The 112,800-nt window shown below is 63.5% G+C and carries 110 protein-coding genes and 1 tRNA gene (1 of these 111 only partly in view); 54 read left to right on the top strand and 57 right to left on the bottom strand.

Annotation, left to right across the window (positions count from 1 at the left end; translation table 11 throughout):
• The 26 genes from AC1DUB_RS11900 to AC1DUB_RS11775 form a co-directional block, all read left to right on the top strand.
• On the top strand, positions 1-952 hold the 3' portion of the coding sequence (locus AC1DUB_RS11900; RefSeq protein ID WP_477729649.1) for an ABC transporter ATP-binding protein. The gene continues 50 nt to the left of window position 1, outside the view; only the last 952 of its 1,002 coding nucleotides appear in the window; its start codon lies beyond the left edge, outside the window; its stop codon occupies positions 950-952.
• Positions 953-1,007: 55 nt separating this feature from the next.
• Positions 1,008-3,131 carry a TIM-barrel domain-containing protein gene (locus AC1DUB_RS11895; protein ID WP_477729648.1) on the top strand — a complete coding sequence of 708 codons (2,124 nt, stop codon included), beginning with the start codon at positions 1,008-1,010 and terminating at the stop codon, positions 3,129-3,131.
• A 28-nt stretch (positions 3,132-3,159) separates the two neighbouring features.
• Positions 3,160-4,767 (top strand): glycerol-3-phosphate dehydrogenase/oxidase, encoded by a 1,608-nt coding sequence (locus tag AC1DUB_RS11890; protein ID WP_477729647.1) that lies wholly within the window; start codon positions 3,160-3,162, stop codon positions 4,765-4,767.
• Positions 4,768-5,221: 454 nt separating this feature from the next.
• A complete protein-coding gene (gene rplN, locus AC1DUB_RS11885; RefSeq protein WP_477729646.1) occupies positions 5,222-5,590 on the top strand; it encodes a 50S ribosomal protein L14 in 369 nt (122 codons plus the stop codon).
• 9 nt (positions 5,591-5,599) lie between these two features.
• A complete protein-coding gene (gene rplX / locus AC1DUB_RS11880; RefSeq protein ID WP_477729645.1) occupies positions 5,600-5,920 on the top strand; it encodes a 50S ribosomal protein L24 in 321 nt (106 codons plus the stop codon).
• A gap of 2 nt (positions 5,921-5,922) precedes the next feature.
• Positions 5,923-6,462, top strand: coding sequence for a 50S ribosomal protein L5 (gene rplE, locus AC1DUB_RS11875; protein ID WP_477718934.1), 540 nt, complete (start codon positions 5,923-5,925; stop codon positions 6,460-6,462).
• Positions 6,463-6,470: 8 nt separating this feature from the next.
• On the top strand, positions 6,471-6,776 hold the full coding sequence (rpsN, locus tag AC1DUB_RS11870; protein ID WP_293405188.1) for a 30S ribosomal protein S14: 306 nt from the start codon (positions 6,471-6,473) through the stop codon (positions 6,774-6,776).
• An 18-nt stretch (positions 6,777-6,794) separates the two neighbouring features.
• The gene (rpsH, locus tag AC1DUB_RS11865; RefSeq protein ID WP_122954342.1) at positions 6,795-7,190 is read left to right on the top strand and encodes a 30S ribosomal protein S8; all 396 of its coding nucleotides are present in this window, start codon (positions 6,795-6,797) and stop codon (positions 7,188-7,190) included.
• 24 nt (positions 7,191-7,214) lie between these two features.
• Complete coding sequence (gene rplF / locus AC1DUB_RS11860; protein ID WP_477718935.1) at positions 7,215-7,748, top strand: 50S ribosomal protein L6; 534 nt, start codon at positions 7,215-7,217, stop codon at positions 7,746-7,748.
• Between the two features lie 11 nt (positions 7,749-7,759).
• Positions 7,760-8,125, top strand: coding sequence for a 50S ribosomal protein L18 (gene rplR / locus AC1DUB_RS11855; RefSeq protein WP_007869273.1), 366 nt, complete (start codon positions 7,760-7,762; stop codon positions 8,123-8,125).
• A 17-nt stretch (positions 8,126-8,142) separates the two neighbouring features.
• Positions 8,143-8,661 carry a 30S ribosomal protein S5 gene (rpsE, locus tag AC1DUB_RS11850; RefSeq protein WP_011481461.1) on the top strand — a complete coding sequence of 173 codons (519 nt, stop codon included), beginning with the start codon at positions 8,143-8,145 and terminating at the stop codon, positions 8,659-8,661.
• A gap of 12 nt (positions 8,662-8,673) precedes the next feature.
• The gene (gene rpmD, locus AC1DUB_RS11845) at positions 8,674-8,856 is read left to right on the top strand and encodes a 50S ribosomal protein L30 (RefSeq protein ID WP_011481462.1); all 183 of its coding nucleotides are present in this window, start codon (positions 8,674-8,676) and stop codon (positions 8,854-8,856) included.
• A gap of 13 nt (positions 8,857-8,869) precedes the next feature.
• On the top strand, positions 8,870-9,301 hold the full coding sequence (gene rplO / locus AC1DUB_RS11840) for a 50S ribosomal protein L15 (RefSeq protein WP_011481463.1): 432 nt from the start codon (positions 8,870-8,872) through the stop codon (positions 9,299-9,301).
• Positions 9,302-9,321: 20 nt separating this feature from the next.
• Positions 9,322-10,641 (top strand): preprotein translocase subunit SecY, encoded by a 1,320-nt coding sequence (gene secY, locus AC1DUB_RS11835; RefSeq protein WP_477729644.1) that lies wholly within the window; start codon positions 9,322-9,324, stop codon positions 10,639-10,641.
• A gap of 18 nt (positions 10,642-10,659) precedes the next feature.
• Positions 10,660-10,878, top strand: a complete 219-nt coding sequence (gene infA, locus AC1DUB_RS11830) for a translation initiation factor IF-1 (protein ID WP_007869286.1) — start codon at positions 10,660-10,662, stop codon at positions 10,876-10,878.
• A gap of 28 nt (positions 10,879-10,906) precedes the next feature.
• Entirely contained in the window at positions 10,907-11,020 is a 114-nt protein-coding gene (rpmJ, locus tag AC1DUB_RS11825; RefSeq protein ID WP_011481465.1) for a 50S ribosomal protein L36, read from the top strand.
• A 25-nt stretch (positions 11,021-11,045) separates the two neighbouring features.
• Positions 11,046-11,411: a 30S ribosomal protein S13 gene (rpsM, locus tag AC1DUB_RS11820; RefSeq protein ID WP_011481466.1), complete on the top strand. Its 366-nt coding sequence runs from the start codon at positions 11,046-11,048 to the stop codon at positions 11,409-11,411.
• 13 nt (positions 11,412-11,424) lie between these two features.
• Positions 11,425-11,829 (top strand): 30S ribosomal protein S11, encoded by a 405-nt coding sequence (rpsK, locus tag AC1DUB_RS11815; protein WP_007869288.1) that lies wholly within the window; start codon positions 11,425-11,427, stop codon positions 11,827-11,829.
• 128 nt (positions 11,830-11,957) lie between these two features.
• Entirely contained in the window at positions 11,958-12,581 is a 624-nt protein-coding gene (gene rpsD, locus AC1DUB_RS11810; RefSeq protein WP_477718938.1) for a 30S ribosomal protein S4, read from the top strand.
• 96 nt (positions 12,582-12,677) lie between these two features.
• Positions 12,678-13,667: a DNA-directed RNA polymerase subunit alpha gene (locus tag AC1DUB_RS11805; RefSeq protein ID WP_011481468.1), complete on the top strand. Its 990-nt coding sequence runs from the start codon at positions 12,678-12,680 to the stop codon at positions 13,665-13,667.
• Between the two features lie 82 nt (positions 13,668-13,749).
• Complete coding sequence (gene rplQ / locus AC1DUB_RS11800; protein WP_011481469.1) at positions 13,750-14,148, top strand: 50S ribosomal protein L17; 399 nt, start codon at positions 13,750-13,752, stop codon at positions 14,146-14,148.
• 18 nt (positions 14,149-14,166) lie between these two features.
• Positions 14,167-14,243, top strand: a tRNA-Met gene (locus AC1DUB_RS11795).
• A 312-nt stretch (positions 14,244-14,555) separates the two neighbouring features.
• Complete coding sequence (locus AC1DUB_RS11790; RefSeq protein ID WP_477729643.1) at positions 14,556-15,347, top strand: DUF3348 domain-containing protein; 792 nt, start codon at positions 14,556-14,558, stop codon at positions 15,345-15,347.
• Entirely contained in the window at positions 15,344-17,515 is a 2,172-nt protein-coding gene (locus AC1DUB_RS11785; protein WP_477729642.1) for a DUF802 domain-containing protein, read from the top strand. The genes AC1DUB_RS11790 and AC1DUB_RS11785 overlap by 4 nt, the downstream gene beginning before the upstream one ends.
• A complete protein-coding gene (locus AC1DUB_RS11780) occupies positions 17,512-18,174 on the top strand; it encodes an OmpA family protein (protein WP_477729641.1) in 663 nt (220 codons plus the stop codon). Before AC1DUB_RS11785 ends, AC1DUB_RS11780 begins: the two co-directional genes overlap by 4 nt.
• Positions 18,175-18,244: 70 nt before the next feature.
• Positions 18,245-18,934, top strand: a complete 690-nt coding sequence (locus AC1DUB_RS11775; protein WP_477729640.1) for a DUF2894 domain-containing protein — start codon at positions 18,245-18,247, stop codon at positions 18,932-18,934.
• Between the two features lie 319 nt (positions 18,935-19,253).
• On the opposite strand, the gene AC1DUB_RS11770 is transcribed toward AC1DUB_RS11775, so the two are convergent.
• The 4 genes from AC1DUB_RS11770 to AC1DUB_RS11755 form a co-directional block, all read right to left on the bottom strand.
• Entirely contained in the window at positions 19,254-19,460 is a 207-nt protein-coding gene (locus AC1DUB_RS11770; RefSeq protein WP_011481474.1) for a dodecin, read from the bottom strand.
• Between the two features lie 199 nt (positions 19,461-19,659).
• Positions 19,660-20,871, bottom strand: coding sequence for a pyridoxal-phosphate-dependent aminotransferase family protein (locus AC1DUB_RS11765; RefSeq protein ID WP_477729639.1), 1,212 nt, complete (start codon positions 20,869-20,871; stop codon positions 19,660-19,662).
• A gap of 268 nt (positions 20,872-21,139) precedes the next feature.
• Positions 21,140-21,841 (bottom strand): GntR family transcriptional regulator, encoded by a 702-nt coding sequence (locus AC1DUB_RS11760; RefSeq protein WP_477719050.1) that lies wholly within the window; start codon positions 21,839-21,841, stop codon positions 21,140-21,142.
• Positions 21,842-21,909: 68 nt separating this feature from the next.
• Entirely contained in the window at positions 21,910-22,635 is a 726-nt protein-coding gene (locus tag AC1DUB_RS11755) for a maleate cis-trans isomerase family protein (RefSeq protein ID WP_477718945.1), read from the bottom strand.
• A gap of 308 nt (positions 22,636-22,943) precedes the next feature.
• Between AC1DUB_RS11755 and hydA the strand changes: the two genes are divergently transcribed.
• From hydA to AC1DUB_RS11705, 10 genes are all read left to right on the top strand, one after another.
• Positions 22,944-24,380, top strand: coding sequence for a dihydropyrimidinase (gene hydA / locus AC1DUB_RS11750; protein ID WP_477729638.1), 1,437 nt, complete (start codon positions 22,944-22,946; stop codon positions 24,378-24,380).
• The gene (locus tag AC1DUB_RS11745; RefSeq protein ID WP_477718947.1) at positions 24,377-25,123 is read left to right on the top strand and encodes an aspartate/glutamate racemase family protein; all 747 of its coding nucleotides are present in this window, start codon (positions 24,377-24,379) and stop codon (positions 25,121-25,123) included. The genes hydA and AC1DUB_RS11745 overlap by 4 nt, the downstream gene beginning before the upstream one ends.
• Before the next feature lie 45 nt (positions 25,124-25,168).
• Entirely contained in the window at positions 25,169-26,179 is a 1,011-nt protein-coding gene (locus AC1DUB_RS11740) for a TRAP transporter substrate-binding protein (protein WP_477718948.1), read from the top strand.
• A 26-nt stretch (positions 26,180-26,205) separates the two neighbouring features.
• Positions 26,206-26,736 carry a TRAP transporter small permease gene (locus tag AC1DUB_RS11735; protein ID WP_477718949.1) on the top strand — a complete coding sequence of 177 codons (531 nt, stop codon included), beginning with the start codon at positions 26,206-26,208 and terminating at the stop codon, positions 26,734-26,736.
• Entirely contained in the window at positions 26,733-28,013 is a 1,281-nt protein-coding gene (locus tag AC1DUB_RS11730) for a TRAP transporter large permease (RefSeq protein ID WP_477718950.1), read from the top strand. The genes AC1DUB_RS11735 and AC1DUB_RS11730 overlap by 4 nt, the downstream gene beginning before the upstream one ends.
• Before the next feature lie 56 nt (positions 28,014-28,069).
• Complete coding sequence (locus tag AC1DUB_RS11725; RefSeq protein WP_477718951.1) at positions 28,070-29,125, top strand: TRAP transporter substrate-binding protein; 1,056 nt, start codon at positions 28,070-28,072, stop codon at positions 29,123-29,125.
• Between the two features lie 62 nt (positions 29,126-29,187).
• A complete protein-coding gene (locus AC1DUB_RS11720; protein ID WP_477718952.1) occupies positions 29,188-29,772 on the top strand; it encodes a TRAP transporter small permease subunit in 585 nt (194 codons plus the stop codon).
• Positions 29,769-31,061: a TRAP transporter large permease gene (locus AC1DUB_RS11715; RefSeq protein ID WP_477718953.1), complete on the top strand. Its 1,293-nt coding sequence runs from the start codon at positions 29,769-29,771 to the stop codon at positions 31,059-31,061. Before AC1DUB_RS11720 ends, AC1DUB_RS11715 begins: the two co-directional genes overlap by 4 nt.
• A 13-nt stretch (positions 31,062-31,074) precedes the next feature.
• On the top strand, positions 31,075-32,481 hold the full coding sequence (locus tag AC1DUB_RS11710; RefSeq protein ID WP_477718954.1) for an amidase: 1,407 nt from the start codon (positions 31,075-31,077) through the stop codon (positions 32,479-32,481).
• 53 nt (positions 32,482-32,534) lie between these two features.
• On the top strand, positions 32,535-33,512 hold the full coding sequence (locus AC1DUB_RS11705) for a Bug family tripartite tricarboxylate transporter substrate binding protein (protein ID WP_477718955.1): 978 nt from the start codon (positions 32,535-32,537) through the stop codon (positions 33,510-33,512).
• 140 nt (positions 33,513-33,652) lie between these two features.
• Here the strand turns inward: AC1DUB_RS11705 and AC1DUB_RS11700 are convergent, their stop codons facing one another.
• Both AC1DUB_RS11700 and AC1DUB_RS11695 read right to left on the bottom strand, forming a co-directional pair.
• On the bottom strand, positions 33,653-34,423 hold the full coding sequence (locus tag AC1DUB_RS11700; protein ID WP_477718956.1) for a fumarylacetoacetate hydrolase family protein: 771 nt from the start codon (positions 34,421-34,423) through the stop codon (positions 33,653-33,655).
• A gap of 260 nt (positions 34,424-34,683) precedes the next feature.
• Entirely contained in the window at positions 34,684-35,424 is a 741-nt protein-coding gene (locus AC1DUB_RS11695) for a GntR family transcriptional regulator (RefSeq protein WP_477718957.1), read from the bottom strand.
• 188 nt (positions 35,425-35,612) lie between these two features.
• On the opposite strand from AC1DUB_RS11695, the gene AC1DUB_RS11690 reads away from it, so the two are divergent.
• The 9 genes from AC1DUB_RS11690 (at position 35,613) to AC1DUB_RS11650 (ending at position 45,885) form a co-directional block, all read left to right on the top strand.
• On the top strand, positions 35,613-36,353 hold the full coding sequence (locus AC1DUB_RS11690) for an aspartate/glutamate racemase family protein (protein ID WP_477718958.1): 741 nt from the start codon (positions 35,613-35,615) through the stop codon (positions 36,351-36,353).
• Positions 36,354-36,446: 93 nt separating this feature from the next.
• Positions 36,447-38,036 carry an ABC transporter substrate-binding protein gene (locus AC1DUB_RS11685; RefSeq protein WP_477721491.1) on the top strand — a complete coding sequence of 530 codons (1,590 nt, stop codon included), beginning with the start codon at positions 36,447-36,449 and terminating at the stop codon, positions 38,034-38,036.
• A 73-nt stretch (positions 38,037-38,109) separates the two neighbouring features.
• Positions 38,110-39,078, top strand: coding sequence for an ABC transporter permease (locus AC1DUB_RS11680; protein WP_477718960.1), 969 nt, complete (start codon positions 38,110-38,112; stop codon positions 39,076-39,078).
• Positions 39,079-39,097: 19 nt separating this feature from the next.
• On the top strand, positions 39,098-40,012 hold the full coding sequence (locus tag AC1DUB_RS11675; protein ID WP_477719051.1) for an ABC transporter permease: 915 nt from the start codon (positions 39,098-39,100) through the stop codon (positions 40,010-40,012).
• Between the two features lie 5 nt (positions 40,013-40,017).
• A complete protein-coding gene (locus tag AC1DUB_RS11670; RefSeq protein ID WP_477729637.1) occupies positions 40,018-41,043 on the top strand; it encodes an ABC transporter ATP-binding protein in 1,026 nt (341 codons plus the stop codon).
• Entirely contained in the window at positions 41,040-42,041 is a 1,002-nt protein-coding gene (locus AC1DUB_RS11665) for an ABC transporter ATP-binding protein (protein WP_477718962.1), read from the top strand. The genes AC1DUB_RS11670 and AC1DUB_RS11665 overlap by 4 nt, the downstream gene beginning before the upstream one ends.
• Positions 42,042-42,048: 7 nt before the next feature.
• On the top strand, positions 42,049-43,521 hold the full coding sequence (locus tag AC1DUB_RS11660; protein ID WP_477718963.1) for an amidohydrolase family protein: 1,473 nt from the start codon (positions 42,049-42,051) through the stop codon (positions 43,519-43,521).
• A gap of 68 nt (positions 43,522-43,589) precedes the next feature.
• Positions 43,590-44,792 carry an amidohydrolase family protein gene (locus tag AC1DUB_RS11655; protein ID WP_477718964.1) on the top strand — a complete coding sequence of 401 codons (1,203 nt, stop codon included), beginning with the start codon at positions 43,590-43,592 and terminating at the stop codon, positions 44,790-44,792.
• A 73-nt stretch (positions 44,793-44,865) separates the two neighbouring features.
• Positions 44,866-45,885 (top strand): Bug family tripartite tricarboxylate transporter substrate binding protein, encoded by a 1,020-nt coding sequence (locus AC1DUB_RS11650; protein WP_477718965.1) that lies wholly within the window; start codon positions 44,866-44,868, stop codon positions 45,883-45,885.
• Between the two features lie 68 nt (positions 45,886-45,953).
• On the opposite strand, the gene AC1DUB_RS11645 is transcribed toward AC1DUB_RS11650, so the two are convergent.
• From AC1DUB_RS11645 to AC1DUB_RS11525, 25 genes are all read right to left on the bottom strand, one after another.
• Positions 45,954-47,054, bottom strand: coding sequence for an XdhC family protein (locus AC1DUB_RS11645; RefSeq protein WP_477718966.1), 1,101 nt, complete (start codon positions 47,052-47,054; stop codon positions 45,954-45,956).
• A 59-nt stretch (positions 47,055-47,113) separates the two neighbouring features.
• On the bottom strand, positions 47,114-49,219 hold the full coding sequence (locus AC1DUB_RS11640) for a TonB-dependent receptor family protein (protein ID WP_477719052.1): 2,106 nt from the start codon (positions 49,217-49,219) through the stop codon (positions 47,114-47,116).
• A gap of 167 nt (positions 49,220-49,386) precedes the next feature.
• Positions 49,387-49,974 carry an SRPBCC family protein gene (locus tag AC1DUB_RS11635; RefSeq protein WP_477718967.1) on the bottom strand — a complete coding sequence of 196 codons (588 nt, stop codon included), beginning with the start codon at positions 49,972-49,974 and terminating at the stop codon, positions 49,387-49,389.
• 30 nt (positions 49,975-50,004) lie between these two features.
• The gene (locus tag AC1DUB_RS11630; RefSeq protein WP_477718968.1) at positions 50,005-51,189 is read right to left on the bottom strand and encodes a vWA domain-containing protein; all 1,185 of its coding nucleotides are present in this window, start codon (positions 51,187-51,189) and stop codon (positions 50,005-50,007) included.
• A 212-nt stretch (positions 51,190-51,401) separates the two neighbouring features.
• A complete protein-coding gene (locus AC1DUB_RS11625) occupies positions 51,402-52,304 on the bottom strand; it encodes an AAA family ATPase (RefSeq protein ID WP_477718969.1) in 903 nt (300 codons plus the stop codon).
• A 186-nt stretch (positions 52,305-52,490) separates the two neighbouring features.
• On the bottom strand, positions 52,491-53,282 hold the full coding sequence (locus tag AC1DUB_RS11620) for an FAD binding domain-containing protein (RefSeq protein ID WP_477718970.1): 792 nt from the start codon (positions 53,280-53,282) through the stop codon (positions 52,491-52,493).
• 22 nt (positions 53,283-53,304) lie between these two features.
• Entirely contained in the window at positions 53,305-55,680 is a 2,376-nt protein-coding gene (locus AC1DUB_RS11615; RefSeq protein WP_477718971.1) for a xanthine dehydrogenase family protein molybdopterin-binding subunit, read from the bottom strand.
• 119 nt (positions 55,681-55,799) lie between these two features.
• Positions 55,800-56,267, bottom strand: coding sequence for a (2Fe-2S)-binding protein (locus AC1DUB_RS11610; RefSeq protein WP_477718972.1), 468 nt, complete (start codon positions 56,265-56,267; stop codon positions 55,800-55,802).
• 388 nt (positions 56,268-56,655) lie between these two features.
• Complete coding sequence (locus tag AC1DUB_RS11605) at positions 56,656-57,648, bottom strand: tripartite tricarboxylate transporter substrate binding protein BugD (protein WP_477718973.1); 993 nt, start codon at positions 57,646-57,648, stop codon at positions 56,656-56,658.
• Between the two features lie 178 nt (positions 57,649-57,826).
• On the bottom strand, positions 57,827-58,708 hold the full coding sequence (locus tag AC1DUB_RS11600) for an HpcH/HpaI aldolase/citrate lyase family protein (RefSeq protein ID WP_477729636.1): 882 nt from the start codon (positions 58,706-58,708) through the stop codon (positions 57,827-57,829).
• On the bottom strand, positions 58,705-60,093 hold the full coding sequence (locus AC1DUB_RS11595; RefSeq protein ID WP_477729635.1) for an MmgE/PrpD family protein: 1,389 nt from the start codon (positions 60,091-60,093) through the stop codon (positions 58,705-58,707). Before AC1DUB_RS11595 ends, AC1DUB_RS11600 begins: the two co-directional genes overlap by 4 nt.
• A 58-nt stretch (positions 60,094-60,151) precedes the next feature.
• A complete protein-coding gene (locus tag AC1DUB_RS11590; RefSeq protein ID WP_477729634.1) occupies positions 60,152-61,342 on the bottom strand; it encodes a CaiB/BaiF CoA transferase family protein in 1,191 nt (396 codons plus the stop codon).
• A 15-nt stretch (positions 61,343-61,357) separates the two neighbouring features.
• Complete coding sequence (locus tag AC1DUB_RS11585; RefSeq protein ID WP_477729633.1) at positions 61,358-62,521, bottom strand: acyl-CoA dehydrogenase family protein; 1,164 nt, start codon at positions 62,519-62,521, stop codon at positions 61,358-61,360.
• Between the two features lie 32 nt (positions 62,522-62,553).
• Positions 62,554-63,438: an HTD2 family dehydratase gene (locus tag AC1DUB_RS11580; protein WP_477729632.1), complete on the bottom strand. Its 885-nt coding sequence runs from the start codon at positions 63,436-63,438 to the stop codon at positions 62,554-62,556.
• Positions 63,439-63,524: 86 nt separating this feature from the next.
• Positions 63,525-64,535, bottom strand: a complete 1,011-nt coding sequence (locus tag AC1DUB_RS11575) for a Bug family tripartite tricarboxylate transporter substrate binding protein (protein ID WP_477729631.1) — start codon at positions 64,533-64,535, stop codon at positions 63,525-63,527.
• A gap of 302 nt (positions 64,536-64,837) precedes the next feature.
• Complete coding sequence (gene citF, locus AC1DUB_RS11570; RefSeq protein ID WP_477729630.1) at positions 64,838-66,376, bottom strand: citrate lyase subunit alpha; 1,539 nt, start codon at positions 66,374-66,376, stop codon at positions 64,838-64,840.
• A gap of 61 nt (positions 66,377-66,437) precedes the next feature.
• Entirely contained in the window at positions 66,438-67,562 is a 1,125-nt protein-coding gene (locus AC1DUB_RS11565; protein WP_477729629.1) for a zinc-dependent alcohol dehydrogenase family protein, read from the bottom strand.
• A gap of 85 nt (positions 67,563-67,647) precedes the next feature.
• On the bottom strand, positions 67,648-68,949 hold the full coding sequence (locus AC1DUB_RS11560) for an ABC transporter substrate-binding protein (protein WP_477729628.1): 1,302 nt from the start codon (positions 68,947-68,949) through the stop codon (positions 67,648-67,650).
• A 137-nt stretch (positions 68,950-69,086) separates the two neighbouring features.
• Complete coding sequence (locus AC1DUB_RS11555) at positions 69,087-69,839, bottom strand: SDR family oxidoreductase (protein WP_477729627.1); 753 nt, start codon at positions 69,837-69,839, stop codon at positions 69,087-69,089.
• A 51-nt stretch (positions 69,840-69,890) separates the two neighbouring features.
• Positions 69,891-71,324 (bottom strand): aldehyde dehydrogenase family protein, encoded by a 1,434-nt coding sequence (locus AC1DUB_RS11550; protein ID WP_477729626.1) that lies wholly within the window; start codon positions 71,322-71,324, stop codon positions 69,891-69,893.
• 25 nt (positions 71,325-71,349) lie between these two features.
• The gene (locus AC1DUB_RS11545; RefSeq protein ID WP_477729625.1) at positions 71,350-72,024 is read right to left on the bottom strand and encodes an ABC transporter ATP-binding protein; all 675 of its coding nucleotides are present in this window, start codon (positions 72,022-72,024) and stop codon (positions 71,350-71,352) included.
• Positions 72,024-72,767, bottom strand: coding sequence for an ABC transporter ATP-binding protein (locus AC1DUB_RS11540; RefSeq protein WP_477729624.1), 744 nt, complete (start codon positions 72,765-72,767; stop codon positions 72,024-72,026). The genes AC1DUB_RS11545 and AC1DUB_RS11540 overlap by 1 nt, the downstream gene beginning before the upstream one ends.
• Positions 72,737-73,711, bottom strand: a complete 975-nt coding sequence (locus tag AC1DUB_RS11535) for a branched-chain amino acid ABC transporter permease (protein ID WP_477729623.1) — start codon at positions 73,709-73,711, stop codon at positions 72,737-72,739. Before AC1DUB_RS11535 ends, AC1DUB_RS11540 begins: the two co-directional genes overlap by 31 nt.
• A complete protein-coding gene (locus AC1DUB_RS11530; protein ID WP_477729622.1) occupies positions 73,711-74,616 on the bottom strand; it encodes a branched-chain amino acid ABC transporter permease in 906 nt (301 codons plus the stop codon). The genes AC1DUB_RS11535 and AC1DUB_RS11530 overlap by 1 nt, the downstream gene beginning before the upstream one ends.
• 136 nt (positions 74,617-74,752) lie before the next feature.
• Complete coding sequence (locus AC1DUB_RS11525) at positions 74,753-74,947, bottom strand: hypothetical protein (protein WP_477729621.1); 195 nt, start codon at positions 74,945-74,947, stop codon at positions 74,753-74,755.
• Positions 74,948-75,073: 126 nt separating this feature from the next.
• Between AC1DUB_RS11525 and AC1DUB_RS11520 the strand changes: the two genes are divergently transcribed.
• Complete coding sequence (locus tag AC1DUB_RS11520; RefSeq protein WP_477729620.1) at positions 75,074-75,967, top strand: LysR substrate-binding domain-containing protein; 894 nt, start codon at positions 75,074-75,076, stop codon at positions 75,965-75,967.
• Positions 75,968-75,974: 7 nt separating this feature from the next.
• Here AC1DUB_RS11520 and AC1DUB_RS11515 read toward each other — a convergent pair whose 3' ends face one another.
• The 8 genes from AC1DUB_RS11515 to AC1DUB_RS11480 form a co-directional block, all read right to left on the bottom strand.
• Positions 75,975-76,370 (bottom strand): RidA family protein, encoded by a 396-nt coding sequence (locus tag AC1DUB_RS11515; protein ID WP_477729619.1) that lies wholly within the window; start codon positions 76,368-76,370, stop codon positions 75,975-75,977.
• On the bottom strand, positions 76,367-76,804 hold the full coding sequence (locus AC1DUB_RS11510) for an acyl-CoA thioesterase (RefSeq protein ID WP_477729618.1): 438 nt from the start codon (positions 76,802-76,804) through the stop codon (positions 76,367-76,369). Before AC1DUB_RS11510 ends, AC1DUB_RS11515 begins: the two co-directional genes overlap by 4 nt.
• Complete coding sequence (locus tag AC1DUB_RS11505) at positions 76,801-78,453, bottom strand: AMP-binding protein (protein ID WP_477729617.1); 1,653 nt, start codon at positions 78,451-78,453, stop codon at positions 76,801-76,803. The genes AC1DUB_RS11510 and AC1DUB_RS11505 overlap by 4 nt, the downstream gene beginning before the upstream one ends.
• Positions 78,450-79,679, bottom strand: coding sequence for an acyl-CoA dehydrogenase family protein (locus tag AC1DUB_RS11500; protein ID WP_477729616.1), 1,230 nt, complete (start codon positions 79,677-79,679; stop codon positions 78,450-78,452). The genes AC1DUB_RS11505 and AC1DUB_RS11500 overlap by 4 nt, the downstream gene beginning before the upstream one ends.
• Positions 79,680-79,718: 39 nt before the next feature.
• A complete protein-coding gene (locus tag AC1DUB_RS11495; RefSeq protein ID WP_477729615.1) occupies positions 79,719-80,573 on the bottom strand; it encodes an enoyl-CoA hydratase family protein in 855 nt (284 codons plus the stop codon).
• Positions 80,570-81,055, bottom strand: a complete 486-nt coding sequence (locus AC1DUB_RS11490; RefSeq protein ID WP_477718986.1) for a MarR family winged helix-turn-helix transcriptional regulator — start codon at positions 81,053-81,055, stop codon at positions 80,570-80,572. Before AC1DUB_RS11490 ends, AC1DUB_RS11495 begins: the two co-directional genes overlap by 4 nt.
• Positions 81,056-81,105: 50 nt before the next feature.
• On the bottom strand, positions 81,106-83,418 hold the full coding sequence (locus AC1DUB_RS11485) for a bifunctional salicylyl-CoA 5-hydroxylase/oxidoreductase (protein ID WP_477729614.1): 2,313 nt from the start codon (positions 83,416-83,418) through the stop codon (positions 81,106-81,108).
• A gap of 176 nt (positions 83,419-83,594) precedes the next feature.
• Positions 83,595-84,344, bottom strand: coding sequence for a 2OG-Fe dioxygenase family protein (locus AC1DUB_RS11480; RefSeq protein ID WP_477729613.1), 750 nt, complete (start codon positions 84,342-84,344; stop codon positions 83,595-83,597).
• A 183-nt stretch (positions 84,345-84,527) separates the two neighbouring features.
• Between AC1DUB_RS11480 and AC1DUB_RS11475 the strand changes: the two genes are divergently transcribed.
• On the top strand, positions 84,528-84,824 hold the full coding sequence (locus tag AC1DUB_RS11475; RefSeq protein ID WP_011481558.1) for a DUF1840 domain-containing protein: 297 nt from the start codon (positions 84,528-84,530) through the stop codon (positions 84,822-84,824).
• A 152-nt stretch (positions 84,825-84,976) separates the two neighbouring features.
• Here the strand turns inward: AC1DUB_RS11475 and AC1DUB_RS11470 are convergent, their stop codons facing one another.
• From AC1DUB_RS11470 to AC1DUB_RS11430, 9 genes are all read right to left on the bottom strand, one after another.
• Positions 84,977-85,933, bottom strand: coding sequence for a Bug family tripartite tricarboxylate transporter substrate binding protein (locus AC1DUB_RS11470; RefSeq protein ID WP_477729692.1), 957 nt, complete (start codon positions 85,931-85,933; stop codon positions 84,977-84,979).
• Between the two features lie 213 nt (positions 85,934-86,146).
• A complete protein-coding gene (locus tag AC1DUB_RS11465; protein WP_477729612.1) occupies positions 86,147-87,133 on the bottom strand; it encodes a tripartite tricarboxylate transporter substrate-binding protein in 987 nt (328 codons plus the stop codon).
• A 147-nt stretch (positions 87,134-87,280) separates the two neighbouring features.
• Entirely contained in the window at positions 87,281-88,549 is a 1,269-nt protein-coding gene (locus AC1DUB_RS11460) for a phenylacetate--CoA ligase family protein (protein ID WP_477729611.1), read from the bottom strand.
• 169 nt (positions 88,550-88,718) lie between these two features.
• On the bottom strand, positions 88,719-89,528 hold the full coding sequence (locus AC1DUB_RS11455; RefSeq protein WP_477718993.1) for an ABC transporter ATP-binding protein: 810 nt from the start codon (positions 89,526-89,528) through the stop codon (positions 88,719-88,721).
• A 110-nt stretch (positions 89,529-89,638) separates the two neighbouring features.
• Positions 89,639-90,973 (bottom strand): ABC transporter substrate-binding protein, encoded by a 1,335-nt coding sequence (locus AC1DUB_RS11450; RefSeq protein ID WP_477729610.1) that lies wholly within the window; start codon positions 90,971-90,973, stop codon positions 89,639-89,641.
• Between the two features lie 144 nt (positions 90,974-91,117).
• Positions 91,118-92,194 carry a branched-chain amino acid ABC transporter permease gene (locus tag AC1DUB_RS11445; RefSeq protein ID WP_477729609.1) on the bottom strand — a complete coding sequence of 359 codons (1,077 nt, stop codon included), beginning with the start codon at positions 92,192-92,194 and terminating at the stop codon, positions 91,118-91,120.
• A 242-nt stretch (positions 92,195-92,436) separates the two neighbouring features.
• Positions 92,437-93,366 carry a branched-chain amino acid ABC transporter permease gene (locus AC1DUB_RS11440; protein ID WP_477729608.1) on the bottom strand — a complete coding sequence of 310 codons (930 nt, stop codon included), beginning with the start codon at positions 93,364-93,366 and terminating at the stop codon, positions 92,437-92,439.
• Between the two features lie 153 nt (positions 93,367-93,519).
• The gene (locus AC1DUB_RS11435) at positions 93,520-94,401 is read right to left on the bottom strand and encodes an ABC transporter ATP-binding protein (protein WP_477729607.1); all 882 of its coding nucleotides are present in this window, start codon (positions 94,399-94,401) and stop codon (positions 93,520-93,522) included.
• Complete coding sequence (locus AC1DUB_RS11430; protein ID WP_477729606.1) at positions 94,398-96,344, bottom strand: AMP-binding protein; 1,947 nt, start codon at positions 96,342-96,344, stop codon at positions 94,398-94,400. Before AC1DUB_RS11430 ends, AC1DUB_RS11435 begins: the two co-directional genes overlap by 4 nt.
• Before the next feature lie 185 nt (positions 96,345-96,529).
• On the opposite strand from AC1DUB_RS11430, the gene AC1DUB_RS11425 reads away from it, so the two are divergent.
• From AC1DUB_RS11425 to AC1DUB_RS11415, 3 genes are all read left to right on the top strand, one after another.
• Positions 96,530-97,249, top strand: a complete 720-nt coding sequence (locus tag AC1DUB_RS11425; protein WP_477729605.1) for a Crp/Fnr family transcriptional regulator — start codon at positions 96,530-96,532, stop codon at positions 97,247-97,249.
• A 48-nt stretch (positions 97,250-97,297) separates the two neighbouring features.
• Positions 97,298-98,170 carry a pseudouridine synthase gene (locus AC1DUB_RS11420; protein WP_477729604.1) on the top strand — a complete coding sequence of 291 codons (873 nt, stop codon included), beginning with the start codon at positions 97,298-97,300 and terminating at the stop codon, positions 98,168-98,170.
• A gap of 249 nt (positions 98,171-98,419) precedes the next feature.
• Positions 98,420-98,800, top strand: a complete 381-nt coding sequence (locus AC1DUB_RS11415) for a response regulator (RefSeq protein WP_477729603.1) — start codon at positions 98,420-98,422, stop codon at positions 98,798-98,800.
• A gap of 121 nt (positions 98,801-98,921) precedes the next feature.
• On the opposite strand, the gene AC1DUB_RS11410 is transcribed toward AC1DUB_RS11415, so the two are convergent.
• The 6 genes from AC1DUB_RS11410 to AC1DUB_RS11385 form a co-directional block, all read right to left on the bottom strand.
• Complete coding sequence (locus AC1DUB_RS11410) at positions 98,922-99,314, bottom strand: hypothetical protein (RefSeq protein WP_477729602.1); 393 nt, start codon at positions 99,312-99,314, stop codon at positions 98,922-98,924.
• Positions 99,315-99,901: 587 nt separating this feature from the next.
• On the bottom strand, positions 99,902-100,825 hold the full coding sequence (locus AC1DUB_RS11405) for a Csu type fimbrial protein (RefSeq protein ID WP_477729601.1): 924 nt from the start codon (positions 100,823-100,825) through the stop codon (positions 99,902-99,904).
• Positions 100,826-101,020: 195 nt separating this feature from the next.
• On the bottom strand, positions 101,021-103,387 hold the full coding sequence (locus tag AC1DUB_RS11400; protein ID WP_477729600.1) for a fimbria/pilus outer membrane usher protein: 2,367 nt from the start codon (positions 103,385-103,387) through the stop codon (positions 101,021-101,023).
• Positions 103,388-103,428: 41 nt separating this feature from the next.
• Positions 103,429-104,166, bottom strand: coding sequence for a fimbrial biogenesis chaperone (locus AC1DUB_RS11395; RefSeq protein ID WP_477729599.1), 738 nt, complete (start codon positions 104,164-104,166; stop codon positions 103,429-103,431).
• Positions 104,167-104,168: 2 nt separating this feature from the next.
• Positions 104,169-104,726 carry a hypothetical protein gene (locus AC1DUB_RS11390; RefSeq protein ID WP_477729598.1) on the bottom strand — a complete coding sequence of 186 codons (558 nt, stop codon included), beginning with the start codon at positions 104,724-104,726 and terminating at the stop codon, positions 104,169-104,171.
• Between the two features lie 64 nt (positions 104,727-104,790).
• Complete coding sequence (locus tag AC1DUB_RS11385) at positions 104,791-105,243, bottom strand: spore coat protein U domain-containing protein (RefSeq protein ID WP_477729597.1); 453 nt, start codon at positions 105,241-105,243, stop codon at positions 104,791-104,793.
• A gap of 273 nt (positions 105,244-105,516) precedes the next feature.
• On the opposite strand from AC1DUB_RS11385, the gene htpG reads away from it, so the two are divergent.
• From htpG to AC1DUB_RS11365, 4 genes are all read left to right on the top strand, one after another.
• Positions 105,517-107,397 (top strand): molecular chaperone HtpG, encoded by a 1,881-nt coding sequence (htpG, locus tag AC1DUB_RS11380; protein ID WP_477729596.1) that lies wholly within the window; start codon positions 105,517-105,519, stop codon positions 107,395-107,397.
• A gap of 120 nt (positions 107,398-107,517) precedes the next feature.
• Entirely contained in the window at positions 107,518-107,694 is a 177-nt protein-coding gene (locus AC1DUB_RS11375) for a hypothetical protein (protein ID WP_477729595.1), read from the top strand.
• A 297-nt stretch (positions 107,695-107,991) separates the two neighbouring features.
• Positions 107,992-108,261 (top strand): helix-turn-helix domain-containing protein, encoded by a 270-nt coding sequence (locus AC1DUB_RS11370; RefSeq protein WP_477729594.1) that lies wholly within the window; start codon positions 107,992-107,994, stop codon positions 108,259-108,261.
• A complete protein-coding gene (locus AC1DUB_RS11365) occupies positions 108,258-109,508 on the top strand; it encodes a HipA domain-containing protein (RefSeq protein ID WP_477729593.1) in 1,251 nt (416 codons plus the stop codon). The genes AC1DUB_RS11370 and AC1DUB_RS11365 overlap by 4 nt, the downstream gene beginning before the upstream one ends.
• Positions 109,509-109,641: 133 nt before the next feature.
• Here the strand turns inward: AC1DUB_RS11365 and AC1DUB_RS11360 are convergent, their stop codons facing one another.
• The 3 genes from AC1DUB_RS11360 to AC1DUB_RS11350 all read right to left on the bottom strand — a co-directional run bounded on the left by AC1DUB_RS11360 (position 109,642) and on the right by AC1DUB_RS11350 (position 112,456).
• Entirely contained in the window at positions 109,642-110,337 is a 696-nt protein-coding gene (locus tag AC1DUB_RS11360; protein ID WP_477729592.1) for a molybdate ABC transporter substrate-binding protein, read from the bottom strand.
• Positions 110,334-111,410 (bottom strand): Bug family tripartite tricarboxylate transporter substrate binding protein, encoded by a 1,077-nt coding sequence (locus tag AC1DUB_RS11355; protein WP_477729591.1) that lies wholly within the window; start codon positions 111,408-111,410, stop codon positions 110,334-110,336. Before AC1DUB_RS11355 ends, AC1DUB_RS11360 begins: the two co-directional genes overlap by 4 nt.
• Positions 111,411-111,487: 77 nt before the next feature.
• Positions 111,488-112,456, bottom strand: coding sequence for a tripartite tricarboxylate transporter substrate binding protein (locus AC1DUB_RS11350; protein WP_477729590.1), 969 nt, complete (start codon positions 112,454-112,456; stop codon positions 111,488-111,490).
• Between the last annotated feature and the right edge of the window lie 344 nt (positions 112,457-112,800).

Here is a 112,800-nt window from a genome sequence, read left to right as displayed (position 1 = left end):
GACCATCCATGGCGTGGACCTCACGGTTTCCAGTGGTGAATTCGTCGTCTTCGTCGGCCCCTCGGGCTGCGGTAAATCCACGCTGCTGCGCATCATCTCCGGGCTGGAACCCGCCACCAACGGCGAGATCCGCATCGACGGCAAGGGCGTCAACGAGGTTCCCGCTGCGCACCGGGGCTGCTCCATGGTGTTCCAGTCGTACGCGCTGTACCCGCACATGAGCGTCTACGACAACATGGCATTCGGCCTCGAAAACCTGGGCGTGGCCAAGTCGGTCATCGAGTCCAAGGTCCAGGCGGCGGCCAGGATGCTGAAGCTCGAACAGCTGCTGCAGCGCAAGCCGACCCAGCTCTCCGGCGGGCAGCGCCAGCGCGTGGCCATTGGCCGATCGATCGTGCGCGAGCCCAAGCTCTTCCTGTTCGACGAGCCGCTGTCCAACCTCGATGCCGAACTGCGCGTGTCGATGCGGGCCGAGATCCGCGACCTGCACGCCCGCCTGGGTGCCACCATGATCTACGTGACGCACGACCAGGTCGAGGCCATGACCATGGCCGACAAGATCGTGGTGTTGCGCGCCGGTCGCATCGAGCAGGTCGGCGCGCCGCTGGAGTTGTACAACCGGCCCTGCAACGAGTTCGTGGCTGGCTTCATCGGCAGCCCGCGCATGAACTTCGTGCCGGTGATGCACCTGCCCATGGCGAAGCCGGGCACCCACACCGTGGGCATCCGACCCGAGCATGCACAGCTTTCCGACAGCGGTCCACTGAGCCTGGTCGTGTCGCAGGTCGAGCAGCTCGGCAGCACCAGCGTCCTGCGCGGCAACGTGGTGCCGGATGCGCCATTCGAGATCATCCTGAGCGGACAGACATCCATCCGGTGTGGCGACACCGTGAAGGTTTCCGTGCCGCCGGAGCACGTGCATTGCTTCGACGAGAACGGCCTGCGCTTGTAAGCCAAACCCTGCCGGCATACCCGGTCATGGGCAAATCATTCAACAGGAGAAACCAATGAAGACATTCGGACGCGCCCGCGTCACCCAAGCGCACGAACACGGCGTCGATCTGTCGATCGAAGGCGGCGCTGGCTTCAGCATTCAGGTGCTGGAATCCGCCATGGTTCGCGTGCGCTGCAAACCAGCGTCCGGCTACCGGGAGCCGCGCACCTGGGCCATCGCGCCGCACGCCGGCGAGGACGTCGCATGGTCCGGGCGCCAGCGCGACGACACCGGCGGATTCAGTCGCCCAGGCGCACAGGTGATCGAGCAGGCCGGAGAGGTGACTTTGCGTACCAGCGCTCTCTCGGTGACGGTGAAGGAAGATCCGCTGACCTTGTCGTGGCAGGACAGCCAGGGACGAGTGCTCTTCAGCGACCGGGCGACCTCGTCGTATTTCGCGAGTCAGCGCACCGGCGCCGTCCGGCACTATTTGCAGCGCGACCGCACCGAGCGGTACTACGGGCTGGGCGACAAGACCGGGCCGCTCGACCTGCATGGCAGGCGCTTGCGCACGCTGGCGCTGGACTCTCTGGGCTACGACCCGAAAAAAGGCGATCCGCTGTACAAACACTGGCCATTTGTGCTGACGCGTGCCCCCGGCGGCCAGTGGTGGGGTATCTATTACGACACCTTGTCGGCGTGCACATTCGACCTGGGCTGCGAACACGACAACTACCACGAGCTATTTCGCTATGTCGAAATCGATGACGGCGACCTGGACTACTACATCATGGTGGGGAACACCCCCGGCGAGGTGATCTCGCAGTTTGTGCGCCTGATCGGCGGCACCCATTTGCCGCCGCGCTGGTCGCTGGGGTTTGCCCAAACGGCGATGGGGCTGACCGATGCGAGCGACGCGCAAAAGCAACTCGATGCCTTCATAACGCGCATTGAAGCCGAGGGCATCGCGTGTTCGTCGTTCCATTACGGCTCGGGTTACTCGTCGCGCGGGAAGCGCCGCTATGTGTTCACCTGGAATACCGACAAGTTCCCTGACCCGAAGTCGCTGAACGCCAGGTTCCATGATGCCGGCATGCATGTGGTGGCCAATATCAAGCCCTGCCTGCTCGATGACCACCCTGCCTATAGCGAAGTGCGCGCGCAGGGCGGCTTTATCCACGACGCCCAAAGCGGGCAACCCGTGGTGGAGCAATTCTGGGACGGCGTCGGTGCCCACCTCGACTTCACCCATCCCTCGGCCGTGGCTTGGTGGCAAAAAAACCTGCAGGAGCAGGTGCTCGACTATGGAATCGATACCGGCTGGAACGACAACAACGAATACGCCATCATGGACGATGGTGCCATGTGCCATGGTTTTGGCGAAGCCATCCCGATGCACCGCGCACGCCCCCTGCATCCCTTGCTGATGACGCGTGCAACCTTTGAGGCGCAGGCCGCGCACCGCCCCGACGAAGAGGTATTCACCGTCACGCGTGGCGGCCCTCCAGGGCTCCAACGCTACGCGCAAACCTGGACCGGCGACAACACCACCAGTTGGGAAACCTTGCGCTGGAACATCCGCACTGGCCTGCAAATGTCCCTGTCGGGCATGTTCAACGTGGGCCATGACGTCGGCGGCTTCGCGGGCCCGACACCTGACCCAGAACTGTTTTTGCGCTGGGTGCAGGCGTGTAGCCTGAATCCGCGCATGGTGATGAACTCCTGGAAAGCGGACGGCACCGTCAACGTGCCCTGGCTGCACCCGGCCGTGACGGCTGATGTGGCTGCGGCGATCCGGCTGCGTTACACCCTGATGCCGTATTTGTGGTCTCTCTTCGAGCGCGCCCACAGTCTGCACCAACCCATCATTCGCCCGACCTTTTATGACTTTCCTGACGACGCGCAATGTTTCGCCGACAGCGACGACTTCATGCTCGGTGATGCACTGCTTGTCGCTCCGGTGGTGCACGCTGGCGCCACGTCACGCAGTGTCTACCTGCCCAAAGGTCCCCAGGCGTGGTTTGACTTCCACACCGGTGCACGCTTCGAGGCCGGCCAGGTGCACACGGTCGCGGCGCCACTGTCCACGCTGCCCTTGTTTGCCCGTTCCGGTGCGTCGATTCCGGTAGCGGCCGGCGTCGCAGGCCGTCATCACCATGGCGATCCGGTGAGCGGAGTGCGGAGTTTTTCGGGCTAGGGAAGCTCTGCAAAACCCACTACGGAAAATGAGGCCCATTTCACTTGAATCCACGCCGCTGCCGACGCGGCGCCATGACCTGATCGCCCGGCTGGCCCAACCCTGCCAGTACGACATCGCCATCATCGGCGGCGGCGCCACCGGCCTGGGCGTGGCGCTTGATGCCGCGGCGCGCGGGTTCTCTGTCGTGCTGGTCGAATCGCACGACTTTGCCAAAGGCACCTCGTCGCGGGCTACCAAGCTGGTCCATGGTGGTGTGCGCTATCTGGCGCAAGGCAATATTTCATTGGTGCGCGAGGCCTTGCACGAGCGCACCACGCTGCTGGCCAATGCGCCGCACCTGGCGCAGCCCCTGGCTTTTGTCATGCCTTCTTATAAGTTCTGGGAAGCGCCTTTTTATGGCGTGGGCCTGAAGATGTACGACGCCCTGGCCGGCAAGGCCGGACTGGGACCAACGGAGTTTTTGAGCCGAACCGAAACGCTGGGCTACCTCCCCACGGTGCAGTCGCAAGGACCCAATGGACGCCTCAGGGGCGGCGTCAAGTACTGGGACGGCCAGTTTGACGACGCGCGCCTGGCCCTGGCTCTGGCCCGCACCGCCGCCCGCCAGGGCGCGCTGCTGGTCAATTACTGTGCCGCCACGGGGTTGATTCATGAAAACGGCAAACTGGTGGGCCTTCACGCGCAGGACCAGGAAACAGGTCGCCTTTTTGAGATCAAGGCCAAATGCGTGGTGAATGCGGCGGGTGTCTGGGTCGACCAGCTGCGCTTGCAGGACGGGCAGGCGACAGGCCGCGAAGCCCAACCCATGGTCGCACCCAGCCAGGGCGTGCACATCGTGGTGGACCGGTCGTTTTTACCGTCCGACCACGCGATGCTGATTCCCAAAACGGCTGATGGCCGGGTGCTGTTTGCCGTGCCCTGGCTGGGTAAAATCATTTTGGGGACCACCGATACGCCGCGGCATGATTTGGCCCGCGAGCCGCTGCCGTTCAAGGAAGAGGTTGATTTCATACTGCGCGAATCGGCGCGCTACCTGAGCCGCGCGCCCGGCCCGTCCGACATCAAAAGCATCTGGGTCGGCCTGCGGCCCCTGGTCAAGCCGTCTGATGACCATGCGGAGAGAACCCAGGCCCTGTCGCGTGAACACACGGTGCGGGTCAGCAATAGCGGTCTGGTCACAGTGACCGGGGGCAAGTGGACCACTTACCGGGCCATGGCTGAGGATGTGCTGGACACCTGCTTTGGCGCGGGCCTGCTCCCGAGGCGTGCGGGTACGGTGACCGCACACCTTAAGTTAGTGGGCGCTCAGGATAGCAGCCATAAAATCAGTGATGCGCCGGGCGTTCACTTGTACGGAAGTGAAGTCGCAGCCGTGCAGGGCCTGCCGGGCGCCGACCATGAACTGGGAGGGGGGCTGACGGAAGCCATGGTGCGGTTTGCTGCCCGTTACGAGTACGCGCGTTGCGTGGAAGACGTGCTGGCTCGTCGCTCCCGCCTGCTGTTCCTGGACGCGGCCCAGGCCCGGTCGCTGGCGCCCGGGGTGGCGGCACTCCTTCTGCAGGAAAACGGGGTCGATCCGCAGCTGGAGGCATTTCAGGCGCTTTGTGGCCAGTACCTCAGCTTGCCCGACTGAAGCCGGCAGCCCTGCGCCATCCGGCCGGCCCCCATCACGGCAACTCAATCATGACGCCAACCATGAAGCGGGTTTTGCTACTCTTTTAGTAGCTATCTATTCCGGTGAATATTGGGCCAAGGCCCGATTTGCCCGTAAATATCGTCGCTGGCCTTGCGCGGGCCCGGACGTAGCGGGCGTTTCCCCGAATGCGCCACCCGGTTGGTCTGCCGGCCCCGGCGGGCGCCTCTGGCTGTAATTGTGGGGTTATTTTCACAAGAGGCAGTTGACAGTGCTTTGGGATTTGGCCATAATCGTGGGCTTCGCTGTGAAAAAGGCGAAGAATTCTGCCCAGCGGAAGCATTGCAAGTGGTTTGTGATGTGGACGACGGGCCCAAGACTGACTGGGCTGTGGCTTGCGGGATCCGAGGATTTTGCAATGCGGCTTTCTGGTGCAAGTTGGGACTAAATTTAAATGATTCAAACGCAATCCAAACTCGATGTTGCTGACAACACGGGTGCTAAATCCGTGATGTGCATCAAGGTGCTGGGCGGATCCAAGCGCCGGTACGCCAGCGTTGGTGATGTCATCAAGGTGAGTATCAAAGAAGCCGCTCCCCGTGGCCGCGTCAAAAAAGGCGAGGTTTACAGTGCTGTGGTCGTTCGCACCGCCAAGGGCATTCGCCGCGGCGATGGTTCGCTCGTCAAATTCGATGGCAACGCGGCAGTGTTGCTTAACGCCAAGCTGGAGCCTATCGGCACCCGCATCTTCGGACCAGTGACGCGCGAGTTGYGCACTGAGAAGTTCATGAAGATCGTGTCTCTGGCTCCTGAAGTTCTGTAAGGACGCCCCATGAACAAGATTCGCAAAGGCGACGAAGTCATCGTGATCGCAGGTCGCGATAAAGGCAAGCGCGGCACGGTTTCGCTGCGCAAAGACGACAGCCATGTGCTGGTGGATGGGATCAACCTGGTGAAAAAACACACCAAGCCCAACCCGCTCAAGGGCGCCACCGGCGGCATTGTCGAGAAAAGCATGCCGATTCACCAGTCCAATGTGGCCATTTTCAATGCCGCAACGGGCAAGGCGGATCGGGTTGGCATCAAGTTGTTGGCAGACGGCAAAAAAGTGCGCGTCTTCAAGTCCAGCGGCGACGAAATTAAGGCTGCATAAACATGGCACGCTTGCAAGATCAATACCGCGAAAAAATCGCGCCCAGCCTGATTGAGAAATTCGGCTACACCTCGCCCATGCAGGTTCCGCGCATCACCAAGATCACGCTCAACATGGGTGTGAGCGAGGCTGTTGCAGACAAGAAGGTCATGGACAACGCTGTGAGCGACATGGCCAAGATTGCCGGCCAGAAGCCTGTTGTGACCAAGGCCAAAAAGGCTATCGCCGGTTTCAAGATCCGCGAAGACCTGCCCATTGGCTGCATGGTGACGCTGCGCGGCGTGCAGATGTATGAGTTCCTCGATCGTTTCGTGACCGTGGCCCTGCCGCGTGTTCGTGACTTCCGTGGTATTTCCGGTCGCGCCTTTGATGGCCGCGGAAATTACAACATCGGCGTGAAAGAGCAGATCATTTTCCCTGAAATTGAGTACGACAAGGTCGACGCCCTGCGCGGTCTCAATATCAGCATCACCACAACGGCCAAGACCGATGAAGAGTGCAAGGCACTCCTCACCGCCTTCCGTTTTCCGTTCAAGAACTGAGGCGGGACATGGCAAAACAAGCTTTACTGCAACGTGAACTGAAGCGCGAAAAACTCGCGGCCAAGTTCGCCAAGAAATACGCTGAACTCAAGGCGACGTCCAACGATGCCAAGCGCTCCGATGAAGAGCGTCAGCTGGCTCGCCTCGAGCTGCAAAAGTTGCCCCGCAACGCCAACCCGACTCGCCAGCGTAACCGCTGCGAAATCACGGGTCGCCCGCGCGGTACGTTCCGTCAATTCGGCCTGGCTCGCGCCAAGATTCGTGAATTGGCTTTTGCTGGTGATATCCCTGGTATCACCAAGGCAAGCTGGTAAGCAATAGGAGAACCGCAAATGAGTATGAGTGATCCTATCGCCGACATGCTGACGCGCATCCGGAATGCACAAATGGTTGAAAAAGCCGTTGTGCTGGTGCCATCGTCAAAAGTCAAGGTTGCCATCGCGCAGGTGTTGAAAGACGAGGGCTATATCGATGGCTTCTCCGTCAAGACCGACGAAGGCAAGTCCCAACTGGAAATCGCCCTGAAGTATTACGCAGGCCGTCCCGTGATTGAGCGCATTGAGCGCGTCAGCCGCCCGGGCCTGCGTGTCTACAAAGGTCATGGCGCCATTCCCCAGGTCATGAACGGCCTTGGTGTGGCAATTGTCACGACGCCCCAGGGTGTCATGACTGATCGCAAGGCGCGCGCTACCGGCATCGGTGGTGAAGTGCTGTGCTACGTGGCCTAACGGCGGCATTGAGGAGAAACTGAAATGTCTCGTGTAGGAAAAATGCCGGTTACCGTACCCCAGGGTGTGGATGTGGCAATCAAAGACGACCAGATTAATGTCAAGGGCGCTCTCGGCGCCTTGGCGCTGACGCAAAATGCGCTTGTCACCATCAAGAATGATGCCGGCAAGCTGACGTTTGCGCCTGCCAATGACTCGCGTGAAGCCAATGCCATGAGCGGCACGATGCGCCAGCTCGTGAACAACATGGTGACGGGTGTCACCAAGGGCTTCGAGAAAAAGCTCAGCCTGATCGGCGTGGGTTACAAGGCCCAGGCGCAAGGCGCCAAGCTGAACCTCACCGTGGGTTACTCGCATCCTGTGATCATGGACATGCCTGCTGGCATCACCGTCGCAACCCCAACGCCCACCGAGGTGGTGATCAAGGGTTCTGACCGTCAGCGTGTAGGCCAGATTGCCGCCGAAGTGCGCGCAGTTCGTCCTCCCGAGCCTTACAAGGGCAAGGGCATCCGTTATTCGGATGAGAAGATCACGATCAAAGAAACCAAGAAGAAATAAGGAGCTGCATCATGTTGACCAAAAAAGAGCAGCGCCTTCGTCGTTCACGCCAGACCCGGATCCGCATCGCCACGCAAGGTGTTGCCCGTCTGACCGTGAATCGCACCAATCTGCATATTTACGCCAGTGTCATTTCTGGCGACGGCACCAAGGTCCTGGCTGCTGCATCCACCGCGGAAGTGGAAGTGCGCAAGGAAATTGGCGCCTCGGGTAAAGGTGGAAACGTTGCTGCTGCGCAGGCCATTGGCAAGCGTATTGCCGAAAAGGCAAAAGCAGCAGGTGTGGAAAAAGTGGCGTTTGATCGCGCCGGTTTTGCGTACCACGGCCGCGTCAAAGCGCTGGCTGATGCGGCTCGCGAAGCTGGTTTGCAGTTCTAAGCAGACTGGAATTAAGTATGGCTAAGTTTCAAGCAAAATCGCAAAACGACGCTCCAGACGATGGTCTGAAGGAAAAAATGATCGCGGTCAACCGCGTCACCAAAGTGGTGAAGGGCGGCCGTATTCTCGGTTTCGCCGCACTCACAGTGGTTGGCGACGGTGACGGCCGCGTTGGCATGGGCAAGGGCAAGTCAAAAGAAGTGCCTGCAGCCGTGCAAAAGGCCATGGAAGAAGCGCGCCGCAACATGACCAAGGTCTCGTTGAAAAACGGCACCATCCACCACAATGTATTCGGCCACTGGGGTGCCGCCAACGTCATGATGGCGCCGGCTCCCAAGGGTACCGGCATCATCGCCGGCGGCCCGATGCGCGCTGTTTTTGAAGTGATGGGCATCACCGACATCGTGGCCAAGAGCCATGGTTCGAGCAACCCTTACAACATGGTGCGCGCCACGATGGATGCACTGAACAATTCCACCACGGCTTCTGAAATAGCGGCCAAGCGTGGTAAATCGGTCGAAGAAATCTTCGGCTAAGGCAGCATTGAAATGACCAAAGAAGCCAAAGTAAAAGTCCAGCTGGTTCGCAGCCCGATTGGCACCAAGGAATCACACCGCGCAACTGTGCGCGGCTTGGGCCTGCGCGGTGTCAACAGCGTCAGCGAATTGCAGGACACGCCCGCGGTGCGCGGCATGATCAACAAGATCAGTTATCTGGTCAAGGTTATCTGAGCGGAGACTCAACATGGAATTGAACGGAATCAAGCCTAGCCTGGGCGCAAAACATGCCAAACGACGTGTCGGTCGCGGCATTGGTTCGGGCCTGGGTAAAACGGCTGGACGTGGTCATAAAGGCCAGAAGTCACGCGCTGGCGGGTATCACAAGGTGGGCTTCGAGGGCGGTCAAATGCCCATGCAGCGCCGCTTGCCCAAGCGCGGCTTCAAGTCGCATCTGCTCAAGTTCAACGCCGAGGTCACCCTGAGCGCGCTGGAGCAGCTCGGCCTGGCCGAAGTGGATCTGCTGGCGCTGAAGACTGCCGGTCTGGTGGGTCAGCTCGCCAAGAACGTCAAGGTCATCAAGTCGGGTGAACTGTCCAAGGCTGTCAAGCTGAACGGCATTTCTGCCACGGCGGGTGCCAAGGCCATTATTGAAGCCGCCGGCGGCTCCGTCGCTTAAATACCTGACTGGATTAATCAGTGGCAACCAGCTCGGCTCAAATTGCGAAAACCGGCAAGTACGGTGATTTGCGCAACAGGCTTGTGTTTTTGCTGCTGGCCCTGGTGGTGTACCGCATTGGCGCGCACATCCCGGTGCCGGGTATTGACCCTGGCCAGCTGAAAGAGCTTTTCAAAGGCCAGCAGGGCGGCATACTGAACTTGTTCAATATGTTCTCCGGTGGTGCCTTGGCGCGATTCACGGTGTTTGCCCTGGGCATCATGCCGTACATCTCGGCCTCGATCATCATGCAACTGCTCACGTATGTTGTGCCGACGTTCGAGCAGATGAAAAAAGAAGGCGAAGCCGGTCGCCGCAAGATCACGCAGTACACACGCTACGGAACACTGGGGTTGGCCCTGTTTCAGTCGATGGGTATCGCCGTGGCACTCGAAAGCTCACCCGGGCTGGTTCTGGTGCCTGGTTTTGGCTTCCGGATGACGGCGGTCTTCAGCCTGACCGCTGGAACGATGTTCCTGATGTGGCTGGGTGAGCAGATCACCGAGCGTGGTCTGGGTAACGGTATTTCGATTCTGATCTTTGCAGGTATTGCGGCAGGGTTGCCGAACGCCATGGGTGGCCTGCTGGAACTGGTACGTACCGGGGCGATGAGCATCCTGGTGGCGATCGTGATCGTGGCCGTCGTGGTGTTTGTGACGTATTTTGTGGTGTTTATCGAGCGGGGGCAGCGCAAGATTCTGGTGAATTACGCCCGCCGCCAGGTGGGCAACAAGGTGTATGGCGGGCAGTCTTCGCACTTGCCGCTGAAGCTGAATATGGCAGGCGTGATTCCGCCGATCTTCGCTTCCTCCATCATTTTGCTGCCGGCGACGGTCGTTGGATGGTTTAGTTCGGGTGAAAGCATGCGCTGGCTGAAAGACATTGCCGGCACATTGACACCAGGCCAGCCCATTTACGTGATGTTGTATGCCAGTGCGATTGTGTTTTTCTGCTTCTTTTACACAGCCCTGGTGTTTAACAGCCGTGAAACGGCAGACAACCTGAAAAAGAGCGGTGCGTTCATTCCAGGCATACGTCCGGGTGACCAGACGGCCCGGTATATCGACAAGATTCTGGTTCGTTTGACCTTGGCCGGCGCGGTGTACATCACGTTTGTGTGCCTGTTGCCAGAGTTTTTGATTTTGAAATACAACGTGCCGTTTTATTTTGGTGGCACGTCGTTGATGATCATTGTGGTGGTCACCATGGATTTCATGGCCCAGGTACAGAATTACATGATGTCGCAACAGTATGAGTCGTTGCTTAAAAAGGCGAATTTCAAGACGTCACTGGGCGGTTAACCGGATATTTGATGGGATATGTCTAAAGACGATGTGATTCAGATGCAGGGGGAGGTCGTTGAAAACCTTCCCAATGCAACTTTCAGGGTGAAGCTGGAAAATGGACACGTTGTACTTGGACACATCTCGGGAAAAATGCGCATGCACTACATCCGCATTCTTCCCGGTGACAAGGTGACAGTTGAATTGACACCATACGATTTATCGCGAGCACGAATTGTGTTCCGTGCCAAGTAAGCACAAAGAGAAAGTTTAGGAGAAAGAAATGAGAGTTTCAGCTTCGGTCAAGAAAATTTGCCGCAACTGTAAAATCATCCGCCGCAAGGGCGTTGTACGCGTGATCTGCACGGATCCGCGTCACAAGCAGCGCCAAGGCTGATTTTCAAGAGATTTAGAGGACGCACATGGCACGTATCGCTGGTATCAATATTCCGCCGCAGCAGCACGCCGAAATCGGCTTGACTGCAATTTTCGGCATAGGTCGCACACGCGCTCGCAAGATTTGCGAAGCATGTGATATCGCCTATTCGAAAAAAATCAAAGATCTGACTGACGGCGATCTGGAAAAAATCCGTGACCAGATTGCTCTGTTCACCATCGAGGGCGATTTGCGTCGTGAAACCACGATGAACATCAAGCGCCTGATGGACATCGGCTGCTACCGTGGTTTCCGCCATCGTCGCGGCCTGCCCATGCGTGGCCAGCGCACACGGACCAATGCCCGCACCCGCAAGGGTCCGCGCAAGGCCGCTGCTGCTTTGAAGAAATAATTGAGAGGTCGTCATGGCAAAATCACCAAGCAATAACGCCGCACAGCGCGTTCGCAAGAAAGTACGCAAGAACGTGGCGGATGGCATTGCCCACGTCCACGCTTCTTTCAACAACACGATCATCACCATCACGGATCGCCAGGGCAATGCATTGTCCTGGGCTTCTTCCGGTGGTCAGGGTTTCAAAGGTTCGCGCAAGTCGACGCCTTTTGCAGCGCAGGTTGCATCCGAGGTGGCTGGCCGCGCTGCCATTGAGCAGGGCATCAAGAATCTTGACGTTGAAATCAAGGGCCCAGGTCCCGGACGTGAATCTTCCGTCCGTGCATTGGGCGCGCTGGGCATCCGGATCAATTCGATTGCCGACGTTACCCCGGTTCCGCACAACGGCTGCCGCCCACAAAAGCGCCGCCGCATTTAATTGCCTTGCCTGCTCTGGTTGATTGCCTTGCAGTCAGCCAGGTCAGGCATTTTTTATCAAGCCCACCGCCGTTAGGTTCACACCGAAGGCTCCTGCAGCAATGCAGCAGATGACACAAGGACACTCAAGTGGCACGCTATCTCGGCCCCAAGGCCAAACTATCCCGCCGTGAAGGCACCGACCTTTTCCTGAAGAGCGCACGCCGCGCCATCAGCGACAAGGCCAAATTTGATTCGAAGCCCGGCCAGCACGGTCGTACTTCAGGTACCCGTACTTCCGACTTCGGCCTGCAGCTGCGCGAAAAGCAGAAGGTCAAGCGCATGTACGGCGTGCTGGAGAAGCAGTTCCGCCGCTATTTCGAGGAAGCCGATCGCCGCAAGGGCAACACCGGCGCCAACCTGTTGTTCATCCTGGAATGCCGCCTGGACAACGTGGTGTACCGCATGGGCTTTGGTTCGACCCGCGCTGAAGCGCGCCAACTGGTGTCGCACAAGGCCATCACGGTCAACGGCGGTTCGGTCAACATTCCTTCGTACATGGTCAAGGCCGGCGACGTCATCGCCGTGCGCGACAAGTCGAAGAAGCAGACCCGCATCACCGAAGCGCTCGAGCTCGCAAAACAGGTCGGCCTGCCGGCCTGGGTCGATGTGAACGCCGACAAGGGCGAAGGCACCTTCAAGAAGGTTCCTGACCGCGACGAATTTGCAGCCGACGTCAACGAATCGTTGATCGTCGAGTTGTACTCGCGCTAATTTTTTCGTTCCTGCGATACGGGGCACCGTATCGCCAGGGTGTGCTTCGCCGGCCTTATCGGTGTAACGAACCGAGGGTATTGAGAGGAAGACTGCATGCAGACCAATTTGTTGAAACCTAAAACCATCAATGTGGAGCAGCTTGGCGCGAATCGCGCCAAGGTGACTCTGGAGCCATTTGAGCGTGGCTACGGCCACACGCTGGGCAATGCCCTGCGCCGTGTGTTGTTGTCCTCCATGGTTGGCCATGCCGCCACTGAAGTGACCATTGCCGGCGTTCTGCATGAGTACTCGTCCATCGACGGCGTGCAGGAAGATGTCGTCAATATCCTGTTGAACCTCAAAGGTGTGGTGTTCAAGCTCCACAACCGCGACGAAGTGACCCTCAGCCTGCGCAAAGACGGCGAAGGTCCTGTGACCGCGGCCGATATCCAGACGCCGCACGATGTGGAAATCATCAACCCTGAACATGTGATCGTGAATCTGTCGCACGGCGGCAAGATCGACATGCAGATCAAGGTTGAGAATGGCCGTGGCTATGTGCCGGGCACCATGCGTCGCTATGGCGATGAGTCACCGAAATCCATCGGCCGCATTGTGCTGGACGCTTCGTTTTCCCCGGTCAAGCGCGTGAGCTACACCGTCGAAAGCGCCCGCGTTGAGCAGCGCACGGACCTGGACAAGCTGGTCCTCGAAATTGAAACCAATGGTGCAGTGACCGCTGAGGATGCTGTCCGCGCATCGGCGAAGATTCTCGTTGAGCAGCTGGCTGTGTTCGCTCAGCTGGAAGGCAATGAACTGGCGGCATTTGATGCACCGGTGCAGCGCAGCTCGCAGCAGTTTGATCCCATCCTGTTGCGCCCTGTCGACGAGCTTGAGCTCACGGTGCGTTCGGCAAACTGCCTGAAAGCAGAAAACATTTACTACATTGGCGATCTGATTCAGCGCACTGAAAATGAGCTGCTCAAGACTCCCAATCTCGGACGGAAATCTCTTAACGAGATCAAGGAAGTGCTGGCTTCCCGCGGCTTGACTCTGGGCATGCGCCTGGAGAGCTGGCCACCTGCAGGCCTGGACAAACGTTAATTTGTAAAACTGACCATCTTCGAAGAGATGGCGCACGGGCAGTACCTGATACGGCTGCCTGATTATTAAAAAGGAAATCACCATGCGACACGGACACGGACTACGTAAACTGAACCGCACCAGCGAGCACCGCCTCGCCATGCTGCGCAACATGATGAACTCGCTGCTTCAGCACGAAGTCATCAAGACCACCCTGCCAAAGGCCAAGGAATTGCGCCGTGTGGTGGAACCGATGATCACGCTGGCCAAAGAGCCAACGGTGGCCAACAAGCGTCTCGCGTTCGACCGCCTGCGCGACCGCGACATGGTGGTCAAGCTGTTTGCAGAACTTGGCCCACGCTACAAGGCCCGTCCTGGTGGCTACACCCGTATTCTGAAGATGGGCTTTCGCGTTGGCGACAATGCACCCATGGCTTTGGTCGAATTGGTGGATCGTCCTGAAATAGAAGACACTACCGCTGACGCGGCGAAGGCAGAGTAAGGTACAATAGAGACATATCGCGCGGTGGAGCAGCCTGGTAGCTCGTTGGGCTCATAACCCAAAGGTCGTAAGTTCAAATCTTGCCCGCGCAACCAACATCCAAGCCGTCAAGGCTGGTAGCAAACGCCCACTTCATGTGGGCGTTTTGCTTTGTGCCCACTCTGTGCCCATATCGTGCCCAGCCTGTGCCACAAAATTTCTCAAAATTCAGCAGTGACCATTGGCTATTTCTGCAGGTAGCCGTGTCACTGACCGACTGATGAGCGTTTCTGGTCGTAGGGGGCGGTTCGGTTCAAGTTCCGACAGACCTTATTTCAAAGGCGTCTTTTTGCGGTGTCTGCGGTGGTGGTCTCGACAGGGGCCATGTTTTCGATGACTTTGGCTACTTATGTAGAGTCCGACAGACTTTGTTCCCACGTTTCAACGTCAAAGGAATGTATTTGCCCAGGAATTTCAGCAGCGCAAGACTCGTTCGCTTGCTCAGTGATTTGGCCTCCGTGGATGTTGAGGCGTCGAGGCAGGACTTTGCGGAACGATTGGGCCTGTGGTTGGACGTTTTCGATGGCATCACGCTTCATGCGGCGCACCAGTCGATCAAGACGGTTGACGAAGAGAAACCATCGGATGCGCTGTTGGGCAGAACCTTCGCTCTGGAAGAAGAATTTCATCGGGTGCGAACAGCCTTGGTGAAGGCCATCACAGCAAGCAGTGCATCCCCTGCCAGCGGAAAACAACTCAGGAACCCGATACCCCAGCCAGAAGCCGCCACGAAAACGGACGCTGGATATGCACCGTATCACCAGCGTTACCTCGACCAGCAACGCCACATGGCATTGAGGATTGATGCATTGCGTGTCCATGTCCGGCAAGCCATCGCGAAGGCTTCTCCCCAACTCGGGCAGCTGGCAACCTTCGATGCCGTGATGGAGCAGATGCTTGGTGGTCGGGAGCAAAAACTGCTGTCAACGGTGCCTGTGCTGCTTGAGCGACGTTTCGGGCATTTGCGCAAAACCCATCAGCTCGGGCTCGACCTTGCGCAGCAGCAGGACGACCCGGCCTTGTGGCGACAACCGGGCGGGTGGCTGGACGTCTTCGGCAAGGAGATGCAGGAGGTCTTGCTGGCGGAACTGGAGGTCCGGCTGCAGCCGGTCGTGGGATTGATTGAAGCATTCAGCAACGAGGTTAAGAAGTACCAATGAACAGGATTTTTTTTGCAGTCGCCTTCGCCATCGGTCTGATGACCGTGACCTGGGTGGGGTTGGGGTTTGTCGGTTCGAGCTGGATCGCCCTGGTCATGACGGCGGTGATTGCCGGGGTCTATTTGCTGGGCGCGTTTGAACTCAGACAGTTTCGCGCTGCCACAGCCTCGCTGGCGGCGGCGCTTGCCGACATTCCTCAGCCGCTGCCGGACATCGGCGTCTGGCTAGTCGGCGTACACCCTTCCCTGCAAAACTCCGTGCGTTTGCGGATCGAGGGTGAACGGGTCGCCTTGCCGGGCCCTGCGCTGACACCGTACCTGGTGGGGCTGCTGGTGATGCTGGGGATGCTCGGCACCTTCCTGGGCATGGTCGTGACCTTCAAGGGGGCCGTGTTCGCTCTGGAGGGCTCGACGGATCTTCACGCCATCCGGTCGGCGCTAGCCGCACCCATCAAGGGCCTGGGGCTTGCATTTGGCACCTCGGTGGCCGGGGTGGCCGCGTCGGCCATGCTGGGCCTGCTGTCGGCCATCAGCCGCCGCGAGAGGGTAGACGTCGCGCGGCAGCTGGACTCCCGTATTGCGACCGTCTTTCGGCCGTTTTCGCTCGCCCATCAGCGTCAGGAAACCTTCAAGGCGCTGCAGGTGCAGGCGTACGCCTTGCCCGACGTGGTCGACAAGTTGCAGGCCATGATGGAGGGAATGGAACGCCGGAGCCAGCAGTTGAACGAGCAGCTGCTGGGCAGTCAGGCGCAATTCCACCGTGAGGTGAGCGTCGCCTACACCGGTCTGGCCGACACCGTCGGGCTGTCGCTGAACGACAGCCTGACGGCCAGCGCGCGCATGGCGGGCGAGAGCATCAAGCCCGTGGTGGAGGCGGCGATGACGGAAATTGCGCAGGAATCGAAACGCCTGCACGAGCGCGTGAGCGACGCAGCGCAGACCCAGTTGAAGGGCCTCTCGGCCCAGTTCAGCGCCACCACACGCACCGTGTCCGAGACCTGGACGACGGCTCTCCAGAATCATGCACGGACCAGCGAAAGCCAGGTCAATGGCCTGGACCGGGCACTGGCGGCCTTCACGGACACCTTCGAGCAGCGCTCCGGCGCGTTGCTGGCCACGGTCAACGAGGCCGTGTCCAGGTCGCAATCGGACCAGGCCTCGGCGGATCGGCAGAGGCTGCAGGCCTGGACGCAGGCGATGGAGTCCATGGCGGCCACGCTGCACGGTGAATGGCAGCGTGTCGGGGCGCAGTCGCTCGCCCAACAGCAGGCCGTCTGCCAGACGCTGGAGAAGACCGCCGGCGAGATCACCCAGCGCAGCAGCGATCAGGCCAGCCGGACACTCGCCGACATGACGCGGCTGTTGGCCCAGTCCGAAGCGCTCATTCGTTCGCGCATGGATTCGGAGGCCGACTGGATGAAGCAGCACGGCGACCGCATGGACCAGCTGGCCAGTGTGTGGCGCACCGAACTCGGTGCGCTCAGGGAAGAAGAAGCAACGCGCGGCAACGCCGCCGTCGAGCGGTTGGGCGAACTGCAGGCAGCGCTGGCCACGCATCTGGCCACGCTGGGCGCCGCGCTGGAAGCGCCCATGACCCGCCTTATGCAAACGGCCTCCGAGGTACCCCAGGCGGCGGCTGGCGTGATTGCGCAATTGCGTCAGGAAATAAGCCGGATCGCCGAGCAGGACAACCTTGCGCTAGAGGAGCGCACCGCCGTGATGGACAAGATCAATGCGCTGCTCCAGACCATCAACCAGGCCGCGGGCGAACAGCGCGCGGCGATCGAGTCGCTGGTGGGCTCGGCGGCAGCTGTGCTGGACAAGGCCGGCAGCCAGTTTGCTGAAACGATGGGGGCACAGGCCGGCAAGGCGGAGACCATGGCGGCGCACGTCACCGGCAGCGCGGTCGAGCTGGCTAGCTTGGGCGAATCCTTCAACCATGGCGTCCAGCTTTTCAACGCGACCAACGAGAAGCTGATTGAAAGCCTGCAGCGCATGGAAGGCACCATGAACCAGTCCATGGCGCGAAGTGACGAACAACTCGCCTACTACGTGGCGCAGGCGCGCGAGGTCATCGACCTCAGCATCACGTCGCAGCAGGGCATTGTCGAAGACCTGCGCCAGCTCCACAGCAAGCAAGCCTCGCAGTCCGAGGGAGTCGCTGGATGATCGACCTTGACGAAAGGGGCGACGGCATGGAGCAGACCGCGCCGGTCTGGGCCGTTTTCGGAGACCTGATGTCGGGCTTGCTGGGCGCTTTCGTGCTGATCCTGGTCGGGGTGCTGGTGGTCCAGATGGACCTGATGACCAATCTGGAGGCGGAGGTGCAAAAGCGCCGGGTGGAGGAGCAGCGCCGCATTGCCCTGGAAAAGGCCCTGGCCATTCCGCTGGCAACGGGCCGGGTCACGCTGAACAACGGACGCATTGGCATCAGTGGCAGCGTGTTGTTCCCCCTGAACTCGGACCAGTTGCGTCCCGACGGCCGGCTGCTGTTGAAGAGTCTCGTGCCCCCCTTGCAGGTCTACCTGGGTGAGCGCGATGAACTGTTGATGGTGAGCGGCTTTACCGACGACAAGCCCATCCAGGAAGGCAACCAGCGCTTTGCGGACAACCTGGAGCTGTCGGCCCAGCGCGCCCTGACGGTGACCCGTGCCCTGATCGAGGAAGGCATGCCGTCGTCCCGGGCCTTTGCCGCGGCCTTTGGCGCAGCGCAGCCGGTGGCCTCCAACACGGATGAAAAGGGACGCGCGCTGAACCGGCGCGTGGAAATGGCGCCGGTGCCCAAGTCCGCCAATGTGAAACCCTCCACCCCTTCCAGCCATGAGTGAGCCGGGGCGCGCCGAAATGACTCATTCGCAGCAGGACGGAGAAAAGTTGCTCCTGTCGTGGCATGCGTCCTTGCGAAACGAAGGAGCCCAGCGCCTCGATCCCGCGCGCTTTCATTACCTGGAGCTGCTGTCGCAGCGCATGGACACAGCGCCAGGCGAGGTGCGACGCATCCTGGAAGGCAAGCTCAAAATTGCGCTGACGGACTATGGCGAACGCTTCAGGCAGGCGCAGAACGCCGCCAGCGCCGAGTTGGCGAGCCTGTCAGCCAGGCATCCGGACCAGGCCCGTGAACTGCACCGGCTTTTCGCGGCAGGCGATTACAGGGGCATGCGCCGGCTGGGCGCGCAATCGGCGTTCAACAGACCCTGCGCGCCGCTGGCCCAGCTGAACCAGTACATCCAGAACGTGAAGCAGGACGGCATCGATCACCGCCTGGCGAGCGGTCCTGGGAGCCGTCTGGTCAGCGACATGGAGGCCAGTTCTGAAATGGCGAGCGTCCGTCGCTTCAGGGAGGCGTGGTCCAGGATTGCTGCCGAAGACCAGGTGGACCAGGCCGTCGGGCGAGGGCCTGTCAACGCCGGCCCGCTGAATTCGCACATGCTGGTGCTTCGTTCCCTTGCGTTGATGCGCAAACTGTCACCCGACTACCTGCGGCGCTTTCTGTCGCATGTGGACACCTTGCTGTGGCTCGATCAGGCAAACCAGAAATACACGCCGGTGAAGGCGAAACCGGCGCGTCGAAGCCGGCAAAAAAAATGAAGGCGAGTTGCATGTGCTCTGGGTCCTGCTGGCCGGTCGTCGCTCAGAAGGTGAGCGCGTAAAACTGGTGAGTTGCGGACGCGCCTTGTCGTTGGCGGCGAGCATCTCCCCCTTAGTCACATGTGCGCGTTTTTGTCTTTGGGTAAAGATTGTTTTGGGCTGTCTGTCAGGCTGCACGCCTCAAATTCCATCAGCGTTCAGTCTTCAGCACGATGCTTCGGCAGGGGCCTGCCGAGTCTGGCGAGATCAAGTCGAGGCCGCTACAGCCTTCATCGATGGCGCCCCTTGCCGGCACGCCGCAATGTCTCTGTCCTGGCGACTATTCCAGCGTGAAGCCGATCTTCATTGAAACCTGCCAGTGCGCCACCTTGCCGTCGACCACATGGCCACGCGTTTCGGTGACGGTGAACCACTGGATGTTTCGCACCGTCTCATGTGCCTTGGCAATGGCGGTGCTCACGGCATCTTCGATGCTGGTGGCGGAGGAACCGGTGAGTTCAAGCTGCTTGTAGACATGGCTGCTCATGTGTCGCTCCCAGGAGTTGATCGGTCTGTCAAAGCTTAAGGGTTTTGTATTGGAACCACAAGCATGAAGCCGTGAGTCAGTGCCCGCCCTGCAAACGCAAAAAACCGAGCCCGATCGATGAAGGCAGGCGAAAAATCTACCCGTGCATGCCGGGTGAGTCTTCATCGATCAGGCTGCTTTCCGATCGGGTCGCGGCTTCCTAGCCCAGTGTCGCTGTGGGCTGCGCCGTGGCCGCCAGATATTCCATGGCCGCCGAGGTGCCGCTCTCGCGCAGGCGCACGCCTGCGAGTTTCAGGCCCATCTCACAGCCCGCGAGCGCGGCCAGCAGGGTGAGGTCATTGCACTCGCCGAGATGGCCGATGCGGAACATCCGGCCCTTGACCTTGCCGAGCCCCGCGCCCAGCGACATGTTGAAGTGCTGGTAAACGATTTGCCGTACCCGGTCGGCATCCACGCCCTCGGGCATCATCACGCCCGTCAGCACCGGGGAGTAGACCGCCGGATCGGCGCACTGGATTTCCAGCCCCCAGGCCTCTACGGCATTGCGGCAGGCCTTGCCCAGGCGTTCGTGCCGGGCAAAAACCTGGGGCAGTCCCTCGGCCGAAATCATGTCCAGCGCCTCGCTCAGGGCATACAGCAGGTTGGTATTCGGCGTGTAGGGCCAGTAGCCCGTCTGGTTCATTTCAACAATCTCGTCCCAGGCCCAGAAGGACTTGGGCAGCAGGGCATCGCGGCTGGCGGCAAGGGCTTTGGGCGACAGGGCGTTAAAGCTGATGCCGGGCGGCAGCATCAGACCCTTTTGCGAGCCGCTGATGGTGACATCGACACCCCATTCGTCATGGCGGTAGTCGGCTGAGGCCAGGCCAGAAATGGTGTCGACCAGCAGCAGGGCGGGATGCTTCGCCGCATCAATGGCGCGACGCACGGCCGCGATGTTGGAGGTGACGCCGGTGGAGGTCTCGTTGTGGACCACGCAAACAGCCTTGATTTGATGCTGCGTGTCGTTGCGAAGCCGTTGCTCGATCATGTCGGCCTGCACGCCGTTTCGCCAGCCCTCGGTGCCCGGCAGGCCGATGAACTCCGGCTTCAGGCCGAGCCGCAGCGCCATCTTGTTCCAGAGGCTGGCGAAGTGGCCGGTCTCGAACATCAGAACGGAATCGCCAGGGCTCAGCGTGTTGACCAGTGCAGCCTCCCACGCGCCGGTGCCGGAGGCGGGGTAGATGACCACGGGGTGGCGCGTCTTGAAAATGTCCTTGATGCCGGAGAGCACCTTCCGACCGAGGGCGCCGAATTCGGGGCCGCGGTGGTCGATGGTGGGGTAGCTCATGGCGCGCAGCAGGCGATCCGGCACGGGGCTGGGGCCGGGGATCTGCAGGAAATGGCGACCGGCGGGATGGAAATTCAGGTTCATTCAGGTTCTCCTTCAATAAATTTGCATACAATTTATGGAGACTGTACGAGCCTTAATCCCATAAAGGAAGAGGCTTGTCGGCTTAAGTAGTCTGAACTTTTGTATGCATAATACAAAAATAGCAGAACAAGGTTTGTGGATGAAGCTGCGCCCGGCCGCTCAAAAGAATGCGAATGTGCTTGAAGGCAGAGGTCGCAGCAGGGCCGACCCTTGCCGAGCGGGTGGGATGGAGCGCCGCGGGGCGGCGTGGGCGTTGGGGAGTGCTGGTTCAGCTGCCGAAAATCGCCTCGAGATCCGCCTCCCCGGCGGTGCTGTCGAGCTTGAGGCTGTGCTCGATGTGGTGCAGGTGATCCAGCATGAGCTTTTCGGCGCGTACCCGGTCGCGCTTGGCGATCGCGTCGACGATCACCGTGTGCTCGTCGGCACGGCAACTGCTGGCCGTGGGTGCGTCGTACAGGAAGATGATGAGGCAGGTCAACATGCATAGCTCGCGCATGCTGCGGGCCAGCGCCGAGTTGCCTGCCAGCTCCGCCGTCAGGGTATGGAATTCGCCGGACAACCTGATCACGGCGCGCTTGTCTTCGCGCCGGCGCGCATCCAGTTCCAGCTCCTGGTGCTGCCGCAGGCGGGCGACTTTCTCGGGGGTGAGGGTGTCGATCAGGCGCTTGAGCACGGCCGGCTCGATCAGCCGGCGGGCCTCGAACACGTCGCGCGCCTGCTCGATGGAGGGCTTGGCCAGGTAAGCCCCGCGCTGGGGGTAGAGCTCCACGATCTGCTCGTGCGCCAGACGGGCCAGCACCTCGCGGATGCGCGCCCGGCTGGTGCCGAAGATGTCGGCCAACCTCTCCTCGCCCAGCTTGGTGCCGGGGTGCAGGCGGTGTTCCAGAATGGCGACATAGATCCTTTCATAGATCGCATCGATCGTGTTTTCCCGGTCGAGGCGGCTCGTGGACTGGCGCGTGCTGGTCATGTCGGTCTGATTGGTGGAGGAGGGTGACTGCATTCTATCGAGTGCATCCTCATCCTCACTCGAGGGTCTCACGAGCATTGGAAAAGCCTCCCCCAGCCGGTGATGTTGGCTGATGGCATGCCGGCAGCGCGCAGCATGCCCCACACGGTGGTGCTCACGGTGTCCAGCAGCGGGATGCCCAGCTCTTCTTCTACCTGCTGCGCCATCGGCGCGGCGCGCAGGTTGGTGCAGAAGGTGGTGATGGCCTGCGGGCCATCGGCCGCCACCTCGCGCATCAACGCCAGCAGCGTCGACGGCTCGACACCGGCGAAGTCATGGTTGACGCGGATCCCCAAGTGGCGTTCCGCCACCACCTCGATGCCGAGCGCGCGGTAATTGGCCATGATGCGCTGCTGCACATCCGCGGTGTAGGGCGTCACCAGCGCCAGCTTGCGCACACCCTGCAGCGCCAACAATTCATTGAGCGCCAATACGGCCGTGGTGGCCGGAATGCCGGTGCGCTCGCGGATGCGCTCACACAGGCGGTGGTCGGCCTCGAAGCCCAGCCAGCCCGAAGACGTGCCGCTCCAGCCAATCACATCGACCTTCGCGTCGGCCAGCAGCTCGGCCGCCGCCAGGATTTTGCTGTCGTCAAACTGCCCCAGCGCCTGCGCGTCCAGCGAGATTTCGGTCACCCTGAAGCGTGAGAAGTGTGCGCTAACACCTGGAATTTCTACCGCTATGGCACTGGTCAGAGGCTCCAGGGCGGTATTGGACGAGGGGGTCAATACGCCGAGGCGAACGGGCTGGGTCATGGGCTGGCTCCTGAAAGAGGTTGTGGCAAGGATAGGGCATGGAAGCCTCCTTGCTGGTGATTGTGAACTTTATCGCAAAACTGTTGACATTAGTGTTAACACTACTGTCTGCAATTTAATTATCGTCGATATTACGCACATGTGCCGAAAAGCTCCGAATGGGCTGGGCCCGGAATTTGCAATGACGACACTATTCTTGATCTGAAAATGACAATGCACCAAAACAAACTAATGCAAAACATGTCAACAATAATGTTTGCACTAAAGACGACACTTATTCACCGGCTTGGTGCGCGCGGGGCGGGTGTATGAGCCACGCACCGCTTGACCTGGTGATTCGAAACGCGCGCGTTGCGACGGCCAGTGACACCTTCCATGCCGACATCGGGGTGCTTGGCGGGCGGATAGCCCAACTGGGAACCGGCCTGGACCGCGGCGAGAAGGAGATCGATGCGGCTGGCCGCGTAGTCACCCCCGGCGGTGTGGACGCGCATTGCCACCTCGACCAGCCGATGGCGCCGCCCCTTCGCATGGCCGACAACTTTGACACCGGCACGCGTGCCGCGGCCTGTGGCGGGACCACCACCGTGATTCCGTTCGCGGCGCAGGAAAAAGGCCAATCCCTGCGTGCCGCGGTGGATGACTACCACCAGCGCGCCGACGGCCGCGCGCATGTCGACTACGCCTTCCACCTGATCGTCAGCGACCCGACACCGCAAGTCCTGAACGTGGAGCTGCCGGCGCTGATCGCCGAGGGCTACACCTCGTTCAAGATCTACATGACCTACGACGACCTGAAGCTGGACGATGGCCAGATCCTCGACGTGCTGGACGTGGCGCGCCAGCATGGCGCCATGGCCATGGTGCATGCCGAAAATGCCGACTGCATCGAATGGCTGACGAAGCGGCTCGAGGCCGCCGGGCGTACCGCACCGCGCTTTCATGCCCATGCGCGGCCCATGCTCGTCGAGCGGGAAGCGACGCACCGGGCGATCGCGCTGTCGGAGCTGGTGGACGTGCCGATTTTGATCGTGCATGTGTCGGGCCGTGAAGCGGTTGAGCAGATCCGCTGGGCGCGTGCCCAGGGCCTCAAGGTGTTTGCCGAAACCTGCCCGCAGTACCTGTTCCTGACCGCCGAGGACCTGGGGATTGACGACAGCTACCGTGGCGCGCGCTGTGTCTGCAGCCCGCCGCCGCGCGACAAGGCCAACCAGGAGGTGATCTGGAATGGCCTCAATGACGGCCTGTTCACCCTGTTCTCGTCCGACCATGCGCCGTTCAACTACGAGGGCACCGAGGGCCGCAAGCCCGGCGGCGAGGAAGTCAGCTTCCGCCACATCCCGAACGGCCTGGCCGGTATAGAGACGCGCATGGCGCTGCTCTACTCCGAAGGCGTGCTCGGCGGGCGCATCACACTCGAAAAATTCGTTGAGCTGACCGCTACCAACCCGGCCAAGGCCTATGGCCTGCACCCCCGCAAAGGCACGATCGCCATCGGCGCCGATGCCGACCTGGTGATCTGGGACGAACGCGAGTTCGTGCTGCGCAACACGCAGCTGCACCACGCGGTGGATCACACACCCTACGAAGGCAGGACCCTGAAAGCCTGGCCCGGGCTCACGCTGTCGCGCGGCGAGGTGGTGTGGGACGGAAAAGACTTCCATGGCCGGGCCGGTCGCGGCCAGTTCCTGGCCTGTGGCGCACCCTCGCTGATGCCGTCGCGCCACCTCGGGAGGCCGGCATGAAGCTGCTGCTGATCAACCCCAATATCTCGGAGAGCGTGTCGGAGCTGATCCGCAGCGAAGCGCAACGCAGCGCTTCGGCAGGCACCGAGATCGAGGTGCTGACCGCGCCCTTCGGTGTGGCCTATATCGAAACGCGCTTCGAAGCGCTGATCGGCGCCTACGCGGCGGCCCAGCTCGCCGCCGAGCACCATGCGCGTTTCGACGCGGTGGTGGTCGCAGCCTTCGGCGACCCGGGGCTCACCGGCCTGCGCGAAGCCCTGCCGGTGCCGGTGACCGGGCTCACCGAAGCCGCGCTGGCCAGTGCCTGCCTGCTCGGCAACCGCATCTCCATCATTGCCATCTCTCAGCGCATCCAGGCGTGGTACCGCGAGGTGGTGCAGTCCTATGGCCTGGGCTCCCGGCTGGCCAGCATCCGGGCGCTGGACCGGCCGCTGGCCAGCATCGGCCAGGTGCAGGACGAGCACGCCCAGGCGCTGAAAGCGCTGGCCGAACGCGCGGTCGATGAGGATGGGGCCGATGTCATTGTGCTGGCCGGCGCTCCCCTGGCGGGGCTGGCACGCGCGCTCAAGGGCCAGCTGCCGGTGCCCGTGGTCGATGGCGTCTCCAGCGCGGTACGCCACGCCGAAACCCTGGCCGCCCTGCAGCCCGGCACCGCGCAGCGCGGCAGTTTCTCCCCGCCGCCCGTCAAGCCGAATCGCGGCTTGCCTCCCGCCATCGCCAAGCTGCTCGACCGGACCAGCTGATTCTTTCCACCCTTTCCGTCATTCCTCCACTCCCAAAAGATCATCATGAAACAGCCCTCCCGCCTGCCCCTGATCACCCGCTTGGCCGCCGCTGCGGCGCTGACGCTGGCCACTGCCATGCTGCCCGTCGCGGCACAGCAGAAGCTGCAGATTGCCGGCAACTTTGCGTCGGAGCACCCGAGCAGCGTGGCGGTCGAGCAGGTGTTCAAAAAGGAGGTTGCCCGCCTGACCCACAACCAGCTGCAGGTCGATGTGTTTCCCGCCATGCAGCTGGGTGGCGCCAAGGAGAATGTGGACGCCGTGCGCTCTGGCACGCTGGCGCTGACCTGGGTCGGCGCGGCCTTCCTGTCGCGCATCGCACCCGAACTCGAAGCGGTCAGCCTGCCCTTCGTGTTCCCCAACCGGCAGAGCGCCTTCAGGGTGATTGACGGTCCGGTCGGCGATGCCATCGACAAGAAGCTGGGCGACAAGGGCTTTGTCTCGCTGGGCTGGATGGAGCTGGGCATGCGCAACGTCACGAACAGCCGGGGGCCGATCAAAAGCATGGCCGACCTGAAGGGCCTGAAGATCCGCCTGCAGCCCAACGAGACCCACCTGGCGACCTTCAGGGCGCTCGGCGCCAACCCGGTGGCCATGGACGTCAAGGAGCTGTACTCCGCACTGGAGCAGCGCGTCGTCGACGCGCAGGAGAACCCATACACGGTGATCTCGGCTGCGCGCTACAGCGAGGTGCAAAAGCAGCTGTCCAACAGCGGGCATTTCTTCGACCTCATTGCCGTGGTTGCGAGCAAGAAAGCCTTCGAGCAGCTCAAGCCCGAGTACCAGAAGGCCATACGCGAGGGCATGACCGCCACGATTGCCTTTCAGCGCAAGCTGGCCGCCGAGGAAGAGGCAAAGCGGCTGGCCGAACTGAAGGGCAAGATGACCTACACCGAAATCACGCCCGCCGCGCTGGAGGAAATGCGCCGCGCGACGGCCCCGGTCATCGAGGACGTGAAGAAGCGTGCCGGCGCTGACCTGGTGAACCAGGTGCTGGCTGAAGCCGCCCGGCGCTGACCCGAACGGCACGCAGGGAGACCGCCATGACAACGGAAACAATCGCGCTGGAACCGGCCGTGCCTGCGGGCTGGACCGGGCGCGCACTTGACGGGATGAACCGGTTCATCACGGGCGTGCTGCTCGCCACGGTAGCGGTGATGGTGGGGGTCGTATCCGCACAGGTCGCGCTGCGCTACGGCTTCAACCGCTCGATTGACTGGGCCGACGAGATCGGACGCCTGGCTTTTGTCTGGTCCATCTTTCTTGCCATCCCGCTGGGCGTGCGCCAGGGCGCGCATATTGGCATAGACATCATGGTCGACAAGCTGCCGGCCAGCTGGCGCAGCGTGCTCAAGCGGGCCGGCGCAGCGCTGTGCGCCGCCATGATGTTTGCAATTGCCTGGGCGGCCTTCCGTGTTGCGCGCGAGCAATGGGATGAACTGATGGCCACGGTCGACTGGAGCGTCGGCTGGTTCATTGTGCCGGTCGGCCTGGGCGCGCTGCTGAGCGGGTTGCACCTGATGCGCATCGTCATCGTGGGCGCGCCAGTGCAGGCGCTGGGGAGTGCCGAATGAGCCTCGCCGTCGTCATTGCCTTCATGCTGCTGGCCCTGCTCGGGCTGCCGATCGCCTTTGCCATGGGCGTGGCCGCGCTCGGCGCCCTCTGGTACAGCGGGGTGGATTTTTCGATGGTGCCGCAGCGCATGATGCACGCCGTCAATTCCTTTCCGCTGATGTCCATCCCCTTCTTCATGCTGGCCGGTGAGCTGATGATCAAGGCCGGCATCGTCGAGCGCCTGATCGCGCTGGCCAACACCATGGTCGGCCGGGTGCGCGGCGGCATGGCGCATGTCACCATGCTGTCGGGCGCGGGCCTGGCCACCGTGTCCGGTGCTGCCGTGTCGGATGCGAGCGCGCTGTCGTCCATGCTGGTGCCATCGCTGACGAAGATTTACGACAAGGGATTCGCCACCGCCATCGTCGCCGCGGCAGCCAATCTCGGGCCCATCATCCCGCCTTCCGGTGCGATGATCGTCTACGCCTTCATGGCCGGCTCGTCTGTGTCGGTCGGCGGCATGTTCATGGCCGGCGTGGTGCCGGGCCTGCTGATCACCTTCGGTTTCATCGCGCTGTGCTCGTGGATCGCCACGCGTCGCGGCTGGGCCGCCACCGGTGAGCCGTTCCGGCTGGCCACCGTGCTGGCCGAGTTGCGCCGCTCGCTGATTGTGCTGGCCATGCCGGTGCTGGTGATCGGTGGCATCGTCGGCGGCGCCTTCACGGCCACCGAGGGCTCGGCCATCGCGGTGGTTTACTCCATGGCGCTGGGTTTCTTTGTCACCCGCACGCTCAAGCTGGCCGACCTGCCCGGCATCGTGGTGCGTGCGGCCATCACCTCGGCCATGGTCGGCGCGCTGATCGCCTTTGCGTCCATCATCACCTACCTGATGACGGTGGATCTGTTGCCGCAGCAGCTCTCGGAGCTGCTCCGCGGCTTCACTACCAGCCCGCTGGCATTCCTGGTCCTGGTCGCGGTACTGCTGTTTGTTGTCGGCATGTTCCTGGAGTCGAACGCGGCCTACATCATGCTGGTGCCGCTGCTGCATCCGATCGCGCTGCAGTACGGCATCGACCCGCTGCACTTTGGCTTCCTGTTCGTCCTCAACCTTGTGATCGGCATGCTCACGCCCCCGGTCGGAGTGGTGCTGTTTGTCGTTTGCGGCATCACCGGCGTGCGCATGCGCGAGCTGGTCAGCAACCTCTGGCCCTTCATCGTGCTGATGTATGCCGTGCTCGTGCTGTGCATGCTCGTGCCTTCCTTTGTCACTGCGCTGCCGCACGCGCTCGGCTACTGAATTCATTCCCCGCGACCTGTCGCAATTTCATCAACTTTCAACCACTGGAGCTCACCATGTCATACCGTTCCCGTTTCACGATTCTTGCCGCCGTGGCCGCACTTGCCACAACACTTTGCCTGCCGGGTCATGCCCAGGAAAAGCTCAAGTTCAAGGTCATCGGCCAACCGTTGGCGACCGGCCTGATCCAGAAAAACAAGGAGCAACCGTTCTTCGAAAACTTCGCAGCCAAAACCGGCCTGCCCATTGATGCCGACTACAAGCCCATGGACACGCTAGGCATCAAGGACACCGAGCAACTGCGCGTGATGAAGGCCGGCCTGTTCGACATCGTGTCGCTGCGGGTGTCGCAGAACTCGCGTGACGAGCCCACCATTCTCGGCCTGGACCTGGTCGGCGCCAGTCCTGACTACGCCACCGGCCGCAAGGTGGCCAAGGCGTACTTCGACACCGCCGATCAGCGCCTGCAAAAGCAGTTCAACGTCAAGCTGCTCGGCGTCTGGCCGTTCGGCCCGCAAATCCTGTTCTGCGCCAAACCGATCGCCAAGCTGTCCGATGTGAAGGGACTGAAGGTCCGCGTCTACGACCAGAATCTGGCCAAGTTCATCGAGATGGTGGGTGGCACGCCGGTGCCGGTGTCGTTCGCCGACACGCACCAGTCGCTGTCGCTGGGCGTCGTGGATTGCGCGATCACTGGCCCGAGCTCGGCCAACTCGGCAGGCTGGCCCGAGGTGACCACACACCAGTTGCCGCTGGGCTTCCAGATGGCCCTCAATGGGTATGCCATTTCAATGAAAGCCTGGAACCAGCTCAAGCCCGACCAGCAGGTCAAGCTCAAGGCGGCCTTCGACGGCCTGACCGATGACATCTGGAAATATTCGGAAGAGTTGTTCCTGGACGCTTTGAACTGCAACGCCGGTAAGGACCCTTGCACCAACGGCAAGAAGTTCAAGCTCGTCAATGTGGCTGTGACGCCGGCCGACGGCGAACTGGTACGCGGTGCCGTCAGCAAGGTTAGCCTGCCGGTCTGGGCCGAAGTCTGTGACAAATCCAACCCGGGCTGCTCGCAACAGTGGCGTGCCCAGGTCGCACCGGTGCTGGGGCTGAAATGAGCAATGCCACTACCATCAACCGGGGCCGGCCAACGGCGGCCCCCATCCAAAAGAGACTCGACATGAAGGACCATATTGAGAACGTGCTGGCCACGGTGTTCGGCGGCATCTTCCTGCTGCTGGCGTGCGTGGTGGCGGTCGAAACCGTCTCGCGCAAGGTGTTCAACGTGTCGTTGCAAGGCGCCGACGAGCTGGGTGGTTATGCGCTGGCCGTGGGCTCCACCATCGCGTTCAGTCTGGCACTGATGGGGCGCAATCACATCCGGGTGGATGTATTTCATGAGCGGTTTCCGCGCGCCATGCAGGCTTTCCTGAACTGGTTTTCCATCGTGACGTTGGCTTCCTTCGGGGTCTTCGTGGCTTGGGTTGCAACCAAGGTCATCACCGATACCCTGCAGTACGGCAGCACCGCGCAGACGCCTTGGGCCACGCCGCTGATCTGGCCGCAGGCCGTCTGGTATGCCGGGCTGGTGATCTTCGCTCTGGTGGCCATCGGTTATTCGCTGCGTGCCAGCTGGCTGCTGCTGAACCGGCAAGTCGAAACGCTGAACCATGACTTCCATCCCAAGAGCGCCAAGGAGGAGCTGAAGGAAGAGCTCGATGACCTCGCCCAGCGCCAGTCCGCAGAACAAGGAGCTCAAGCATGAGCATAGGATTATTTGGACTCGCCTTCGTGGCGATGCTTGGCATGATGCTGGTCGGCATACCGATCGCCGTGTCCATGGCAGCTGTGGGCATCATCGGCGGTATCGCCGCTTATGGCGCGCCTTTTATGGACTCGATAGCGCCCGTGGTCTGGGGCGTGCACAACGAGAGCCTGTTGACCTCGATTCCGCTGTTCATCCTGCTGGGGGAGTTGCTGCTGCGCTCGGGCATTGCTGACCGCATGTACATCGCCCTGTCGGCCTGGCTCGGACGGCTGCCTGGTGGCTTGCTGCACACCAACATCGGCAGTTGCGCGTTGTTTGCTGCGACCTCCGGTTCGTCGGTGGCTACAGCGGCCACTGTGGGTACCGTCGCACTGCCATCCCTGCAAAAACGTGGCTACCCCATGCGCGCTTCGCTCGGCTCGCTGGCGGCCGGCGGCACGCTGGGCATCCTGATCCCGCCCAGCGTCAACATGATCGTCTACGGCTCGCTGACCAACAACTCGATCGGCAAGCTCTTCATTGCCGGCATCATCCCTGGCCTGTTGCTGACGGGCTGCTTCATGCTGTACATCGCCGTGTCGTCGCTGATGAGTGGCAACGCCATGCGCGAGGCCAAGGTGCCGATGGCCGACAAGCTGCGCTCGCTGGTGCATCTGGTGCCGCCCATGGTCGTGTTCGGTATCGTGATGGGCAGCCTGTACTTCGGCATCGCCACCACCACGGAAAGCGCGGCACTGGGCGTGATCGCGGCGCTGGGCTTTGTCGTGCACTCAGGGAAGATGAGCCGCGAACTGCTGCGCACCTGCTTCATCTCCACGGCGCGCGTCAGCGGCATGATCCTGCTGATCATGACGGCAGCCTTCATCCTCAACCTGACCATCAGCCTGACCGGCGTGGCCGAGACGATGACCAAGTGGGTGGCGGGCCTGGGCCTGTCGGCAACCGGTCTGATCCTGGCGCTGATCGTGTTCTACCTGATTCTCGGCATGTTCATGGATGTGCTGTCGATGCAGGTGGCGACCATCCCGATCACCTACCCGATCGCCACGGCGCTGGGCGTGGATCCGATCTGGTTCGGCATCTTCATCGTGCTGATGTGCGAGCTGGGCCTGATCACGCCACCGGTGGGCATGAACCTGTTCGTGGTGCATGGCATACGGCCCGACAAGGGCGGCATAGAGGACGCGATCTGGGGGGCGCTGCCTTACGCGGCCATCATGATCCTGTTCACCTTGCTGATCATGTTGGTGCCGCAGATCGTCACCTGGCTGCCCGCCCACATGTGAGGACTGAACGCGAATGATCGACAACGACTTGTGGCGCCTGGGCGCCGTAGAGCTGGGTCAGCGCTTTCGCGAGCGCTCCCTCACGCCACTGGCGGTGGCCCAGGCCTGCCTGGCGCGACTGGAAGCGGTGAACCCGCGACTGAACGCGGTCATCGCACGGCGTGACGCCCTCCTCCTGGAGGAGGCCAAGGCCTCCACGGAGCGCCATGCACGCGGACAGCCGCTGTCGGTGCTTGACGGCATTCCGCTCACCGTGAAGGACAGCCTCTACCTGGCCGACCTGCCGACCACCTGCGGCACGGCGGCGCTGCGCGAGCACCGGCCCGGCCACGACGAGCTGGCCGCCGCGCGGGCCCGCGCCGGTGGCGCCCTGATCATCGGCAAGACCAATGTGCCCGAGTTCGCCAACGACGGCTACACGGCCAACCCGCTGTTCGGCGTCACCGGCAACCCCTGGGCTCCGGAGCTCTCGCCCGGCGGCTCCAGCGGCGGTGCGGTGGCCGCCGTGGCCGCCGGCATCGCGCCGCTGGCGATCGCGCAGGACGGCGGCGGCTCGATCCGCCGCCCGGCCTCGCACACCGGGCTGGTCGGCCTCAAGCCTTCGCTCAGTGCCTGGCCGCGCGAGCACGCGCTGCCCGGCCTGCTGCTGGACTTTGACTGCATCGGCCCGGTGGCGCGCACAGTGGCCGACGCGCGCTTGCTGTTCGAGGCCCTGCGCGGCCCCTCGCCGGTGGACCGATCCTCGATGGCGGCGGCCTGGGCAGCGGCGCAGCCGCGGCCTGCGGGCCCGCTGCGCGTGCTCTACGTCGAGCGGTTGAACGCGAACCCGCTGGACCCGCAGATCGCCGCCAGTTGCCTTCAGGCCATGCAGCAGCTCGCCGCGCTGGGCCACCGCGTCGAGACTGGCGAATTGCCGCTGGACGTGAGGTTCATGACCGAGGCCTGGCCGCAAATCGGCCAGGTGGGCCTGGCCGCGATGTTCGATCAGCATCCCGACTGGGAAGCCCAGGCCAGTCCCAAATACCGCGAGGCGGCCGAGGCTGGCCGACGCGTCTCGGGCGCGCGGGTCTGGCAGATCATGGAAGCGGTGCGGCGCTTGCGCCGCGAAAGCGCCGCGCTGTTCGAGCGCATCGACGTGGTGGTCATGCCCGCTGCCGCCGCGCTGCCCTGGCCGGCTCACGAGGCCTATCCGTCCGTCATTGACGGCCAGCCTGTCGGCCCGCGCGGCCATGCAGCCTACACCGGTTGGGTCAATGCCGCGGGCCTGCCGGGCCTGGCCGTGCCCTGCGAGCCCTCACGCGAGGGCCTGCCCATCGGCATGCAAATGATCGGTGCCTTTGGCGCCGACGATCAACTGCTCGATCTCGGCGCCAGCTACGAGGCGGCGCATCCGTGGAGCGGGCGCTGGCCTGCCCTGTAAAACAACTACTTAATTACTGCTTAACTTTTTCGATACATCCAAGGAGACAAAAAATGCAAAGACGTCATTTCATCCAGGCCACCGGCGCAGGTGCCGCTGCGCTGGCCCTGCCCGCGCTGCGGGCGCAAAGCTGGCCCACGGGGCCCATCCGCATCGTCGTCGGCTTTCCGCCCGGCGGCGGGGCCGATGCGCTGGCCCGCGTGGTGGGGCTGAAGCTGGGCGCCCTGTGGAACCAGCCCGTCGTCATCGAAAACAAGGCCGGCGCGTCCGGCACCCTGGCCGCCGAATACGTGGCCCAGCAGGCGAGCGACGGCACCACCTTGCTGCTGACCACCATCAACAGCCATGCCCTGGCACCCGCCGTGCTGCCAAAGATGCGTTACCACCCGGAGCGTGACTTCGTGCCGGTGGCGTTGCTGGGCCTGACGCCCAACCTGCTGATTGCCGGGGCCAACCAGCCTGCAAAAAACGTGAAGGACCTGGTGGCCTTGTGCAAAGCCAAACCGGGCGTGGTCACTTTCGGCTCGGCCGGGCCCGGCACCGCCCAGCACTTCGCGCTGGAGCTGTTCAAGCTGCGCGCCAAGGTCGACGCGCTCCATGTGCCCTACAAAGGTAGCGGCCCGCTGCTGACCGACCTGGTCGGTGGGCAGATCCAGTACAGCTTTGAAACGATGACGGCGGCAACGCCCCACGTCAAGAGCGGGCGCGCCATTGCGGTGGCGCAAACCCGCAGCAAGCGCGTGAAAGCCTATCCCGATGTGCCCACGATGCAGGAGCAGGGTTTTGCCGGCTTCGAAACCTTCAACTGGTATGGCCTTTCGGGCCCGGGCAAGCTGCCGGCACCCATCGCGGCGCGCATGAACAAGGACATCAACACCGTGCTGGCGATGGCCGACGTGCAGGAGAAGTTCGATGCCTTTGGCGTCGAGGACGGAGGCGGTTCACCCGAGAAGTTTGCCGAACTGGTGCGCAGTGAAATCGTTAAATGGGCCAAAGTGGCCCAGGAGGCCAATGTCCGGGTCGACGGCTGACCCGTCCGCCGCTGTGCCGCTCTGCCGCAGGGCGGGGCGGCGGCGTTGAAACCCTTGCGAAGGCGTCCTGCCTTCGCGGCGATTCGCGTCTCACGCCGGGCGCGAATCCCTGTCCCCGGCTTGCGGTAACAGGGAGAGGTCTAGAGCTGCACCGACGCCTCACCCACGCCGTCGAAGCGCGCGTGTACCAGTTCACCGGGCGCGGCGGGCAATATGCCGCACCACGTTCCGGTGGTCACCACCGTGCCGGCCGGCACCGTCTGCCCATCACGGCTCGCATGCCGCAGCCATGCCGGCAAGACCCAGGCCGGGTCCTGCATGGAGTGCGTGCCGCGTCGCTCGACCACCGGCCGTGCGCCAATCCGGATGGTGCAGGACTGCGCGTCCCAGTCACGCGGCGCAAAAGGCACCCATTGGCCCAGCACCAGGGCGCTGTGCGACTGCAGGTCCGCCAGTTTTAGCAGGGCCGGTGCGTCCAGGGCCTGGCGCCAGCGCGAATCGACCAGCTCAATCGACACGGCCATCGCATCCACTAGCGTGACCGCTTGCGGATGGGTCAGGCCGGCGGCATCGGCCGGGGTCACGTCACGGCCGATGCGCAGCGCAATTTCAACCTCGACCAGGCAGATGTTGAAGGGCCATGCGCCCGCCTGCGCAGGGCTGGGCCACACGCCTTCAGGCGGCAGCGGCGCGTGCGTGAGTATTGCGTCGCGGGACGGGCCGCCTGATTTCCAGCAACGGGGGAAGGGCGCAGCCGGCCCCTGCATGGCCTGGGCCACCAGGGCTTGTACTGCATAGGCATCGTCGGCAGTGGTCAGGTGATCGGCGAGCGCTTGCGCGTCAGCGGGTTGGTGGTTGCGGCGTGCCTGCAGGATGGCTTCGGCCACTGCGGCCTGGTTGGGTGTTGTCATGGGATTTTCCTGTTGAGTCGTTGGCTTGAATAAGCTTGAACAAGCCTGGATGGGTCGGGATGGGTCGGGATGGGCCTGGATATTGTCGTCTTGCCGGCGCCTGCGGCAAGCGCATGGAAAGCTATAACAGTTTTGACATGGATGATGCGAAACGCGAAACGCGAAACGCGAAACGCCGGCGCGGCGCTCGTAGTGCGTGAGCAGGCAGGCCCGCTCACGCGTACGCATGCGCACGCAAGGACGTTCGAGTGCGGCGACGTTCAGGCCGGGTTGCTGAACAGGGCGACCAGGTCCACCTCGGGTGTCGTGGTGTCACGCCGCAGCTTGACTTCAGCGCCGTGCAGGTGATGGCTCATCAGGCGGCAGGCATGCTCGCTGTCGCCGCCTTCCAGGGCGTCGAGGATTTCGAGGTGCTCGTCGAAGGAGCAGACATTGCTGCCCGGCGAGTCGTACAGCGCAATCATCAGCGTGGTGCGCGCAATCAGGCTGCGCAAAATATCTTCAAGCTCGGTGTTGCCCAGCAGGCGGGCGACCTGCAGGTGGTATTCGCCGGACAGGCGAACCCAATTGGACCATTCGCCGGCCAGGTAGGCGGCGCGCTCCTCCGCCACCAGGCTGCGTATGGCCGCCAGTGTTTTCGGCGTCGCTTTCTGGCTCAGCGAGCGAATGATGCCGCTCTCTATCAGTTGCCGGGCCTCAAAGACCTGGTGCATTTCCTGCGGCCCCGGCTGGGCAATGGTGGCGCCCCGGTTGTGCTGCAACTCGATGACTTTTTCACCGGCCAGCCGCACAAATACCCGGCGCAGCAGGGAGCGGTTGACGCCAAAAGCCTCGCACAGCCGGGTTTCGACCAGCCGGGTGCCAGGGGGCAGGCGATGGGCCAGCACGGCCTCGACGATGGCGTGGCGGACCCGGTTTTCCTCGGCCAGCTCGGTTTGGGACGCATCGCTGGCGGTTTCCGGCCGGGCCAGTGAGGGCTTGTTTTTAGGGGGGCGGGACATGGTTCTTCTAGGTAGTTCAGGGCTGAATGGTGCCACATTTTTTATTTTATTGTCACCGTTTAAAAAAAGATTGTGACAATCAAAGAATTTAATGTCACAATAAATTCATGAAAATTAAAATTCCAACGGGTTTTACTGAAATTTCATTAGCAAACTGACCAAAAGTTATTGTGACAATCTTGAAAAATATGCGGATTCAGCTCATCAACCCGAACACGACGGATGACATGACGGCCAAGATGGCGGTGGCGGCCCGTCAGGTCGCTTCTGCCGGCACGCACATCCTGGCGGTGCAGTCGCTCACCGGGCCTGCCTCGATTGAAAGCGCCAGTGATGAAGCGCTGGCGCTGCCGGGGCTGCTGGCCCAGATCCAGGCCGGCGAGGCCATGGGCGTGGATGCCCACGTGATTGCCTGTTTCGGCGACCCCGGCCTGCGCGCCGCGCGTGAAATGGCCAGGGCGCCGGTGATCGGCATTGCGGAAGCGGCCATGCAGGTGGCCTGTCTCGTGTCGGCGTCGTTCAGCATCGTCACCACGCTGGCGCGCACCGTGCCAACGGCGGAGCGCCTGTTGCTGGACTACGGCATGGTCAGCCGTTGCCGGCGGGTGCGGGCCACCGGCATTGCGGTGCTGGAGCTGGAGGCGCAGACCAGCCAGGCGCTGAAACAAAAAATCAGGGCCGAATGCGAGCGTGCCCTGGCCGAGGATGGTGTCGGTGCGATTGTGCTGGGCTGCGCCGGCATGGCCGACCTGTGTGCCGAACTGACGGGCCAGCTGGGCGTTCCCGTCATTGATGGCGTCACCTCGGCCGTGAAGCTGGCCGAAGCGCTGGTGGGCCTGGGCATGCGCACCAGCAAGCAGGGTGACTACGCGCCGCCGCAGGTCAAGTCGTACACCGGTCCCATGGCGCAGTTTGCGCCGGCCGCCTGATTCATTTTTGCGTTCCCATTTTCATTTCCATTTTTCATTTCCGTTCCCCGGGCAATCCCCAAACCTCAACCCCCATCCTTAAAGGATATCTCCATGAAGATCTCGACATCATTCAAACGCGGTGCGATTGGCCTGGCGCTCGGTCTTGCGATGACGGCAGCAGGCGCCAACACCTTCACCTGGTCTTCCAATCTGGACGCCCTGTCCATGGATCCCCACTCCACCAATAACAGCTTCACCAACGCATTCGTCAGCAACATCTACGAGTCGCTGGTCCGCTTCAACGACAAGCTGCAGATCGAGCCGGCGCTCGCCACCTCCTGGAAGGTCGTCAGTCCCACGGTCTGGCGTTTCACCCTGCGCCAGGGGGTGAAGTTTCACAACGGTGAAAGCTTCGACGCCGACGATGTGGTGTTTTCATGGCAGCGCGTCAACACGCCGGGCTCGCTGGTCAAGGGCAACCTCAGCGACCTGAAAGAGGTGCGCAAGGTGGATGCCTTCACCGTTGACGTGGAGACCAACAGCCCACTGCCGACCCTCACCAACGAGCTGGTCCAGCTGCTGGTCATGGACAAAGGCTGGTCCGAGCAAAACCGCGCCACCGAAGCCAGCGACCTGGGGCGGCAGAAGGAAAACTTCGCCAACCGCAATGCCAACGGCACCGGCCCCTTCAAGCTGATTTCGCGCGAGGTCGACACGCGCACGGTGCTGGCGGTCAATCCCGGCTGGTGGGACAAGCCCAAGCACAACCTGACCCAGGTCATGTTCACGCCCATCAAGTCGGATGCCACCCGCACCTCGTCGCTGATCAGCGGCGGCATCGACGCGGCCATCAATGTGCCGCTGCAGGATGTGCAGCGCCTGAGGTCGGTGCCGACGCTGGAGGTCGTGCAGGGCCCCGAGCTGCGCACCATCTTCATGGGCATGGACCAGAGCCGCGACGAGCTGCTGTACAGCGACGTGAAAGGCAAAAATCCGTTCAAGGACGTGCGCGTGCGCAAGGCGGTTTACCAGGCCATCGATGTGGACGCGCTCAAGCGCTCGGTCATGCGGGGTGCTTCCTGGCCCGCGGGGAATCTGCTGTCGCCTTCCCTCAATGGCTCGCCGGTGGCACTGAACAAGCGCCTCCTGCCGTACAACCCGGAGGCCGCCAAGGCCCTGCTGGCCGAGGCCGGCTACCCCAGCGGCTTCACCGTGGGCATGCAGTGCCCCAACGACCGCTATGTGTACGACGAAGCGCTTTGCCTGGCGATGTCCTCGATGCTGGCCAAGGTGGGCATCAAGACCAACCTGATGATCGAGCCCACCGCCAAATGGAGCGTGCGCCTGAACTCCAATGATGTGTCGTTCTACATGGTGGGGCACGCCGGCCTGCCCATGGCCGATGTGTACGGCTTGCTGAAGGACGTGGTCGCCACCCGCACCGGCAAGGAAGGCTCGCTCAATGCCGGTAAATACTCCAATCCGAAGTTCGACGCCTACATGCCGCAGATCGCCAGCGAAATCGATCCTGCCAAGCGGGCGCGGCTGATCGAGGAAGCGGTGACCATCGAGCGTGCCGATGTCTCCCACATTCCGCTGCACCAGCAGCCGGTGACTTGGGCGTCGCGCAAGGGCATCGCTATGGCGCAGGCGCCCGACAACCAGCTTCGCCTGTGGCTGGTCAACGTCGCCCCGAGATAAGGCGAGCGGACATGCAACCGGGTGCACGGTGGATGACTGACAAGCCATCGGCACCTATTTGGGAGACAAACTGATGTTGCGCTTTCTTCTGGGCCGGCTGGCCAACGGTGCCATCGTGATGGTGCTGGTGTCCATGCTGTCGTTTGCACTGTTTAACTTCATTGGCGATCCGGTCAGCAATCTGGTCGGTGAAAATGCCACGGTCAACGAGCGTGAGGCCATGCGCCAATCGCTGGGGCTCGACCAACCGCTGCCGCTGCAGTACCTGAAGTTTGTCGGGCGCGCCGTGCAGGGCGAGTTCGGCGTGTCCTACCGCAATATCGAGCCGGTATCGCGGGTGATTGCCAGCCGGCTGCCCGCCACACTGGAGCTCAGCCTGATAGCCGCCATCCTGGCGCTGGGCGTCGGCATTCCCATGGGCGTGTATGCGGGTCTGCATCCGCGCTCGCTGCTGACCCGCAGCCTGCAGGTCATTTCACTGGTCGGCATTTCGGTGCCGTCATTTGTGACCGGCATCATGCTGATCCTGCTGTTCTCCATCTCCCTGAACTGGCTGCCGTCCTTTGGCCGTGGCGAGACGGTGATGCTGGGCGTCTGGAGCACCGGCTTTCTGACGGTGACGGGCTGGAAGTCCCTGCTTATGCCCGCCGTGACACTGGCGCTGTTCCAGCTGACGCTCTTCATGCGCCTGACCCGCACGCAAATGATGGAGGTGCTGCGCAGCGAGTACATCAAGTTCGCACGGGCGCGGGGCTTGCGGGAGCGCTCCATCAATTACCGCCACGCGCTGCGCAACACCCTGATTCCCATCATCACGGTGGCCGGCCTGCAGCTGGGCTCGATGATTGCCTTTTCCATCATCACCGAAACGGTCTTCCAGTGGCCGGGCCTCGGGCTGCTGATCATCCAGGCCATCAATTTTGGCGATGTACCGGTGATTGCCGCCTACCTGCTGCTGATCGCGCTGCTGTTCGTGCTGATCAACATGGTGGTGGACCTTCTGTATTTCGCGGTGGACCCGCGCCTGCGCGCACAGCGCTGAGGAGCACGACATGAATTCCATGATGCTGACCCTGCGCCGCTGGCGCCAATCCGATCTCGCCTGGAGCCTGGGCCGTTCGCCCGAAGCCTGGCTGTCCGCCCTGGTGCTGCTGGCCTACATCGGCATGGCGCTGCTGGCGCCTTTGCTGGCGCCGCAAAACCCCTTTGACCTGACGACGCTGGACCTGATGGACGCGCGCCTGCCGCCGGCCTGGAGCGAAGGTGGCCAGCTGAGATACCTGCTGGGTACCGACGGCCAGGGACGCGACATGGTGTCGGTGATGCTGTATGGCCTGCGCATGTCGCTGCTGGTCGGTATTGCGTCCACGCTGCTCTCGCTGGTGGTCGGCGTGACGCTGGGGCTGATCGCCGGCTATGCCGGCGGCCGGCTGGACAACGTCATCATGCGTGCGGCCGACGTCCAGCTGAGCTTTCCGGCCATCCTGGTGGCGCTGCTGATTGACGGCCTGTCGCGCACCGTGCTGCCGCGCGCCGTGCACGAGCAGCTGTCGCTGCTGATTGTGGTGGTGGCGATTGCGCTGGCCAACTGGGTGCAGTACGCCCGGACGGTGCGCAGCGTCACCATGATCGAAAAAGACAAGGACTACGTCAACGCGGTGCGGCTGATCGGCATGGGCCGGGCGCGCATTCTGTTTCGCCACGTGCTGCCCAACATCTTGAGCCCGGTGCTGGTCATCGCCACGCTGTCCATCGGACTGGCGGTGCTGACCGAGGCCACCCTGAGCTTTCTGGGGCTGGGTGTGCCGGCCACGTCGCCGTCGCTGGGCACCCTGATCCGGCTGGGCAATGAGGTGCTGTTTTCCGGGGAGTGGTGGATCACGGTGTTGCCGGGGCTGCTGCTCATTGGCCTGGTGCTCAGTGTCAACCTGTTTGGCGACTGGTTGCGCGACGCGCTCAATCCACGGTTGAAATAATCATCATGACCACTTCCAACATTGCGTCACCCGCTGCGCCCCTGCTGTCGGTGCGCCACCTGCGCGTGCAGATTCCTACCCGCCACGGCCCCCTGACGGCGCTCGACGACGTGAGTTTCGACATTGCGCGCGGCGAGATCCTCGGCTTTGTCGGTGAATCCGGCGCCGGCAAATCCATCACCGGCATGGCCGTGCTGGGCCTGCTCGATCCGCCCGCCCATGTCACCGCCGGCGAGATCATCTTTGACGGCCAGCCCATTCACGGCTTGCCCGCCGCCCAGATGCGCAGGCTGCGCGGCCGCCGCATCGGCGCGATCTTCCAGGACCCGCTGCTCAGCCTCAACCCCTTGCTGACGGTGGGCGACCAGCTCACGGAAACCATGCGGACCCACCTGCCCATGAGCCGCGATGAAGCCCGCGAGCGGGCCATCGAGTGGCTGCGCCAGGTCGGCATTCCCTCGCCGGCCGAACGCGTGGACGCCTACCCGCACCAGTTCTCGGGCGGCATGCGCCAGCGCATCGTGATCGCGCTGGCCCTGTGTGCCGAACCCGATCTGGTGATTGCCGACGAACCGACGACGGCGCTCGATGTCTCGGTGCAGGCGCAGGTGCTGGAACTGCTGCGCACGCAGTGCCGTGAGCGCGGCACCGCCGTGCTGCTGGTGACGCACGACATGGGCGTGATTTCCGAAAACGCCGATCGCGTGGCCGTCATGTACGCCGGCCACATTGCCGAGACCGGCCCGGTGGACCAGATCGTCAACCAGCCGCGCCACCCCTACACGCGCGGGCTGATGGGCTCGATCCCGCCGGTCGACCATGACACCCTTTGGCTGCAGCAGATCGACGGCGCGATGCCCGGGCTGTCCGCCCGGCCCACCGGCTGCCCCTTTCACCCGCGCTGCAAACATGCGACCGAGCAGTGCGTCACTACGCGGCCCATGCCGCACCCGGAAGGCGTGGCGCTGGTGGCCTGCTGGCATCCGCAGCTAGGCATGGCCGCCGCAGGCGTCGCAGGAGTGGCAGCATGAACATGCCTTACTTGAGTGTCAAAAACCTGTCGCGCGAATTCAAGGCGCAGGGCCGTACGGTGCGCGCCGTGGACAACGTGAGCTTTGAGATTCCCGTGGGCTCCACCTTCAGCCTGGTGGGGGAGTCGGGCTGCGGCAAGACCACGCTGGCCCGTGTGATTGCCGGGCTGGACAAACCCAGTGCGGGCTCCATGCAGTTCAGCGCGCCGGTGGACGGCCGCGTGCACCGCACCCAGATGATTTTCCAGGACCCCTATGCCTCGCTGAACCCGCGCTGGCGTATCGGGGATGCGATCGCCGAGCCCATCACCTTCCAGAATCTGCGCCTGCGCGCGGATGTGAAGCAGCGTGTGGAAGACCTGCTGGCCCGCGTGGGCCTGTCGGCGGCCGATACCGCCAAGTTCCCGCACGAATTTTCAGGCGGCCAGCGCCAGCGTGTGTCGATCGCCCGCGCGCTGGCTGGCGAGCCCAGCTTCCTGGTGTGCGACGAGCCCACCTCCGCGCTGGATGTGTCGGTGCAGGCGCAAATCCTGAACCTGCTCAAGCGCCTGGAAAAAGAGGAGGGCCTGACCAGCCTGTTCATCAGCCACAACCTGGCCGTGGTGCGTTTTGTCTCGTCCATGATCGGCGTCATGTACCTGGGCCGCCTGGTCGAGGTGGCGCCGACGGCCGAGCTGTTCTCGGCGCCCCGCCATCCGTACACGCAGCTCTTGCTGGCCGCCATTCCGCGCATCGGCCAGGGTCGCCGTCCGGTGAGTCTTCCGGCCGGCGAGCTGCCCAGCCCGCTGGCGCCGCCGCCAGGCTGCACCTTTCATCCGCGTTGCCCGGCGGCCATGGACATCTGCCGCCGCGAAGCGCCGGCGCTGCGCACGCTGGACAACGGTGTCTCGGTCGCCTGCCATGCCGTCGGCAGCGGTGGCCAGCCCGTGCGCTTCATGCCGGGCGCGGCGCATCCCACTGCTCCTGATTCTGCCGCTTCATCCTTTTCACTCGCCTGAGTTGCCCATGACTGAAAACACAGACCACGTAGACCGTATAGACCACGTAGATCTTCTGATAGAGCACGGCACAGTCATCAGCATGGACGCGCAACGCCGCGTCATCGAGGACGGCGCCGTGGCGGTCAGGGCCGACCGCATTGTGGCCGTCGGCACGTCCGCGGAACTGCGCGCCCGCTTCACGGCCACCAAAACCATCAACGCCTACCGCAAGGCGGTGTTGCCCGGCCTGATCGACAGCCATGCCCATGCCGGCCACGGCATGCTGCGGACCATGGGGGCGGGGGACCCCGGCGCCTGGATGGACGCCTGCGCCGTGATCTACACCACGGCATCGGATGAGCAGTTCTGGCGCGCCGAGTCGGCCATGACCTCGCTGGAGCGCCTGAAGGCTGGCGTGACGACGGGGGTGTCGCTGTTTGGCGGCGGCGACTCCATCATGCGGGTGGACGACCCCAAGTACGCGAGGGTGCATTGCGATGCGGTGGCGCGCGCCGGCACCCGCTCGGTGGTGGCGGTGGGCCCTTCGCGTCCTGCAGGGCCCACGCGCTATGTGGACTGGGCGACCGAGCCACCGACCTCGCGCGATGTCGATGCCGCGACGGTGCTGGAGGTCTGCAACCAGATCATTGACGAGAACCACGGCCGGGCCGACGGCCGCCTGAGCATCGCCATCACGCTGGCGGTGTTTGCGCCCATGCATGAGCCGGACCACGTGCTGCTGCGCGATGAGTTCCACCGCCAGGCGAGGGATTACTTCGGCCTCGCGAAGGCGCGCGGCCTGACCTTCACGCAGGATGGCCACCGCACCGGCACGCTGGCCCTGGCGCACCGCGAGCTGGGCCTGCTGGGCCCGACTTCCTTCATGTCGCACAGCATTGACCTGAACGAGGAGGACATCGCCGTGACCCGCGAGACGGACACCCGCATCGTGCACAACCCGAGCGCCATCATGTCGATTCGCGGCCGCTGCCCGGTGCCCGAGCTGATCGATGCCGGCGTCACGGTGGCGATCGGTTCGGACGGTGCCGCGCCGGACCGCGGCTACGACATGTTCCGCCACATGTCCCAGTGCATGCACTACCACCGCCGGCATTTCCGCGACGCGGGCGTGCTGCCCCATGGCAAGGTGCTGGAAATGGTGACGATTGACGCGGCCCGGGCACTGGGCATGGAGCATGAGATTGGGTCGCTGGAGGCCGGCAAGAAAGCCGACATCATCCTGGTGGACCTGTTCAAGCCCCACATGCTGCCGCTGAACATGCCGGTCTACCGCGTCACCTGCTTTGCCAACGCCGCCGATGTGAGCACCACCATCGTCAACGGCCGCCTCCTGATGGAAGACCGCCAGGTGCAGACCGTCAACGAAAGCGAGATACTGGAAGAGGTGAATGAAGCCGCCGAGCGCATGCTCGACCGCAGCGGCCTGCGGCACCTGACGCAGGCCCCGGCGCGGCTGTGGGGTGTCAGCCATTATTGAACGCAGCAGCAGCGCAGCGGGGGCTGCTACCGCCAGCGTTGCCAGCCATGACCTGTGAAGGACTATCCATGCAAAATCTGATGATACGGGGCGGCCGGCCCTGGGGTTCCCAGACCGCGGACATCGCCGTACGGGATGGCCGCATTGCCGCCATCGGCGCCGATCTTCCCGCCGCGCCGGGGGACGAAATTGTGGACGCCCGCGGCTGCCTGGTCATACCGGGCCTGGTGGACGCGCATGCCCATATCGACAAGACCCTCTGGGGTACGCCCTGGCATCCGCACCAGGCGGGTCCCACCCTGATGGACAAGATCCAGAACGAGCGGCAGGTGCTGGACTCGCTGGGCCTGGCGCCCGAAGTCCAGAGCGCCCGGCTGCTCAGGCGCCTGATCGCTTGCGGGACCACCCATGTGCGCACCCACGTCGATGTGGGCCCCGACGTCGGGCTGGCGCACCTGCATGGCGTGCAGGCGATGCGCGACAGGCATCGCGACTGGATCGATATTGACTTTGTGGCGTTCCCGCAGACGGGCGTGATGATCCGGCCGGGCACGCTCGAGCTGCTGGAGCAGGCCGTGCGTGATGGCGCGGAGGTGATCGGCGGACTCGATCCCGTGGGTGTCGACCGCGACCCCAAGGGCCAGCTGGACGGGATCTTCGCCATTGCCGGCCGGCACGGTTGTGGGGTCGACATTCACCTGCATGACCGCGGCGACCTGGGCGCGGTGACCATCGAAATGATTGCCGAGCGCACCCGCAGCCTGGGCCTGGCCGGCAAGGTGGCGATCAGCCACGCGTTCTGCCTGGGCGGGGTCGAGCCTGCGCGCCTGGAGTCCCTCATCGCGCTGCTGCTGGACAACGACATCGCGATCATGACCCACGCACCGTCGGGCCCGACACCCTTCCCGCCGATACGCCTGCTGCACGAGCGCGGGGTGCGGCTGTTCACCGGGTCGGATGGCATTCGCGATACCTGGAGTCCACTGAACAACGGCGACATGCTGGAGCGCGCCTACCTGCTGGCCTACCGCAGCGGCTTCCGTGACGATGCCGGTATTGAAATCGCCCTGCGCATGGCGACTTACGGCGGCGCACAGGTGATGGGCGTCGAACACTATGGCCTGGCGGTGGGCTCGGCTGCCGACCTGGTGCTGGTCGAAGCCGAAACCGCCGCCGAGGCCGTCGCCTTTCATCCGGCGCGCCGGCTGGTGCTCAAGCGCGGCCGCGTGGTCGCCCGTGATGGGCGGTCCCTGCTGCCTGAAGTTGCGTGAACTTGCATGAACCTGCATGAGGCGACAACCTGCGTTCCACCCATATGCCCTGAAATTTCCTGAAAGGTTTTCCGTGTCCGATCTTTTTACTTCCAGACGCCGTGCCCTGTGCCACGTCCTGACCCGCGCCAGCGCGCTGGCAATCCTGGCCGTCATTCCGGCCCTGAGCGGCCTGTCCCACGCGCAGGAATGGCCCGGCAAGCGGCCCATCACCCTGGTGGTGGGGTTCCCCGCTGGGGGCAGCGCCGACATGATTGCGCGCACCATCGCCGAGCCGCTGGGCAAGCGCCTGGGCACACCGGTCGTGATTGAGAACGTCAGCGGTGCGGGCGGCACCATCGCCGGCCAGAAGGTGGTGAATGCCGCACCCGACGGCTACACCCTGTTCATGGCCTCGGGCAGCGAAGTGTCGATTGCCCGGCTGTTCAATCCGGCGGTCAAATACAACGGGGAAACCGACTTCACCCATATCGGGCTGATTGGCGATGTGCCCCTGGTGCTGGTGGCCAGCCCCAAATCCGGGCTCAGGAGCGCGCCGGAAGCGCTGCTCAAGGCCCAGCGGGAGCCGGGTGCGCTGAGCTATGCCTCCTCCGGCGTGGGTACCGTGCTGCATGTGGCCGGCGAGCTGCTGAACCAGAAGGCGGGAACCAAAATTACCCATGTGCCTTACCGCGGCGCGGCGCAAATGGCCGTCGACGTGGCGGGCGGCAACATCGAACTGGCTTTTTTCATGACACCCACGGCCTTGCCCCACATCGAGGCCGGCAAGATGGTGGCGCTGGGCGTCACGACCCCGGGCCGCTCCCGGGCTGCGCCGCAAATCCCGTCGCTGTCGGAAACCCCGGCGCTCAAGGGCTTTGACATCAGCCTGTGGAACGGCCTGTTCGGTCCGGCCAAAATGCCGCCGGCCATCACCGCCCGCCTGAACCGCGAGCTGAACGAGGTCTTGCGCGAGCCGGCGGTCTGGCAAAAACTGCAGAAGGCCGGCGTCGAAACCCAGGGCGGCACGCCCCAGGCGTTGACGCAGCGTATCCGCGACGAGGTCAAGCGAGTCCAGAGCATTGCGCCTGCCGCGATGAAGACCGGCGGTTAAGGGTGAAGCCGGGGAGTGGGAAGTGGAAAGTGGAAAGTGGAAAGTGGGGGCGCCGGCCGCTTGACTGATCAGGCGGTCACGCTCCTGGTGCCGCACACCAGGGCGTCTTCCGCGTTACCCGCGATGGCCCGCTCGTTTTTTGCCTGCGCCACTTCCATGTCGCGCGGCAGCACCACGCCGTTTTTCACGGCCAGCACTTCAGCCATCACACTGACGGCAATTTCCGGCGGGGTTTTGCTGCCGATGTAAATGCCGATGGGGCCGCGCAGCCGGGCCAGCGTGGCTTCGGTCTGGCCGAAGTGCTCGATCATGCGCTGGTGCCGTGCTTCGTTGTTGCGCCGTGAACCGATGGCGCCAACATAAAACGCATCGGTGCCCAAAGCCTCGAGCAACGCCAGGTCATCAAGCTTGGGGTCGTGCGTGAGCGCGATCACGCAGCTGCGCCGGTCCGGCTTGAAGGCGAGGACCACATCGTCCGGCATGTCGCTGAGCACCTTGGCGCCCGCTACCGACCACGCGCTGCGGTATTCTTCGCGCGGATCGCAGACGGTGACGGCAAAGCCGCTGAACAGGGCCATGGTGGCGAGGTATTCGGTCAGCTGGCCGGCGCCAATCAGCAGCATGCGGTATTCGGGGCCGAAGGTGTTGACGAGTTCCGTGGCCGAGACGCTGAGCGCTGCAGGTGCTGTGGCCTGCGCCAGCGTCACCGCGCCATTGCTCAGGCGCACGCTGCGCTGCATCAGCTGCCCGGTTTCCAGCCCTTCGACCAGCTGGGCCAGCTGGCTGGCGTCGGGGTCGTACTCCAGCACCAGCTCCAGCGTGCCGCCGCAGGGCAGGCCAAAACGGTGGGCCTCGTCGGCGGTGATGCCGTATTTGACAAAAGCGGGCGGACCCGACGGGATCTGCTGGCTGCCAGCACCAGCACCAGCGCCGTCGGGCTGAGCGGCCGCCGACGCATAGGCGCGTGTGTACTGGTAAATCAGGTCGTCTTCAATGCAGCCGCCGGAGACCGAGCCGACCACCGAGCCGTCTTCACACAGCGCCATGATGGAGCCCACCGGCCGCGGCGACGAGCCCCAGGTGCGCACCACCGTGGCCAGCAAGGCGCGTTTGCCCGCCGTTCGCCAGTCGCGCAGCGTGCGCAACACCATGACATCGAGGTTTTCCATACTTCACCCTTTTTTCAGCCTGCTTCGGGTCACCGGCGCGGCGAGCCCGTACTACTCCGTCAGAACGCATAGACGGCGTTCACGCCGACCAGCCAGTTGCGACCCGGCGCCGGCTCGAAGAAGCGCCCGTTGCCCTCATTGACGATCACCGAGCCGGCGTATTGGCGGTCAGTCAGATTGTCAACCCGGATGAATTCCCTGACTGACCAGCGGTCCAATTTCTGCGTCAGCGACACCCGCAGGTTCACCGTGCTGGCGCGGGGCGCCGTGTCGGTGTTCCTGTCATCCACATAGATCTTGCCGACATGGCGCCATTCCAGTGCGGTTTCCAGGCCCCAGGGGCTGTGCTGCCAGGCCAGCTCAGCGAAAAGGCTGGCGTGCGGAATACCGGGAATGCGGTTGCCACTGGCCACCAGGGTGTTGGGCGTGGTGCAGGGCGCGGCGACACAAGTCAAAAAGCCGTTGCCGTACCGGGCATCCAGGTAAGTGGCGGCCAGGTAGGTGGACCAGCCCTTGCCCCAGCGCCCGGACAGCGCGGCCTCAATGCCGTCGCGCTGTGTGGTTCCCGCGTTCTGGAATGTGCTGCGGCCACCGGCGTTACTCAACACCACGATCTCGTTGGCCGTGCGGGCCCGGAAATAGGCGGCGTTCAGGCGCCACTGCGGCATGAATTCGGTTTTGGCGCCGATTTCCCATTGCCGGCTGGTCGCGCTCTGCAAGGCCAAATTCGGGCCTGTTCCGCCACTGGCACGGTAGGCCAGCTCGTTGAGCGTCGGCGTTTCAAAGCCCCGCCCCGCTGTGGCATACAGGTTGGTGGCATCGGTCACGTGGTACACGACGCCCAGCACGGGTGTGCTGGCCTGGTAGCTGACCGAGCCGCTGTCGTCGCCATTGCCGGGCACGATGTATTTGTCCCGAAAGTCAAACGACACCCGTGAGTGGCGCAAGCCCGCTGAGACGCTCCAGCGTTCAGCAGCCACCCACTGGGCCTGCACATATTGGTCAAAGCTGCGCACGGTGTTGGCCTCGTCGCGCCGCAGCGCGCCCAGCACGCCGAGCGTGCTCCCCACAAAGTTCTGAAAGCCACGCCGCGCCTCCCTGGCCTGGTCGGTGGACAGGCCCGCCGTCAGCGTCAGGGGCTTGCCCAGCAGGCGGGTCTTGTTGATCCAGCGGGCATCCAGCCCGTGGTAGCGGCGGCGCAAGTCGATCACCCCTCCTGGATGCGTTGCCGGTGCCTGGGTGCCCACGGGAATCGCCTGAAACTGCTGCGTCTCGCGCTCGCCGGTGTAGGCAGTGAGCTGCAGCGACTGGCCCGCGCTCAGGCGATGCTCCAGCACGGCACCGCCCTGCAGTTGATCGACCGACTTGCGGGTGTTGAAGGTGTAGGCATTGGGCGTGGCCTGGCGCGGGTTGGCCTGCATTTCTTCGCGCGTCAGCCCGAGCGGGTCCTGGACATCGGGCATTTTCATGCTGTTCAAAACGAAGGTCAGGCGGGTATCGTCGTGGACGGTGGCCTTCACCTTACCGTTAAAACCCGTGCGACTTGCCGCACTGTGGTCGCGGTAGCCGTCGGTGCTGAAGCGCGCGGCACTCAGGTTGTATTGCACCGCGCCCTGGCTGCCGCTCAATTTGGCGCCGGTGCGCTGCTCGCCATCACTGCCCCAGGCGCTGGAGATGTCGGCCACCGTTTGCGGCCCGCCGTCGGCGGTAAAAATGCTGATGACACCGCCGGAGGAGTTACCGTAAAGCGCCGAGTACGGACCGCGTAAAACCTCGATGCGCGATGCGGAAGCCAGGTCGAAGTGCGACACCTGACCCTGCCCGTCTGGGCCGCTGGCCGGGATGCCGTCGGCGTAGAGCCGCAGGCCGCGCACGCCAAAAGTCGAGCGCGCGCCAAACCCCCGCGAAGAGATCTGGATGTCTTGCGCATAGTTCTGGCGGTTCTGCGCCACCAGGCCGGGAACGCGCACCATCGTTTCGGACAGGTTGACCTGCAACTGCCCGTTCTGAATCGTGGTGGCGTCGATGACGTCGACCGAGGCGGGGCTATCGAACGCCGACTGCTCGACGCCGCGCGTCACGGTCACCACCACCGGACGCAGGGTGCGCACGGCCGGTTCCGGAGCGGCGGCCTGGCTCCACGCTTGCGCGGGCAGCCCCAGCATAGCCAGCCAGGCCAATGCCTGGCTGTTGGCCTGAAGCCGGTGCCGCCCGAACGGCTGGCCGCTCACGATGGATGGGCTCTTCACATCGTCTTTCAGCAGCGCTTGTGCCAACAGCCGCGTCCATCACATCGGGTTTTCAGGAGGAGTTTCACACTGCGCCTGCGCCCCTAATACATCAACAAGAACACGACCAGGGCCCCCACCACGGCACCGCCGACCCAGAGCCACACCGGCACGCCCGCAGGGTGCGCCCGACTCACCGGCTCGGCATCCACATCGCCCATCACCATCTTGGCCGCATAACTTTCAGGGTGCTGGCGTTGCATTTCTTCGTCAAAACGCTTGAAGAAGTCTTCCGCCATTGATTTGGCCGCGCCGTCGATGAGCCGCTGTCCGAGCTGCGCAATCTTGCCGCCTACGGTGGCGTTGACCGTGTACGACAGCTCGCAACCATCGGCGTCCGGCGTCAGCGCGACCGCAGCGCTCCCCTTGCCAAAACCGGCCGGGCCGCCTTGTCCTTCAAACGACAGCCGGTAGCTGGCCGGCGGGGTGATGTCGCTCAGCGTGATCTTGCCGGAGAATTTGGCCGATACCGGGCCGATCTTCAGCGCCATGCCGATGGCGTACTGGTTCTCGCCGGAGGCTTCCACCTTGTCGCAACCCGGTATGCAGGTTTTGAGCACGGCCGGGTCGTTCAGCGCATCCCACGCTTGTTGCTGGGTCACGGCCAGTTGACGGCTTCCTTGCATGTCCATGGGGAGATTCTTTCAGGTTTTTTTGGTTTTTCAGGTTTTCATCAGGGCGGCCAGGCTGGTCGCCAATTCTTCGAGCTTGCTCAGATTGTGTACTGCCAGCATGCCATGCGCATGGGCATGCAGCACGGCCGCGCCGCGGGCCAGCGGCGCGTAGCCTTCAAAGCGCAGCAAGGGGTTGAGCCAGAGCAGGCGGCGGCTGCGCCGGCGCAGCCAGGCGAGCTCTTTCGCCAGATCGGCCGGCTCGCCGGTGTCCAGCCCGTCGGTGATGACCAGCACCATGGTGCGCCGGCCCACCAGTCGGCGCGCATGCCGTTCGCGCAGGCTGGCCAGCGACGCGCCCAGTTGCGTGCCGCCGGCAAAGTCTTCGATCGCCAGACTGGCATGCGCCAGCATCTCGTCGGTATCGGCCTGGCGAAACGCCGGGGTCAAATCGGTCAGGTGCATGCCGAAGGCAAATACGTCGCGGTGCGGATGGCGGCGCGTGGCCGCGTGCAAAAAGGCCAGCAGCAAACGCGCATAACGCTCCATCGAGCCCGACACATCGACCAGCACCAGCAAGGGTAGGGCCTGCTCGCGCCGCTGCAGCCGCGGCAGGTGCATGAGTTCGCCGCCCGTGCGCGCGGCCTGGTGCATCACGCCCGGCCAGTGAATGCGTGCGCCCGATGCGGCGGGGCGGCTGCGGCGCGAGGCAAACATGGGCAAGGGCAATTTGATGTCGCGCGCCAGCCGCTCGACCAGGCGGTACTCGGTGGCGGACAGGGCGTTGAAGTCGGCATGCTGCAGGCGCTCAATGTCGCTGGCGGTCATGGCCGCATCGAACTCCACCTTCTGGTCTTCGGCGCGGGGCTGGGCCTGCTGGCCAAAGGTCCTTTGCGGCGACAGCGCCTCGCGCACGCGGGGCCGGCGCTTGCTCGCTTCGGCCTTGCCTTCGGCACTGGGAAGCAATTGCGCCAGCAGCTTGTTGGCGACTTTCGGATCCTGGAAGTACACATCGAACAGCTCGCGAAACACCAGACGGTCCTGCTCGCGGCTGACCATGACCGCTTCAAAGGCGGCACTGAGGTCTTCCCTGTCGGCAACACCGACCGCCAGCGCGGCCTCCTTGGCCAGTGCAATGCGCTGGCTGTCAATTTTCACGCCGGCCCGGCGCAACGCCCGGCCAAAGCCGGCGATGTTGTCGGCCAGCTTGCCGGCCCTGGCGTCGCCTAGCAGCACGGGGGAGCCCTCACCCTAACCCTCTCCCAGAGGGAGAGGGAATGAAGAACTGGCCGGCTCCCTTGCCAGCGTGCGGAAGGTCGTGGGGTGAACCAGCGGAAGAGGGAATGAAGAACTGACTTGCTCCCTCTCCCTCTGGGAGAGGGCTGGGGTGAGGGCTCGCCCCCGAATACCTGATCTGTCCTGAGTTGTCGAAGGACGGCGAGTGCGCATCATCCCGCCACCTCCTCCGGCTTGAGCAACTCAACTGCCATCCCATGCGTCAGCGCCGCCACGTCTTCACGCTGCTTGAACAGGATGCCTGCCGTATCGGCCACCACTTCGGGGTCAACCACCAGTGTGTCGAGCGCGACCAGCGCCCTGGCCCACTCCACGCTCTCGGCAATGCCCGGCGCACGCTGGAAGGCATTGCCAAACGGCGAGCGGCGCAGCCGGTCGACAAAGCCGGCGACCTGCGCCGACAGCTGCTCACTGGCCTCGGGTACCTGGGCCCGCACAATCGCGAGTTCGCGTTCGCGGTCCGGGTAGTCGAGCCAGTGGTACAGGCAGCGCCGCTTGACGGCGTCGTGGAGTTCGCGCGTGCGGTTGCTGGTGAGGATGGTGACGGGCGTCACCTCGGCGCGCACCGTGCCGATCTCCGGAATGCTGACCTGGTACTCGCCCAGGTATTCCAGCAAAAAGGCTTCGAAGGGTTCATCGGCCCGGTCCACTTCGTCGATCAGCAGCACCGCGCCCGGCGGGGGCGTTTGCAGCGCCTGCAGCAGCGGGCGCCGGATCAGGTAGCGGTCCTGGTAGACCTCGCGCTCCACATCGGCGGCGTTGCCGTGGCCTTCCACGGCCCGCATGTGCAGCAACTGGGCCGCATAGTTCCATTCGTACAGGGCTTCGCGCTGCTCCAGCCCGTCGTAGCACTGCAGGCGTATCAGTTGCCGCTGCAGCGCCACGGCCAGCGCCTTGGCCAGCTCGGTCTTGCCGACGCCGGGCTCGCCTTCCAGCAGCAGCGGACGCTGCAGCCTGAGGGCCAGAAAGACCGCTGTCGCCAGCCGGCGGTCGGCAAAGTAGCCGGCGCCCTGCAGCGCCTGCATCAGCGCATCAATGCTTGGGAATGGTGTCATCGAAATCGGCCTGCCGGTTTTCTTCCGTTCGCGTTGAGCTTGTCGAAACGCTCTCTATTCTCTATACCAATCAGCATCTGGGGAAAGGCTTCGCACTTCGACAAGCTCAGTACAAGCCAAGCTCAGCCCGAACGGATTTAAACGGATTGTGCAGAAATTCCCCGCCTTGCTTGCTTGGTTTTTTGGTTAGCCCAGCGCCTTCGCCACACCACGCTGCGCCTGCACGCTGATCAGGTTGGCGCGGTACGCCGCTGTGGCGTGGATGTCGCTGTTGAGGTCTGTCGCGTCAATCTTGACGGCCGCGGCCGCTTCGGGCGTAAAGCTTTTGCTCAAGGCATCTTCCAGGCCGGCATGGCGGAACACGCCGTTGGCTGCCCCGGTGATGGCCACGCGCACACCGGCATCAAACTGCGCAATGAACACGCCGACCAGCGCAAAGCGCGAGGCCGGCTGCTTGAACTTCATGTAGGCCGCACGTTTGGGGATGGGAAAACTGATCGCCGTGATCAGCTCGCCCTCGTTGAGCGCGGTCGCGAACATGCCGAGGAAGAAATCGTCGGCGGCAATCTTGCGCGCCGTCGTGTGAATGGTTGCGCCCAGCGCCAGCACCGCGCTGGGGTAGCAGGCGGCCGGATCGTTGTTGGCCACCGAGCCGCCGAGCGTGCCCATCGCACGCACCTGGCGGTCACCGATGTGGGCTGCCATGTCCGCCAGCGCGGGCAAGGCCGCTTTCAGCTCGGCGTTGTCGGCGACATCGGCGTGGCGCGTCATCGCACCGATCACAAAAGCATTGCCGTCGCGCTTGATGCCGGCAAGTTCCTTGATGCCGCTCAGGTCGGCCAGTTGCTCCGGGCTGGACAGGCGCATCTTCATCGACGCGAGCAGGGTCTGGCCACCGGCCAGCGGCTTGGCGCCGGCAGCGGCGAGCTTCGCGGCGTCAGCCAGGGTGGCGGGGCGCTCCAGGGTGAATGCATACATGGTGGTTGCTCCTTGGAAGGGGTCAGTGTTTGGCGGCCTGGATAGCTTCCCAGACACGGCCGGGCGATGCGGGCATGTCGAAGTCGGTCACGCCCAGCGGCTTGAGCGCATCGAGCACGGCGTTGATCACCGCCGGCGGTGACCCGATGGCGCCCGCCTCGCCACAGCCCTTGGCGCCGAGCGGGTTGTGGCTGCACGGCGTGCACAGCGTGGCCAGGGTGAAGTTGGGCATGTCGTCGGCACGCGGCATCGCGTAGTCCATCAGGGAGCCGGTCAGCAGCTGGCCGGATTCCTGGTCGTACACGCAGTTTTCCATCAGCGCCTGGCCAATGCCCTGCACCAGCCCCCCTTGCACCTGGCCTTCGACAATCATCGGGTTGATGATGTTGCCGAAGTCGTCCACCGCGGTGAAACGGTCCACCCGCACTTCGCCGGTGGCGGGGTCGACCTCGACCTCGCAGATGTAGGTGCCGGCCGGGAAGGTGAAGTTGGTCGGGTCGTAGAACGCCGTCTCGTTGAGGCCGGGCTCCAGCTTGTCGAGCGGGTAGTTGTGCGGCACATAGGCCGTCAGCGCCACCTGGCCGAAGGTCACCTTCTTGTCGGTGCCCTTGATGGTGAACTCCCCGTTGGCGAACTCCACATCGGCGTCGCTGGCTTCCATCAGGTGGGCGGCGATTTTCTTGGCCTTGGCCTCGATCTTGTCCAGCGCCTTCATGATGGCCGTGCCGCCAACCGCCAGCGAGCGCGAGCCGTAGGTGCCCATGCCGAAAGGCACACGCCCGGTGTCGCCATGCACCACGTCCACCTGTTCGACCGAAATGCCCAGACGGGCGGCCACCACCTGGGAGAACGTGGTTTCATGGCCTTGGCCGTGGCTGTGCGAGCCGGTGAACACGGTCACGCTGCCGGTGGGGTGAACCCGCACCTCGCCGCACTCGAACAGGCCGGCGCGGGCACCGAGGGCGCCGGCGATGTTGCTGGGCGCCAGGCCGCAAGCTTCGATGTAGCTCGAGTAGCCCATGCCGCGTAGTTTGCCCTTCGCTTCGGTTGCGGTTCTGCGCTGGGCAAAACCGGCCACGTCGGCCAGCTCGTTGGCGCGTTCCAGCAAGGCGCGGAAGTCGCCCACGTCGTATTGCAGCGCCACCGGCGTCTGGTAGGGGAACTGCGTCACCATGTTGCGCCGGCGAATTTCATCCTGCGCCAGGCCCAGTTCCCAGCCGGCGCGCGTGACCAGCCGCTCCAGCAGATAGGTCGCTTCGGGCCGGCCGGCGCCGCGGTAGGCGTCCACCGGTGTCGTGTTGGTGAACCAGGCATCGACCTCGACATAAATCTGCGGCGTGGTGTACTGGCCGGCCAGCAGCGTGGCATACAAAATGGTCGGGATGGCCGGCGCAAAGGTCGACAGGTAGGCGCCCATGTTGGCGTCGGTGTGCACGCGCAGCGCGAGGAATTTGCCGTCCTTGTCGAGCGCCATTTCGGCATGGCTGGAATGGTCCCGGCCATGGGCGTCGCTGACAAAGGCTTCGCTGCGGTCGGCCGTCCACTTGATGTTGCGGTTGAGCTTTTTCGAGGCCCAGGTCAGGCACACATCTTCGGCGTAGAGGTAAATCTTGGAGCCGAAGCCGCCGCCGACATCGGGTGCAATGACGCGCACCTTGTGCTCCGGCAGGCCCATCACAAACGCGGTGAGCAGCAGGCGCTCCACGTGCGGGTTCTGGTTGGCCACGTACAGCGTGTATTCATCGGTCGCCCGGCTGTAGGAGCCAATCACGGCGCGCGGCTCCATCGCGTTGGGCACCAGGCGGTTGTTGATCAGGTCGAGTCTGGTCACATGCGCCGCCCCGGCAAAAGCCGCGTCAACCTGCGCCTTGTCGCCTATCGCCCATTTGTAGCAGTGGTTGTCGGGTGCGGCCTCGTGCAGCGCCGTGGCTTTCGCGGCATCCGTGACCTTGACCACGGCGCTCAGCACGTCGTAGTCCACCTCGACCAGCTCGGCGGCATTTTTGGCCTGCTCCAGCGTTTCGGCCACCACCATGGCGACATGGTCGCCGACATAACGCACCTTGCCCTGCGCCAGGATGGGGTGCGGCGGCTCCTTCATCGGGGTGCCGTCGATGCTGGTAATCAGCCAGCCGCAGGGCAGGCCGTTGATCTTGTCGGCCGCGACGTCCTCGCCGACAAACACGCCCAGCACGCCCGGCGCGGCCTTGGCCTGCGCCGTACTGATGCTCCTGATCCGGGCATGCGCATGCGGGGAGCGCACAAACACTGCATAGCTCTGGTTGGCCAGCGTGATGTCATCGGTGTACTGGCCGCCACCCGTGAGAAAGCGGTAGTCTTCCTTGCGGCGAACGGACGTGCCAATCGTCGGCAGGTTGATGAAGTCGGATGCACCCATGTTGTGTACTCCCTGGGAAAGATGGCTAACTTGGTGTGGCGCTGGCCCGCGCAGGTGGGGCGTTTCAACGTGTCAAAAATTCCGGCGGCGTGAACGGGACACCTCGCCGCGTCAGGTCTTCAGGCCGTCATCGCCACCGCGCCTTGCTGCACGGCCTTGACGATGTTCTGGTAGCCGGTGCAGCGGCAGATATTGCCTTCCAGCAGCTCGCGGATTTCGGCTTCCGTGGCCTGGGGGTGGTGCGTGCACAGGTCCACGGCGTTCATCACCATGCCGGTGGTGCAAAAACCGCATTGCAGGCCGTGGCACTCCTTGAAGGCGGCCTGCATCGGATGCATCGTGCCATCTGCCTTGGCCAGGCCTTCGATGGTGGTGATCTCGGCGCCAGCCGCCTGGGCCGCCAGGATGTTGCAGGACTTGACGGCCCGCCCGTTCATGATGACGGTGCAGGCGCCGCATTGGGCGGTGTCGCAGCCCACATGGGTTCCGGTGAGCTTGAGATGTTCCCGCAACACCTGCACCAACAGGGTGTTGGGCGGGGCCTCAATGCTGGACGATTTCCCGTTGACTGTGAGTTGAACTTGCATGGGCGAGTCTCCTGTTGGCTTGGGGCTGAGGGCTCATTGTTGGATCACTGACGACGGACATCCCTAGGTTAAACCCTAGCATGCGTGCCAGGTCCTGGTGAAATTCTCAAATTGGAACAATACGTGTCAGGCTGCAAGGCGAGGCCATGTTTTCGGGATTTCCGGGGGCAGAACGGAACCCCCGTCCGAGCCGCAGGCCAATGCCGCTGGACCTGCCGTGGAGTGGCAGCGGGCGATGGCCTGGAAGCGGCCTGAAATCAATCGCCGGCTGCGGCCATCCGTGAGGGGCCGCAGCCGGTTTTATCACCCCAATTTCATCATTCAGCCGTGGTGGCGAAGTGAAATGCGAGCGGGTTCAAAACAGGTTCAAATCCGGTTCAAATCCGGTTCAGTCAGCGTACACGCCCGCCTTCTTGATCACCGGGCTCCATTTGTTGATCTCGGCTTCCAGGTGGCTCTTCAGGGCGGCCGGGGTCATCTTGTCCTCGGGCACGATGTCCGAGCTCAGGTCGGCCAGGCGCTGCTTGACCGCGGGGTCCCGCATGGCGGCGCGCAGTGCGGCGTTGATCTTGTCGAGCACCGGTGCCGGCGTGCCCTTGGGTGCATACATGCCATGCCACACCTTGACCTCAAAGCCCTTGAGGCCCTGCTCGTCCAGCGTGGGCACATTCGGCAGCGCCGACAGGCGCTTGAGCGAGGTCACGCCGAAGACCTTGACGCGGCCGTCCTTGATCATCGGCACGGTTTGCGTCGTCTGGTCGCACAGCAGGTCCACCTGGCCGCCCAGCAGGTCGTTGATGGCAGGGCCGGTGCCCTTGTAGGGAATGGTGTTGAGGTCCACGCCGATCTGGCTCATGAACAACAGGCCGCACAGGTGCGACACGGCGCCCAGGCCGGCATTGGCCAGCGAGACCTTTTCCTTGTTGGTCTTCACGTAGGCCAGCAGCTCATTGAGGTTGTTGGCGGGAAAGTCCTTGCGCGCCAGCAGCGTCATCGGCACATCCGCCACCTGGCCGATGTACTCGAAGTCTTTCAGCGGATCGAAGCTGAGCTTTTTGTACAGCGCCGGCGCGGTGGCCATGCCCATGTGGTGGATAAAGAGGGTGTAGCCATTGGGGGTGGCGCGCGCCACCCTGGTGGCCGCAATCGTGCCGCCGGCGCCGACCGTGTTTTCAACGATCACCGTCTGGCCCAGGGACTTGCCCATGGGAATGGCGATCATGCGGGCCAGCACGTCGGTCGGGCCACCGGCCGCGAACGGCACCACCAGGGTGACGGGTTTGTCGGGGAAGGCCTGGCTGAAGGCCAGCGCGTGGACGGACAGCGCCAGCGCTGCCGTACAAGCCGCCAGCACGGTTTTGACGGTGTTGAGTTTGATCATGGTGTGTCTTCCTTGCTGTAAATGCTGTAAATGGTTGCTGCCGGGCCGGCTGGCGGGAGCGGGGGCGCTGCCACCCTGTGATCTCATCTTGGGCGCTGAGGTCAGGCAGCGCAATCGGAGAAACCCCTTGCCTGATCCTTTGCTTGAGACGGCCCGCCGGTTCACCGGTTCATGCGGCTCATGGATTCCCGGGTGCCTGCGCCAGCAGCTGCCGGGCCCGCCGCACTACCGGGGCGTCGACCATCCGGCCATCCAGCACGAACACCCCGCCGCGCTCGCTGTCGTTGCCTTCAATGACGCGGCGCGCCCAGTCCAGTTCGGCCGCGCTGGGCGCCAGCGCCGCATTGACCGGGGCCACCTGGGCAGGATGAATGCACAGCTTGGCGCCAAAGCCGCCGCGCCGGCTGCGGGCTGCGGTGGCCTGCAGCGCCGCGAGGTCGCCGATGTCGGGGGTGACGCCATCGACCGGCGCCGGCAGCCCGGCGCGGCGCGACGCCAGCACCAGGGCCAGGCGTACCGACACCAGCTCGGCCTCGTCCGGTTCGCAGGCCAGCCCCAGGTCGGCCTGAAAGTCGAGGTTGCCAAACGCCAGCCGGACGACCTGCGGGCTGTGCGCCAGCGCATCCGCGGCCGCCAGCCCGGCAGCCGACTCCACTATCGGCAGCAGGCCGCATGCCGGGCCGACCGCAGCGGCCACTTGTGCCAGGTCTGCTGCAGATTCGGCCTTGGGCACCATCACGGCGGCCAAGCCCTGCGCGGCCAGCCGGCCCACCAGTGCAAGGTCGCCGGCATGCCAGGGCGTGCTGCCGGCGTTGATGCGCACCAGCAGGCGCGCGCGTTCCGCCGCGCCCAGGCCCGCGAACACCTGCGCCAGCTGATCGCGGGCGGCTGCCTTGGCATCCGGCGGCACGGCGTCTTCCAGGTCCACAATCACCGCGCCGGCGCCGCTGGCCAGCGCCTTGGCAATGCGCTCCGGCCGGTTGGCGGGCACAAAAAGCAGGGCGTGGGCGCGCGCCACTGCGGGTGCGATAGCGGGCGCGGGGGCCGGGCCGGTTGTCATGCCAGACCTCCGAGCAGCGGCCCCAGCCGCGGACTCCGCGCCACGGCCCACAGGCCATCGATGGCCGTTTGCATGTCGGCAGGCGCGGCGGCTCCGCTGTAAGCCGCCAGCCGCAAGGCCTTGGCGGTGATCTCCTCGCGGCTGAGGGTGTTGCCGGGGTCGCCCTTGGGGTCATCGACGCGGCCCTGCAGTACCCGGCCATCGGTCGTGGTCACCGTGACCTTGCCAATCCAGCGCTGCGGGTAGGCGCTGTCCACTTCGGCGTCCAGCACCATGGTCACACGGTCGCGCAGGCTTTGCGTGGCGGCGTCGTGGAAGTGCTGGTCGAATTCAGCCAGTCCGGCGTGGCTGAAGCGCGCCACCAGTGCCAGCACCGTGCCCATGGAAAATTTGCTTTGGTGCACGGTAGCGGGATGCGTCACCGACCCGAGGACGTCAAGGGCGCCCTGGTGCACGTGGGTGACCACGCTGGCCAGGTCGTCGGGCTGGAGGTGGTGGGTTTGCATCACCTGCAGCAGCGCGTCGGCGGCCGGGTGCGTGTGGCGGCAGGAGGCGTGGTACTTGAACGAGGTTTCGGCTGTGGCCCAGCGGGTGCCGAGACCCGCGGTGAGCCGGGCAGGATCGGCATCGCTCGACATGCCGGCCGCCATGCCCTGCGGGCCTTCGAAGATCTGCGCCGCGCCGGTGAATCCGCCCTGCGCCAGGTAGGCCGACATCAGCCCCGCCGCGGCAGCGTGCGCGGTGTGCAGCTGCTTGGAGTCGGCCGCGGTGCGCAGGAACTCCCACAGGCCGGCCGACTGCGTGCCGGCCGAACCGAAGGCGTGCTGCATCTGCTGCGCCGTGAGCCCGAGCAGATGGCCCGCCGCGGCGGCGGCCGCCAGCGTGCCGGCCGTGCCGGTTGTGTGAAATACCTTGTAATGCGAGCGGCCCAGAAACTCGCCCACCCGAATCCCGACCTCGTAGCCTGCGACCGATGCCGTCAGCAGCTGCCGGCCGCTGGCGCCCAGCGCCTGGGCCACCGCCAGCGCCGCCGGGAACACCACCGTGGCGGGGTGAAACACCGAGCCATTGTGGACATCGTCCTGCTCAGCCACGTGCGAGGCGGCCGCGTTGACCATGGCCGCCAGGTAGGGGCTGGTGCAGCTGCGGTTGATCAGCACTTCGGAGGCGCCGGCGGGCAGCGTATTGCCGCTGCGCATTGGCGGCGGCCCCATCTGCCCGGCAAAGCGCGCGATGGTCTCCACCGGGCGCGCGCCCTTTCCGGCAAGCGCCGAGCCGAACCAGTCGACCAGCAGGTCTTCGGCCTTGCGCACCACCGGCGCGGGAATGGCCTCGAAAGTCAGACAGGCGGCAAAAGCGGCCAGTTGGGCGGTGGGGGAACTCATCGGGTCATCCTTGTGAATGAGTGAGTGAAATTGGCACAAGGCCGATAGGCTTAAAGGGTTAAACAGCCTGGGCCGCGTGCAGTTCGGCAATGGCGGCCTCGTCGCGGCCCAGCTCGCGCAGGATAGCGTCGGTGTGCTGGCCCACGGCGGGGATGGCGTCCATGCGGTAGTCGAAGCTGCTGATGCGGCCCGGCGGCAGCAGTGCCGGGATCATGCCGGCCGGCGAGTCCACATCCTGCCAGCGCTCGCGCGCCTTGAGTTGCGGGTGCGCCCAGACCTCCGCCATGCTGTTCATGCGGGCATTGGCAATCTGCGCTACATCCAGCCGGGCCACGACCTGGGCGGTGCCGAGCTCGGCAAAGACGGCCAGGATGATGGCCTTGAGCGCATCGCGGTTTTCGTTGCGGCGGGCGTTGCTGTCAAAGCGCGGGTCGGTGGCCAGCGCGGCGTTCTGCAGCACGACCTCGCAAAACACTTTCCATTCGCGCTCGTTCTGCAGGCCCAGCATCACCGTGCCGCCGTCCCCGGCCTGGAAAGGGCCATAGGGGTAGATGCTGGCATGTGAGGCGGCGGTGCGCGGCGGCGGCGGGGCGCCCTCAAACGCGTAGTACAGCGGGTAACCCATCCATTCGGCCAGCGATTCGAGCATGGACACGTCGATGTGCGAGCCCTTGCCGGTCCCGCCAGGTTTATCGCGCTGCAGCAGCGCCGCCAGCACGCTGGTGTAGGCGTACATGCCGGCGGCGATGTCGGCCATCGAGTTGCCGGCCTTGGAGGGCTCCTCGGCCGTGCCGGTGATCGACAGCAGGCCGGCCTCGCTCTGGATCAGCAGGTCGTAGGCCTTCTTGTCGCGGTAAGGGCCGTCTTCGCCGTAGCCCGAGATGTCGCAGACGATCAGGCCGGGATGGTTCTGGCTGAGCGCTTCATAGCCCAGCCCCATGCGCGCGGTGGCGCCGGGCGCGAGGTTTTGCACCAGCACGTCGGCCTTGACCAGCAATGCCTTCAGCACGGCCAGCGCTTCGGGTTGCTTCAGGTCCAGCGTGAGGCTTTCCTTGGAGCGGTTGGTCCAGACAAAGTGCGAGGCCTGGCCGCGCACGCGCTGGTCATAGGCGCGTGCAAAGTCGCCCACGCCGGGGCGCTCGATCTTGATCACGCGGGCGCCGAGGTCGGCCAGCTGGCGGGTGCAGAACGGCGCGGCGATCGCGTGTTCGAGGGAAACGACAGTGATGCCGTCAAGCGGTCGGGTCATGGAGGCCTCCGGAAATCAGAAGGAGCGGGGCAGGCCCAGCAGGTGCTCGGCCACGTAGCTCAGGATCAGGTTGGTCGAGATCGGCGCGACCTGGTACAGGCGGGTCTCGCGGAACTTGCGCTCCACGTCGTATTCGTTGGCAAATCCGAAACCGCCGTGGAACTGGATGCAGGCATTGGCCGCCTCCCAGCTCGCCTTGGCCGCCAGGTACTTGGCCATGTTCGCCTCCGCGCCGCAGGGCTGGCCGGCATCGAACAGCGCACAGGCCTTGTAGCGCATCAGGTTGGCGGCCTCGACCTCGATGTAGGCCTCGGCAATCGGGAACTGCACGCCCTGGTTCTGCCCGATCGGGCGGCCGAACACCACGCGCTCGCCCACATATTTGGTGACCCGGTCGAGGAACCAGTAGCCGTCGCCGATGCACTCGGCGGCGATCAGCGTGCGCTCGGCATTCAGTCCGTCCAGGATGTACTTGAAGCCCAGCCCTTCCTGGCCGATCAGGTTCTCTTCGGGGATTTCCAGGTTCTCGAAAAACAGCTCGTTGGTCTCGTGGTTCACCATGTTGGGAATCGGCCGCACCGTCATGCCGGATTTCTCGGCCTGGCGCAGGTCGACCATGAAGATCGACATGCCCTCGGATTTTTTCTTGACCTCGGCCAGCGCTGTGGTGCGCGCCAGCAGGATCATCCAGTCGGAGTGCTGCACGCGCGAGATCCAGACCTTTTGGCCATTGATGACGTAGCGGTCGCCCTTCTTGATGGCGGTGGTCTTGATCTTGGTGGTGTCGGTGCCGGTGCTGGGCTCGGTCACGCCCATCGACTGCAACCGCCATTCGCCGCTGGCGATCTTGGGCAGGTACAGCTCCTTTTGCGCGGTGGAGCCGTGGCGCAGCAGCGTGCCCATGTTGTACATCTGGCCGTGGCAGGCGCCGGAATTGCCGCCGGAGCGGTTGATCTCTTCCATGATCACCGAGGCCTCGGCCAGGCCCAGGCCGGAGCCGCCATATTCGGCGGGGATCAGCGCGGCCAGCCAGCCGGCCTTGGTCAGCGCATCGACAAAGGCCTCGGGGTAGGCGCGCTGTTCGTCGATCTTGCGGTGGTATTCATCCGGGAACTCGGCGCACAGTGCGCGCACGGCATCGCGGATGTCCTGGTATTGGTCGGTGGCGGTCTTGATCATGGCGGTCGTAGGGTGTTTGGTTGGAGGGCTGTTCAGGCGAGTTCGGCGGTGCCCTGCATGGTGAGCCAGCCTTCGTGGTCGGCGGCCCAGAGCTTCACGGTTTTGCCATCGGCCGATGGCTGGCCATGCAGGCGGAACGGATGCAGGTCAAAGGTGGGCCGCACCGCCTTGAAGGCAAAGCTTTTCACAAAGGCATCCGGCACATGGCGGCGCACCAGGTCCACCAGCAGTGTTGCAATCAGCGGGCCGTGCACGATCAGGCCGGGGTAGCCCTCGACTTCGGTCACATAGCGGCGGTCGTAATGGATGCGGTGGCCGTTGAAGGTCAGCGCCGAGTAGCGGAACAGCAGCACGTCGTCGGGCACGATCTCGCGCTGCCAGGCGGCGCCCTGTTCCGCGGCGGCGGGTGGCGGCACCGGGTCACCGGGCAGCGGGTTGGCGCGGTAGACGATGTCGTGCTCCTCGGTCAGCGCCAGGCCGTGGGTGTTGTGCAGCTCATGCTTGACCAGCACGAACAGCAGGTCGCCGGTGCGGCCGGCCTTGTGTGTCACGGACTCGATGCGTGAGACGCGCCGGGCCGCGTCGTCCACCACCAGCGGGTTGCCCGGCTGCCAGTTGAGGCGGCCGCCGGCCCACATGCGGCGCGGCAGCGGCACCGGCGGCAGGAAACCGCCGCGCTTCGCATGGCCGTCCGGGCCGATCTCGCTCTGGCGATGCTGCGGCAAAAAATACAGCCAGTGCCACAGCGGGGGCAACGCCGTGCCGGGCACGGGCGGTGCATCGTCGCGGTCCAGCGTGGCCGAGAGCGCGCGGACCGGCGCGGCGGTGATGTCGTCGGCCAGGGTTTCGGTCTTGCCGACCCAGCCTTGCAGGTGGGCGAGGGTGGCGGCGTCGAGGGTGCGGATGTCAGTGCTCATGATCGCTTCAGTGTGAGATGGGAGTTCAGGGTTTCGAGTTCATCGTTCAGTGTTCATCGCCCGGTGGACAGGACAGGACAAGCGGGTCAATCGACCGAGGCGCCGGAGGACTTTACGATGCGCGCCCATTTGGCGATGTCGTCGTTGAGCAGCGCGGCGAACTGCTCCGGCGTCACCGGCCGCTCGGGCGGGCCCGCCAGTTCGACGCCCTGTTGCTCCAGCTTGTCGCGCAGGTCTTTGGCGGCCAGCGCTTTGGCCATGCCGTCCTGCAGCCGGGCCAGCACGTCCGGCGGCACGCCGGCGGGGGCGAACAGGCCGATCCACAGCGTGCCGTTGTAGCCGGGCACGGTTTCGGCAATGGTCGGCACATCGGGCAGCACCGGCGAGCGGTTGGCGCCGCTGACCGCCAGTGCGCGCAGCTTGCCCGCCTTGATGTGCGACAGCGCGGATGGCAGGCTGGCAAACAGCATGGGCAGCTGTCCGCCCAGCACGTCGTTCAGCGCCGGAGCCACGCCCTTGTAGGGCACATGCTGCAGGTTGATGCCGGCCATGCTGCCCAGCATTTCACCGAGCAGGTGGTTCAGCGTGCCGTTGCCGGCCGAGGCGTACTGGTACTGGCCCGGCTTGCCCTTGGCCAGCGCGGCCAGCTCGGCGACCGACTTCGCCGGAAAAGAAGGGTGCACCAGCAGCACATTGGGCACGGCGCCAATCAGGCTGACGGGTTTGAAATCCTTGACCGGATCGAAACCGGCATTTTTGTAGAGCGCCGGATTGATGGCCTGGCTGCTGCTGATGGTCATGAGCAGGGTGTAGCCGTCTTTCGGCGCCTTGGCCGCCGCCTGGGTGCCGATGTTCCCGCCAGCGCCGGGGCGATTCTCGACGACGGCCGAAGTGTTCAGCACCTCGCCGAGCTTCTGGCTCACCAGCCGGCCCACGATGTCGTTGGTGCCGCCGGCGGCCTGGGGCACGATCATGACGATGGGGCGGTTCGGGTAGGCGGACTGGGCAAGCACCGGCGTTACTGCCGTCAAGGCGCCCAACAGGGCGGCTGTAAAAATCCGGCGACCCAATTCCCTGCCCGGGGCAAGACTGCGCATACGGTTGTCTCCTGTAAGTCCTCCTATGGTCGCCGCACCCGCTAGCGGATGCAATCACTCATTTTCAAACCAGGGCTTCAGGTTTTCGGAAGGGTGGCGGTGCATCACGTCACATTGACCAAGCGTTCGGCATGGTCTTTCGGCTTGAGGTGCCAGGGGCTGAAAGGGGCGTGGCGCCCGACCAGGATTGACCTCACCGGCCGACGGGACTCGCGTGATCGGGCTGTCGCGGACGCCGGGGAGATCCGTCCCGGCCAGATGGCATGGCTGATGATTTCAGCCGTTGCCGTTGCCGTCTGCCGTCAGGCGATCACATCGACCACATCAATTACCGAGCCGTCGCGATACTCGACCACCGCCGCGGGGCGCCCGGTTTTTTCAACAGGCGAGCGCGCGACCGCCTGGCGTGCTGCGCTGTCCCTCAACGCTTCAATGCTGACCACCGACAGGCCGTGGGCGATGAGGCGCTCCTTGAGTTCGCCCGCCCGGGGGTTGACCGCGATCCCGTACTCGGTCACCAGTACATCGATGGACTCGCCTGGCGTGCTCACGGTATTGACACGGTCCACCACTTTGGAATTGCCGCCAGCGGCCAGGCGCGTGGTGACGATGGCGAGTTTGGCGCCGGCCGCCGTGTCGCTGTGTCCGCCGGAGCCGCCCAGGATCAGCCCACCGGAGCCCGTGGTGACGTTGACGTTGAAGTCCAGGTCGATCTCGGCGGCGCCCAGGATCACGCTGTCGAGCTGATTCACGACGGCGCCCCGGTTGTGCGGATTCGCATACATCGATGCGGACATCATCTGATGGGCGGGATGGCGCCGGAAGGACTCCACCGCGCGAAGATCGAAGCACTGGACATCGAACAAGGTGCGAAACAAACCGGCTTCGAACATGTCGACCAGGTAGCCGGTGATGCCGCCCGAAGCAAAACTGCCCCTGACCTTGTGCTCATGCATGAGCGTTGTGAGGTAGGCCGCGACCGCCAGCGAGATGCCACCCGCGCCGGTCTGGAACGAAAATCCTTCGGTCAACAGGCCGGAGGCCTGGATCACATCTGCGGCCGTGCGGGCAATCTGCAGGCCGACCGGGTCCGACGTCATCCGGGTCGAGCCGGACACAATGCCCTGCGCATCACCGATGCTGTCCAGTGCGACGACAAAATCAACCTGGTCCTGGGTGATGTGGATCGGGCAAGCGGGGTAGGGCACCAGGTGATCGGTCAGCGCCACCACCGCGTCTGCATATTGCACGTCAACCATGGGATAACCGAGGGTGCCGCAGGCCGACCTGCCCTCGGTCCCATTGAGGTTTCCGCAGGTGTCGGCGGTCGGGGCGGCGACGAAGGCCACATCAATATGCAGATCGCCGCACTCGATGGCGCGGGCGCGCCCGCCATGTGTGTACATGACAGCCGGACGGGCCAGTGCGCCGCGTGCGATGGCCTCTCCCACCGGCCCTGCGATGTAGGTGGCGCTGATGCCCGAGATCACGCCGCTGCGCATGTGCTCAACCAGGGGCGCGTGCACCGGAAACAGCGAACTGGCCGCGATCTTGATGTTCGACAGGCCCATCCGGGCAATCTCGGCGACGACCTGGTTGAGCACACCGTCGCCGTTGCGCAGGTGGTGATGAAAAGAGATGGTCGCACCGTCCTTCAGGCCGCAGGCCTGAACCGCGGCGCGGATGCTGGGCAACACCTTGCTGGCACCGGGAACGGCACAGCGCACTTTCACAGGCGCACGGGTGATGACCTCCGGCAGCCAGGCGGCGCCCCGAAACGGGCGAATGTCGCCGTACCCGATCAGGGACGCTGGCACCTCTCTATGGAGCGCATTTTTCATGGCTTGGAGCGGTTCGGAGCGGTTCGGAGTAGGGAGGTCATGGGCGCGTAGCCTTGCCGGATCAGAACACCACGACGTCGCGCAGCGCGTGCCCGCTGGCAAGCCGGTCGAAGCCGCTGTTGATAGCCTCCAGGGTCAGCTGCTGCCCCATCAAGCGGTCGATGGGCAGCTTGCCGCGCAGGTACATGTCGACGTAACGCGGAATGTCCCGCACCGGCACGCTTGAACCGATATAGCTGCCGCGCAGGGTTCGCTCCTCGGCAACCAGAGACACCGGCGCGAGTTCAAACCGGTGCGCCGGATTGGGCAGCCCGGCAGTGATCGTCGAGCCGCCGCGACGCGTGATGCGGTAGGCCAGTTCCAGCGCCTTGACCGACCCTGCCATCTCGAACGCATAGTCCACGCCGCCTTTCGTCAGGTCGCGCACCGCCTCGACGGCATTGGCGCTCCCGGCATTGACTGCCGCCGTGGCGCCGAGTTCGCGGGCCAATTGCAGCTTGTCATCGTTCAGGTCGATTGCCACCACTTCCCGGGCACCGGACGCCACCGCGGCGAGCAGCGCATTCAGGCCCACGCCGCCGAGGCCGAGCACGGCTACACTGCTGCCGGCCTGTACGCGTGCGGTGTTGATCACGGCGCCGACGCCGGTCAGCACCGCACAACCGAACAGTGCCGCTTCGGCGTAGCTGATATCGGCCTCCAGCTTGACGCAGGAGCGCCGGCTCACCACCGCGTACTCGGCAAAACAGGACACGCCGGTGTGATGGTTGAGCCGCGTTTCACCGATGCGCAAGCGACGCTCGCCAGACAACAGCGTGCCGGCCGTGTTGGCTACCGCGCCTGGCTCGCACAAGGCGGGCCGGCCCTCGGCGCACGGCACGCAGCCGCCGCAACTGGGTACGAACACCAGGACGACGCGGTCGCCTGGGGCGAGGTCGCGCACGTCGGGCGCCACGGAGACCACTTCGCCTGCCGATTCATGGCCCAGCACCATGGGCGTCGGTCGTGGCCGATCGCCGGAGATCACCGAGAGGTCGGAGTGGCACAGACCCGCCGCGCCAATGCGTACCAGCACCTCGCCCGGGCCGGGCGGATCCAGCTCCACGTCCTGCACGCGCAGGGGCCGGCGTTGAGCGTAGGGCGCTGGTGCGCCGATGGCCTCCAGGACTGCTGCACGGATTTTCATGGTCAGGCTCCAGCTTCATAAACAATGATGAGAAATGATGGAAGGCGAGCGCCACGCCTGGGGGGAGGCGCCGCCAGGGCCGATCTCACTTGAAATCGACGGTCTTCAACCGGTCACTTTGCAGCAGGGAAGGTTTCAGGGTCTTCACCCACTCGGGCGAGTTCTGCCCAACCGGCGTGGTCACCATGTCCGCCGGAACGATCATCATCTTGTCCATCACGGCAAACGGATACTGCGGCACGCGCTTGGTGACGCCGAGCAACTGATCCTCCAGCCCCTGACCATCGGCCCGCATGCGGACCGGGTGACCGAAAGCGCGGAATTCGATGGTGCGCATCGCATCAGCCACCTGCTCGGTGCTTGGCCATTTTCCGCCGTTGGCCTGGATGGCCTTTTCATAGCCGGCTTTCAGGCCGTAAAGTGCCTGGGCCATGTGATAGGCCGGGTAAATCGGGTAGGCACTGGTCTTGGCCCGAAACTTCTCGACAAAGGCCTTGTGCTTGGGGTCGTCCTTGGTGTCAGGGTGGAGAAAGTAGTGGTCACCGCGAGCGCCGGCAATCACGCCTGCGGGCACCGTCGCTCCGAGGCGCTCCAGCGAACTTTCGAGCAAGGGCAGCACGAAAACCGGGCCTTGGCCGAGCAAACCGCGTTGTGCCGACTGCCGCACGAAAGTATCCAGATCGCCGCCCCATGACGTCGACAGGATCACATCGGGTTTCAGGGCCTGCAGGCGGCTGATTTCAGTCGAAAAATCAGGTGCGCCAAGTTTGGGAAACATCTCGGCCACGACCCTGACGCCAGGCTTCATGGCCTTGAGTGTGCTGAGGAAGATCTCCCACGAATCACGACCCCAGGCATAGTCCTGGTTGACCACCGCAATGGTCGAGAAGTTGGGGTGCGTCTTCAGCAGGTACAGAACCGTCGCAACCATCTCGGTGGTCGCGTTGGCCTGCGTCCGCACCACGTACTTGTAGCGCCGCGACTCGAGCAGCTTTTCGGTGCCGCAGTCCCAGGCGATATTGAGCACCTTCAGGTCTTCGGCCACCGGCGCGACGATGTTGCAGTTGCCGCTGGAGATGGCCGACAGCATGGTACGCACGCCCTGCTCCTGCACGACCCGGCGGTATTCCGTCAGCATCTTGTCCGCACCCGTGCCTTCATCGATATAAGTGGCGGACACCTTGACACCACCGACGCCACCCTGGGCGTTCATCTCATCGATGAGCAGTTCGGCTGCGGCTTTGGCTGGTACGCCGAACACGGATGCCGGACCCGACATGAATGTCGTGATACCGATCTTCAGTTCTGCCGGTTTGTCCTGGGCCCATGCGGCCCCGCACGCCAAGGCGAGCGCGCCAGCGATTTTTAGTAGCTTCAGCATCTTCATTTATGTCTCCTGGTGGTTTTTTGGTGTGTGGTTTGTCGGCGATCCGGATAAAACGTCCGGTCGTTCTCAATCGGCATAGACGCCGGTGTTTTTGATAATCGGCCCCCAGCGGGCGAACGGGGAAAATGGCAAGCGAATCAAATCGTCCGGCCGCCATCGACCGGAAATTCGACCCCGGTAAAAAACTCGGCGGCATCGCTGCCCAGGAATACCGCAGCGGCAGCAACGTCACTCGGTTGCGCAAAGCGCCCCAGGGGAATCGTCGCGACGAATCGGGCGCGGTTCGCGGGCGTGTCGGGAACACCCATGAAGTCCTCGAAGAGTCCGGTGACACCCATCACCGGGCAGATGGCGTTGACGCGAATCTTCTCCGGGCCGAGTTCCACCGCCATCGACTTGGACAGGATATTGACAGCGCCCTTGGAGGCGTTGTACCAACTGAGTCCTGGCCGCGGACGAATGCCGGCAACCGAGCCCACGTTGAGGATGACGCCGCCGCCCTTCTTGCGCAGCAGTGGCAACACCGCATGGGTCATGTGATAGATCGATTTGACGTTGACGGCGAACATGCGGTCAAACGTCGCCTCGTCGACCTCCAGCATGGGCCGGTTCTTGTGGGTGGTGCCCGCGTTGTTGATCACCACGTCGGGAATGCCGAAGGTTTCGACACAGTGCTGCACCAAGGCCTGAACCTGCGCCTTGTTGGTCACGTCGCAGGTGAACGCCGATGCCTGGGCCCCGAGGGCCGCTGCCACCTTGCGCGCGGCATCGCCGTTGATGTCGGCGACGATGACCTTGGCGCCCTCGGCCACGTAGGCCTGCGCGATGCCTTCGCCAAAGCCACCACCGGAGCCGGTGATGATGGCGATTTTGTTGAGCAATTGATTCATGAAATTTCCTTGGATGGATGGGTGAAGATTCGGTGAGGCCTCTGTGAGGGTTCAGCCGTGGTAATGAACAACGGTCTTGGTGGTACTCATTTCTTCGAGCGCGAGAAGCCCCTTCTCGCGACCGTGGCCACTCTTCTTCACGCCCCCGAACGGCAGTTCAACACCACCGCCGGCACCGAATGAATTGATGAAGACCTGGCCGCATTGCAGGGCCTTGGCCACCCGCTGCTGGCGTCCGCCGTTCTCGGTCCAGACGGCCGCCAGCAAACCGTATTCGGTGCCGTTGGCCAAAGCAATGGCATCGGTCTCGTCGTCAAAGGGCATGGCCGCCAGCACCGGGCCAAACACCTCTTCATGCGCCAAGGCGTCGCCGCGCGGCACCGCGCCAAACAGCGTCGGCCGCACGTAATACCCGCCGGCCGGCACGCCTGGGTCAATGCTGCCTTCGGCGAGCACCTTCAGGCCGGCAGAGCGCGCGTTGTCGATGTAGCGCTGCACGCGCTTGTGCTGGCTCTGGTTGACCAGCGGGCCGCAGTCCAGGTTCATCTCGGGGGTGCCCACGCGCACCTTCGAGAACTTCTCCGCCACACGCGCCAGGAAGTGGTCGTAGACATCGCGCTGCACCAGCAATCGGCTGCCGGCGGTACAGGTCTGGCCGGCGTTCTGGATGATGCCCTTGACGATGGTCGTGGCGGCCAGTTCCATATCGGCGTCCGAGAACACCACATGCGGCGACTTGCCGCCCAGTTCCAGCACACACTTCACCGCGTTGCGCGCAGCGGCCTGCTGGACCAGCACGCCCACTTCGTTGGAGCCGGTGAAGCTGATGAAGTTGATTCCAGGATGACCCGCGAGCGCGGCGCCGGCCTCCTCACCCAAACCCGTGACCACGTTCAGCGCACCGGGCGGCAAGCCGGCCTCGAGCGCCAGCTCGGCAATTCGCAGTGGTGTCAGGCAGGCGTCCTCGGCCGGCTTCACCACCACCGCGTTACCCATGGCCAGCGCCGGCGCCACGCTACGGCCCATCATCTGGGCCGGGTAGTTCCACGGGATGATGTGGCCCGTCACGCCCAGCGGCTCGCGCAACAGGCTGACCTGGTAACCGTTCAGAAACGGGATCACCTCACCATGCACCTTGTCTGCGGCGGTGCCATAGAACTCAAAATAACGCGCGAGCACCTGCATGTCGTTGCGTGCGGTCGTCATCGGCTTGCCGGTATCACGGGCTTCCAGCAGTGCCAGCTCTTCCGCGTTGTCCAGCACCTTCTGCGCCAGCCGTACCATCAGCCGTCCACGCTCCAGCGCTGAGAGCCGACCCCAGGCGCCGCCCAGCGCAGCGCGTGCGGCGGCAACGGCGAGGTCCACGTCGGCCGCAGCACCACGCGGAATGTCTGTGAACACGTCGCCGTCAACCGGCGACAGGACCGGCAGAGTCTGGCCGCTCACGGCGCCTTTCGACTCTCCGCCAATAATCATTTTTGCCACTTGTCTATCTCCTGTAAAAAGCAATTCAATGGTGTAGCGCGTCGCGTTGCACCGACAGCGAGCCCCGCTCCAGCACCCAGGTCTGGTCGGGGATGTCCATCAGCAGGCTCGCGTTGGATTCCGTGATCACGATGCACAGGTCCGGACGGATCTTGCGCAGGCGACCCACGGCGTCGGCGTACTGCTTTGCAAGCACCGGGGCCAGGCCCTGCAAGGGTTCGTCCAGCAGGACGAGCCGGGTGCCGATCATCAAGGCTCGTCCAAGCGCGACCATCTTTCCCTGGCCCCCCGACAGCGCCGCACCGGAGCGCTTGAGCATCTCCTTGAGCTGGGGAACCACGTCGACAACAGCCGCCAGGCGCTCCGCGATTTCGGCTTCACCCAGGCTCTGCACCTCGCAGGGCATGCGCAGGTTTTCCTCCACTGTCAGGGTCGGGAAAATAATGCGATCTTCGGGGGCGTAGCCGATGCCCAACTCGGCGCGCCGGTGCGCCGGTATCGGCAGCAGCTCATCGGTGTCCAGCAGGACCCGACCGCCTTTGGTCTTGACCAGGCCCATGATCGTGCGCAACAGGGTGGTCTTGCCGGCGCCGTTGCGCCCCACGACCGCGACCGTGGTGCCGGCACGAAGCTCGGCACTGACTGCGCGCAGGACATTGACGCCCGCCAGATCTACAGAAATCCTGTCGAGTGTGAGCATCACGCAGTCCCCAGGATCTCGCGACGAACCTGCTCGTTCGCCAGCACTTCGGAAGGGGTCCCGTCGGCCGCCACGCGACCGGCGATCCAGGCCGCCACGCGCGTCGCATAGCGGGTCACGATGTCGACGTCATGCTCGACGAACCAGCTCGTGACCTTGCGTTCGTCGAGCGCGCGCATCAATGTTTCCATCAGGCCATGCTTGTCTTCGGACGCTACGCCGCTCGTCGGTTCGTCCATGATCAGCAGCTTGGGCCTGAGCATCAGCGCCATGGCCACGTCAAGCAGCTTGCGGTGCCCCTCCGGCAGGGAGGAGGCCAGCTCGTTGGCGCGGGCGGTCAGCCCTACCAGCTCCAGCGTGTGCTCAACTTCTTTGGCATCGACCGAAGCCGATAGCGGCATAAAGAACGACAGCCGCCCGGCACGTCCTGCTGCGGCAATCTCCAGGCATTGCCGCACCGTGTGTTCGAGAAACAGTTGCGGCAACTGGAAGGAACGGCCCAGACCCAGCCGCACGATGCGCCGCGGCTCCAGACCGGTAACATCCTTGCCGTCAAAAAAGACCTTGCCGCTGGTCGGCTTGAGAAAACCGGTGCAGATGTTGATGAAGGTCGTTTTGCCCGCGCCGTTCTGGCCAATCACGGCCAGTCGCTCTCCGGCATTGAGCTCGAAATCGATGTCCTGCGCGGCCACGACCCCCCCGAACGACAGGCTCAGGCCCTGCGTGCGAACCAGTGGTTCCATTTTTTCTCCTTCGCGTTATGGTCGGCCTGTTTCAGGTTCATCAGGCCCACGATGCCCATGGGCGCCACCAGGATCACCAGGATCAGGGTGGTGCCGAGCAGCAATTGCCAGACACCGGTCATGTAGGCTGCAGCAAACAGCTTCACCGCCTCGAACACCACGGCGCCGACGAAAGCCCCGATCGCATGGCCCGAGCCACCCAGAATCGTGATGAAGACAAACTCGCCCGATCGCAACCAGGAACCGATATCCGGCGTGACCAGGCCCTGAACCATGGCGAACAGCGCACCCGACAGGCCGACCAGCCCGGCCGAAAGCAGGTAGCCATTCCACAGCACACGCCGGGCTGACAGACCCAGATATTCCAGGCGGGTTTCGTTGGTCTTGATGCCGGCCAGCGCCTCACCCGCCGCCGAGCTGAAAAAGCGCTGCACCAGCCAGCCCAGCACGATCGCCGCAGCCACCGTCATGAGCAGCAGTGCGGTTTCGAAATCAGCACGCTCGAACTGCATGCCGAACAACGTGGGCCGGTTGATGCGCAGTCCGTCGGTTCCACCGGTGAGGTTGTAGAACTTGCCAAGCATCGAGTAGACGACCATGCTGATGGCCAGGTTCAGCATGCCGAAGAAGATGCCGCGGTAGCGCACCACAAAGAGGCCCACCACGGCGCCGGCGATCAGGCTGGCGAGCACGCCCGCCATCAGCAACACCATGCCATCGAGCTGCGGGAAGGCGCGACCGGCGAAGGCCACCGCATAGGCGGCCACACCGGCATAGAGCGCGTGCCCGAAGGACACCTGGCCGGCCCGGACCATGATGGAGACACCCAGCGCCGCGAGGCCATAGCACAGGCCGATGATGATCGGCGTCTTGCTCCAGGGGGCCAGCAAGCCCAGCATCAGGCAGAGGGCAGCCCCTGCGATCGTGAAGAAACGAACCATCATCAAATCCTCCGTGCCTGGGCGACGGTGAACAGCCCGTTGGGCCGCACCAGAAGCACGGCCACCATGATCAGGTAGGGCACCGCGACTTCGAGTTCAGGCGCTGCGTAGACCGCGATGGAGCGGGCGATGCCGATGAGCAGTGAGGCAATCAGGGCGCCGGTGATCTGACCCATGCCCGCCGTGGCCACGACAGAGAAGGACAACACAATCATGTCGGTACCGACACCCGGCACCAGCGAAGTGGTCGGCGCGGCCATGGCGCCTCCCAATGCACCGAGCGTGGCGCCCAGGACGAAAGTCAGCAGACCGATGCGCTTGGCGTTGATGCCCAGGGCGGTCGCCATTTCGCGGTGGTGGGTCACGGCGACCACCTGCTTGCCCAGCTTGGTGTGGCGCAGGAAATACAGCAAGCCGAGGTAGGCAAAAAGAGCCACACCCGGAATCAGCATCAACTGATAGCGCGTGTAGGTCACACTGGAGAACTCGACCGTACCGAGGCGGGTGACAAGTTCACTCGCGGAATAGGGCTGGGTTCCCCAGATCAGCCGCTGCACGTCCTCTAGCACCATGAAGGCCGCAAAGGTGATCAACAGCCGCTGCACCGGATCACGGTCCTGTACACGGCGCAGCAGGCCGATTTCCAGCACGGCGCCCAGCACCGTGCCGACGAGCAGGGCGGCTGCCAGCAAGCACAACAACAAAGTCAAGGTCGAGGGCTCGAAGCGCATCGCTCCAAGGGCGAACGATGCGGCGGTGTATCCACCAAAAGCATACAGGGCACCGTGCGCCACATTGACGATGCCCATGACGCCGAAAATCAGCGTCAGGCCGAGGGAAACCAGGAACAGCAGGCCGGCATAGGAGATGCCATCGGCCAGCGCCAGGAGGAGCAGGTCGAGCGTCACGGCGTGGCTCCTGATGCCAGGCGCAATGCCGCACCTGCGGGGGAGCGGCGCCGGCCCGGTTCAGACCAGGCGTATCCGGGTGGGTTGGGGAGGTTGGGGCGGTGGACCATGGGGGTCTTCGTGTCGAGTCGTAGGCTCAGCACGGTTCGGCGGCCAGCTGAATCCGGCCATGCTCATGGCCAACGAACAACTCCATGCCCACTTTGATCAATGCGCCCCATGCCGACAGCAAAACCAGGCGCGACGCCGAACGGGGCATTGAGCCCTTGGGGCCTGTCAGCCTGTATTGGGCCGAGATCAAGCCAGGCACCTGTGCCTTGCGTTGTTCCATGTTGTCTCCTTGCTTATTGATGCTGGGCGCAATGGTCCCCTCATCGGACAGCAGGCACAATCACTCATTTCAAAACCAGGGCTTCGAAAATTTCGAAGAAATTAGGGTTTACGCTAGCATGAGCCAATGAAGTTCGATCTCACCGATCTGCGGCTGTTTGTGATGGTGGCGGACGAGGGCAGCCTGACGCGGGCGGCCCAGCGCCAGCATCTGTCATTGGCGGCGGCCAGCAGCCGCATCAAGTCGCTGGAGACCCAGGCGGGCCAGCCCCTGCTGTACCGCGAAGCCCGTGGCGTGCGCCTGACGCCGCCCGGCGAAGCGTTTTTGCACCACGCCCGGGGGGTGCTGCGCCAGGTGGACCAGTTACGCGTCGACCTGCAGGAGTACGGGGGCGGCCTGCGCGGCCATGTGCGCGTTTTTGCCAACACCACGGCGGTGACGGATTTCCTGCCGGAAATCCTGCCCGGCTTCCTCGCGGACAACCCCCGCGTGAACGTGGACCTTCAGGAAAAACCGAACGCTGAAATCGCCCGGGGCGTGCTGGACGGCCGCGCCGACATCGGCATTGTGGCCGGCAGGGTCGACACGCTGGGGCTGCAGGCCATCCACTTCAGCACCGACCGCCTGGTGCTGGTCACGTCGCGCCAGCACCGCTTTGCCGGGCGCAAGACCATTGCCTTTGCCGAGACGCTGGACGAAGACGCGGTGGGCATGCACCACGGCAGCACGCTGCAGACTTTTCTGGCCACGGTGACGGAGTCACTGGGCAAGCCGCTCAAGCTGCGCATCCAGCTGGCCAGCTTTGATGCCATGTGCCGCATGATAGGCAGCGGTGTGGGCGTCGGCATCGTGCCGGAGTCGGCGGCCCGGCGCAACCGGGATACGATGAACCTGGCGTTGATCGAGCTCACCGACGAGTGGAGCGTGCGCGAGCGCTACATCCTCGTGCGCGACCAGGCGGCCTTGCCGGCCTACGCCCTGGCCTTGATCGACACCCTGTGCGCGCATTACAGGGCCTGAGGCGACCTCAGTCCGGCAATACGGCCGTCACTTCAATCTCGACCCGCGCACGCGCCTCCACCAGCCCGGCCACCTGCACGCAGGTCATGGCCGGGAAGTTTTTGCCCATGATTTCGCGGTAGACGCCGCCCAGCGCCCTGAGGCTGGCCACATACTCGTCGCGGTCCACAACGTACCAGGTCATGCGGACCATGTGCTCGGGCCCGGCACCGCCGGCCTTCAGAACGTCTGCAATGTTTTGCAGCGTCTGGCGCGTCTGCGCGACGAAATCATCGCTTTCAAACTCTTGCCGGGCATTCCAGCCGATCTGGCCGCCGACGAACAGCAGCGCGCCGCGCGCGAGGATGCCGTTGGCGTAGCCCTTGGGCTCGGCCCAGTCGGGCGGTTGGATTTTGGTGATCATGTGGTCTCCGGGGATGTTTTCAGGTAGGGCAGCAGGGCGTTGCGCAAGCCATCGGGAATGGGCACCGGCTTGCCGTGCGGGACTTCCGAATACACCACGACGCCATGGGCCCTCACCCGAAGGCTGCTACCCCCGTGGGTGGACGGCTCGCCGTGAATTTCATAGTGCATGCCCACGCTGGCGTTGCCGACCTTGGTCAGCTCCAGCGTCATCGTGAGCTGGTCGCCGTGGCGACACATGCCCAGGAATTCGGTTTTCAGGTCCACGATGGGAACGCCCGCGCCGCCGGCGATCAGCACGTGTTCGGGGAAGCCGATGTGGTTCAGGAAATCCTCCTGCACCTCATGCAGCAGGTAGAAAAACTGCGGGTAAAAAACGATTCCCGCCGGGTCGCAGTGGTGAAACCGGACCTGTTTTTGTGTCGTGAATTTCATGGTTGACGCAATTTGAAACGTTGCAGTTTGCCGGTTTCGGTCCGCGGCAGGCTGCTCGCGAATTCGATCTGGCGCGGGTACTTGAAGGGCGCCAGCGTGGCCTTGACGTGGTCCTGCAGGCTCTTGACCAGGGCCTCGCCGGCTTCGTGCCCGGGTTTGAGCACCACAAAGGCCTTGACGATCATGCCGCGTTCCTCGTCGGGCAGGCCGATCACGCCGCATTCGGCCACGGCCGGGTGCTTGAGCAGCGCGTCTTCCACCTCGGGGCCGCCCACGTTGTAGCCCGACGTGATGATCATGTCGTCGGCGCGGGCCTGGTAGAAGAAGTAGCCGTCATCGTCCTGCACAAACGCATCGCCGGGGTAGTTCCAGCCGTCCTTGACATACTTCGCCTGGCGCGCATCGTCCAGGTATTTGCAGCCGGTCGGCCCCTTGACCGCCAGCTTGCCGACGGTGCCATGCGGCACTTCCGCACCCTGGTCGTCGACCACCTTGGCGGTGTAGCCCGGCACCACCTTGCCGATGGCGCCGCGCCGCACCTCGTCACCGGCGGACGAAATGAAAATGTGGAACATCTCGGTCGCGCCTATCCCGTCGACCATTTCAATGCCGGTGGCGTCCTTCCAGAGCTGGCGTGTGGCGTCCGGCAGGCCCTCGCCGGCACTCACGCAGATGCGCAGGCTGGGCACGCCGAGCTGCCTGGCAAACGGCGCCATCTGGCGGTAAAAGGTGGGCGCGGTGTAGCACAGGGTGGCGCCGACCTGGTTCATCAGCTTGACCATGACCTCGGGTGTGTAGGCGACGCTGGGGTAGTACACCGAGGCGCCGGCCCACATCGGGAAGATCAGCATGCCGCCCAGCCCGAAGGTGAAGGCCAGGGGGGGCGAACCCATCACGATGTCGTCAGGCCTGGCCTTGAGCACATGGCGCGGCCAGGCTTCGCAGGCGGCGAGTACATCGCGGTGCGTGTGCACGGCGGCCTTGGGCTTGCCGGTGGTGCCGGAGGTGAAGGCCATCATCGCAATGTCGTCGGCCGCTGTCGGGCAGGGCGTGAATTGGCCGTCTTTCTGTGCGGAAAGGACCGCCAGCGAACCGGGCTCGTTCATGAGGTTGAACGGCACGATGGTGCCGAGCAGGCCGCCCTGATCCCTGGCGGCCTGCAATTCCTGCAGCAGGCTGGCATCGCACAGTGCCAGCGACGGCCGGGCCTTGTCGATGATCTCGCCGAGCTCCTTGGCGCGCAGCAGCGGCATGGTCGCCACCGCCACCAGCCCGGCCTGCACCACACCCAGCCAGGCCAGGGCCATGCCGATGGAGTTGCCGCCGCGCAGCAGCACGCGGTTGCCCGGCACGAGGTGAAAATCTTCCGTCACCACCTGGGCGATGCGGTTGACGCGTTCCAGTGCGTCGGCATAGCTCAGCGTGATTCGGTCCGAGCGCAGGAAGGGCTTGTCGGCATGACCTTGCGCCCTGGCCCGGGAGAACAGCACGTCCACCAGATTGGCCTGGTCGGGAATGCGCAGTTCGGGCAAGGAATAGACCAGTTTCGGCAATTGGTCGGGCGATGGCAGGCGGTCGTGCACGAAGCGGTCGGTCTGCGCAGACGGCGCCTTCGAAGCCGGTGAGTGTGTGGGTGTGGGCGTATTCATGATTGCAACACCGCCTTGCCGATGATGAGTTGCTGGACCTCGGTCGCGCCTTCGTAAATGCGCAGCGAGCGGATGTCGCGGTACAGGCTTTCCACCTTGCTGCCCACCTTCACGCCCAGGCCGCCGTGCATCTGCAGTGCCATGTCGATCACCCGCTGGGCGTTTTCGGTGGCCGTCATTTTGGCCATCGCGGCAGCCACGGTGCGGTCCCTGCGACCGTCGGCTTCCGTGGTGGTGGCGGTGATGGCGCCGTTGTCCGGGCGCTCGCCCGGATCGTTGTGGTGGTCGCGCATCCAGGCGGCGCGGTAGGTCAGCAGCGCTGCCGCATCCACCAGGGCCGCCATCTCGCCGAGTTTGGCCTGGGTCAACTGAAAATCCGCCAGTGTCTGCCCGAACATCTTGCGCGTCCGGGCAAATTGCACGGCCTCCGCGAGGGCGCGGCGCGCCATGCCCAGCGCGGCGCCGGCCACCGACGCCCGAAAAATGTCCAGCGTCTGCATGGCCAGCTTGAAGCCGCCGTGCAGCGTGCCCAACTGCGTGCTGTCGGCCAGCCTGCAATGGGTGAAATTCAGCGTGGCCAGCGGGTGGGGCGAGATCACCGCGATCGCCTCGCTGCTGTCCAGGCCCTGCGTCGGGGCATCGACGATGAAGGCCGTGATGCCGCGTGTGCCGGCGCCGGGGTCGGTCTTGGCAAAGGTGACGTAGAAATCAGCGATGCCGCCGTTGCTGATCCAGGTCTTGCTGCCATTGAGGGCCCATCCGTCATCCGTGTGGGTGGCGCTCGTTTGCATGGCGCCCACGTCGGAGCCGGCCTCGGCCTCGCTCAGCGCAAAGGCGGCGATTTTTTCGCCGCGGGCTACCTGCGGCAGGTAGGCAGCCTGCTGCTCGGGTGAGCCGGCCAGCGTGATGGCGCCGCTGCCCAGCCCCTGCATGGCAAACGCGAAGTCGGCCAGCGGCGAGTGGAAGGCCAGCATCTCGCGCAAAATGACGAGCGCCCGGGAGTCGAGCTGGTCGAGCGCGCCGCCCAGCACGCCGTCTTTGCCCGCGGGCACGCAGTAGCGCAGCCACTGGTGGTCGCCCAGCAGCCGGACCCACTCCCGGCAGGCCTGGCGGTCGTCACGTTCGTCGATGTGCTGGTGGGGGATCCACTCGGCCAGCCGCTGGCCGAGATCGCGGTGCACGCCGTCAAAAAACGGCAGTGCCAGATGTGCTGTCGTCGGGTTCATGCTGAAAACATCCTTATGACTGTGGACTGTGCCCGGCGTTCAATCGCCCTGGAACACCGGTTTTTGCTTGGCGGCAAAGGCTTCGTAGGCGCGCGTGAAATCGCCGGTCTGCATGCAGATGGCCTGTGCCTGGGCTTCGGCCTCTATCGCCTGGTCCAGCGTCATGGCCCATTCCTGGTGCAGCATGGTCTTGGTCATGCCGTGCGCAAAGGTCGGGCCGCTGGCCAGTTCGTGCGCCAGCTTGTGGGCCTGGGCCAGCACCTCGCCGGGCTCATGCAGGGCATTGAAAAATCCCCACTGCAGGCCTTCCTGGGCGTTCATGGCGCGGCCGGTGAACAGCAGCTCGGAGGCGCGGCCCTGGCCGATCAGGCGCGGCAGCAGGGCGCACGCGCCCATGTCTGCGCCCGCCAGGCCGACGCGGGTGAACAGGAAGGCGGTCTTCGCCTGCGCGGTGCCCAGCCGCATGTCGGCCGCCAGCGCCATCATGGCGCCGGCCCCTGCGCAGATGCCATCGATGGCCGCGATGACGGGCTGCGGGCACAGCCGCATCGCCTTGATCAGGTCGCCGGTCATGCGCGTGAACTCCAGCAGCTCGGGCATGGTCATCTTGGTCAGCGGGCCAATGATCTCGTGCACATCGCCGCCCGAGCAGAAATTGCCCCCTGCGCCGGTGAGCACCACGGCTTTCACATCGGTGGCGCGGTTCAGCGCATGGAACAAATCGCGCAGTTCGGCGTAGGAGTCAAACGTCAGCGGGTTTTTTCGCTCGGGGCGGTTCAGCGTCAGCGTCGCCACGCCGGCGTCGAAGGCGTAGGCAAAGTGCCGGGCCTGGTAAGTGGCCAGCGCATCAAATTGCGCGTGCATGGGGTTGGCGGGGACTATGTAGTGTTTCATGCGGTTTCCAGTTTGTTTTCGTTTTGCTGCATATGGTGGTGCTTGACCTTGCCCAGCAGCTTGTGGAGCGATTCGACTTCACGCGGCGACAGGGTTTCAAAGGCCGCCACAATCCAGGCCTCGTGCTGGCGCGCCATCTCGTCAAACAGCTTGCGCCCGCGCGGCGTCAGGCGCACGCGGTAGGCACGGCGGTCGCCTTCAACGTCCACACGTTCCACCAGCCCCTCCTGCACCAGCTGGTCGGTGATGCCGGTGACATTGCCGCCGGTGACCATCATGCGGCGCGACAGCTCGTTCATCTTCAGGCCCTCGGGGCTGCGCTCGAGCTGGGCCATCAGGTCAAATCTCGGAAGCGTCGTGTCGAATTGCTCCCGCAACTGGGTACGCACCTGTTTTTCCACCAGCTGGGTGCAGGTCAGCAGGCGCAGCCAGAGCCGCAGGGCTTCGGGGTGTTCGCTGTGGCCTCGTGCTTCCATGTCCATAGAGCCATTCCTTTTTGTTTTGCTGTTTTCCTGAGAGCCGCCTGCCTTGGTCATGACTGGGCCGCAAGCGCTTGTTGTTTTGAAATTTCACGGTAAAGCTGATCCCGGCCGCTGAGGTACTGTTTGGGCCAGTCCACGGCCCGGCTTTGCAGCTTGGCCGCCTCATGCAGCGTCCAGGCCGGATCGGCCAGGTGCGGGCGGGCCAGCGCGCACAGGTCGGCCCGGCCCGCGGCAATGATGCTGTTGACATGGTCGACTTCGGAAATCGCACCCACCGCAATGGTCTGTATGCCGACCTCGTTGCGGATGCGGTCGGCAAACGGCGTCTGGTACATGCGGCCATACACCGGTTTGGCCTGGCGCGTGGTTTGGCCCGAGGACACGTCGATCACATCGCAGCCCGCGTCCTTGAACAACCGGGCCACCACGATCGCGTCGTCGGGCGTGTTGCCGCCCGGCGCCCAGTCGTGCGCGGAAATCCGCACGCTCATGGGCAGGTGTGCGGGCCAGACCGCGCGCATGGCGCGAAACACCTCCAGCGGGTAGCGGCAGCGGTTCTCGATGTTGCCGCCGTACTCGTCGCTGCGCAGATTGGTCAGCGGCGTGATGAAGGCCGACAGCAGGTAGCCGTGCGCGCAGTGCAGTTCCAGCCAGTCGAAGCCGGCGGCGGCGGTGCGGCGGGTGGCGTCCACAAATTGCTGCTTGAGCGTTTCCATGTGGCTGTGCGTCATGGCCTGCGGCGTCTGGTTGCGCTCGCCATAGGACACGGCGCTGGCCGACACCACCGGCCAGTTGGCATGCGGCCCCCCGGCGGGCAGCGGTTCGTCCATCTCTTCCCAGCCCACTTGGGTCGAGCCCTTGGGGCCGCTGTGGCCGAGCTGCATGCCGATCTTGGCCGTGCTCTGGCTGTGCACGAAATCCACAATCCGCTTGAAGGCGGCCGTTTGCTCGTCGTTCCATAGCCCGGTGCAGGCCGGCGTGATGCGGCCCTCGGGATTCGGGCTGGTCATCTCCACCATCACCATGGCGGCGCCGCCGAGCGCGCGCGCGCCCAGGTGCACCAGGTGGAAGTCTTGCGGCACACCGTCAATGGCGCTGTAGGTCGCCATCGGCGAGCACACAATGCGGTTCTTGAGCTCGGTGCCGCGCACCTTGAACGGCGTCAGCATCGGCGGAATCACTGGGCCGCCCGACAGCCAGGATTCATAGCTTTCGATCCATTTCGCATCGCGCAGCCGCAGGTTCTCGTGGCTGATGCGCTGCGAGCGGGTCAGCAGCGAGTAGGCGAACTGCTCGATCTCCATGCTGCTGTAGCGGTTGACGTTCTCGAACCACTCGGTGGAGTTGCGCGCCGCGTTCTGGATCTTCAGCACCTCGACGCTGCGCCGTGCCTCATAAGCCTGCAGTACCTCGTCCATGCCGTGGCCGGTGCTGAATTCATTCGCCAGGTCGATCGCATCCTCGAGCGCCAGCTTGGTGCCGCTGCCAATCGAGAAATGAGCGGTATGCGCGGCGTCGCCCATGAGCACGATGGGCACGCGCTTTCCTTCCACGGTTTCATGGTGCAGCCAGCGTTCGCACACCACGCGCGGAAAACGGATCCAGATGGCCGAGCCGCGCACATGCGTGGCATTGTTCATCAGGGCATTGCCGTCCAGGTATTTGGCAAACAGGCGCTCGCAAAAGGCGATGCCGTCTTCCTGGCTCATCTGGTCCAGGCCATGGGCCTTCCAGACGGCTTCCGGGGTTTCGACGATGAAGGTCGAGGTGTTCTCGTCAAACTTGTAGGCATGCGCGGCAAACCAGCCGTGCTCGGTTTTCTCGAAGGCGAAGGTGAAGGCGTCGAAGGTCTTGCGCGTACCCAGCCAGACGAAGCGGCAGGCGCGCAACTCGACATCGGGCTGGAAGGTTTCCGCGTAGCGGTTGCGGATGCGGCTGTTCAGCCCGTCGCTGGCCACCACCAGGTCGGCCTGGTACTGCGCGGCAATCGCCTGGTCGTCCTGCACATCGGTTTCAAACACCAGCTCAACACCCAGCGCCAGGCAGCGCTCTTGCAGGATATTGAGCAGGCGCTTGCGGCCGATGCCGCAAAAACCATGGCCGCCCGAGCGCACGCTGCGGCCCTTGAAGAACACCTCGACATCGTCCCAGTGGTTGAAGGCGTCGCCAATCAGCTGCGCGCTGACCGGGTCGGCCACCCGCAGATTGCCCAGCGTCTGGTCTGACAGCACCACGCCCCAGCCGAAGGTGTCAAACGGGCGGTTGCGCTCGACCACGGTCACCTGGTGTGCCGGGTTTTGCAGCTTCATCAACAAGGCGAAATACAGACCTGCGGGGCCGCCGCCAAGACAAAGGATGTGCATGAATGTGTGCTCGCTCGATTAATCTGACCTTAATTGTTTAGGTTTAAAGTAAATTCGTCAAGCGGTTTTTCACCGGCCGGCATGCCGTCTTTTCGGTCAGCCAGAAAGACGGGAAAGTTGACTCTGAAAAAGAGGCGCCGATGCGCCGGGCACCGGCGTCAAGGCGCCAGGCCGGGTCAGGGCGCCTGGAAGCCTTCGGCCCGGTAAGTGAGCACCAGCGTGTCCCGGTAGCCGTCTTCCGCGGGGCCATCGCCCGGCAGGATGGGTGTGGTTTCGTGAATGACGCGTGCGTCGTCCAGCAGCAGGGTGGTCAGGGGTTCCTGCATGACAAAGCGTACGCCGTCCGGGCCATTCGCGTCAAACACCCGGGTTTCCCCGCCTTTGACGCCGTGGCGGGCTACCAGCAGCACCACCACAAAGTCCACGCCATCGCGGTGAGCGCCTTCCGGCGTCGGGCGTCCGACGCCGCCGGCGGTGTCGATGCGGAACTGGTGGGCCTCGATATACCACCGCGGCACCGGCCGGACCTGGGCAAACAGCTTTCCCAGGCTGGCCAGCAAATCAGTCCAGGCGGGCGCCTCGGCCACAGCTGGTTCCACCGGCTCGAACCAGCGCTCGAAGCCGCCATGCAAGGCGTTGTAGTCGGTGGGCTGCCAGTGGGCGCGGTGCGGTACCTGCGTGAGCGCGCCACCGGGCAGTTCCTGGACAAAGCAGGCATGCCGGCGCTTGCGGTAATGCCCGCCGTCCTTGAGGTGGGCGTCGGGCGGCAAGCGGTTCCAGGAGTCGGTCAGCTGGTGCCAGCCCTGCCTCCATGCGGGGCTGTCGAGGTGCAGGCTGGTGGTGAGGCCGGCCGGGTGGAGCAGGCTCAGGCCATCCTGGCGAAGGGCCTGATCCGCGGGTTTTTGAACGGTGGCGATATTGAACATGCTTACTATTTTGCTTTACCGTGCGCCCGGATGTAGCTCAGGGGTTTGCTGGAGCCGGAAGCGGTGCGCAGAGCAGGGCCGAAAGGCGATTTCAAAAATGAGCAAAAAGAGGTGAACCCTCGCTGCAGACAGGGGTCAAAAAGCTGCTCATAATGAAGGTGCTGTTTATCAGAGGAGTCTTTCATGCTGTACAAATTCAAATCCAAAGATGCCGGCAACGTGATCATGCTGGAGCCCAATGGCCGCCGGGTTCTTGAAATCATCGGCAAGGACGCCGGGCCCAAGGGCATCATCCTGCCAGAGGAGATGCCCGCGGCGATTGAGGCGCTCAAGGCGGCCATTGCGCTGGAATATGCAGGCGATGAACAGGTCGGTACCGTGCCGGGCGATGGGCTGGGCCTGCATCAGCGCGCCCTGCCTTTCATCGACATGCTCGAGCGCAACCACAAGGCCGGCCACGAAGTGGTCTGGGGCGTGTAAAGACTGCGGAAAAGGTTGCGATAAAGGCTGCGGCCCTGCGCCGGTTCCTCCCGCCAAAAAGCCCCGGTGACGGGGCTTTTTTGCGCGCTGGACGTGCAGGCAGTGCTGCAGCGCCAGCGCTACACGAAGCTCAGCGAAACCCGGTTCGGAACTCAGTCGATTTTCGCACCGGAAGCCTTCACCACCTGGGCCCACTTCTTGTGCTCCGCGTCGATGAAGGCCGTGAACTGTTGCGGCGTGTTGCCGCCCGGAATCGCACCTTGTGCAAGCAGTTTTTCCTTGATGGCCGGCGTGTTCAGCGACTTGGCCACTTCCTGCTGGATGCGGTTGACAACGTCGGGCGGCGTACCCGCCGGCGCCAGCAAACCAAACCACGAACTCGCGTCATAACCCTTCAGCGCGGGCCCGCCCGCCTGTTCCACCGTCGGCACATCGGGCAGGGCCGCGGAGCGCTGTGAACTGGTGACGGCCAGCGCCTTGAGCTTTCCTGATTTGATGAGCTGCATGGAGGACGGCAGGTTGTCGAACATCACATCCATGTCGCCACCCACCATGGCCAGCAGCGCCGGGCCCGAGCCGGTGTAAGGGAAGTGGGTCATGTAGGTGCCGCTCATGGTTTTGAACAGCTCGCCGGCCAGATGGATGGACGTGCCGTTGCCGCTGGAGGCCATGTTGAACTGGCCCGGTTTCGACTTGGCGACCCGGATGAAGTCGGCAACATTGCTGATGCCGGCAGCCCGCGCTTTTTCAGCGTTGACGATCATCACGTTCGGCACGCCCGCGACCAGCGTGATGGGTGCAAAGTCCTTTTGCGGGTCGAAAGCCATCTTGCTGTAGAGTGATTTGTTGATGCCGTGCGTTCCGACCGTTCCCATCAGCAGGGTGTAGCCGTCGGGCGCCGACTTGGCCACCGCATCGGCGCCGATGTTGCCACCGGCCCCGGCACGGTTCTCGACCACAAACTGCTGGCCGAAGGCTTTGGACAGTTCAGGCGCCATTGCGCGGGCCAGAATGTCCGTGGTGCCGCCGGGCGCAAAGGGCACCACGATCTTGACGGGCTTGGTCGGCCATGTGCTTTGGGCCCACACGGTAGGCGCTATAAAAACAATAGCAGATAGCGCGCAATTAACGAGGGCAAGGCGCCGGTTTTGTTTAAAGGAAAGATTCAAGACGGTCTCCGGTGGATGGGTGCACGCTGCAGCCAGCAAAGATACCGTGCCCGCACCGTTGCTTCAAGAGGGTAAATCCGGGCATGATCCGGGCATGAAAAAAGCCGCCGGAGTCGACCCGGCGGCTTGGCAATCAGGGCGATGCCTGCGTGCTCAGTCGGCAAACTTTCCGGCGGCTTCGATCACCGGCTTGATTTTGGCGATCTGGTCCGCCACGAAAGCCTTGTGGGCCGCCGGCTCGACGCGCTTGTCGGCGACGACGATGGCGCCCAGGCCTTCCTGCTTCTTGATGAAGTCAGGGTCCTTCAGCGCCAGCTTGAGCGCGGTGTTGAGCTGGGCCAGCACGGCTGGAGGTGTGCCCTTGGGCGCATACAGGCCATGCCAGATCGTCAGCTCGAAGCCCTTCAAGCCCATTTCCTGCAGCGTCGGGTAGTCCTTGAGCACCTTGTTGCCGGACAGCGGCTTGGCGGTCGTCACGGCAAACGCCTTGACGCGGCCGGCCTCGATCTGCCCCGTGGTGTTGGTGGTCTGATCGCACATCAGGTCGACCTGGCCACCCACCAGCGCGTTCATGGCAGGCGCGGTGCCACCAAATGGAATCGTCGTCATGGCCTCGCTGGCCTTGATGGCCGATTGCCACATCAGGCCGCACAGATGAGAGGCTGAACCCAGGCCGGCATGGGCAATATTGAGCTTGCCGGCGTTGGCGCGAATGTAGTTTTCAAAGTCGCGGTAGTTGTTGGCCGCCAGCTGGGGTTTGCCAATCAGCGTCATTGGCACTTCGTTGACCATACCCAGGTATTCGAAGTCTTCGAGTGGCTTGTACTGCAGCTTGCGGTACAGGCCCGGTGCCGCAGCCATGCCGATGTGGTGCAGCAGCAGTGTGTGGCCGTCGGGTGCGGCTTTGGCAACCTTGGTGGCGCCAATTGTGCCGCCGGCGCCGTTGACGTTTTCCACCACAAAATTGGCGCCGCCGCCCATGGATTTGCGCATGGCTTCGGCCAGGTCGCGCGCCACCCGGTCGGTGGGGCCGCCTGCTGCAAAAGGAACCACGAAGCTGATGGGCTTGGAGCCCGGGAAGGTTTGGGCGTTGGCGAAGAGGGCTGTCGCGGCGACGGCCAAGACTAACAGGCGTTTCATGCGTGTCTCCTTGAAAATAAGTCCTTGAGTGTACGGTTGGCCCGCCGTCAATTGACGGCGGGAACTACGTAAGCAAAATCCTCTAGACGGGCGTACTTCCGCGCGAAAAGAGTGACGACCTACCCCTCGGGCATGCATACCCTTTCTTCATTGATAGCTGCGGGCGTCCTCAATCACCTTGCCATCGTTCGGAAGGCTTCCAGGGGGCACCAGCTGCACCGTGCCGCGCAGCTTGGTGACATCGCGTATGGCCTCGCCGATGCGCTGGTCCAGCCCCGCCTGCGCTGCGGCGCCCCCTGCGATTTCGACCTGAAGGGTCATGCTGTCATTGGCCATCTCGCCGTTGACCACCAGCCGGGCCTTGCGCACCTCGGGAAAACGCCGGGTAATGTCGGCTATCTGGCCCGGGTGCACAAACATGCCGCGCACCTTGACGGTCTGGTCCGCCCGGCCCATCCAGCCCTTGATGCGGGTGTTGGTGCGCCCGGTCGGGCAGGTGCCCGGCAACACGGCCGACAGGTCGCCGGTGCCGAAGCGGATCAGGGGGTAGTCAGGGTTCAGTGTGGTCACCACGAGTTCGCCCACTTCACCTTCGGCCACCGGGTCACCCGTGCCGGGACGGACGATTTCCACAATCACGCCTTCATCCAGCACCAGGCCTTCACGCGCTTCGGTTTCGTAGGCAATCAGGCCCAGGTCCGCCGACGCATAGCACTGGTAGCCGGCAATGCCGCGCGCGGCCAGCCAGTCGCGCAAGCTGGGCGGAAAGGCCTCCGCCGAAACCAGGGCCTTGGTGACGGTGGGCAGGGCCACACCCATCTCGGCAGCCTTGTCGACAATGATTCTCAAAAAACTCGGCGTGCCGATATACCCTGCCGGCTTTAATTCGGCCATGGCCTGCACCTGCTGCTCGGTTTGCCCGGTGCCGCCCGGAAACACCGTGCAGCCCAGGGCATGGGCGCCGGTTTCCATCATGGAGCCTGCCGGTACAAAGTGGTAGCTGAAGCAGTTATGAATCAGCTCGCCGGGGCGAAACCCGGCGGCAAACAGGGCGCGTGCCAGGCGCCAGTAGTCTTTGCGCGTACCTTCGGGTTCGTAAATCGTGCCAGGGCTGGCAAACGCGTGCGGCATGTGGGGGCCATAGCGCAGCGCACTGAAGCCGCCAAAGGGGTCCCCGCTGCCGGTCGCCCGGCGTTCGGCCTGCTGCAGCGCCAGCAACTCGTGTTTGCGGGTCACCGGCAGGCGCGCCAGCGCGGCGCGGGAGGTGACGGTGCTGGCATTGACCCCCCGCAAAATGCCGGCAAAGGCCGGCGCATGGAACTGCGCATGCGCGATCTGCTGCGGCAGCGCGGCCATCAGGGCGGCTTCGCGTTGCGAAGGGCTTTGCACTTCCAGTGCGTCGTAATGTGTTGTCATTTGAGATCTTCCAAATCTTGTCGATACCTCGGTGCGATCAGATTGCAGTGGCGGAGCATGGGGCGATGAGTTTGAAGCCAGCAGGGGCCGCGGAACCGGCTTTGCCGGGCCGCAGGCGCAGCGCCCCCTCGGGGGGAAGCGACCCGCGGAGCGGCGGAGCGTGGGGGCCCTATGCAAGCCACCGCTTGCGGCGCTTGTAGCTCTTGACGTCCTTGAAGCTTTTGCGTTCACCGCCGCCAACGCCCAGGTAAAACTCCTTGACGTCCTCGTTGTTGGCCAGGTCGGCCGCGAGCCCGTCCATGACGACGCGGCCGCTTTCCATGATGTAGCCGTAGTCGGCGTACTTCAGCGCCATGTTGGTGTTTTGCTCAGCCAGCAGGAAGGTGACTTTTTCTTTCTGGTTGAGGTCTTTGACGATGTTGAACACCTCTTCCACAATCTGCGGCGCCAGCCCCATCGACGGCTCGTCCAGCAGCACCACGGAGGGGCTGGCCATCAATGCCCGGCCAATCGCACACATCTGCTGCTCGCCGCCGGAGGTGTAAGCGGCCTGCGATGTACGCCGCGTTTTCAGGCGCGGAAAGTAGTTGTAGACCTTTTCCAGGTTGGCCGCCATTTCGGCCTTGCTCTTGCGGGTGTAGCCGCCGGTCAGCAGGTTTTCTTCGATGGTCAGGTGGGCGAAGCAATGCCGGCCTTCCATGACCTGCACCACGCCGCGTTGCACCAGGTCGGAGGTCGAGAGGTTTTCAATGCGCTCGCCGCGCAGCTCGATCGAGCCCTTGGTGACCTCTCCCCGTTCCCCTTTGAGGAGGTTGGAAATCGCGCGCAGGGTCGTGGTCTTGCCCGCGCCATTGCCGCCCAGAATGGCGACGATGCGACCCTCGGGTACCTGAAGCGAAACGCCCTTGAGCACGAGGATCACGTGGTTGTAAATGACCTCGATGCCATTGACGTTGAGAACTATGTCTGGTTTTTCCATGCTGTTTTTTCCAAGTGCCAACTGAAAGAACAGAGGGCTGTTCTTTCAGTTGGCGGCTCGTCGGAGCCGCGCCCCTCCCGCCCGGCGGGCAGGGGCTGGGGAGGGTGCTGTCAGGACTGGCAGTCAGCCGGAGTGCGCGGCGTCAGCTTTTTCTCGGCGGCGTACTTGGCGGCGGTGGACTTGATCAGCGGCTTGATGATCTGCTCATCGGCCTGCAGCCAGTCGGAGGTGAATTTCCACTGCTTGCCGTCCCAGGTGTGGATGCGGGCCCAGGCTGCGCCCATGTGGTCGGTGCACGAGGTGCTGATCGGGCGCATCACGCCGGCAAAGCCCAGGGCGTCCAGTTTGGCCTGCGTCAGGTTGAGGTTTTCCAGACCCCAGCGGACCTGCTCGCCTGTCATGACCTTGCCCTTGCCGAAGCGGTCCTGGGCGGCGCGTATGCCCTCCACGCCCAGCATGGCGCTCATGGCGCCACGTACGTAGAGCACCTGCCCCACTTCGTCCTTGGGCCCTGTGCCCTGGCCCTTGTCGTGCACCAGGGCCAACACGTCCTTGACGAGTTTGGACTGCGGCTCGGCGCCGTGCTGCAAGGTCACGGCGTTGTAGCCCTTGGCACCGTCGGCCACGTCTTTCACGTCAGGCTCGGCGCCGGCCCACCACACGCCGTACATCTTCTCGCGCGCATAACCGGTCGCTTGCGCTTCCTTGATGGCGGTGGAGTTCATCACGCCCCAGCCCCACAGCAAGGTGTAGTCGGGACGGGCCTGCCGGATTTGCAGCCAGGTGGCTTTTTGTTCCACGCCGGGTGCGGTGACGGGGAGTAGCTGCAGCTCAAAACCGAGTTGTTTGCTGCGCTCCTGCAGCAGGGCAATTGGCTCCTTGCCATAGGGGCTGTCGTGGTAGACCAGCGCGATTTTCTTGCCTTTGAGTTTTTCAAGGCCACCCTCTTTTTTACCGATGGCCTGCAGGATGGCGTCCGAGGCCACCCAGTAGGTGCCCGCGATCGGGAAATTCCATTTGAAGACGGAGCCGTCCGCGCTTTCACTGCGCCCGTAGCCCACCGTGACGACGGAAATTTTGTCGGCAGGCGCCTTCTCGGTGATGGCGAAGGTGGCCCCCGTGGACAGCGGCTGCACCAGCGCGGCGCCACCGTTTTTGCCTTTCAGGCGCTCATAGCATTCCACGCTGCGCGCCGTGTCATAGCCGGTTTCGCACTCTTCAAACGAGAGCTTGACGCCATTGAGGCCGCCGCGGGCATTGACCAGCTTGAGGTAGTCCACATAGCCATTGGCCCACGGCGCGCCGTTGGGCGCGTAAGGTCCGGTCCGGTACGACAGCACCGGAATGAACTGCTCCTTGGCCTGGGCCAGCGCGCCGGTGGACACCAGGGACGATGCGCCGGCAGCCACTGCCGCAACGGCGAGAATCAAATTGCGAACCTTCATTGTTGTCTCCTAATAATTAAAAGCAAAGCACCCGAAAACCCGAAAACCCGAAAACCCGAAAACCCGAAAACCGATATCCCGACAAGTGATCAATTACCAAAAAAATGCGCTCGTTTCATGGACAGCCCCCAATCAACCCTGGTCCTAGTGGGGAAACGGCCAGAGCCGCAGCTTCTGTTTGCCAATGGCCCAGAGCTTGGCCAGGCCATGCGGCTCCACGATCAGGAACCAGACGATCAGACCGCCAAAAATCATCAGCTCGGCATGGGAGACGCCCGCGGTAGAAATCTCAAATCCAAACAGCTGTGCCAGCACCGGCAGGAACTGGTTCAGCGCGATCGGCAGGACGGTGATGAAGGCCGCACCCAGAAAGCCGCCCAGGATGGAGCCCATGCCGCCGATGATCACCATGAACAAAAGCCGGAAGGACTGGTCTACCGAAAATGCGGCAGGCTCCCAGGCGCCCAGGTAGACGAAGCCCCACAGTGCGCCGGCCATGCCGATGATGAAGGAGCTCACCGCAAAGGCACTGAGCTTGGCGTACATCGGACGGATGCCGATGACGGCCGCTGCCACGTCCATGTCGCGGATCGCCATCCACTCGCGCCCGATGGCGCCGCGCACCAGGTTCTTGGCCAGGAACGCCATCACCACCAGGATCGACAGGCACAGCCAGTACTTGCTGTGGGCGCTTTCAATCGGCAGGCCAAACACCTGCAGGTTGGAGACGGACACCGACCCCGATGGGGAGTCGTTGGTAAACCACTTGATGCGCAGGAACATCCAGTCCGCGAAGAACTGTGCGGCCAGCGTCGCCACCGCCAGGTACAGGCCCTTGACCCGCAGGCTGGGCAGCCCGAACAGGATGCCGAATACCGTGGCGCACAGCCCGCCCAGAATCACCGCCGGGATGAGCGGCATGCCGGGAATGCGCACAAAGAAGTTATAGGCGCCATACGCGCCCACCGCCATGAAGGCGCCGGAGCCCAGTGAGATTTGCCCGCAATACCCCACCAGGATGTTCACGCCGAGTGCGGCCAGCGCAATGATCAGGAAAGGGATGAGGATGGCGCGAAAGAGATAGTCGCTGGCCAGCATGGGCACCGCTGCGAAGGCGAAAATCAGGAACAGGCCCACCACCACGCGGTCCTGCAGGATGGGAAAGATCTGCTGGTCCGCCCGGTAGGTTGTCTTGAATTGGCCGTTTTCTCTGTAGAGCATAAGGATGAGCCGCTGTTAGATCGCAATGAAAGAAGTTCCGCGTCGGGTTTTGCCCCGTGCAGCAGGGGCCGCGGAACCGGCTTTGCCGGGCCGCAGGCGCAGCGCCCCCCCCGGGGCTGGAGCCCGCGGCTCAAAGCCTGCCCGTGCAGGCTTGGACGGGCGACAGAGGCGAAGCGTCTCGCGAGCCGCGGCCTGCAAGGCCTCGCGCAGTACACGAAGTGACAAGCGTGGGGGCTTCATGTCTATACGCGGTCAATGATTTTTTCGCCGAACAATCCCTGCGGCCTGAACAGCAGGAATCCGAGCGCCAGCACATAGGCAAACCAGATCTCGATGCCGCCGCCAACATAGGGGCCGAGGTACACCTCGGACAGCTTTTCACCGACACCGATGATCAGCCCGCCGATGATGGCCCCAGGCACCGAGGTCAGGCCGCCGAGAATCACCACCGGCAAGGCGCGCAGCGCCACGGTGGTGAGCGAGAACTGGACACCCAGCTTGCTGCCCCAGATCATCCCGGCCACCAGGGCCACCACACCCGCGACGCACCAGACGATGACCCAGATGCGGTTCAGCGGAATGCCGATGGACTGCGCGGCCTGGTGGTCGTCGGCCACCGCGCGCAGGGCGCGGCCTGTCGATGTTTTCTGGAAAAAGATACTCAGCAAGGCGACCAGTGCCGCGGCAATCGCAGCGGCAATCAGGTCTTCCTTGTTGATCAGGATGCCGCCCGGAAACATGCCGTCGGCGACAAAAATCGGCTCCTTGGGCATGCCGATGTCGATCTTGTAGATGTTGCTGCCAAACAGGGTCTGGCCCAGGCCTTCCATGAAGTAGGCGATGCCGAGCGTGGCCATCAGCAGCGTTGCGCCTTCCTGGTTGACCAGGTGGCGCAGCACCAGCCGCTCGATCAGCCAGGCTACCGCAAACATGATGATGCCGGCAATCACGAAGGCGGCCACGTTGGCGAAGATGAGGCTGTCGATGCCCGTCCATTGCGGGATCCATGCGGAGAATCTGGCCATGGCCAGGGCGGCGAACAGCACCATGGCGCCCTGCGCGAAGTTGAAGACTCCCGAGGCCTTGAAGATCAGCACAAAGCCCAGCGCCACCAGCGAATAGAGCATGCCGGCCATCAGGCCGCCAAAGAGTGTTTCCAGAAAGAAAGCCATATTATTTACTCACCCCTGTTGCCGGCTCACTGCGTGTAGCGGCCTCTCCCCTTGCAGGGGACGCCGCTTGCGGCCCGGCGAAGCCGGTTCCGCTGCGGCCGCTGGAAAAGACATTTGCTGTCCGTAGAACGAGTGCTGTATAGCCATTCATGATCACTGCTCCGTTCCAAGGTAAGCCCGAATCACTTCAGGGTTGTTACGCACTTCGTCGGGTGTGCCGTCGCCGATTTTTTTGCCGTAGTCCAGCACCACCACGCGGTCTGAAATGTCCATCACCACGCCCATGTCGTGCTCGATCAGCACGACGGTGGTTCCAAACTCATCGTTCACGTCGAGTACAAAACGGCACATGTCCTGTTTTTCCTCGACGTTCATGCCGGCCATGGGCTCGTCAAGCAGCAGGACCTGCGGCTCCATGGCCAGCGCCCGACCCAGGTCGACGCGTTTTTGCAGTCCGTAGGGCAGCTGGCCGACCGGTGTTTTGCGAAAGGCCTGGATCTCGAGAAAGTCGATGATTTTCTCGACCGCCTCGCGGTGCATGATTTCTTCTTTCTCGGCCGGGCCAATCCGCAGCGCCTGCAGCAGCAGGTTGCTTTTGATCTTGAGGTTGCGGCCCGACATGATGTTGTCGAGCACGCTCATGCCCTTGAACAGCGCCAGGTTCTGGAAGGTGCGGGCCACGCCCATCACTGCGACCTGGTGGCTGTTCATGTGCTTGAAGGTCTGGCCGCGAAAGGTGATGGAGCCTTGCTGCGGTGAGTAGACACCGTTGATGCAGTTGAGCATCGAACTTTTTCCGGCACCATTGGGGCCGATGATGGCGCGAATCTCGTGTTCTTTGACATTGAAGGAGATGTCGGACAGCGCCTTGACGCCGCCGAAGCTCAGGGAGATGTTCTGCACGTCCAGGATGACCTCGCCGATTTTCTTGGCCGTGCCTATCGGCTGGTTGGCGCTGGTCTGCTCGACCAGCCGCGCTGCGGTGGCCGGTGCTATGGCTTCAGCGGGCTCGGTCCGCAAGGAAATGGTGCTCATGCTACAGCCTTCACAGGTGCAAATGTTTTCGTGTCCGAAATGTTCAGGGTCGCGCTCACGCTGCCGCTGCGCCCGTCTTCAAACTTCACCACGGTTTCAATGAACTGCTCGGTTTTCCCGCCGTACAGGGCCTCCACCAGCGGCTGGTATTTCTCGGCGATGAAGCCGCGGCGCACCTTGTTGGTCCGTGTCAACTCGCCGTCGTCGGCATCGAGTTCCTTGTGCAGCACGAGGAAGCGGCTGATCTGCGAGCCGGCCAGCAGCGCATCGGCGCTGAGGTCGGCATTGACCTTCTCGACGCACTCCTTGATGAGCTGGTAGACCTCCGGTTTTTGCGCCAGGTCGGTGTAGCCCGCATAAGGCAGGTTGCGCCGCTCGGCCCAGTTGCCTACCGCCTCGAAGTCGATGTTGATCATCACGCAGACCTTTTCACGGCCGTCGCCATAGGCCACGACTTCCTTGATGTGCGGGAAGAACTTGAGCTTGTTCTCCACGTATTTGGGTGCGAACAGGGCGCCGTCACTGGCGCCTCCCTTGATGCGGCCGACGTCCTTAACCCGGTCAATGATCTTGAGATGACCGCTGGCATCCAGAAATCCGGCGTCGCTGGTGTGGTACCAGCCATCGGCCGTCAGCACCTCGGCCGTGGCCGCCGGATTTTTGTAGTATTCCTTGAGCAGGCCGGCCGACTTGACCAGGACCTCGCCGTTGTCGGCCACCCGGATTTGCACGCCCTGGATCGGCACACCGACCGTGTCGGCCCGCGCTTCGTTGTCGGGCTGCAGGCAGACGAACACGGCGGTTTCCGTGGAGCCATAGAGCTGCTTGAGGTTGATGCCAATGGAGCGGTAAAAAGTGAAGAGGTCCGGGCCAATGGCTTCGCCGGCGGTGTAGGCCACCCGCACGCGCGAAAAGCCCAGGTTGTTGCGCAGGGGCCCGTAGACCATCAGGTTGCCCAGGCCGTAAAGCAGGGTCTGGATGAAATTGACCGGCTTGCCGTCCATGAGGGCGGGGCCCACTTGCCGCGCCACCCCCATGAAGTAATTGAACATGCCGCGCTTGAGGCGCCCGGCGTCCTCCATGCGGATCATGACCGTGGTGAGCATGCCTTCAAACACCCGCGGAGGGGCAAAGTAATAGGTCGGTCCGACCTCCTTGAGGTCAATCATCACCGTACTGGCGCTTTCGGGGCAGTTCACCACATAGCCGCAGGCCAGCCACTGCGCATAGCTGAAGATGTTCTGGCCAATCCACGCCGGCGGCAGGTAGGCCAGCACCTCCTCGCGGAAGGTGAGCTTGTCAAATTCCGCGCCGGCCTGCGCGCGGTCCAGCAAGGTTGTGTGCGTGTGCACCACGCCTTTGGGGTTGCCGGTGGTGCCCGAGGTGAAAAACATGGCGGCCACATCGTCCGGACGTCCTTTGTCCACTTCCGCCCTGAACCAGGCGGGCTGGCGGGCGGCGAAGGCCTTGCCGGACTCGATCAGCTGGTCCAGCGACACCAGGCCGGGCTCTTCGTAATTGCGCAGGCCGCGCGGGTCGTCAAAAATGATGTGGGCCAGATCCGGGCAGCGGTCACGGATTTCCAGCAGCTTGTCGACCTGCTCCTGGTCTTCCACCATGGCGAACCGGACATCCGCGTTGGTGATGGGGAAGACGCATTCGGCGCCCACGGCATCCTGGTACAGCGGAATGGGAATCGCCCCCAGTGACTGCGCGGCCAGCATGGTGGCATACAGGCGCGGCCGGTTGGCGCCGATCACGGCCATGTGTTCGCCACGCGCCAGGCCGGCCTCGTGCAGGCCGCATGCAATGTGTTCCACCAGCCCGGCCATGCCGGCCCAGCTGTGCGCTTGCCAGATGCCATATTCTTTCTCGCGCATGGCCGCGGCGCCGGGGCGCTCGGCGGCATGTTGGAGCAGCAATCGTGGGAACGTGGTCTGCATTCCGGTTCCTTGTCTCTTTCTTTTGGTACAGCCTTTCCATCGGGAAAGCAGCTGATGTATGCGAATAGTAGGACCGCATTTGACGTCATGGTGTCATTGCGACGACAATTTCCGGGTAAGTCCTACTGGGGTGTCCCCGGAGCCCCCGGACTATCCCTCGCCCGATCCGGTACTTCTTGCGAACCATGTCCACTGACCTGACCCTGCACCAGCGCCGCAGGACGCCCACCCCGGACGAACTGCAAAGCATTCCCTGGCTGCGCCTGTTGCTGCCTGCCGAGCGCGAGCGTGCCGTGGCCGAGCTTCGGGTGGGCGAGGCGTATCCGGGTGACTATGTCTGCCGCATAGGCAAGCCGGTGACCTACTGGTTCGGCGTGGTCGAGGGCCTGCTCAAGATGAGCAGCGACAACGCCCAGGGCCAGACCATGACCTTCGCCGGGTTGCCGCCAGGCGGCTGGTTTGGCGAGGGCACGACGCTCAAGCGCGAGCCCTACCGCTACAACATCCAGGCGCTGCGTAAAAGCGTGGTGGCAGGCCTGCCGGTCGATACCTTTCACGGGCTGCTTGACCATTCCATCGGCTTTAACCGGTTTGTGATGAACCAGCTCAACGAACGGCTGGGCCAGTTCATCGCCGCGCGTGAAATTGACCGCATGAACAACCCGGACGTGCGCGTGGCGCGCAGCCTGGCCGCGCTGTTCAATCCGGTGCTGTACCCGGGCGTGGGCGAAATTCTGCGGATCACACAGCAAGAGCTGGCCTACCTGGTCGGCCTGTCACGCCAGCGCGTCAACGAAGCGCTGACCGCCTTGCAGGCGCAAGGCTTCATCCGTGTCGAATACGGCGGCCTGCGCGTGCTGGATCTTCCCGCCTTGCGCTCGAGTATCGTCCCCGACAAGAAGTAAATGCGGCCCTTTATGCAAGAGCCCGGCAAGCTATAAAATAAATAGCAAATGCAAGATCCATCCAAACCCGGACCGGGGCCCAAACCAGGCGGCACGGCCGTGCGTATCCCGAAGGCCAGCACCCCGGCCTCTACTGTCTCCGCCTCCGCCTCCACCGCCCCCGCGTCGTCCACCGTGCGGCTGAACAAACGCATGGCCGAGTTGGGCCTGTGCTCACGCCGCGAGGCGGACGACTGGATTGCCCGCGGCTGGGTGCTGGTGAATGGCGCGCCCGCCGTGATGGGCCAGCCTGTCGCCCCTGATGCACGCATCGAAGTGGATCGCCAGGCCGAGCAGCAGCAGCGCCAGCAGGTCACCATCCTGATCAACAAGCCCGTTGGCTATGTCAGCGGCCAGGCTGAAGACGGCCATGAGCCCGCGGTGGTGCTGGTACAGCCGCAAAACCGCTGGCGCGAGTGCAACAGCCGCATGCGCTGGGGGCCCGAGCAGTTGCGTGGCCTGGCGCCGGCCGGGCGCCTGGATATTGACTCCATCGGCTTGCTGGTGCTGACACAGGACGGGCGCGTGGCGCGCCAGCTCATCGGGGAGAACTCGGAGATAGAAAAAGAGTACCTGGTGCGGGTCAGCTACGGCGCTGAAACGAGCAATGTGCAGGCGGTGTTTCCGCGTGAAAAGCTGGCCTTGCTGCGCCATGGCCTGAGCCTCGACGGGCAGGCCTTGCGCACGGCGCAGGTGGACTGGCAAAACCCCGAGCAGCTGCGTTTTGTGCTCAAGGAAGGCAAAAAGCGCCAGATTCGCCGCATGTGCGAACAAGTGGGGCTCTTTGTGACCGGTCTGAAGCGCGTGCGTATCGGTCGGGTCAACCTCGGCCATTTGCCGGTAGGCCAGTGGCGCTATCTGGCGGCGCACGAGTCTTTTTAGCCTTTGCCGTGGTGATCTGCAGCGGTCGGTAACGCTGCAGGAGCACCACCGTCCTTGCCAGCCGCATCTTGCCAGCGCAGGGGCCACTCTGTCCTACGGCGATGTACGCCAACGGCTGGCAACCTTTTCCTTGACGCGGCCTAAAGTGTCTTTAAGGGCTTGGCCATGTCTCACAGGTCCCAAACGCGCAGCAGCCCGGCCACGTCATCAAATCACCCCCGTCTACCCACACCCACCTGCGCTCTTACCATGGCACTCATTACCTATCTGGCGGAAGACAACGAGACCGTCCTCGAGAACCTGATCGAGACGCTGGAGGAAATCTGCGCGGTCAAGGTCACCGGTTTTGGTGCCACCGAGGCGGATGCCCACCGCTGGCTCACCTTGCACAACGGCGAGTGGCATCTGGCTATCGTCGACCTGTTTTTGAAGGAGGGCAGCGGTCTCGGTGTACTGGAGGGCTGCCGCAACCGCGAGGCTTTCCAGAAGGTGGTCATGCTGACCAACTATGCCACGCCCGAGATCCGCAGGCGGGCCGCCGCGCTTGGTGCGGATGCCGTGTTTGACAAATCCGGGGAACTGGATGCCCTCTTTGCCTACTGCATGGAGCAGACGGCGCAGCAGGGGTAACCGGGGTAATTTTGGGGGTAGCGGGGGAGGGGCAGCAGGCGTGGCCGCAGCCAGGATTTGATATCGGTTGCGCGGTCAATGCACTCCGGAGGGGAGCATGCGCCGCTTTTCTTGCCGTGCGTTACCAGGAAATCGTCAGTTCAACCGGGTTCGGGTAACTCATGGGCTGGCCGGCAACGACTGCAAGCTGCGTGCGATCGGCCTGATTAGCCTGATCGGCCACGGCATTCATGTGGGGTTGTTGACCTGTTTTGCGGGTAGAGGCGCTGGCAATGGCCTGCACATCCACGGTGGCCGGGCAGCTGATGCGCAGCGTGCCGGCCTGTCCTTCTGGCTGCCCGCGGTGGGTGCAGCGATGGTCTGCGGTGGCCACTTCGCTGAAGGTGCGCAACACAATCGTGACGCCAAACGTGCCTGAACTGGTGCCGGAACTGCTTTGCGCGTGGGCGGGGCTGAACATGGCCAGCAGAAGCTGGAGGGTCAAAACGGCAAAGGCGGCTGTGAAGGTTCGCATGGCACTGACTCCCTGAAACTATCAACGATTGCCTGAATTTTAATTAAATTGATAAATTCGCGCAATAACTAATTTAAGTTATCAGTTTTCTGGTTTGTGTGATTTTTCACCAAATTATGTGAAATGTGGAGTTTTTGCGCGTGCGATGGCCGTGAATTCGATTTTTCTCGTCAAATTTATCACTTTATTGGGAGCCCAAGGCTGACGAAACCTTTCTGGGAGCCGGTTCCCGTGGCGGGCTTGCGTGGCGCATTTTTCGGGTGAAAAATGGCATTGACCCATATCGGTGTTGAATTGAATGCTATGAAGATAATAGCGTCTGACGGCCTTTGGCTTGGCGCGTAGAGATTTTCAGCCGCAGGGGCCTTCAATCGGCGGTGAGCGTTGACGACATCCTTATCGGCATCCCCGACTCAGGCCATGAGTCAGCCTTCGCAGTGGCGCGCGAGAGCCGACTGGCGCGTGACCGGGCTGGGAGGCGGAGCGTGTAACGAGCCCGCCGGTGTTCGATGGATGGCAGCGGCGTGGCATCGTTGCCGCGTCAACCCGTCGTCAACCCGTCGTCAACCCGTGGTCGACGCAGCGACTCAGTAGCTGATGGTGATGGTCTGGGGGGCGGAGGCGGAGCAGGCCGATGTGGCGCAGATGCCCGCCTGGTTGGCAGCAATGTTGCCATTGACCAGGTAGGTCTGGGCGGCGCCGGTGCCTGTGCCGCTGGCGGCGCTCAGCGACAGGCTGTAGGCCAGGCCCAACAGCGTGCCGCTGGTGGAGCCCAGGCTCATGGTGTATGGCAGTCCGCTGGTGCAGCGCGTGGCGAATTGCGAGCTGCCTGTCGCGGCCGTCGACTGGAACGAGGTATAGCTGAAGCTCATGGTGCCAGGCGGTGTGCTGAACTGGCACTGCGGATTGGTGGTGATGATCACCGGCATGGTGGCTGGCGTGGCTGTCGCATTGACCCCTGACGTCACCGAATAGGTGAGGGTCGTGGTCATGGTGTCGGTGTAATCCCCCACCACGGCCGTCTGCTGGGCGGTCACCCGGTTGTAGTAGGGAAGGGTCAACGAGGCTGATGTGCCGCTGCCAAAGTTGAGGGTTCCGGTGAACGGCGCGCTCCCGCCGCTCCCCCAGCGGCTCGAATACGAGGCATCCTTGTAGACGTCGTATTTAAGGTAGTTGTTCGTCAGGTAGCGGGCACGGTTGTTTTGTCCCTGGGCGTTGAGCCCATTGGTGACCGCCAGCGAATAGGTGCTCGTGGTGGGGTCGCCCGACGCGCGTGAGCAGTTGATGGTGACACTTGATACGTTGTCGTTCGACACCGTCGAGACCGGGTCGTAAACCGATGTGAATCCATTGCCGGAGACGCTGCAGCTGATCGTGGCGTGGGCGGTGCCCGCGGCCAGGAGTCCGGCCCAGGTCACTGCCGCCAGCAGAACATGGCGCAGAGTCACTGCTGCACTCACCCGGCCGTGCACGGTATCGCGGGGTGTTGCTTCGGGAACCTTTTTACACATGATGGCCATGATGGGTAACATTATGTTACGCGAGGGGTGACTTGGTCCATTTCCAGTAGGCGTCGCGGGCAGATGGTTGGGCAACTCGTGACAAAAGCCTCAATGCGCGGGGTAACTGCAAACTTTGTTCGTGGATTATCACGGCGCGCGCCCCCCTTTGCACAGTTTTCCGGATCCGTTCGTCCGGAGGACGCTTCACCGTTTGACGCCGATGCAGCGGACGGGGCCTACCCGGGTGATGTCCTCCAGATTGCCGGGCGGCAAGGCCACGTCGAAGGTGCAGCTGGCGCCGTTCCATTTCAGGCGCAAGCGGTTGGTGGTCTGCAGGCCGGTAACAAAAGCCTCCCCACGCCGGGCGACAAAGAATTCTTTCTTGTCGCCTACCAGTTCGATTTCAGCGCCGGCGGGCGCGGGTTCGCCGTCGTCGAATTCAATGCGGATCAAGGCGCCCCGGCCCGATCGAACCGGGAAGGTGATTTTGACCGCGCTGCGCAGGGCCGGCACGGCTTCCTGTTCAATCGAGTCCAATTCGGCGCTGATCGGCAGTTCGGTCGGATCCAGCCGCACGCTGTTGCGCTGGAAGGGCAGCAGGCGGGGCAGCAACGCCACACCGCTGTCGTTGGTGCGGGTCAGCGTGCTGCCCTGAAAGCCCACGCCCACATTCGCATAGCCCGGTACTTCGACAATCGCAAAGCTGTCCTGCACGCGGCGTGTGGCGAAGACTTGCCCCTCGGCCATCACGACGCCGCCGAGCAGGCCCAGGCGCAGGTTCTGCTGGTTTTTCGCGCCGCTGACGTCGGCCGAGAACAGTCCTTTGGTTCCCTGGTAGTAGGCGCCGCCCTCGGCGTAGCCGCCATCGGCGCGCGAGCCCAGTGCGGTTCGCCAGCCCCAGCCGGTTTCGGCACTGAGGGCCCGGCTGGCATTCACATAACTGTCGGTCGAGCCGCTGCGCGCGGTCACGCCGGAGGCAATGGTGATGCGGTTTTCCAGCGGCACGATCAGGAACGCACCGAGCGAATTGCCGGAAGACACGCCGCTGAGCCGGGTGGCGCTCAGCGTCAGGGCGCTGCGCTGCCCCAGCCGGATGGTGTAGCTCAGGCTCAGGGTGTTGAGCTTGCCCAGCTCGTAATTGTCAAAGCCGGCATAGCTCAGGTTGAACGCCCCGAACTGATCACTGCTGTAGCTATAGCTGGCGGTGGTCTGCAGGCGGGGCGATGTGGTGTCAATACCGAGCTGCCGGTAGCCGCGCGAGGCCCCCTGCGCGCTGAAGGCAACGCCGTGGCGCAGGCCGCTGCGCTCTACGCCGACCAGCCAGTTGCCGCCGTTGCCGCCGGTATCGCTGCGGCTGACCGCCAGCGCGGTTTGTCCAAGCATCTGGAATGGCAACGCATAACTGACACCTACGCCGGCGCGGCTCAGCGAGGTGGACCACTCGGCGTTGCCTTCCACCGTCAGGCTCTTGCTCAGGCCCTTGCGCCAGAGGCCGGCGATGAAGCGCGGGCCGTAGTTGGCATTGTCGGTGCCCAGGTTGTTGCGGATGGCCCCCAGCTCGAAGCTCCAGTCCGTCAGGTTCTCCTCCAGCAGGTTGGCATTGCTGAAAAAAGACTGGGTGATGACGGTTTCCCGGCCCAAAATGTCGCGCACCACGACCCGGGCTTCACCGGCGCCCGTCAGGGCCGGGAAGTTGTCAATGCTGAAAGGCCCCGAGGGCACCCGGGAGGTTTGCCGGAGCGCATCGTTGACGTACAGCTCCACCGTGCTGGGCGCGGCAGACAGCCCGGTGACGGTGGGGATGGGCTGGGTCACAAAGCCCGGCTGCAGGGCAAAATTCTTGGCGAACTGAAAGCCGCCAAAGTAAACGGAGCGGCCCGAGATGCCCGTGCGCGTGGTGCTGTCACCCAGTCGCAGCGTGCTGTTGCTGTCCAGGAAATTCCGGGTGTAGGTGGTCTCCAGCCGCCGCCACGAGGCATTCAGGGTGGGGTCCTGGCTGACGAGGTTGCGGCCAACGTAGCTGCTGGTCACCAGGCCCCATTGCCCCGAAAACCCGAGCTCCGTCAAGGCGCCCAGATCCCTGGCGCGCAAGTCATCGCTGCCCGTGACGCGGCTGCGGCTGGTGGTGTAGTTCAGGTCGTAGTTGGCAAAGACGGCGGGAATGGTGGGCGACAGCGGGGGACGCAGCGCGGCTTCCTGTGTCAGGCGCACGGCGTTGAAGGCAGCCGGCGAAAACACCAGATCGACCGACTGGGTGGCAAAGTTGAGCCGTGCTTCAAACCCCGGGATGGCCGAAAGCGGGTACCACTGCTGTCCCTGAAACTGGATGTCCTGGGCGCTGGGCTGGTGGTTCAGGCGCCACTCGTCAAAGGCGTCTGACGGCGCATACAAAATGCCGTTGCGCTCGAGCAGGGTCCAGACGCCGCCTTTGGTGCTGTTGATGAACACTTCCAGCGGCAGCAGCCGGTCATTGGCTGACCGGGCATTGGCCGGAACGTTGGACGGCGGCGTGGTTTGGACTTGGGCAGCGGCGCCCGTGCAGAGGCTTGCCAGGACAAGGCAGGCGCGCACATGTGAAAGCCAGCAACGCCCCCTTGTCATACCGTGCTGGATCAGGGCAGCGTGATGCTGGTCGTCAGGTTCTGCCCGTCGTCGAACGTCACGACCAGTTGCGCCGGGCCAGCGGCGACGACTTTGTCGCTCCGCAGGCTGATGGTTTTGCTGGCGCCAGGCAGGATGTAGCTGCCGCCCTCAAAGCGGGCGAGCGCCTGCTCGCTGCGCATGACCACGGCCTCGCGGATCTGCGCATAGGCGGTGCCGGTGTTGCTGCACTGCAGGTTGACGGTCTTGGCATCCGCACGGCCGGTGCTGCAGTTCATCTGGCGCTTGGCGGCCGGTGGCGTGATGAAGACAGGCATGCTCAGGGCCAATGCAATGGGAACCTGAATGCCCGATGCGGGCAGGGCTTCAGGCACTTCGCGGATGATCATGCGGTAGGTCAGCTGCCGGCTTGCATCCGCCGGTTTCAGCAAGGCCAGCCGCACCACCTGCCTGGCTTTGGGGGCGAGCTTGATGATGGGAGGGGCCAGAATCAGGTCTTCGGTGAGCACCAGCTCATCGGTCCCGTCCGGTTTCTGGCTCCAGGTATTGATGTCGGCCTGCAGCACGACTTCGCTATCGGCTTCGTTGGTGAGCGTCACAGCGATGGCCCGGTCACGGGGTGTCATGTACAGCCGAACGGGCGTCACGGAAAACACACCGGCAACGGCCGGGGCCCAGGGGGCGATGAGACTTAGCAGGAGGAGGTAGCTGACAAGGTGAAGGCGGCTTCGGCGCGGCAGGACGTTCATCCTCAGAAGGATACCAGCATCTCAACAGGGCCCGAGCGGCCATCCGCACTGGCAAGACGTATGGACGTCAGGGTGCCATGGTCGTCTTCAACGCGGGAGCGCGCCTGCGTTTGCAGCGCTGTGTCACCGGTATTCACCGCATAGAGCCGGCTCTCAAAAGCCCAGCCCTCGTCCCCTTCATCGCCGGCCGCGGCCAACTGGCGCTGGTCATCGAGGCGGCAGGTCAGGCCGGCGACCCGATCGGCGCGGGACAGCTCGCTGCGGCAGTAGTCCGGCAGCAGGGCATCGCGGGCCGGCCGATAGCCGGGCATGAATCTGCTGGAGTTGGTGCTAGTGCCAGTGCTGGTGGTCGTGCGTGCTGCAATCTCGACAAACACGTTCGTCGTGCACCGCACCTGGACCGAAGAACTGACCGCACCTGAATCGCTCGCGCTGGTGCAGCTGTTGCCGCCGGCATTGTTCAGCGTGATCTGCACATCGAACTGTCCACTGGCGCCCCCCGCAAGGCTGCTTGCGGCCGCCAGCATCAGCGAAACCCCGAGGATGAGCTTGTTGGACATATGCATTGACGCCGGGAGTGGGCGATCCTGCGGTTTATATCAGGTAGTAACCTGGTAGATCAGCTTAGTAGGTGATGGTCAGGGTACGGGTTTTGTTGCCCGAAGCGCTGTTGGTACAGGCGCCACCGGCGGTGGCACATTTGCCGGCCTGGCCTGCTGCGATAGAGCCGGTCACGCTGTAAGCCTGTGCCGAACCGTCGCCAGTGCCGCCACCTGAGCTCAGTGCCAGCGTGTAGGCGAGGTCAACGGCGGCATCGGTGACCGAGGTGGAGTCCAGGGCCAGGGTGTAAACCAGGTTTTTCGTGCACTGGACCGTGAAGCCGCCGGCGGTGGTTTCCGACTGAGCGCCGGCCTGGAGCGAGGTGTAAGTGAAGGCAACGTCCGAGGTTTTGACGTATTTGCAGGTGCCGGCGAGGCTGATGGACACATCAAACTGGCCAGTGGCGGTGGCGGCCTGAACGGGCAGGGTTGCAACGCTGGCAAGGGCCAGGGCAAGCAGTGCGAGAAGTTTTTTCATGAGAATCTCCAGATGGATGAGGCGAAAATAAGAAGGACTGAATCTGTATGTGACTGAACTGTAACTAGACATTTCACAATTCACTAGTGGAGGAGCCGTTAAAACCCGCTTATGTCGGGAATTTGTCACGCTAAACCATTGAAATTACAGGGTTTACGCCAAATTACGACAGAACAGCCGGCGCCAGGAGTTGTAAATAATCCCCAATTCCGCGCACATCACCCAGATTCTGCCATCCAACCTGTAACAAGATAATTACATTTAATCCTGACCATGCACAAACAAACCCTGTCTTTCCAGGCCGAAGTTGCCCAGCTTTTGAACCTCGTCACGCATTCGCTGTATTCGAATCCCGACATCTTTTTGCGCGAACTGATCTCCAATGCTTCCGACGCCTGCGACAAGCTGCGCTTTGAGGCGCTCAATGACGCCGCCCTGTATGAATCCGACTCCGAGCTCCAGGTACGCCTGCGCTACAACAAGACCGCCAACACCCTGACCATTACCGACAACGGCATCGGCCTGTCCGAACGGGAGGCGATTGACAACCTCGGCACGATTGCCAAGAGCGGGACGCGCGAGTTCATGGCCCGGCTGTCGGGTGACCAGAAAAACGACGCGCAGCTGATCGGGCAGTTCGGCGTGGGTTTTTATTCCGGCTTCATCGTGGCCGACCGGATCACCGTGGAAAGCCGCCGTGCGGGCCTGCCGGTGAACCAGGGCGTGCGCTGGAGCAGCGACGGCACCGGTGAGTTCGAGGTGAGCGAGATGGAACGCGCCGAACGGGGCACCAGCATCACCCTGCACCTGAAAGAGGACGCACACGACTACCTGAACGCCTGGAAGCTCAAGGCCATCATCAGCAAATACTCCGACCATATCTCGCTGCCCATCCTGATGCAGAAAGAGGAGTGGAAAGAAGGGGAAGACGGCCAGCCCGGCGAGATGATCGTCACGGGTGACTGGGAAACCGTCAACCAGGCGGCCGCGCTCTGGAGCCGGGCCAAAAAAGACATCACGCAGGAGCAGTACGACGAGTTCTACCGGCAGATCAGCTACGACAGCCAGGCGCCGCTGGCCACCACCCATAACCGCGTGGAAGGCGGGACCGAATACACCCAGCTGCTGTTCATTCCGGCCAAGGCGCCCATGGACATGTTCAACCGCGACAAGGCCGCGGGCGTGAAGCTCTATGTACGGCGCGTCTTCATCATGGACGACGCGCAGGCGCTCATGCCGACCTACCTGCGGTTTGTGAAGGGCGTGGTGGATTCCGCGGATCTGCCCCTGAATGTGTCGCGCGAGCTGTTGCAGGAAAGCCGCGCCGTCAAGGCGATTCGCGAGGGCAACACCCGGCGCGTGCTGTCCATGGTGGAAGACCTGGCCACCAATGACGCCGAGAAGTTCAAGACGTTTTATGCCGAATTTGGCGCCGTCCTCAAGGAAGGCCTGGGTGAGGATTTTGCCAACCGCGAGCGCCTGGCCAAGCTGATGCGCTTTGCCAGCTCGACGACCGACACCGTCAGCGTGAGCTTTGCCGACTACAAGGCCCGCATGAAGGAGGGGCAGGACGCGATTTACTACATCACGGCCGACACCCTGGCCGCCGCGAAGAACAGCCCGCAACTTGAGATCTTCCGCAAGAAGGGCATTGAAGTCCTGCTGATGGCCGACCGCGTGGACGAGTGGGCGCTGAACTACCTGCACGAATTCGACGGCACGCCGCTGCAGTCGGTGGCCAAGGGGGCGGTGGACCTGGGCAAGCTGCAGGACGAAGACGAAAAGAAAGCCGCTGAAGAGGCGCAGACCCACTTCAAGCCCATCCTCGACAAGCTCAAGGAGGCCCTGAAAGACAAGGCCAAGGATGTGCGCGCCAGCACGCGCCTGGTCGACTCGCCCGCCTGCCTGGTGGTGCAGGATGGCGACATGTCCACCCAGCTGGCCCGCATGCTGAAGCAGGCCGGCCAGACCGTGCCGGAGGTCAAGCCGATTCTCGAGGTCAACGCGCAGCATCCGCTGGTGAAAAAGCTGGAGGCCGGTGAACACTTTGACGATCTGGCCCACATCCTGTTCGACCAGGCCTTGCTGGCCGAGGGCGGCATGCCGGAAGACCCGGCCGCGTACGTGCGGCGTGTCAACGCATTGCTGGTGTGACCTTGGTTTAAGGCTCGCCCAAAGCTGGTTTAATTGCCGGATGCTTACTGGCGAACTTAAATCAAAAATAGACCGGATCTGGAATGCCTTCTGGTCGGGAGGCATTGCCAACCGCTGGAGGTGATCGAGCAGATCACCTACCTGCTGTTTCTGCGCCAGCTTGACGACCTGCACACCCTGGAAGAAAACAAGGCCAACCGCCTCAAGCGGCCCATGGAGCGCCGCGTCTTTCCTGAAGGCACCCACCGCGCCGCGCTGGCCGAACTCGATGCGCTGTTGGCCTCACTCCAGCAGTGAGCGTTCAGTGGTGAATTGACCCGGCCTGTTGCATCGGCCATCTCGGAGCAATTTTTCGCGAAGCCCGTCAAACACGCTACAGCAATAAAAACGTTTTAATACTTGTTCTTATAAGATCAAAAATATCTCTGCTTGACTTGCTAAGGGATATTTTTGTTCTCTAAGGAGCAATTTTTTTACTCGTAAGGAGTTTCTAATGCTGGCAAAAACTCCTAAGCAATAGAAACTGTTCCTAAGAGGTCAAAATTCTAGACAAGGACTAGAATTCACAGTAAAATGACCTTATAGGGTCAAATAATGCAGATTAAGGTTCAAAATCTTTCCGAATTGGCGCAAGAACTTATGGCGGAGCGAAAGCGCCAGGGCTTGTCTCGGGAGCAGGCTGCCGCAGTGTGCAATGTGAGTGAGTCTTTTATTCGCGACGCTGAAAGCGACCCTGGCCGTTGTTCGCTGGCGAAGTTATTGCAACTGACCCAAGGGCTTGGCCTGACGCTGACGCTGACAGGCTGGCAGGTCGAGGGAACTACCAGAGATTCCCATATCAATACAAAAGTCAGCGCCTCATGATCCGCCTGCGCGTCTGGGCCAACGTCAGGCCCATGGGTTGGTTTGGCCATGAAGCTGGGGAATACTTTTTTGAGTACGACGCGCAGTGGCTGCGGCAGCCGGGCGGTTATGTGCTGGCACCGCAATTTACGCTGGTTGGCACTCGCTTTACAGGGCCGCTGGTCCGCAGTTTTTTTGAAAACCTGCTGCCCGAGGGCACAGCGCTGGACGACGTCATCGCCGCTTTGGCCTTGCGTGACCCGTCGCCGTTTGAGCTATTAGGTCAATTGGGCAAGGAGTTGCCGGGCGTTTTGTCCTTGCTGCCTGAAGATGCGCAGCCTGCCATGCTTCAGCAATATCGTCCCTTGCCCTATGAGGAGTTGAGTAAACGCATCCGCGGCCAGACGCCACTGCTGGTGTCCAACGAGCAGACCACCATGTCGCTGGCCGGTGCGCAGGAAAAGATGGGGCTGCGCTTTGACAAGCGCACAAACCAACTGTCTGAAAGTGTGGGTACGTCGCACACCACCCACATACTCAAGCCCGATACACGCCAGGAGCGCTACCAGCCCAGCGCGCTGAATGAATACGCGTGCATGAAGCTGGCGCGGGCCCTGAAGTTGCCGGTGAATGACGTCTGGTTCCTGCGTGTGCCCGAACCTGTGTACCTCGTGGAGCGCTATGACCGCGTGAATCTGGCCGGCAACATCGTTGGCCTGCATCAGTTTGACGGTTGTCAATTGCTGGGCCACGGGTCGGGCTGGAAATATGAGCGGCAGGGTGGCCTGGCGAGCGTCCCCAAACTGGTAGCCGCCTTGCGCGCATTACCGGTCCGCGGCAGCGATCTGCTCAAGCTGCAGCAGTGGGTCATGTTCAATTACCTGATCGGCAATGCCGACGCGCATGCCAAAAACCTGTCGGTGCTGGTGGACGAAAAGGGTTTCCGCCTGGCTCCGTTTTACGACCTGCTGTGCGTGCGGGCGTACGGCGACACGGGCCTTGCACTGTATATCGGTGACGAGGACACGTTCGATGCGGTGGGTGCTCACTCATGGCAAGCCCTTTGCGAAGACTGCGGGTTTCGCTTGCCCGAGACATTAAAAGGTTTCCGCAAAATGGCGCAAGATCTTTTGCCGGCCTGGCAAAAGACAAAAGCGGCCATCATCAAAGACGTTGCACCGGCAGATCGCGAGCTGGAACTGTTGGAGAAAATGACCGACGTCTTTGAAATGCACAGTGCGCATGCGATCTCGATGACAGGCGGCTGAGTTCACGGCACAAAAGTCCGGTGACCCATGCGTCAGCACCGCGCGGTGCAGGGGGCAAGCCGGCTTATCGGCTTATCGTGAAAGTGAAAGTGAAAGTGAAAGTGAAAGCGCTCGGTGAATCACGCGGGGCAAGTCACTCAAAGCCGCACAGCTGGCGTGCGGAAGCGGCCTCCGGGCTCGCCAGCAGGCTGATCAGGTCACGCGCGGCCTGCGGCTGCCGTGCCCTGGCGCAAAGCGCGGCGGTATAGGTGGTGGCCAGCTCGAGCGCCTTGGGCAAGGGCGCCACCAGCATGACGCCTGGCGTATAAATGATCTCGGTGATCTGCGTGCAGCCGAGCAGCCCCGGCTCCTTGGTGTCGGCCATCGCGCGCATGGCGGTCGCGCCGTTGGGAAACACGCGCAGCCGGTCGGCCAGCTCGGTGTCCAGTCCCAGCTGCCTGAGGACGTTCATGACGTGAATGCCCGCCGTCGCCTTGACCGGGTCGGGAAAGTAGATGCCGCGAGCCGCGCGCAGTGCGGTCTTGAGTGCCGCCGCATTGTCCACGTCGGGTACGTCCTCGCCGTTTTTCACGGCAACGCCGGTCTTCACCACTCCCAGTGTCTGCGCGCTGCCGGGTACGACCTCGCCGCTGGCGGTCAGCTGGGTGATCAGCGCTTCGGTGAGTATCAGTACATCACAGGGCGCGCCCGCCAGCAGGTTGTCCCTCATCATCCCGACCGCGCCGAAGCACGCGTCTATGCTGGCGTGGTGCTGCGCCTCGAAGCGTTCTTCCAGTTGCGTGACCAGGCCCTGCGCTGCACCACCGCTCAACAGGTGAAGGATTGTCATGGGTTCTCGTTTGCCTTGAAGTTCAATGGGGGAGGCCGGGTCCATCGGGCCCACGTCGCCTTTTTCAGCCTCCAGCCTACAGTCTTTTTAGCCTTTTCAGTCGCCTTGATGTTGGCGCTCTTGATCACACCCGCCCATTTGGCGATGTCGTCGCGGGCATATTTGTCAAACGCCTCGGGCGTCATCACCATTGGCACGGCGCCCTGCTTGCCCCAGAGCTGCCGGATCTCCGGCTGGCCCACAATTTTGGAGACTGCGCCGTTGAGCTGGTCCACCACCGCCCTGGGCGTTCCGCGGGGTGCCATCAGGCCGAGCCAGATGGTGGCCTCGTAACCCGGCACGCCCGCCTCGTTCAGGGTGGGCACGTCGGGCAGCACTTCGGAGCGCTGCCTGCCGGTGGTGGCCAGGGCCTTGACCTTGCCGGCCTTCACCTGTTCCGACATGGTGGTGACCGCGTCAAACATCACATCGACCTGGCCGCCAATCACGTCGGTGCGCGCGCCTGAACTGCCGCGGTAGGGAATGTGCACCAGGTAGACGCCCGCCATGCTTTTGAACAGCTCGCCGGCCATGTGATAGGGCGTGCCAGGCCCCGACGATGCGTAGTTGAGCTTGCCGGGCCGGGCCCGGGCGTCCTTGATCAGGGCTTGCAGCGTGGAGGCCGGCAAGGCCGGATGGGCCACCAGCACGAGGTCGGAGTAATTGAGCGGCGCAATCGCCACGAAGTCGCGCATGAGCTGAAACGGCTTGTTCGGAATCAGCGACTCGTTGACGGTGTGGGCATTGGACATCAGCAGCAACGTGTAGCCGTCGGGTGCCGACTTCGCCACCGTATCGGTGCCAATCACCGAGCCGGCGCCGGGCCGGTTATCAACCACAAAGGACTGTCCGAGTGCATCCTGCAGCCGCTGGGCCATGAAGCGCGCATACACGTCGGCCGGGCCGCCCGCCGCAAAAGGCACCACGATGCGGACCGGCCGGGCGGGGTAGGCCTGGGCCAGCAGCGGCGCCGTGGCCAGGGCAGACGCCAGGCCGAGGCCCAGCGCCAGGAAGCGGATGAAAACACGACGCATGGACTTCTCCAGTGGGGAAACAAGGGCCGGGTATGGCGGGCGGGGATTGGGTGGGAAGTGGAAAGTGGAAAGTGGGCTTATTCGACCTTGCCGATGCGCTTGACGACTTCCGCCATGCGCTTGGCATCTTCCTGCACATACTTCTCGAAGTCCGGGCTGTCCTGGTACAGCACCGGGCTGCCCGCACCCAGAATCACCTCTTTGACCCGGGCGTCCTGGGCGGCGGCCTTCGCCGCGGCGCGCAGGCGCTGGGCAATCGGCTCCGGCGTGGCCTGCGGTATGAACAGCCCCGACCATTGCGCGTACTCGGCATTGAAGCCGGCGTCTTTCAGGCTGGGCACCTCGGGCAGCGTGCTTAGCGCGCTGTTGCCCCAATGCGCCAGCACGCGCAGCTTGCCGGCCTTGACCTGCTGCAGCACGGTCGCCGGTCCCGAAGAGACCGCATCAATCTGGCCGCCGAGCAGCGCCACCACGGCCGGCCCGGCACCGGTGAACGGCACGTGCGTCAGTTTTACGCCGGCCGTTTGCGCCAGGATTTCCATCGGCACATGCATGGTGCCGTAGTTGCCCGAGGAGCCGTAGTTGATGGCGCCCGGGCGTTTTTTGGCATCGTCAATGAACTGCTGCGCGGTCTTCCAGGGCGCATCGGCACGCACGGCCAGCACGGTGGGGTCGGCCGTGAAGCGGGCAATCGGCCGCAGGTCAGACAAGGAGAACATGGCGGCCCGGCCCAGCAAGGTGTCGGCCTCGGGGATCACGGTCAGCGACGACAGCGCCAGCAGGACGGTGTAGCCGTCGGGTTTGGCCTTGGCGGCCATGCCCATGCCAATGCCACCGCCGGCGCCCGCCTTGTTCTCGATCACCACCGGCTGCCCCAGCTCCCGCGACATCGCTTCCGCCACCGGCCGCGCCACCAGGTCGGCCAGGCCGCCGGGCGGGAAGGGCACGATCATCGTGATGGGTTTGGTGGGCCAGGCACCCTGCGCCGCGCACCACCCGGCTGCAGACATGAGAAGGCTGGCGAGCAGCAGCGACCGACGTTTCATGCAGTGCTCCTTGTAGACCGGCAACCCCGGCAGATTCGGGGAGACAATGGAAGCATGCTAACGGCCGCCCGCGGTTTGGGCCTCATCGCAATCCCTAGACATCATGGTCGCCCAATCTTGACTTGAGGCGGTCGATCTCCATCATCGTAGGTTGCGTACCGAGGTACGCCGAGCTACATGCTGTGGACGAACCGTTCAGCAATCAAAGGAGATCGACCATGAATGAGGATACAGCGATTTACGTTGGACTTGATGTTCACAAGGAGTCGATTGCGATGTCGGTGGCAGAGGCTGGTAGAGCGCCGGCGCGCTTTATCGGCACACTGGCACACGATCCTCGGCAA

Source organism: Polaromonas sp. P4_F9 (genome assembly GCF_056401235.1).
The sequence above is the reverse complement of the archived record's forward strand: the minus strand, read 5'-3'. Positions and strand labels throughout refer to the sequence as shown.

Coding starts and splice junctions, on each gene's coding strand:
- AC1DUB_RS11895 (WP_477729648.1), top strand. CDS start 1,008: ATGAAGACATTCGGACGCGCCCGCGTCACCCAAGCGCACGAACACGGC.
- AC1DUB_RS11890 (WP_477729647.1), top strand. CDS start 3,160: ATGAGGCCCATTTCACTTGAATCCACGCCGCTGCCGACGCGGCGCCAT.
- rplX (WP_477729645.1), top strand. CDS start 5,600: ATGAACAAGATTCGCAAAGGCGACGAAGTCATCGTGATCGCAGGTCGC.
- rplE (WP_477718934.1), top strand. CDS start 5,923: ATGGCACGCTTGCAAGATCAATACCGCGAAAAAATCGCGCCCAGCCTG.
- rpsN (WP_293405188.1), top strand. CDS start 6,471: ATGGCAAAACAAGCTTTACTGCAACGTGAACTGAAGCGCGAAAAACTC.
- rpsH (WP_122954342.1), top strand. CDS start 6,795: ATGAGTATGAGTGATCCTATCGCCGACATGCTGACGCGCATCCGGAAT.
- rplF (WP_477718935.1), top strand. CDS start 7,215: ATGTCTCGTGTAGGAAAAATGCCGGTTACCGTACCCCAGGGTGTGGAT.
- rplR (WP_007869273.1), top strand. CDS start 7,760: ATGTTGACCAAAAAAGAGCAGCGCCTTCGTCGTTCACGCCAGACCCGG.
- rpsE (WP_011481461.1), top strand. CDS start 8,143: ATGGCTAAGTTTCAAGCAAAATCGCAAAACGACGCTCCAGACGATGGT.
- rpmD (WP_011481462.1), top strand. CDS start 8,674: ATGACCAAAGAAGCCAAAGTAAAAGTCCAGCTGGTTCGCAGCCCGATT.
- rplO (WP_011481463.1), top strand. CDS start 8,870: ATGGAATTGAACGGAATCAAGCCTAGCCTGGGCGCAAAACATGCCAAA.
- infA (WP_007869286.1), top strand. CDS start 10,660: ATGTCTAAAGACGATGTGATTCAGATGCAGGGGGAGGTCGTTGAAAAC.
- rpmJ (WP_011481465.1), top strand. CDS start 10,907: ATGAGAGTTTCAGCTTCGGTCAAGAAAATTTGCCGCAACTGTAAAATC.
- rpsM (WP_011481466.1), top strand. CDS start 11,046: ATGGCACGTATCGCTGGTATCAATATTCCGCCGCAGCAGCACGCCGAA.
- rpsK (WP_007869288.1), top strand. CDS start 11,425: ATGGCAAAATCACCAAGCAATAACGCCGCACAGCGCGTTCGCAAGAAA.
- AC1DUB_RS11805 (WP_011481468.1), top strand. CDS start 12,678: ATGCAGACCAATTTGTTGAAACCTAAAACCATCAATGTGGAGCAGCTT.
- rplQ (WP_011481469.1), top strand. CDS start 13,750: ATGCGACACGGACACGGACTACGTAAACTGAACCGCACCAGCGAGCAC.
- AC1DUB_RS11785 (WP_477729642.1), top strand. CDS start 15,344: ATGAACAGGATTTTTTTTGCAGTCGCCTTCGCCATCGGTCTGATGACC.
- AC1DUB_RS11780 (WP_477729641.1), top strand. CDS start 17,512: ATGATCGACCTTGACGAAAGGGGCGACGGCATGGAGCAGACCGCGCCG.
- AC1DUB_RS11770 (WP_011481474.1), bottom strand. CDS start 19,460: ATGAGCAGCCATGTCTACAAGCAGCTTGAACTCACCGGTTCCTCCGCC.
- AC1DUB_RS11765 (WP_477729639.1), bottom strand. CDS start 20,871: ATGAACCTGAATTTCCATCCCGCCGGTCGCCATTTCCTGCAGATCCCC.
- AC1DUB_RS11760 (WP_477719050.1), bottom strand. CDS start 21,841: ATGACCAGCACGCGCCAGTCCACGAGCCGCCTCGACCGGGAAAACACG.
- AC1DUB_RS11755 (WP_477718945.1), bottom strand. CDS start 22,635: ATGACCCAGCCCGTTCGCCTCGGCGTATTGACCCCCTCGTCCAATACC.
- hydA (WP_477729638.1), top strand. CDS start 22,944: ATGAGCCACGCACCGCTTGACCTGGTGATTCGAAACGCGCGCGTTGCG.
- AC1DUB_RS11745 (WP_477718947.1), top strand. CDS start 24,377: ATGAAGCTGCTGCTGATCAACCCCAATATCTCGGAGAGCGTGTCGGAG.
- AC1DUB_RS11740 (WP_477718948.1), top strand. CDS start 25,169: ATGAAACAGCCCTCCCGCCTGCCCCTGATCACCCGCTTGGCCGCCGCT.
- AC1DUB_RS11735 (WP_477718949.1), top strand. CDS start 26,206: ATGACAACGGAAACAATCGCGCTGGAACCGGCCGTGCCTGCGGGCTGG.
- AC1DUB_RS11730 (WP_477718950.1), top strand. CDS start 26,733: ATGAGCCTCGCCGTCGTCATTGCCTTCATGCTGCTGGCCCTGCTCGGG.
- AC1DUB_RS11725 (WP_477718951.1), top strand. CDS start 28,070: ATGTCATACCGTTCCCGTTTCACGATTCTTGCCGCCGTGGCCGCACTT.
- AC1DUB_RS11720 (WP_477718952.1), top strand. CDS start 29,188: ATGAAGGACCATATTGAGAACGTGCTGGCCACGGTGTTCGGCGGCATC.
- AC1DUB_RS11715 (WP_477718953.1), top strand. CDS start 29,769: ATGAGCATAGGATTATTTGGACTCGCCTTCGTGGCGATGCTTGGCATG.
- AC1DUB_RS11710 (WP_477718954.1), top strand. CDS start 31,075: ATGATCGACAACGACTTGTGGCGCCTGGGCGCCGTAGAGCTGGGTCAG.
- AC1DUB_RS11705 (WP_477718955.1), top strand. CDS start 32,535: ATGCAAAGACGTCATTTCATCCAGGCCACCGGCGCAGGTGCCGCTGCG.
- AC1DUB_RS11700 (WP_477718956.1), bottom strand. CDS start 34,423: ATGACAACACCCAACCAGGCCGCAGTGGCCGAAGCCATCCTGCAGGCA.
- AC1DUB_RS11695 (WP_477718957.1), bottom strand. CDS start 35,424: ATGTCCCGCCCCCCTAAAAACAAGCCCTCACTGGCCCGGCCGGAAACC.
- AC1DUB_RS11690 (WP_477718958.1), top strand. CDS start 35,613: ATGCGGATTCAGCTCATCAACCCGAACACGACGGATGACATGACGGCC.
- AC1DUB_RS11685 (WP_477721491.1), top strand. CDS start 36,447: ATGAAGATCTCGACATCATTCAAACGCGGTGCGATTGGCCTGGCGCTC.
- AC1DUB_RS11680 (WP_477718960.1), top strand. CDS start 38,110: ATGTTGCGCTTTCTTCTGGGCCGGCTGGCCAACGGTGCCATCGTGATG.
- AC1DUB_RS11675 (WP_477719051.1), top strand. CDS start 39,098: ATGATGCTGACCCTGCGCCGCTGGCGCCAATCCGATCTCGCCTGGAGC.
- AC1DUB_RS11670 (WP_477729637.1), top strand. CDS start 40,018: ATGACCACTTCCAACATTGCGTCACCCGCTGCGCCCCTGCTGTCGGTG.
- AC1DUB_RS11665 (WP_477718962.1), top strand. CDS start 41,040: ATGAACATGCCTTACTTGAGTGTCAAAAACCTGTCGCGCGAATTCAAG.
- AC1DUB_RS11660 (WP_477718963.1), top strand. CDS start 42,049: ATGACTGAAAACACAGACCACGTAGACCGTATAGACCACGTAGATCTT.
- AC1DUB_RS11655 (WP_477718964.1), top strand. CDS start 43,590: ATGCAAAATCTGATGATACGGGGCGGCCGGCCCTGGGGTTCCCAGACC.
- AC1DUB_RS11645 (WP_477718966.1), bottom strand. CDS start 47,054: ATGGAAAACCTCGATGTCATGGTGTTGCGCACGCTGCGCGACTGGCGA.
- AC1DUB_RS11640 (WP_477719052.1), bottom strand. CDS start 49,219: ATGCTGGGGCTGCCCGCGCAAGCGTGGAGCCAGGCCGCCGCTCCGGAA.
- AC1DUB_RS11635 (WP_477718967.1), bottom strand. CDS start 49,974: ATGGACATGCAAGGAAGCCGTCAACTGGCCGTGACCCAGCAACAAGCG.
- AC1DUB_RS11625 (WP_477718969.1), bottom strand. CDS start 52,304: ATGACACCATTCCCAAGCATTGATGCGCTGATGCAGGCGCTGCAGGGC.
- AC1DUB_RS11620 (WP_477718970.1), bottom strand. CDS start 53,282: ATGTATGCATTCACCCTGGAGCGCCCCGCCACCCTGGCTGACGCCGCG.
- AC1DUB_RS11615 (WP_477718971.1), bottom strand. CDS start 55,680: ATGGGTGCATCCGACTTCATCAACCTGCCGACGATTGGCACGTCCGTT.
- AC1DUB_RS11610 (WP_477718972.1), bottom strand. CDS start 56,267: ATGCAAGTTCAACTCACAGTCAACGGGAAATCGTCCAGCATTGAGGCC.
- AC1DUB_RS11605 (WP_477718973.1), bottom strand. CDS start 57,648: ATGATCAAACTCAACACCGTCAAAACCGTGCTGGCGGCTTGTACGGCA.
- AC1DUB_RS11600 (WP_477729636.1), bottom strand. CDS start 58,708: ATGACAACCGGCCCGGCCCCCGCGCCCGCTATCGCACCCGCAGTGGCG.
- AC1DUB_RS11595 (WP_477729635.1), bottom strand. CDS start 60,093: ATGAGTTCCCCCACCGCCCAACTGGCCGCTTTTGCCGCCTGTCTGACT.
- AC1DUB_RS11590 (WP_477729634.1), bottom strand. CDS start 61,342: ATGACCCGACCGCTTGACGGCATCACTGTCGTTTCCCTCGAACACGCG.
- AC1DUB_RS11585 (WP_477729633.1), bottom strand. CDS start 62,521: ATGATCAAGACCGCCACCGACCAATACCAGGACATCCGCGATGCCGTG.
- AC1DUB_RS11580 (WP_477729632.1), bottom strand. CDS start 63,438: ATGAGCACTGACATCCGCACCCTCGACGCCGCCACCCTCGCCCACCTG.
- AC1DUB_RS11575 (WP_477729631.1), bottom strand. CDS start 64,535: ATGCGCAGTCTTGCCCCGGGCAGGGAATTGGGTCGCCGGATTTTTACA.
- citF (WP_477729630.1), bottom strand. CDS start 66,376: ATGAAAAATGCGCTCCATAGAGAGGTGCCAGCGTCCCTGATCGGGTAC.
- AC1DUB_RS11565 (WP_477729629.1), bottom strand. CDS start 67,562: ATGAAAATCCGTGCAGCAGTCCTGGAGGCCATCGGCGCACCAGCGCCC.
- AC1DUB_RS11560 (WP_477729628.1), bottom strand. CDS start 68,949: ATGAAGATGCTGAAGCTACTAAAAATCGCTGGCGCGCTCGCCTTGGCG.
- AC1DUB_RS11555 (WP_477729627.1), bottom strand. CDS start 69,839: ATGAATCAATTGCTCAACAAAATCGCCATCATCACCGGCTCCGGTGGT.
- AC1DUB_RS11545 (WP_477729625.1), bottom strand. CDS start 72,024: ATGCTCACACTCGACAGGATTTCTGTAGATCTGGCGGGCGTCAATGTC.
- AC1DUB_RS11540 (WP_477729624.1), bottom strand. CDS start 72,767: ATGGAACCACTGGTTCGCACGCAGGGCCTGAGCCTGTCGTTCGGGGGG.
- AC1DUB_RS11535 (WP_477729623.1), bottom strand. CDS start 73,711: ATGATGGTTCGTTTCTTCACGATCGCAGGGGCTGCCCTCTGCCTGATG.
- AC1DUB_RS11525 (WP_477729621.1), bottom strand. CDS start 74,947: ATGGAACAACGCAAGGCACAGGTGCCTGGCTTGATCTCGGCCCAATAC.
- AC1DUB_RS11520 (WP_477729620.1), top strand. CDS start 75,074: ATGAAGTTCGATCTCACCGATCTGCGGCTGTTTGTGATGGTGGCGGAC.
- AC1DUB_RS11515 (WP_477729619.1), bottom strand. CDS start 76,370: ATGATCACCAAAATCCAACCGCCCGACTGGGCCGAGCCCAAGGGCTAC.
- AC1DUB_RS11510 (WP_477729618.1), bottom strand. CDS start 76,804: ATGAAATTCACGACACAAAAACAGGTCCGGTTTCACCACTGCGACCCG.
- AC1DUB_RS11505 (WP_477729617.1), bottom strand. CDS start 78,453: ATGAATACGCCCACACCCACACACTCACCGGCTTCGAAGGCGCCGTCT.
- AC1DUB_RS11500 (WP_477729616.1), bottom strand. CDS start 79,679: ATGAACCCGACGACAGCACATCTGGCACTGCCGTTTTTTGACGGCGTG.
- AC1DUB_RS11495 (WP_477729615.1), bottom strand. CDS start 80,573: ATGAAACACTACATAGTCCCCGCCAACCCCATGCACGCGCAATTTGAT.
- AC1DUB_RS11490 (WP_477718986.1), bottom strand. CDS start 81,055: ATGGACATGGAAGCACGAGGCCACAGCGAACACCCCGAAGCCCTGCGG.
- AC1DUB_RS11485 (WP_477729614.1), bottom strand. CDS start 83,418: ATGCACATCCTTTGTCTTGGCGGCGGCCCCGCAGGTCTGTATTTCGCC.
- AC1DUB_RS11480 (WP_477729613.1), bottom strand. CDS start 84,344: ATGTTCAATATCGCCACCGTTCAAAAACCCGCGGATCAGGCCCTTCGC.
- AC1DUB_RS11475 (WP_011481558.1), top strand. CDS start 84,528: ATGCTGTACAAATTCAAATCCAAAGATGCCGGCAACGTGATCATGCTG.
- AC1DUB_RS11465 (WP_477729612.1), bottom strand. CDS start 87,133: ATGAAACGCCTGTTAGTCTTGGCCGTCGCCGCGACAGCCCTCTTCGCC.
- AC1DUB_RS11460 (WP_477729611.1), bottom strand. CDS start 88,549: ATGACAACACATTACGACGCACTGGAAGTGCAAAGCCCTTCGCAACGC.
- AC1DUB_RS11455 (WP_477718993.1), bottom strand. CDS start 89,528: ATGGAAAAACCAGACATAGTTCTCAACGTCAATGGCATCGAGGTCATT.
- AC1DUB_RS11450 (WP_477729610.1), bottom strand. CDS start 90,973: ATGAAGGTTCGCAATTTGATTCTCGCCGTTGCGGCAGTGGCTGCCGGC.
- AC1DUB_RS11445 (WP_477729609.1), bottom strand. CDS start 92,194: ATGCTCTACAGAGAAAACGGCCAATTCAAGACAACCTACCGGGCGGAC.
- AC1DUB_RS11440 (WP_477729608.1), bottom strand. CDS start 93,366: ATGGCTTTCTTTCTGGAAACACTCTTTGGCGGCCTGATGGCCGGCATG.
- AC1DUB_RS11435 (WP_477729607.1), bottom strand. CDS start 94,401: ATGAGCACCATTTCCTTGCGGACCGAGCCCGCTGAAGCCATAGCACCG.
- AC1DUB_RS11430 (WP_477729606.1), bottom strand. CDS start 96,344: ATGCAGACCACGTTCCCACGATTGCTGCTCCAACATGCCGCCGAGCGC.
- AC1DUB_RS11425 (WP_477729605.1), top strand. CDS start 96,530: ATGTCCACTGACCTGACCCTGCACCAGCGCCGCAGGACGCCCACCCCG.
- AC1DUB_RS11420 (WP_477729604.1), top strand. CDS start 97,298: ATGCAAGATCCATCCAAACCCGGACCGGGGCCCAAACCAGGCGGCACG.
- AC1DUB_RS11415 (WP_477729603.1), top strand. CDS start 98,420: ATGGCACTCATTACCTATCTGGCGGAAGACAACGAGACCGTCCTCGAG.
- AC1DUB_RS11410 (WP_477729602.1), bottom strand. CDS start 99,314: ATGCGAACCTTCACAGCCGCCTTTGCCGTTTTGACCCTCCAGCTTCTG.
- AC1DUB_RS11405 (WP_477729601.1), bottom strand. CDS start 100,825: ATGTGTAAAAAGGTTCCCGAAGCAACACCCCGCGATACCGTGCACGGC.
- AC1DUB_RS11395 (WP_477729599.1), bottom strand. CDS start 104,166: ATGAACGTCCTGCCGCGCCGAAGCCGCCTTCACCTTGTCAGCTACCTC.
- AC1DUB_RS11390 (WP_477729598.1), bottom strand. CDS start 104,726: ATGTCCAACAAGCTCATCCTCGGGGTTTCGCTGATGCTGGCGGCCGCA.
- AC1DUB_RS11385 (WP_477729597.1), bottom strand. CDS start 105,243: ATGAAAAAACTTCTCGCACTGCTTGCCCTGGCCCTTGCCAGCGTTGCA.
- htpG (WP_477729596.1), top strand. CDS start 105,517: ATGCACAAACAAACCCTGTCTTTCCAGGCCGAAGTTGCCCAGCTTTTG.
- AC1DUB_RS11370 (WP_477729594.1), top strand. CDS start 107,992: ATGCAGATTAAGGTTCAAAATCTTTCCGAATTGGCGCAAGAACTTATG.
- AC1DUB_RS11365 (WP_477729593.1), top strand. CDS start 108,258: ATGATCCGCCTGCGCGTCTGGGCCAACGTCAGGCCCATGGGTTGGTTT.
- AC1DUB_RS11360 (WP_477729592.1), bottom strand. CDS start 110,337: ATGACAATCCTTCACCTGTTGAGCGGTGGTGCAGCGCAGGGCCTGGTC.
- AC1DUB_RS11355 (WP_477729591.1), bottom strand. CDS start 111,410: ATGCGTCGTGTTTTCATCCGCTTCCTGGCGCTGGGCCTCGGCCTGGCG.
- AC1DUB_RS11350 (WP_477729590.1), bottom strand. CDS start 112,456: ATGAAACGTCGGTCGCTGCTGCTCGCCAGCCTTCTCATGTCTGCAGCC.